This window comes from Geodermatophilus sp. SYSU D00814 (assembly GCF_054050055.1).
Window position 1 is genome coordinate 1 of record NZ_JBJGYP010000019.1, and the last position, 111,782, is coordinate 111,782.

General features: G+C 76.3%; 112 protein-coding genes, 2 pseudogenes and 2 riboswitches (1 of these 116 running past the window's edge). Of the genes and pseudogenes, 58 read left to right on the forward strand and 56 right to left on the reverse strand.

Annotated elements, in window-relative coordinates:
- Window positions 1–123: 123 nt before the first annotated feature.
- The 9 genes and pseudogenes from ACI780_RS15675 to ACI780_RS15715 form a co-directional block, all read left to right on the forward strand.
- Window positions 124–603: pseudogene (locus ACI780_RS15675) on the forward strand (DUF6328 family protein); the annotation flags it as partial.
- A gap of 34 nt (window positions 604–637) precedes the next feature.
- A complete protein-coding gene (locus ACI780_RS15680) occupies window positions 638–1,786 on the forward strand; it encodes a PfkB family carbohydrate kinase (protein ID WP_457004037.1) in 1,149 nt (382 codons plus the stop codon).
- A gap of 289 nt (window positions 1,787–2,075) precedes the next feature.
- The gene (locus tag ACI780_RS15685) at window positions 2,076–2,711 is read left to right on the forward strand and encodes a TetR/AcrR family transcriptional regulator (protein WP_457004039.1); all 636 of its coding nucleotides are present in this window, start codon (window positions 2,076–2,078) and stop codon (window positions 2,709–2,711) included.
- 54 nt (window positions 2,712–2,765) lie between these two features.
- Entirely contained in the window at window positions 2,766–3,191 is a 426-nt protein-coding gene (locus ACI780_RS15690; protein WP_089402731.1) for a hypothetical protein, read from the forward strand.
- A 46-nt stretch (window positions 3,192–3,237) separates the two neighbouring features.
- Window positions 3,238–3,423: a hypothetical protein gene (locus tag ACI780_RS15695; protein ID WP_456869959.1), complete on the forward strand. Its 186-nt coding sequence runs from the start codon at window positions 3,238–3,240 to the stop codon at window positions 3,421–3,423.
- A gap of 228 nt (window positions 3,424–3,651) precedes the next feature.
- On the forward strand, window positions 3,652–3,864 hold the full coding sequence (locus ACI780_RS15700) for a lipopolysaccharide assembly protein LapA domain-containing protein (RefSeq protein WP_457004042.1): 213 nt from the start codon (window positions 3,652–3,654) through the stop codon (window positions 3,862–3,864).
- A gap of 167 nt (window positions 3,865–4,031) precedes the next feature.
- Window positions 4,032–5,876, forward strand: a complete 1,845-nt coding sequence (locus tag ACI780_RS15705; RefSeq protein WP_457004044.1) for an acyl-CoA dehydrogenase — start codon at window positions 4,032–4,034, stop codon at window positions 5,874–5,876.
- Between the two features lie 161 nt (window positions 5,877–6,037).
- Window positions 6,038–6,289: a hypothetical protein gene (locus ACI780_RS15710; RefSeq protein ID WP_456869956.1), complete on the forward strand. Its 252-nt coding sequence runs from the start codon at window positions 6,038–6,040 to the stop codon at window positions 6,287–6,289.
- Window positions 6,289–6,480 carry a hypothetical protein gene (locus ACI780_RS15715; RefSeq protein WP_457004046.1) on the forward strand — a complete coding sequence of 64 codons (192 nt, stop codon included), beginning with the start codon at window positions 6,289–6,291 and terminating at the stop codon, window positions 6,478–6,480. The genes ACI780_RS15710 and ACI780_RS15715 overlap by 1 nt, the downstream gene beginning before the upstream one ends.
- On the opposite strand, the gene ACI780_RS15720 is transcribed toward ACI780_RS15715, so the two are convergent.
- The 4 genes from ACI780_RS15720 to ACI780_RS15735 are packed head-to-tail and all read right to left on the reverse strand — an operon-like array spanning window position 6,477 to window position 10,100.
- Window positions 6,477–7,082, reverse strand: coding sequence for a response regulator (locus tag ACI780_RS15720; RefSeq protein WP_457004048.1), 606 nt, complete (start codon window positions 7,080–7,082; stop codon window positions 6,477–6,479). The two genes, ACI780_RS15715 and ACI780_RS15720, sit on opposite strands and share 4 nt — an antisense overlap.
- Window positions 7,079–8,278, reverse strand: coding sequence for a sensor histidine kinase (locus ACI780_RS15725; RefSeq protein WP_457004049.1), 1,200 nt, complete (start codon window positions 8,276–8,278; stop codon window positions 7,079–7,081). Before ACI780_RS15725 ends, ACI780_RS15720 begins: the two co-directional genes overlap by 4 nt.
- Before the next feature lie 41 nt (window positions 8,279–8,319).
- On the reverse strand, window positions 8,320–9,126 hold the full coding sequence (locus ACI780_RS15730; protein ID WP_456869952.1) for an ABC transporter permease: 807 nt from the start codon (window positions 9,124–9,126) through the stop codon (window positions 8,320–8,322).
- Entirely contained in the window at window positions 9,123–10,100 is a 978-nt protein-coding gene (locus ACI780_RS15735; protein ID WP_457004052.1) for an ABC transporter ATP-binding protein, read from the reverse strand. Before ACI780_RS15735 ends, ACI780_RS15730 begins: the two co-directional genes overlap by 4 nt.
- A 189-nt stretch (window positions 10,101–10,289) precedes the next feature.
- Here ACI780_RS15735 and ACI780_RS15740 point away from each other — a divergent pair, with 189 nt between their 5' ends.
- Complete coding sequence (locus ACI780_RS15740; protein ID WP_456869950.1) at window positions 10,290–11,042, forward strand: 3-hydroxybutyrate dehydrogenase; 753 nt, start codon at window positions 10,290–10,292, stop codon at window positions 11,040–11,042.
- A gap of 21 nt (window positions 11,043–11,063) precedes the next feature.
- On the opposite strand, the gene ACI780_RS15745 is transcribed toward ACI780_RS15740, so the two are convergent.
- On the reverse strand, window positions 11,064–11,243 hold the full coding sequence (locus tag ACI780_RS15745) for a hypothetical protein (protein WP_456869949.1): 180 nt from the start codon (window positions 11,241–11,243) through the stop codon (window positions 11,064–11,066).
- A 95-nt stretch (window positions 11,244–11,338) separates the two neighbouring features.
- Here ACI780_RS15745 and ACI780_RS15750 point away from each other — a divergent pair, with 95 nt between their 5' ends.
- The 3 genes from ACI780_RS15750 (at window position 11,339) to ACI780_RS15760 (ending at window position 14,338) form a co-directional block, all read left to right on the forward strand.
- The gene (locus ACI780_RS15750; RefSeq protein WP_456869948.1) at window positions 11,339–12,217 is read left to right on the forward strand and encodes a 3-methyladenine DNA glycosylase; all 879 of its coding nucleotides are present in this window, start codon (window positions 11,339–11,341) and stop codon (window positions 12,215–12,217) included.
- 195 nt (window positions 12,218–12,412) lie between these two features.
- Window positions 12,413–13,237, forward strand: a complete 825-nt coding sequence (locus ACI780_RS15755) for a tyrosine-protein phosphatase (protein WP_457004055.1) — start codon at window positions 12,413–12,415, stop codon at window positions 13,235–13,237.
- A 396-nt stretch (window positions 13,238–13,633) separates the two neighbouring features.
- Window positions 13,634–14,338, forward strand: a complete 705-nt coding sequence (locus tag ACI780_RS15760; RefSeq protein WP_456869946.1) for an ANTAR domain-containing protein — start codon at window positions 13,634–13,636, stop codon at window positions 14,336–14,338.
- A gap of 651 nt (window positions 14,339–14,989) precedes the next feature.
- Here the strand turns inward: ACI780_RS15760 and ACI780_RS15765 are convergent.
- The 3 genes from ACI780_RS15765 to ACI780_RS15775 all read right to left on the reverse strand — a co-directional run bounded on the left by ACI780_RS15765 (window position 14,990) and on the right by ACI780_RS15775 (window position 18,055).
- Window positions 14,990–17,116, reverse strand: coding sequence for a diguanylate cyclase domain-containing protein (locus tag ACI780_RS15765; RefSeq protein WP_457004057.1), 2,127 nt, complete (start codon window positions 17,114–17,116; stop codon window positions 14,990–14,992).
- A gap of 181 nt (window positions 17,117–17,297) precedes the next feature.
- On the reverse strand, window positions 17,298–17,435 hold the full coding sequence (locus ACI780_RS15770) for a hypothetical protein (protein WP_456869944.1): 138 nt from the start codon (window positions 17,433–17,435) through the stop codon (window positions 17,298–17,300).
- An 89-nt stretch (window positions 17,436–17,524) separates the two neighbouring features.
- On the reverse strand, window positions 17,525–18,055 hold the full coding sequence (locus ACI780_RS15775; protein WP_457004059.1) for a DUF6194 family protein: 531 nt from the start codon (window positions 18,053–18,055) through the stop codon (window positions 17,525–17,527).
- Between the two features lie 63 nt (window positions 18,056–18,118).
- Between ACI780_RS15775 and ACI780_RS15780 the strand changes: the two genes are divergently transcribed.
- On the forward strand, window positions 18,119–18,826 hold the full coding sequence (locus ACI780_RS15780; protein WP_457004061.1) for a MerR family transcriptional regulator: 708 nt from the start codon (window positions 18,119–18,121) through the stop codon (window positions 18,824–18,826).
- 17 nt (window positions 18,827–18,843) lie between these two features.
- Here ACI780_RS15780 and ACI780_RS15785 read toward each other — a convergent pair whose 3' ends face one another.
- Window positions 18,844–20,553 carry a putative PEP-binding protein gene (locus ACI780_RS15785; protein WP_457004063.1) on the reverse strand — a complete coding sequence of 570 codons (1,710 nt, stop codon included), beginning with the start codon at window positions 20,551–20,553 and terminating at the stop codon, window positions 18,844–18,846.
- A 154-nt stretch (window positions 20,554–20,707) separates the two neighbouring features.
- Between ACI780_RS15785 and ACI780_RS15790 the strand changes: the two genes are divergently transcribed.
- The 4 genes from ACI780_RS15790 to ACI780_RS15805 are packed head-to-tail and all read left to right on the forward strand — an operon-like array spanning window position 20,708 to window position 24,930.
- On the forward strand, window positions 20,708–21,481 hold the full coding sequence (locus ACI780_RS15790; protein WP_457004065.1) for a DeoR/GlpR family DNA-binding transcription regulator: 774 nt from the start codon (window positions 20,708–20,710) through the stop codon (window positions 21,479–21,481).
- Complete coding sequence (locus ACI780_RS15795; RefSeq protein ID WP_457004067.1) at window positions 21,478–22,485, forward strand: 1-phosphofructokinase family hexose kinase; 1,008 nt, start codon at window positions 21,478–21,480, stop codon at window positions 22,483–22,485. The genes ACI780_RS15790 and ACI780_RS15795 overlap by 4 nt, the downstream gene beginning before the upstream one ends.
- An 18-nt stretch (window positions 22,486–22,503) precedes the next feature.
- A complete protein-coding gene (locus ACI780_RS15800) occupies window positions 22,504–24,615 on the forward strand; it encodes a PTS fructose transporter subunit IIABC (protein ID WP_456869938.1) in 2,112 nt (703 codons plus the stop codon).
- Between the two features lie 54 nt (window positions 24,616–24,669).
- On the forward strand, window positions 24,670–24,930 hold the full coding sequence (locus ACI780_RS15805) for an HPr family phosphocarrier protein (protein ID WP_089402746.1): 261 nt from the start codon (window positions 24,670–24,672) through the stop codon (window positions 24,928–24,930).
- 177 nt (window positions 24,931–25,107) lie between these two features.
- On the opposite strand, the gene ACI780_RS15810 is transcribed toward ACI780_RS15805, so the two are convergent.
- The 5 genes from ACI780_RS15810 to pdhA all read right to left on the reverse strand — a co-directional run bounded on the left by ACI780_RS15810 (window position 25,108) and on the right by pdhA (window position 30,582).
- Complete coding sequence (locus tag ACI780_RS15810; RefSeq protein ID WP_457004070.1) at window positions 25,108–25,566, reverse strand: SRPBCC family protein; 459 nt, start codon at window positions 25,564–25,566, stop codon at window positions 25,108–25,110.
- An 85-nt stretch (window positions 25,567–25,651) separates the two neighbouring features.
- On the reverse strand, window positions 25,652–26,815 hold the full coding sequence (locus ACI780_RS15815; RefSeq protein WP_456869936.1) for an AGE family epimerase/isomerase: 1,164 nt from the start codon (window positions 26,813–26,815) through the stop codon (window positions 25,652–25,654).
- Window positions 26,816–26,938: 123 nt separating this feature from the next.
- Window positions 26,939–28,462 (reverse strand): dihydrolipoamide acetyltransferase family protein, encoded by a 1,524-nt coding sequence (locus ACI780_RS15820; protein WP_456869935.1) that lies wholly within the window; start codon window positions 28,460–28,462, stop codon window positions 26,939–26,941.
- A gap of 3 nt (window positions 28,463–28,465) precedes the next feature.
- Window positions 28,466–29,443, reverse strand: coding sequence for an alpha-ketoacid dehydrogenase subunit beta (locus ACI780_RS15825; protein WP_456869934.1), 978 nt, complete (start codon window positions 29,441–29,443; stop codon window positions 28,466–28,468).
- Window positions 29,443–30,582, reverse strand: a complete 1,140-nt coding sequence (gene pdhA / locus ACI780_RS15830) for a pyruvate dehydrogenase (acetyl-transferring) E1 component subunit alpha (RefSeq protein ID WP_457004073.1) — start codon at window positions 30,580–30,582, stop codon at window positions 29,443–29,445. Before pdhA ends, ACI780_RS15825 begins: the two co-directional genes overlap by 1 nt.
- A 215-nt stretch (window positions 30,583–30,797) precedes the next feature.
- On the opposite strand from pdhA, the gene ACI780_RS15835 reads away from it, so the two are divergent.
- Window positions 30,798–31,295, forward strand: a complete 498-nt coding sequence (locus ACI780_RS15835) for an Lrp/AsnC family transcriptional regulator (RefSeq protein ID WP_456869932.1) — start codon at window positions 30,798–30,800, stop codon at window positions 31,293–31,295.
- A 9-nt stretch (window positions 31,296–31,304) separates the two neighbouring features.
- A complete protein-coding gene (locus ACI780_RS15840; RefSeq protein ID WP_457004075.1) occupies window positions 31,305–32,381 on the forward strand; it encodes a M42 family metallopeptidase in 1,077 nt (358 codons plus the stop codon).
- Here the strand turns inward: ACI780_RS15840 and ACI780_RS15845 are convergent.
- On the reverse strand, window positions 32,371–32,625 hold the full coding sequence (locus ACI780_RS15845) for a DUF3253 domain-containing protein (protein WP_457004077.1): 255 nt from the start codon (window positions 32,623–32,625) through the stop codon (window positions 32,371–32,373). The two genes, ACI780_RS15840 and ACI780_RS15845, sit on opposite strands and share 11 nt — an antisense overlap.
- A 53-nt stretch (window positions 32,626–32,678) precedes the next feature.
- Here ACI780_RS15845 and ACI780_RS15850 point away from each other — a divergent pair, with 53 nt between their 5' ends.
- The gene (locus tag ACI780_RS15850; protein WP_457004079.1) at window positions 32,679–33,197 is read left to right on the forward strand and encodes a hypothetical protein; all 519 of its coding nucleotides are present in this window, start codon (window positions 32,679–32,681) and stop codon (window positions 33,195–33,197) included.
- 28 nt (window positions 33,198–33,225) lie between these two features.
- On the opposite strand, the gene ACI780_RS15855 is transcribed toward ACI780_RS15850, so the two are convergent.
- The 3 genes from ACI780_RS15855 to ACI780_RS15865 form a co-directional block, all read right to left on the reverse strand.
- Window positions 33,226–34,557 (reverse strand): serine hydrolase domain-containing protein, encoded by a 1,332-nt coding sequence (locus tag ACI780_RS15855; protein ID WP_457004081.1) that lies wholly within the window; start codon window positions 34,555–34,557, stop codon window positions 33,226–33,228.
- A 15-nt stretch (window positions 34,558–34,572) separates the two neighbouring features.
- The gene (locus ACI780_RS15860) at window positions 34,573–34,890 is read right to left on the reverse strand and encodes a DUF3817 domain-containing protein (RefSeq protein ID WP_457004083.1); all 318 of its coding nucleotides are present in this window, start codon (window positions 34,888–34,890) and stop codon (window positions 34,573–34,575) included.
- 157 nt (window positions 34,891–35,047) lie between these two features.
- Window positions 35,048–36,172 (reverse strand): C40 family peptidase, encoded by a 1,125-nt coding sequence (locus ACI780_RS15865; protein WP_457004085.1) that lies wholly within the window; start codon window positions 36,170–36,172, stop codon window positions 35,048–35,050.
- A 7-nt stretch (window positions 36,173–36,179) separates the two neighbouring features.
- Window positions 36,180–36,316, reverse strand: a riboswitch (cyclic di-AMP (ydaO/yuaA leader).
- A gap of 191 nt (window positions 36,317–36,507) precedes the next feature.
- Here ACI780_RS15865 and ACI780_RS15870 point away from each other — a divergent pair.
- Both ACI780_RS15870 and ACI780_RS15875 read left to right on the forward strand, forming a co-directional pair.
- Window positions 36,508–36,729, forward strand: coding sequence for a hypothetical protein (locus tag ACI780_RS15870; RefSeq protein WP_456869925.1), 222 nt, complete (start codon window positions 36,508–36,510; stop codon window positions 36,727–36,729).
- A 104-nt stretch (window positions 36,730–36,833) separates the two neighbouring features.
- Window positions 36,834–37,607, forward strand: a pseudogene (locus tag ACI780_RS15875) (YhjD/YihY/BrkB family envelope integrity protein); the annotation flags it as partial.
- Window positions 37,608–37,630: 23 nt separating this feature from the next.
- Here the strand turns inward: ACI780_RS15875 and ACI780_RS15880 are convergent.
- From ACI780_RS15880 to ACI780_RS15900, 5 genes are all read right to left on the reverse strand, one after another.
- Entirely contained in the window at window positions 37,631–40,114 is a 2,484-nt protein-coding gene (locus ACI780_RS15880; RefSeq protein WP_456869924.1) for a transglycosylase domain-containing protein, read from the reverse strand.
- A 101-nt stretch (window positions 40,115–40,215) separates the two neighbouring features.
- The gene (locus tag ACI780_RS15885; protein WP_457004088.1) at window positions 40,216–42,273 is read right to left on the reverse strand and encodes a HelD family protein; all 2,058 of its coding nucleotides are present in this window, start codon (window positions 42,271–42,273) and stop codon (window positions 40,216–40,218) included.
- A gap of 79 nt (window positions 42,274–42,352) precedes the next feature.
- The gene (locus ACI780_RS15890) at window positions 42,353–43,033 is read right to left on the reverse strand and encodes an acVLRF1 family peptidyl-tRNA hydrolase (protein WP_457004091.1); all 681 of its coding nucleotides are present in this window, start codon (window positions 43,031–43,033) and stop codon (window positions 42,353–42,355) included.
- Window positions 43,034–43,037: 4 nt separating this feature from the next.
- Window positions 43,038–44,243 (reverse strand): MFS transporter, encoded by a 1,206-nt coding sequence (locus tag ACI780_RS15895; protein WP_457004093.1) that lies wholly within the window; start codon window positions 44,241–44,243, stop codon window positions 43,038–43,040.
- 206 nt (window positions 44,244–44,449) lie between these two features.
- The gene (locus ACI780_RS15900; protein ID WP_457004095.1) at window positions 44,450–46,264 is read right to left on the reverse strand and encodes a phosphoenolpyruvate carboxykinase (GTP); all 1,815 of its coding nucleotides are present in this window, start codon (window positions 46,262–46,264) and stop codon (window positions 44,450–44,452) included.
- Window positions 46,265–46,534: 270 nt separating this feature from the next.
- On the opposite strand from ACI780_RS15900, the gene ACI780_RS15905 reads away from it, so the two are divergent.
- A complete protein-coding gene (locus ACI780_RS15905) occupies window positions 46,535–46,939 on the forward strand; it encodes a hypothetical protein (protein WP_456869919.1) in 405 nt (134 codons plus the stop codon).
- Window positions 46,940–46,961: 22 nt separating this feature from the next.
- Here the strand turns inward: ACI780_RS15905 and ACI780_RS15910 are convergent, their stop codons facing one another.
- A complete protein-coding gene (locus tag ACI780_RS15910) occupies window positions 46,962–47,489 on the reverse strand; it encodes an SRPBCC domain-containing protein (protein ID WP_457004097.1) in 528 nt (175 codons plus the stop codon).
- On the reverse strand, window positions 47,486–47,827 hold the full coding sequence (locus ACI780_RS15915) for an ArsR/SmtB family transcription factor (RefSeq protein ID WP_457004100.1): 342 nt from the start codon (window positions 47,825–47,827) through the stop codon (window positions 47,486–47,488). The genes ACI780_RS15910 and ACI780_RS15915 overlap by 4 nt, the downstream gene beginning before the upstream one ends.
- 73 nt (window positions 47,828–47,900) lie before the next feature.
- On the opposite strand from ACI780_RS15915, the gene ACI780_RS15920 reads away from it, so the two are divergent.
- Entirely contained in the window at window positions 47,901–48,134 is a 234-nt protein-coding gene (locus tag ACI780_RS15920) for a hypothetical protein (RefSeq protein WP_456869916.1), read from the forward strand.
- 75 nt (window positions 48,135–48,209) lie between these two features.
- A complete protein-coding gene (locus tag ACI780_RS15925) occupies window positions 48,210–48,452 on the forward strand; it encodes an acyl carrier protein (RefSeq protein ID WP_089402767.1) in 243 nt (80 codons plus the stop codon).
- A gap of 55 nt (window positions 48,453–48,507) precedes the next feature.
- Here the strand turns inward: ACI780_RS15925 and ACI780_RS15930 are convergent, their stop codons facing one another.
- The 3 genes from ACI780_RS15930 to ACI780_RS15940 all read right to left on the reverse strand — a co-directional run bounded on the left by ACI780_RS15930 (window position 48,508) and on the right by ACI780_RS15940 (window position 50,756).
- On the reverse strand, window positions 48,508–49,200 hold the full coding sequence (locus ACI780_RS15930; RefSeq protein ID WP_457004103.1) for a DsbA family oxidoreductase: 693 nt from the start codon (window positions 49,198–49,200) through the stop codon (window positions 48,508–48,510).
- Between the two features lie 28 nt (window positions 49,201–49,228).
- Window positions 49,229–50,230, reverse strand: a complete 1,002-nt coding sequence (locus ACI780_RS15935) for a cation diffusion facilitator family transporter (protein WP_457004105.1) — start codon at window positions 50,228–50,230, stop codon at window positions 49,229–49,231.
- Window positions 50,231–50,378: 148 nt separating this feature from the next.
- Window positions 50,379–50,756, reverse strand: a complete 378-nt coding sequence (locus ACI780_RS15940) for an FKBP-type peptidyl-prolyl cis-trans isomerase (protein WP_457004106.1) — start codon at window positions 50,754–50,756, stop codon at window positions 50,379–50,381.
- A gap of 283 nt (window positions 50,757–51,039) precedes the next feature.
- Between ACI780_RS15940 and ACI780_RS15945 the strand changes: the two genes are divergently transcribed.
- Window positions 51,040–52,749, forward strand: a complete 1,710-nt coding sequence (locus ACI780_RS15945; protein WP_457004108.1) for a glycoside hydrolase family 13 protein — start codon at window positions 51,040–51,042, stop codon at window positions 52,747–52,749.
- Here the strand turns inward: ACI780_RS15945 and ACI780_RS15950 are convergent.
- Window positions 52,712–54,127 carry an MFS transporter gene (locus ACI780_RS15950; protein WP_457004110.1) on the reverse strand — a complete coding sequence of 472 codons (1,416 nt, stop codon included), beginning with the start codon at window positions 54,125–54,127 and terminating at the stop codon, window positions 52,712–52,714. The two genes, ACI780_RS15945 and ACI780_RS15950, sit on opposite strands and share 38 nt — an antisense overlap.
- A 127-nt stretch (window positions 54,128–54,254) precedes the next feature.
- Between ACI780_RS15950 and ACI780_RS15955 the strand changes: the two genes are divergently transcribed.
- Complete coding sequence (locus tag ACI780_RS15955; RefSeq protein WP_457004112.1) at window positions 54,255–55,496, forward strand: MFS transporter; 1,242 nt, start codon at window positions 54,255–54,257, stop codon at window positions 55,494–55,496.
- A 67-nt stretch (window positions 55,497–55,563) separates the two neighbouring features.
- Here ACI780_RS15955 and ACI780_RS15960 read toward each other — a convergent pair whose 3' ends face one another.
- On the reverse strand, window positions 55,564–56,037 hold the full coding sequence (locus ACI780_RS15960; RefSeq protein ID WP_457004114.1) for a hypothetical protein: 474 nt from the start codon (window positions 56,035–56,037) through the stop codon (window positions 55,564–55,566).
- Between the two features lie 190 nt (window positions 56,038–56,227).
- On the opposite strand from ACI780_RS15960, the gene ACI780_RS15965 reads away from it, so the two are divergent.
- From ACI780_RS15965 to ACI780_RS15975, 3 genes are read left to right on the forward strand one after another with little or no spacing between them, the layout of a single operon-like run.
- Complete coding sequence (locus ACI780_RS15965; RefSeq protein WP_457004116.1) at window positions 56,228–57,028, forward strand: DeoR/GlpR family DNA-binding transcription regulator; 801 nt, start codon at window positions 56,228–56,230, stop codon at window positions 57,026–57,028.
- Window positions 57,025–57,396, forward strand: coding sequence for a DUF4406 domain-containing protein (locus ACI780_RS15970; protein ID WP_457004118.1), 372 nt, complete (start codon window positions 57,025–57,027; stop codon window positions 57,394–57,396). Before ACI780_RS15965 ends, ACI780_RS15970 begins: the two co-directional genes overlap by 4 nt.
- The gene (locus ACI780_RS15975; protein ID WP_457004120.1) at window positions 57,393–58,055 is read left to right on the forward strand and encodes an NUDIX domain-containing protein; all 663 of its coding nucleotides are present in this window, start codon (window positions 57,393–57,395) and stop codon (window positions 58,053–58,055) included. The genes ACI780_RS15970 and ACI780_RS15975 overlap by 4 nt, the downstream gene beginning before the upstream one ends.
- Here the strand turns inward: ACI780_RS15975 and ACI780_RS15980 are convergent.
- Entirely contained in the window at window positions 58,052–60,109 is a 2,058-nt protein-coding gene (locus ACI780_RS15980; protein ID WP_457004122.1) for an acetoacetate--CoA ligase, read from the reverse strand. The genes ACI780_RS15975 and ACI780_RS15980 overlap by 4 nt on opposite strands.
- A 169-nt stretch (window positions 60,110–60,278) precedes the next feature.
- On the opposite strand from ACI780_RS15980, the gene ACI780_RS15985 reads away from it, so the two are divergent.
- The 8 genes from ACI780_RS15985 to ACI780_RS16020 all read left to right on the forward strand — a co-directional run bounded on the left by ACI780_RS15985 (window position 60,279) and on the right by ACI780_RS16020 (window position 67,483).
- Window positions 60,279–61,214 (forward strand): hypothetical protein, encoded by a 936-nt coding sequence (locus ACI780_RS15985; protein WP_457004124.1) that lies wholly within the window; start codon window positions 60,279–60,281, stop codon window positions 61,212–61,214.
- Window positions 61,215–61,308: 94 nt separating this feature from the next.
- Window positions 61,309–62,490, forward strand: a complete 1,182-nt coding sequence (locus tag ACI780_RS15990; protein WP_457004126.1) for a hypothetical protein — start codon at window positions 61,309–61,311, stop codon at window positions 62,488–62,490.
- A gap of 86 nt (window positions 62,491–62,576) precedes the next feature.
- Window positions 62,577–62,978, forward strand: a complete 402-nt coding sequence (locus ACI780_RS15995; RefSeq protein WP_456869902.1) for a DUF2237 family protein — start codon at window positions 62,577–62,579, stop codon at window positions 62,976–62,978.
- 55 nt (window positions 62,979–63,033) lie between these two features.
- Window positions 63,034–63,528, forward strand: coding sequence for a glutathione peroxidase (locus ACI780_RS16000; protein WP_457004129.1), 495 nt, complete (start codon window positions 63,034–63,036; stop codon window positions 63,526–63,528).
- A 156-nt stretch (window positions 63,529–63,684) separates the two neighbouring features.
- Window positions 63,685–64,401 carry a mycothiol-dependent nitroreductase Rv2466c family protein gene (locus tag ACI780_RS16005; protein WP_457004131.1) on the forward strand — a complete coding sequence of 239 codons (717 nt, stop codon included), beginning with the start codon at window positions 63,685–63,687 and terminating at the stop codon, window positions 64,399–64,401.
- Window positions 64,402–64,464: 63 nt separating this feature from the next.
- Window positions 64,465–65,544, forward strand: a complete 1,080-nt coding sequence (locus ACI780_RS16010) for a FecCD family ABC transporter permease (RefSeq protein WP_457004133.1) — start codon at window positions 64,465–64,467, stop codon at window positions 65,542–65,544.
- Window positions 65,541–66,650: a FecCD family ABC transporter permease gene (locus tag ACI780_RS16015; protein ID WP_457004135.1), complete on the forward strand. Its 1,110-nt coding sequence runs from the start codon at window positions 65,541–65,543 to the stop codon at window positions 66,648–66,650. Before ACI780_RS16010 ends, ACI780_RS16015 begins: the two co-directional genes overlap by 4 nt.
- Window positions 66,647–67,483 (forward strand): ABC transporter ATP-binding protein, encoded by an 837-nt coding sequence (locus ACI780_RS16020; RefSeq protein WP_457004137.1) that lies wholly within the window; start codon window positions 66,647–66,649, stop codon window positions 67,481–67,483. Before ACI780_RS16015 ends, ACI780_RS16020 begins: the two co-directional genes overlap by 4 nt.
- 120 nt (window positions 67,484–67,603) lie before the next feature.
- Here ACI780_RS16020 and ACI780_RS16025 read toward each other — a convergent pair whose 3' ends face one another.
- Window positions 67,604–68,536, reverse strand: coding sequence for a siderophore-interacting protein (locus tag ACI780_RS16025; protein WP_457004139.1), 933 nt, complete (start codon window positions 68,534–68,536; stop codon window positions 67,604–67,606).
- 108 nt (window positions 68,537–68,644) lie between these two features.
- On the opposite strand from ACI780_RS16025, the gene ACI780_RS16030 reads away from it, so the two are divergent.
- A complete protein-coding gene (locus ACI780_RS16030) occupies window positions 68,645–69,646 on the forward strand; it encodes an ABC transporter substrate-binding protein (protein ID WP_456869895.1) in 1,002 nt (333 codons plus the stop codon).
- On the opposite strand, the gene ACI780_RS16035 is transcribed toward ACI780_RS16030, so the two are convergent.
- A complete protein-coding gene (locus ACI780_RS16035; protein ID WP_457004141.1) occupies window positions 69,643–70,635 on the reverse strand; it encodes an EamA family transporter in 993 nt (330 codons plus the stop codon). The two genes, ACI780_RS16030 and ACI780_RS16035, sit on opposite strands and share 4 nt — an antisense overlap.
- 104 nt (window positions 70,636–70,739) lie before the next feature.
- Here ACI780_RS16035 and ACI780_RS16040 point away from each other — a divergent pair, with 104 nt between their 5' ends.
- The 8 genes from ACI780_RS16040 (at window position 70,740) to ACI780_RS16075 (ending at window position 78,171) form a co-directional block, all read left to right on the forward strand.
- Window positions 70,740–71,108 carry a hypothetical protein gene (locus ACI780_RS16040; protein ID WP_457004143.1) on the forward strand — a complete coding sequence of 123 codons (369 nt, stop codon included), beginning with the start codon at window positions 70,740–70,742 and terminating at the stop codon, window positions 71,106–71,108.
- 29 nt (window positions 71,109–71,137) lie between these two features.
- Window positions 71,138–71,932, forward strand: coding sequence for a thioesterase family protein (locus ACI780_RS16045; RefSeq protein WP_456869892.1), 795 nt, complete (start codon window positions 71,138–71,140; stop codon window positions 71,930–71,932).
- Between the two features lie 58 nt (window positions 71,933–71,990).
- Window positions 71,991–72,878 carry a mechanosensitive ion channel family protein gene (locus ACI780_RS16050; protein WP_456869891.1) on the forward strand — a complete coding sequence of 296 codons (888 nt, stop codon included), beginning with the start codon at window positions 71,991–71,993 and terminating at the stop codon, window positions 72,876–72,878.
- A complete protein-coding gene (locus tag ACI780_RS16055; RefSeq protein ID WP_457004146.1) occupies window positions 72,875–73,363 on the forward strand; it encodes a hypothetical protein in 489 nt (162 codons plus the stop codon). Before ACI780_RS16050 ends, ACI780_RS16055 begins: the two co-directional genes overlap by 4 nt.
- A gap of 41 nt (window positions 73,364–73,404) precedes the next feature.
- The gene (locus ACI780_RS16060) at window positions 73,405–74,451 is read left to right on the forward strand and encodes an NAD(P)H-dependent flavin oxidoreductase (protein ID WP_457004148.1); all 1,047 of its coding nucleotides are present in this window, start codon (window positions 73,405–73,407) and stop codon (window positions 74,449–74,451) included.
- 21 nt (window positions 74,452–74,472) lie between these two features.
- Window positions 74,473–74,590, forward strand: a riboswitch (SAM riboswitch).
- 42 nt (window positions 74,591–74,632) lie between these two features.
- Complete coding sequence (locus ACI780_RS16065) at window positions 74,633–75,925, forward strand: bifunctional o-acetylhomoserine/o-acetylserine sulfhydrylase (protein ID WP_456869888.1); 1,293 nt, start codon at window positions 74,633–74,635, stop codon at window positions 75,923–75,925.
- 1 nt (window position 75,926) lies between these two features.
- Window positions 75,927–77,009 (forward strand): homoserine O-acetyltransferase MetX, encoded by a 1,083-nt coding sequence (metX, locus tag ACI780_RS16070; RefSeq protein WP_457004150.1) that lies wholly within the window; start codon window positions 75,927–75,929, stop codon window positions 77,007–77,009.
- 103 nt (window positions 77,010–77,112) lie between these two features.
- Complete coding sequence (locus ACI780_RS16075) at window positions 77,113–78,171, forward strand: threonine aldolase family protein (RefSeq protein WP_457004152.1); 1,059 nt, start codon at window positions 77,113–77,115, stop codon at window positions 78,169–78,171.
- Window positions 78,172–78,260: 89 nt separating this feature from the next.
- Here the strand turns inward: ACI780_RS16075 and ACI780_RS16080 are convergent, their stop codons facing one another.
- Entirely contained in the window at window positions 78,261–78,839 is a 579-nt protein-coding gene (locus ACI780_RS16080) for a gamma carbonic anhydrase family protein (RefSeq protein ID WP_457004154.1), read from the reverse strand.
- Between the two features lie 63 nt (window positions 78,840–78,902).
- Between ACI780_RS16080 and ACI780_RS16085 the strand changes: the two genes are divergently transcribed.
- Entirely contained in the window at window positions 78,903–79,484 is a 582-nt protein-coding gene (locus ACI780_RS16085; RefSeq protein WP_457004156.1) for a YdeI/OmpD-associated family protein, read from the forward strand.
- 1 nt (window position 79,485) lies between these two features.
- Here ACI780_RS16085 and ACI780_RS16090 read toward each other — a convergent pair whose 3' ends face one another.
- The 5 genes from ACI780_RS16090 to ACI780_RS16110 form a co-directional block, all read right to left on the reverse strand.
- Entirely contained in the window at window positions 79,486–80,502 is a 1,017-nt protein-coding gene (locus ACI780_RS16090; RefSeq protein ID WP_457004158.1) for a C40 family peptidase, read from the reverse strand.
- A gap of 185 nt (window positions 80,503–80,687) precedes the next feature.
- Entirely contained in the window at window positions 80,688–81,161 is a 474-nt protein-coding gene (locus ACI780_RS16095; protein ID WP_457004160.1) for a hypothetical protein, read from the reverse strand.
- Between the two features lie 119 nt (window positions 81,162–81,280).
- Window positions 81,281–81,583: a hypothetical protein gene (locus ACI780_RS16100; RefSeq protein WP_456869881.1), complete on the reverse strand. Its 303-nt coding sequence runs from the start codon at window positions 81,581–81,583 to the stop codon at window positions 81,281–81,283.
- 151 nt (window positions 81,584–81,734) lie between these two features.
- The gene (gene npdG / locus ACI780_RS16105) at window positions 81,735–82,418 is read right to left on the reverse strand and encodes an NADPH-dependent F420 reductase (RefSeq protein ID WP_456869880.1); all 684 of its coding nucleotides are present in this window, start codon (window positions 82,416–82,418) and stop codon (window positions 81,735–81,737) included.
- Between the two features lie 76 nt (window positions 82,419–82,494).
- Window positions 82,495–83,541, reverse strand: coding sequence for an LLM class F420-dependent oxidoreductase (locus tag ACI780_RS16110; RefSeq protein WP_457004163.1), 1,047 nt, complete (start codon window positions 83,539–83,541; stop codon window positions 82,495–82,497).
- A gap of 234 nt (window positions 83,542–83,775) precedes the next feature.
- Between ACI780_RS16110 and ACI780_RS16115 the strand changes: the two genes are divergently transcribed.
- Window positions 83,776–85,083: an acyl-CoA dehydrogenase family protein gene (locus ACI780_RS16115; protein WP_457004165.1), complete on the forward strand. Its 1,308-nt coding sequence runs from the start codon at window positions 83,776–83,778 to the stop codon at window positions 85,081–85,083.
- Window positions 85,080–86,435, forward strand: coding sequence for a phosphotransferase family protein (locus ACI780_RS16120; RefSeq protein WP_457004167.1), 1,356 nt, complete (start codon window positions 85,080–85,082; stop codon window positions 86,433–86,435). Before ACI780_RS16115 ends, ACI780_RS16120 begins: the two co-directional genes overlap by 4 nt.
- Window positions 86,436–86,562: 127 nt before the next feature.
- Here ACI780_RS16120 and ACI780_RS16125 read toward each other — a convergent pair whose 3' ends face one another.
- Window positions 86,563–87,951, reverse strand: a complete 1,389-nt coding sequence (locus ACI780_RS16125; RefSeq protein WP_457004169.1) for a metallopeptidase TldD-related protein — start codon at window positions 87,949–87,951, stop codon at window positions 86,563–86,565.
- Window positions 87,948–89,459: a TldD/PmbA family protein gene (locus ACI780_RS16130; protein WP_457004171.1), complete on the reverse strand. Its 1,512-nt coding sequence runs from the start codon at window positions 89,457–89,459 to the stop codon at window positions 87,948–87,950. Before ACI780_RS16130 ends, ACI780_RS16125 begins: the two co-directional genes overlap by 4 nt.
- An 86-nt stretch (window positions 89,460–89,545) precedes the next feature.
- Between ACI780_RS16130 and ACI780_RS16135 the strand changes: the two genes are divergently transcribed.
- Complete coding sequence (locus tag ACI780_RS16135; RefSeq protein WP_457004173.1) at window positions 89,546–90,391, forward strand: MBL fold metallo-hydrolase; 846 nt, start codon at window positions 89,546–89,548, stop codon at window positions 90,389–90,391.
- On the opposite strand, the gene ACI780_RS16140 is transcribed toward ACI780_RS16135, so the two are convergent.
- The 4 genes from ACI780_RS16140 to ACI780_RS16155 all read right to left on the reverse strand — a co-directional run bounded on the left by ACI780_RS16140 (window position 90,392) and on the right by ACI780_RS16155 (window position 93,606).
- Complete coding sequence (locus tag ACI780_RS16140; protein ID WP_456869873.1) at window positions 90,392–90,871, reverse strand: SRPBCC family protein; 480 nt, start codon at window positions 90,869–90,871, stop codon at window positions 90,392–90,394.
- Window positions 90,868–91,221, reverse strand: a complete 354-nt coding sequence (locus ACI780_RS16145; RefSeq protein ID WP_456869872.1) for a metalloregulator ArsR/SmtB family transcription factor — start codon at window positions 91,219–91,221, stop codon at window positions 90,868–90,870. The genes ACI780_RS16140 and ACI780_RS16145 overlap by 4 nt, the downstream gene beginning before the upstream one ends.
- Before the next feature lie 62 nt (window positions 91,222–91,283).
- The gene (locus tag ACI780_RS16150; protein WP_457004176.1) at window positions 91,284–92,123 is read right to left on the reverse strand and encodes an endonuclease/exonuclease/phosphatase family protein; all 840 of its coding nucleotides are present in this window, start codon (window positions 92,121–92,123) and stop codon (window positions 91,284–91,286) included.
- Window positions 92,124–92,310: 187 nt separating this feature from the next.
- The gene (locus ACI780_RS16155) at window positions 92,311–93,606 is read right to left on the reverse strand and encodes an amidohydrolase family protein (protein WP_457004178.1); all 1,296 of its coding nucleotides are present in this window, start codon (window positions 93,604–93,606) and stop codon (window positions 92,311–92,313) included.
- Between the two features lie 82 nt (window positions 93,607–93,688).
- Here ACI780_RS16155 and ACI780_RS16160 point away from each other — a divergent pair, with 82 nt between their 5' ends.
- From ACI780_RS16160 to ACI780_RS16170, 3 genes are read left to right on the forward strand one after another with little or no spacing between them, the layout of a single operon-like run.
- Window positions 93,689–94,384, forward strand: coding sequence for a DedA family protein (locus ACI780_RS16160; RefSeq protein ID WP_456869869.1), 696 nt, complete (start codon window positions 93,689–93,691; stop codon window positions 94,382–94,384).
- Entirely contained in the window at window positions 94,381–95,037 is a 657-nt protein-coding gene (locus tag ACI780_RS16165) for an HAD family hydrolase (RefSeq protein WP_457004180.1), read from the forward strand. The genes ACI780_RS16160 and ACI780_RS16165 overlap by 4 nt, the downstream gene beginning before the upstream one ends.
- Window positions 95,034–95,666, forward strand: a complete 633-nt coding sequence (locus tag ACI780_RS16170) for an alpha/beta hydrolase family protein (protein ID WP_457004182.1) — start codon at window positions 95,034–95,036, stop codon at window positions 95,664–95,666. Before ACI780_RS16165 ends, ACI780_RS16170 begins: the two co-directional genes overlap by 4 nt.
- A gap of 110 nt (window positions 95,667–95,776) precedes the next feature.
- Here the strand turns inward: ACI780_RS16170 and ACI780_RS16175 are convergent, their stop codons facing one another.
- The 8 genes from ACI780_RS16175 to ACI780_RS16210 all read right to left on the reverse strand — a co-directional run bounded on the left by ACI780_RS16175 (window position 95,777) and on the right by ACI780_RS16210 (window position 105,671).
- Complete coding sequence (locus ACI780_RS16175; RefSeq protein ID WP_456869866.1) at window positions 95,777–96,856, reverse strand: SRPBCC family protein; 1,080 nt, start codon at window positions 96,854–96,856, stop codon at window positions 95,777–95,779.
- Between the two features lie 94 nt (window positions 96,857–96,950).
- Complete coding sequence (locus ACI780_RS16180) at window positions 96,951–97,808, reverse strand: FAD binding domain-containing protein (protein ID WP_457004184.1); 858 nt, start codon at window positions 97,806–97,808, stop codon at window positions 96,951–96,953.
- On the reverse strand, window positions 97,805–100,297 hold the full coding sequence (locus ACI780_RS16185) for a xanthine dehydrogenase family protein molybdopterin-binding subunit (RefSeq protein ID WP_456869864.1): 2,493 nt from the start codon (window positions 100,295–100,297) through the stop codon (window positions 97,805–97,807). Before ACI780_RS16185 ends, ACI780_RS16180 begins: the two co-directional genes overlap by 4 nt.
- Window positions 100,294–100,788 (reverse strand): (2Fe-2S)-binding protein, encoded by a 495-nt coding sequence (locus ACI780_RS16190; protein ID WP_457004186.1) that lies wholly within the window; start codon window positions 100,786–100,788, stop codon window positions 100,294–100,296. Before ACI780_RS16190 ends, ACI780_RS16185 begins: the two co-directional genes overlap by 4 nt.
- 221 nt (window positions 100,789–101,009) lie before the next feature.
- Window positions 101,010–102,197, reverse strand: a complete 1,188-nt coding sequence (locus tag ACI780_RS16195) for an MFS transporter (RefSeq protein ID WP_456869862.1) — start codon at window positions 102,195–102,197, stop codon at window positions 101,010–101,012.
- A gap of 112 nt (window positions 102,198–102,309) precedes the next feature.
- Complete coding sequence (locus ACI780_RS16200; RefSeq protein WP_457004189.1) at window positions 102,310–103,626, reverse strand: GAF domain-containing protein; 1,317 nt, start codon at window positions 103,624–103,626, stop codon at window positions 102,310–102,312.
- An 81-nt stretch (window positions 103,627–103,707) separates the two neighbouring features.
- Window positions 103,708–105,135 (reverse strand): mycofactocin biosynthesis glycosyltransferase MftF, encoded by a 1,428-nt coding sequence (gene mftF / locus ACI780_RS16205; RefSeq protein WP_457004191.1) that lies wholly within the window; start codon window positions 105,133–105,135, stop codon window positions 103,708–103,710.
- Window positions 105,132–105,671: a cysteine hydrolase family protein gene (locus ACI780_RS16210; RefSeq protein ID WP_457004193.1), complete on the reverse strand. Its 540-nt coding sequence runs from the start codon at window positions 105,669–105,671 to the stop codon at window positions 105,132–105,134. The genes mftF and ACI780_RS16210 overlap by 4 nt, the downstream gene beginning before the upstream one ends.
- A gap of 80 nt (window positions 105,672–105,751) precedes the next feature.
- On the opposite strand from ACI780_RS16210, the gene ACI780_RS16215 reads away from it, so the two are divergent.
- A complete protein-coding gene (locus tag ACI780_RS16215) occupies window positions 105,752–106,753 on the forward strand; it encodes an iron-siderophore ABC transporter substrate-binding protein (RefSeq protein ID WP_457004195.1) in 1,002 nt (333 codons plus the stop codon).
- Between the two features lie 350 nt (window positions 106,754–107,103).
- Here the strand turns inward: ACI780_RS16215 and ACI780_RS16220 are convergent, their stop codons facing one another.
- Entirely contained in the window at window positions 107,104–108,600 is a 1,497-nt protein-coding gene (locus ACI780_RS16220; protein WP_456869857.1) for a purine-cytosine permease family protein, read from the reverse strand.
- 115 nt (window positions 108,601–108,715) lie between these two features.
- Complete coding sequence (gene mftE / locus ACI780_RS16225) at window positions 108,716–109,405, reverse strand: mycofactocin biosynthesis peptidyl-dipeptidase MftE (protein WP_456869856.1); 690 nt, start codon at window positions 109,403–109,405, stop codon at window positions 108,716–108,718.
- Window positions 109,406–109,473: 68 nt separating this feature from the next.
- Here mftE and ACI780_RS16230 point away from each other — a divergent pair, with 68 nt between their 5' ends.
- Entirely contained in the window at window positions 109,474–109,962 is a 489-nt protein-coding gene (locus ACI780_RS16230; protein WP_456869855.1) for a pyridoxamine 5'-phosphate oxidase family protein, read from the forward strand.
- Window positions 109,963–110,005: 43 nt separating this feature from the next.
- On the opposite strand, the gene ACI780_RS16235 is transcribed toward ACI780_RS16230, so the two are convergent.
- Window positions 110,006–111,550, reverse strand: coding sequence for an MFS transporter (locus ACI780_RS16235; RefSeq protein ID WP_456869854.1), 1,545 nt, complete (start codon window positions 111,548–111,550; stop codon window positions 110,006–110,008).
- A gap of 75 nt (window positions 111,551–111,625) precedes the next feature.
- Between ACI780_RS16235 and ACI780_RS16240 the strand changes: the two genes are divergently transcribed.
- Window positions 111,626–111,782, forward strand: partial view of a TetR/AcrR family transcriptional regulator gene (locus ACI780_RS16240; RefSeq protein ID WP_457004198.1) — the 5' end (the start) only. The gene runs 443 nt beyond the window's last position; 157 of the gene's 600 nt are visible here — the first part of the coding sequence; its start codon is at window positions 111,626–111,628; the stop codon falls past the right edge of the window.

Below are 111,782 nucleotides of genomic sequence, written 5' to 3' on the forward strand. Positions count from 1 at the left end.
TAACGCGGAGGGAGCGCCGCCGCCGGCCCCCCCGCCCGCCCCCCCCCCCCGCCCCCCCCCCCCCCCCCCCCCCCCCCCCCCCCCCCCCCCCCCCCCCCCCAGGCCCGGGGCGAGACCGTCGACCAGCTGCTCGACCGCAACCTCGCGGAGCTGCTGCAGGAGCTCCGGGTGGCGATCACCGGGGTGCAGGTGCTGTTCGCGTTCCTGCTCGGCCTGGCCTTCACCCAGCGCTTCGCCGACCTCGACGACTTCGCGCGCACCGTCTACACCGTCACGCTGCTGGCCACCGCGCTGGCCACGGTGCTGCTCATCGCGCCGGTCTCCTTCCACCGGCTGGTGTTCCGGCGGCGGCTCAAGGCCGCCCTGATCGTGGTGGCCGACCGGATGCTGGTGGCCGGCCTGGCGCTGCTGGTGCTCGCGATCAGCAGCGGCGTGCTGCTCGTGCTCGACGTCGTCCTCGGGCGCGCGGCGGGCATCGTGGCCGGCGCCGGGGTGCTGCTGGTGGCGACGGTGACCTGGTACGCGCTGCCGGTGTGGGCCCGGCGCGCGTCCGCGGCCGGGCACCCCGACCCGCCGGAGCCGGACAGCGGTTCCGCAGGATGAGGGGCCCGCTGTCCCGCGTCCCCCGGGGGTCTCCGTGTCCGTCACCGTCGTCGGCAGCCTGAACGAGGACGTGGTGGTCGCCGTCGAGCGGCTGCCGGGCCGCGGCGAGACCGTCGTCGGCCGCGGCGCCGTCCTCGCCGCCGGCGGCAAGGGCGCCAACCAGGCCGCTGCCGCCGGCCGGCTGTCGGCCGCGGGGGTGACCATGGTCGGCCGCGTGGGCGACGACCCGGCCGGGGAGCGGCAGCTGGCCGCGCTCGCCGAGGCAGGGGTCGACACCGTGCTGGTGCGGCGCACCGCGGGCACCCCGACCGGCTCGGCGACGATCCCGGTGGAGGACGGCAGCGGGGAGAACCTCATCGTCGTGGTGCCGGGGGCCAACGCCGCGCTGACCCCGGCCGACGTCGACGTGCCCGCCGTGCGCGACGCCGCCGTCGTCCTGCTGCAGCTGGAGGTGCCGCTGGCCACGGTGCAGGCCGCCGCGGAGGCCGCGTCGGGGACGGTGGTGCTCACCCCCGCGCCGCCGGCGCCGCTGCCGCCCGCGCTGCTGCGGCGGGTGGCGGTGCTGATGCCCAACGAGCACGAGCTGGTGGCCCTCGCCGGCGCCCGCCCCGGTGTGCGCTCCCCCGCCGAGCTGGCCGGGCTGGCCCGCGCGCTCGGCGTGCCGGCGGTCGTCGTCACGCTCGGCGCGCGGGGGGCGCTGGTGGTGCCCGGCGACGGGCCGGTGGCCCTGCAGGCACCGCCCCCGGTCGAGGCCGTCGACACCACCGGCGCCGGCGACTGCTTCACCGGCGCGCTGGGCGCCGCCCTCGCCCGCGGTGCGGACCTGACCGCCGCGGTGCGCGAGGCGGTCGCGGCCGCGGCGCTGTCGACGACCGGGGCGGGCGCGCGCGGCGCGCTGCCCGACGCCGGCGCCGTCGGCGACCTGCTACCGCATCTGCCCGCGGCGGTTCCGGTCGGCCGGCCGGGTTCGACGCCGCCCCCGGCTGGGCAAGGCCCCGGTGACCCCGCCCCGAGACCCGAGGAGGACGCCGTGACCGAGCCCGAACGGCCGCCGCGCACGCCCGAGCGCGCGGAGGGCGACCCCGGCGACCAGCAGACCGACGACGGCCGCACGCCGCGCGCCGAGGACCCCGCGGAGGGCTCCGACGTCGGCGGCGAGGGCGCGGACACGCCCGGCTCCTGACCGCGTGACGGACCGGTCCGGGCCGTCCGCCGGGATCAGGTGACCTGATCGTCGGGCGTCCTCCCGCACGGTGGGACGTGGGGGAGGACGCCCTGCGGTGAGGGAGGAGCACGTCCGGGCCCGCCCCACCCCGCCGCTCGCGTGCCCGCGGGCGCCGTCACAGCGGTCCCACCGCCCACCGCCGTCCCGAACTGCGCGTTCGCCCCTCGGCACCCAGGAGCGAGCAGTCGTGCGGGAGATCCGGCGTGCCGCGAACTGATCCGTCACGGGAGACGGCAGCATCGCCGTCGTGACCGCCCCCGCTCTCTCCCTCGCCGACGCCGACGCCCCGGGCCCGGTCCGCCGCAGCCGCGCGGAGCGCGAGGCGATCGTCCTGGACACCGCGGAGCGGTTGTTCGCCACCCGCAGCTCCCGCAGCGTCGGCATGGACGAGCTGGTCCGCGAGACCGGCCTGGGCAAGATGACCGTCTACCGGCTGTTCCGGAGCAAGGACGAGCTGGTCGGCGCCTACCTGGCCCGCAAGGCGGCCACCGAGCTCGGCCAGATCGACGAGATCATCCGCCGCGAGCGCGACCCGCGCGCCGCGCTGCTCGCCGTCGTCGGGGCCGTCGAGGCCGAGGTCACCCGCGCCGGCTTCCGCGGCTGCCCGTTCACCAACGTCAGCAGCGAGTACGACGACCCGCAGCACCCCGCCCGCAGCGCCGCCGCCGACTACAAGTTCGAGCTGCACGCCCGGCTGGAGCGGCTGGCCGAGGCGGTCGCCCCCGGCACCGGCGAGGACCTCGCCGCGCAGGTGCACCTGATCATCGACGGCATGTACCTCTCCGGCGGCCTGCTCGGGCCCGACGGCCCGGCCGCGCACGGCCGCGACCTGGCCGAGCGGCTGGTCGACATCGCCGTCGCCCGGTCGGCGGCGGGTGCCTGAGGGCCGCTCCCCGCTCGCCGGGCGGCGCCGTCCGGCAGACCCCAGGATGAGCCGGTGAGCGCCGACCGCAGCCGCCCCGACCTGGACGACACGACCGTGGAGGGGCTGGGCAAGCTCTCCGAGGCCCTCGAGACCATCGAGCAGGCCCGCGGGCAGCTCTACGGCTTCCACCAGCACTCCGGCAAGGCCGACCTGCTGCTGCAGGACGCCGTCGAGCTGTTCCGGAAGGCGGGGCACACCGAGCTGGCCGACGACCTCGACCGCGACCTGGTCGGCCGCAACGTCATCGCCGACCGGTGGACCTTCCAGATCGTCGAGGACTACGACGCCACCTACTGGTCGGTGTTCCGCGCCTTCGACGAGCGGGCCCGCACCGAGCTGGCCGACGGCGACCGGCACGTCTACGAGGCCCGCATGAAGCAGCGTGAGCGGACCCAGGGCCACCCGGCGCACGAGGCCGGTCCCGCGCTGTCGGAGTGACCGCCTGCGGTCGCCGTCGGCTCGCGGCGGCCGCAGACTCGGACCGGTGAGCACGCGCGAGCAGAAGATGCCCGAGCCGGAGTCCCCGCGCTCGGTCGGCCCCCTCGGCAGCAGCACGTCCGGCGCGCCGGCCCCCGACTCCGACGGGCCCGAGGGCACCGGCCCGGCCGACGGCGCCGCCGGCCCGTCCTACCCGCCCGCGGAGACCGAGCCCGCCGCCCATCGCGACTGACCTGCGCCGGGCGGCGGTTTGAGCGCCCGTCGCAGCGGACAGACCCGGAGCGTGACCGCTCCCGGATCGCCTGCCGAGCCCCGGCCGTCCGCCCCGGGAACCGACCCGTTCGCCACCGGGACCTCCCCGTACGCGACGGGCGGCTCCCCGACGGCGCCGCCCGCCACCTCCGCCCCCGCCCCCGCACCCGCCCGGACGACGTCGCGCACCCGCTCGGCGGGTCGCACCGTGGGCAGGGGGCTGGCCCTGGCCCTGCTGATCGCCGTCACGGTGGTCCTCGTGCTGTTCATCGTGTTCAACGGCGAGACCGTGCCGATCAGCCTGGTCTTCACCGACGTGCGCGCCCCGCTGGTGGTGGCGCTGCTCATCGCCGCGGGGCTCGGCGCGTTGATCGGCCTGCTGGCCGCCACGGTCCTCGCCGCCCGCCGCCGCAACCGCTGACCCACGCCCGGCACCTCCGACGGCCCGGGACGCACCCGCAGCTGACCCCTGCGAGCGTGTCCCGGGCCGCGGCCTTGCTCCTGGTTACTCGCCGGTAATAACGTTGGTTACCGGCGAGTAGCCACTGCTCGCCGCCCACCGGCACGGAGCAACGGAGCCAGACCGCCATGAGCCACTACACCGCGAACCTGCGGGACCTCGAGTTCAACCTGTTCGAGTTCCTCGACACCAAGGACCGGTTCGGCACCGGCCCGTTCGAGCAGATGGACGCCGAGACCGCGCGCGGCGTGCTCGCCGAGATCCGCCGGCTGGCCGAGGGCCCGATCGCGGAGAGCTTCGCCGACGCCGACCGCAACCCGCCGGTGTTCGACCCCGCCACGCACTCGGTGACGCTGCCCGAGAGCTTCGTCCGGTCGGTGCGCGCCCTCGAGGACGGCGAGTGGTACCGCCTGGACCTGCCCGAGGAGCTCGGCGGCTTCGGCGCCCCGCACGCGCTGACGTGGGGCGCGTTCGAGATGGTGCTCGGCGCCAACCCCGCCGTCTTCGTGTACGGGGCGTGGGCGGCCTTCGCCGCCGTCCTGCACGAGCTGGGCAACGCCGACCAGAAGCGGCTCGCGGAGCTCATGATCGAGCACAGGTGGGGCGCCACCATGGTGCTCACCGAACCCGACGCCGGCTCCGACGTCGGCGCCGGCCGCACGCGGGCCGTGCAGCAGCCCGACGGCTCGTGGCACCTCACCGGCGTCAAGCGGTTCATCACCAGCGCCGAGCACGACCTCAGCGACAACATCGTCCACCTGGTGCTGGCCCGCCCCGAGGGCGCGGGGCCGGGCACCAAGGGGCTGTCGCTGTTCGTCGTCCCCAAGTTCCACGTCGACCTCGCCACCGGCGCCCTCGGCGAGCGCAACGGCGTGTACGTGACCAACGTCGAGAAGAAGATGGGCCTCAAGGTCTCCACGACCTGCGAGCTGACCTTCGGCGACGGGCCGGTGCCGGCGAGGGGCTGGCTGGTCGGCGACGTGCACGAGGGCATCGCCCAGATGTTCAAGGTCATCGAGCACGCCCGGATGTTCGTCGGCACCAAGGCGATCGCCACGCTGTCGGCCGGCTACCAGGTGGCCCTCGACTACGCCCGGAACCGCGTGCAGGGCGCCGACCTCACCGCGACGTCGAAGGACGCCCCGCGGGTGACCATCACCCACCACCCCGACGTGCGCCGCTCGCTCATGCGGCAGAAGGCCTACGCCGAGGGCATGCGGGCGCTCTACCTCTACACCGCCACCTTCCGCGACCGGGTCACCGAGGCCGAGGCCGCGGGCACCGCCGACCGCGAGGAGGCCCGGCTCGCCGCCCGCGTCAACGACCTGCTGCTGCCGGTGGTCAAGGGCTTCGGCTCCGAGCGCGCCACCGAGCTGCTGACCAGCGAGTCGCTGCAGTGCCTGGGCGGCTCGGGGTACCTGCAGGACTACCCGGTCGAGCAGTACATCCGCGACTCCAAGATCGACACCCTCTACGAGGGCACCACGGCGATCCAGGGGCAGGACTTCTTCTTCCGCAAGATCGTCAAGGACGGCGGGGTCGCGCTGACCTGGCTGGCCGGCCAGATCCAGGCCACGATCGACGCGGAGGCCGGCAACGGCCGGCTCAAGGAGGAGCGGGCGCACCTGGCCACCGCCCTCGGCGAGGTCCAGGCGATGCTCACGGCCATGTTCGCCCAGCTCAGCGGGGCCCAGGAGGACATGACCAGCCTCTACCGGGTCGGTCAGAACACCACCCGGCTGCTGCTCGCCGTCGGCGACCTGGTCACCGGCTGGCTGCTGGTCCGCCAGTCCGAGGTCGCGCTGGCCGCACTGGCCGGCGAGGTCGGCGAGAAGGACCGGCTCTTCTACGAGGGCAAACTCGCCGCCACCCGCTTCTTCGCCACCCAGGTGCTGCCGCGCCTGGCCGGTGAGCGGGCGATCGTCGAGGCCACCGACAACGCGCTGATGGAGGTCCCCGAGGCCGCCTTCTAAGGGCGTGCACTTCCGCGGATGTGCACGACCAGGTCCGGGCACTTCCGCGGAAGTGCCCGGTAGCGGCACCCCGTCGTCCCCAGGGCGGCGGGGTGCCGGCCGTTTCGGGCCGACGACGGCGGGCATGCCCGTCAGGACGGCATCGTCCGACCGGAGGCACCATGACCGACCCGCAGGGCAGTGACCGCATCCAGCAGGGCGTCCCGACCGCGTCGGGCACCGGCGACAACAGCAGCACGGGCACCGGCTTCGACGACGTCCCCCTCACCGCCGACGAGGCGATCGAGCGGGACGCGGCCTCCGGTGACGACCTGCCCGCCCGCGCCGACGGCGACGTCGCCCGCGCCCGCGGCGCCGGTGCGTCCGGCGAGGTCGCCGGGCCCACCCCCCGTTCCGGAGGAGGCACCGACTGATGAGCGAGCCCGACCGCAGCGGCTACGGCGAGTCCCCCGACACCGCCGACGGCCCGACCGAGGCGAACATGGTCGACGGCGTCCCCGGCCAGGACCGGTCCGACGGCGGCGAGCGCGACGTCACCCTCACCACCGACGAGGACGCCCAGCGCGACGACTCGGTGATCCGCGGCGGCAACCAGGCCGGCTAGATCCAGCCGTGGCGGCGGGCGACCTCCACGGCCGCGTGCCGGTTGGCCGCGCCGAGCTTGCCCGCCGCCGAGGACAGGTGGTTGCGCACCGTCCCCGGTGACAGGTGCGCCCGGGCGGCGATCTCCTCGACCGGCGCGCCGCCGGCGGCCAGCTCCAGGACGTCGGCCTCGCGGGGCGTGAGCGGGCTGTCGCCGGCGCTGATCGCCTCGGCGGCCAGCTCCGGGTCGACGTAGCGGCCGCCGCGGGCGACGGTCCGGACGACGTCGGTGAGCACCGGCGCGCTGACCGTCTTCGGCAGGAACCCGCGCACCCCCGCCGCGAGCGCGCGCTTGAGGTGCCCGGCGCGGCCGTGCCCGGTGACGATGACGACCGCGCAGCCGGGCACCAGCGACCCCAGCTGTGCGGCCACCGAGATGCCGTCGAGGTCGGGCATCTGCAGGTCCAGCACGGCGACGTCGGGGGTGTACCGCCGGGCCATCGCCAGCGCCTCGTCACCGGAGGCGGCCTGGGCGACCACCTCGAGGTCGTCCTCCAGCGCCAGCAGCGCGGCGAGCGCCGAGCGGATGAGGTTCTCGTCGTCGGCGAGCAGCACCCGGATCACACGCGCACCCCGACCGGGACGGTGGCGGTGAGCACGAACCGGTCACCGTCCCGGCCCGCGACCAGCCGGCCGCCGGTGGCCGCCAGCCGCTCGGCCAGGCCGGCCAGCCCGTTGCCCCCGCCGCCGCCCGTCGCGGTCACGCCGTCGTTGACCACCCGCAGCGCTGCGGCGCCGCCGTCGGTGGACAGCTCCACCGTGCACCGAGTCGCCCGGCTGTGCCGCAGCACGTTGGTCACCGCCTCCCGCACGACCCAGCCCAGCGCCGTCTGCACGGGGCCGGGCAGGGCCACCGCGTCGTCGTCCCCGGTCACCGTGACGTCCACCCCGGCCGCGCGCAGCACCGACCGGGCACCGGCCAGCTCGCCGGGCAGGTCACTGCCGCGGTACCCGCGGACGACGTCGCGCACCTCGCGCAGCGACTCCTCGGCGACCCGGCTGATGTCGGCCAGCTCCTCGGCCGCGCCGTCGCGTCCTCGGCGCACCAGCTCGGCGGCCAGCTGGCTCTTCACCGCGATCACCGAGAGGTTGCGGCCCATGACGTCGTGCAGGTCGCGGGCGAAGCGCAGCCGCTCCTCGGCGACGGCGAGCTGCGCCTGCACCGCGCGGCTGCGCTCCATCTCGACGACGACGTCGAGCACCCACACGGTCAGCCGGAAGGCGAGCGCGAGGCCACCCACGGCGGTGGCGAACAGCACGGCGAGCACCACCGCGGCGGGCCACACCTCACCGGCGAGCAGCGCCACCGCGCCCACCAGGAGGCCGACGCCGACGGAGGCGCGGACCAGCACCGGCGACGTCCAGACGGGGGAGCCCGCGGTGAGCAGCATCGCCGGCGGCAGCGCGACCAGCCACCGCGTACCCGGGTCGCTGCCCTCGGCGAGGGTGACCACCACCCCGGTGCCGGTGGTGAGGACGGCGGCGGCCAGCGCGGCGGCCAGCGGGCGGGCCGGCAGCGGGCCCCGGGTCGAGCGGGCGGCCAGCCCGGCACGCACCAGCACGACACCGGTGACGGCGACGGCGAGCGAGCCGGCCAGGTACAGCCGGGTGACCGGGGTGTCGCCGAGACCGGCCCCCGCCACGACGAGCAGTGCGAACAGCGGCGTCGTCGCCAGCCAGGTGTACAGCGACCAGCGCGTGTACAGGTCGAGGCGCTGGGGGTCGGAGCGGTCCCGCCACCAGCGCGCGACGGTCGGCACGGCGCCCATGCTGCCGTACCGGCCGCCGGGTCCCCCACCGCTCACCGGCGGGGTGCCCACCGGAAGACCCGCGGGGCGATCAGCGCGGCCAGGGCGGTCCAGCCGGCCAGCACGAGCAGCGGCTGCGGTGCGGCGGCCCAGGCGCCGGCCCAGTCGACCGTCCGGCCGTCCCAGGTCCGCCCGGCCAGGCCCAGGCGGGCCAGCTCGACGACGGGCTCGACCGGGGTCAGCCGGAGGACCTGGGCCACCTGCTCCGGGAAGGCCGACAGCGGCACGAGGACGCCCGAGGTGACCGACGCGAGGACCACCAGCGGCAGGGTCGTGATCTGCGCGCTCTCGGCGGTGCGGGTGAACGAGGTGCTGGCCGCGGCCAGCAGCGTCATCAGCGCCGCCCCGCCCAGGAGCGCCAGCAGCGGCAGGACGACGTCGGTCGGTGCGGCCCACTCGCCGATGACGGCGGTGCCGGCGAGCACCAGCGCCACCTGCACCAGCGTGACGAGCAGCGTCGGGGCGGCCGTGCCGAGCAGCACCTCGCCGGGGGTGAGCTCGCCGCTGCGCATCCGCTGCAGCACCAGCTCCTCACGGCGGGCGACGTAGGTGGTGACCAGGTTGTAGTAGGTGAGGAAGACCAGCGTCACGGCGACGGAGGTGACGGCGAGGCTGGGGCCCAGCGGGTCGTCCCCCCCGAGCCCGGCGGCCGGGACGACGGCGACGAGGAACAGGGGCAGCAGCACCGAGTTCACGACGGCGGTGCGGTTGCGCAGCAGCAGCCGGGTCTCGGCGGCGGCGAGCGCGCGGACCCGTCGCAGGCGCGACGGGGCGGGAGCCGGGGCGGTCAGGGCGGTCATCGGGGGTCCTCCGGGTCGGTGCCGTCGGCGACGGCGAGGAAGGCCTGCTCCAGGGACGCGGCGCGGGCCTGCAGCCCGCCCAGGACGAGGTCGTGGGCGTCGGCCCAGGCCAGCAGAGCGGCGAGCACCGGCTGCAGCGCCCGGGTGTGCAGCTCGACCCGCGGGACCGCGGAGACGACCCGCGCGCCGGGAACGACCGGCAGGGCGGGGGCGCCGGGCGGGAGGGTGAAGCGGACGGTCGCCGGCTGGGTGGCGGCGATCTCGGCCGCGGTGCCGGACAGCACGATCCGGCCGGCCCGCATCACCGCGATCCGGTCGGCGAGCTCCTCGGCCTCCTCGAGGTGGTGGGTGGTGAGCACCACCGCGGCGCCCTCGGCCACCCGCTGCCGGACCAGCGCCCACACGACGCGGCGGCTCTCGGGGTCCAGGCCGGTGGTGGGCTCGTCGAGGACGACGACCCGCGGGGAGCCCAGCAGCGCGAGGACGAGGTCGAGCCGGCGCCGCTCCCCGCCGGAGAGGCTGCGCACCCGCAGGTCGGCCCGGCCGGTCAGGTCCACCTGGGCGAGGGCCTCGTCGACCGGGCGGGGGGCGGTGAGGGTCGCCGCCCACAGCGCGACGGTCTCCCGCACGGTGAGGTCGGCGGGCAGGCCGCTGGACTGCAGCAGCACGCCCAGGTGCGGGCGGACGGCGGCGCGCTGGGAGACGGGGTCGGCGCCGAGCACGCGGACGGTGCCGCCGGACGCGGGCGCGAGGCCCTCGACCACCTCCAGCGCGGAGGTCTTGCCCGCGCCGTTGACGCCGAGCAGGGCGAACACCTCACCGGGACGGACCTCGAAGCTGATGCCGCGCACGGCCTTGACGTCGCCGTGGCGGCGGCGCAGGTCGGTGACCTCGACGACGGGTGCCGCGGCGCCGGCGGGGAGCGGGCCGGCGGGGAGCGGGCCGGCGGCGGGAGCCGGGCGGGTGAGCTGCACGGGGCCTCCTCCTCGTGCCCCGCCGGCCGCGGGTCGGCCGGTCCTCCGGGGCACGTCCCCACGCTCCCGCCGGACCGGGCCCGGGACGGGTGCCGTTCCTCACGACCTGGCGCGCCCCGTGCACGGGCCGGCCATGACGCGTGTCACGGGTGTCCCGTGCCGGCGCCGCGGGGCCGCTAGCGTCGCGGCATGAGCGCAGACGACCTCGCAGGACGGCGGGCGATGGTGACCGGCGGCGGCTCGGGCATCGGCCGGGCGGTCGCGGCGCGGCTGGCGCAGGCCGGCGCCGCCGTGGTCGTCGTCGACCGGGACGCCGCCGCCGCCGAGGAGGTGGCCGGCGCAGTGGGCGGCACCGCGGTCGCCGTCGACCTGTCCGACCTCGACGCCCTCGGCGGGCTGGACCTCGACGTCGACGTGCTGGTCAACAACGCCGGCTTCCAGCACGTGGCGCCCCTGCACGAGTTCCCGCCGGAGGTCTTCTCCACGATCCTGCGGCTGATGGTGGAGACGCCGTTCCGGCTGGTCCGCGCCGCGCTGCCGCACATGTACGGCCGCGGCTGGGGGCGGGTGGTCAACGTGAGCTCGGTGCACGGCCACATCGCCTCGCCGTACAAGTCCGCCTACGTCACGGCCAAGCACGCGCTGGAGGGGCTGTCGAAGGTGGTCGCGCTCGAGGGCGCGGCGCACGGCGTCACCTCCAACTGCGTGGCGCCGGCCTACGTGCGCACCCCGCTGGTCGAGGGGCAGATCGCCGACCAGGCCCGCACCCACGGCATCTCCGAGGACGAGGTGGTCGAGCAGGTCATGCTCGCGCCCGCGGCGATCCGGCGGCTGATCGAGCCGGCCGAGGTCGCCGACGCGGTGGCCTGGCTCTGCTCGCCGTCGGCGGCGTCGGTGACCGGCACGTCGCTGCGGATGGACGGCGGCTGGACCGCCCACTGACCTCCGGAGGGTGGCGGCCGGTCAGCCGACGCCCCCGGGCGGGATGATCGTGGTGTCGATGTCCTGGTGTCTCCCGCTGCGCCGGCAGATCTCGTGGTCGGGGCCGCGGAGCCGCTCGTCCTCGGGACGGCTCTGCACGCAGGCGTGGAACCCCAACCGGCACGACAGAGGCTTGCGGACGGTGCTCGCGTCGCCGGCCATGGCGATCGCCTCCTCGTCGGGGCACCCAGGGGTGGCACCTGCGGCCTGCCCGCGGGGAGCCCCGGACGCACGCCGGCGGCACCTACCCTGGTCCGGTGCCCGCCGTCGCCGTCGTGCTGTCCGCCGAGGAGTGGACGGCGCGGGCCGCCGCCCACGACGCGCGGGTGCAGCGGTGGACCGCGCCGCACCGGGAGCGCCGGCAGCGGGGCGAGAGCCACCCGGTGCTGGACTTCCTGTTCACCTACTACTCCGAGACACCGGGCCGGCTGCGCCGCTGGCACCCGGGGCCGGGGGTCGCGCTGGCGCCGTCACCCGAGGGGCCGGCACCGCACGCCGCGTGGCGGTCCTACGCGACCGCCGACGACGGCACGGTGGGACTCGACGTCGCCGGCTACGTCGCCGAGCGCGGGAGCACCGGGCGCTTCGTGCGCGACCTGCTGGCGGCCACCGCGTCGCGGCCGGCGCAGACCGGCTGCCTCGGCCTGCACGAGTGGGCGATGGTCTACCGCGCCGACGAGCGCCGGCACGCCGTGCCGCTGCGGCTGGGCCGGGCGGGCACCGACGCCGTCGTGGAGTCGCACCCGGTCCGCTGCAGCCACGTCGACGCCTACCGGTTCTTCACCCCGGACGCCGTCGGCCTGAACCGGCTGCGGCCGACGCGGGAGACACAGGTGGCGATGGAGCAGCCCGGCTGCCTGCACGCGACGATGGACCTCTACAAGTGGGCCTACAAGCTCTCCCCCGCCGTCCCCGGGGAGCTGGTGGCCGACTGCTTCGAGCTCGCCGTCGAGGTGCGCGAGCTGGACATGCGCGCCTCGCCCTACGACCTCGCCGACCGCGGGTACGCGCCGGTGCGGATCGAGACGCCGGAGGGCAAGGCGGAGTACGTGGCCGCGCAGCGGGAGTTCGCCCGCCGCGCCGCCCCGCTGCGGCAGCGGCTGGTCGACCTCTGCGACGCGCTGCTCACGTCCTAGCTCGTCCCCGGGCGTCCGGGCTCGACTCAGCGCGTCCTCCCGCACCTCACCGCGTCCTCCCTCACCGCAGCGCGTCCTCCCTCACCGCAGGCCGTGAGGGAGGACGCCCCGGGATCAGGTCACCTGATCGTGCACGGCCACCTGCGGCCACCTGCGCCGGCCGCACCGTCCGGGGCCGCGCCGTACGGTCGGAGGGTGACCGCACCGCACCCCGACCGCTGGCTCCGACTCGACGGGACGACGAACACGCGCGACCTCGGCGGCCTGCCCACCACCGACGGCGGCACCACCGCGTTCGGCCGGGTGCTGCGCAGCGACAACCTGCAGACCCTCAGCGACGACGACCTGCGCCGGTTGGCCGAGCTGCCGCTGCGCGACGTCATCGACCTGCGCACCACCGCTGAGGTGCTGCTGGAGGGCCGCGGTCCGCTGCGCGCGGTGGAGGGCGTCACCCACCGGCACCTGAGCCTGCTCCCGGAGAAGGGCCACCACACCGACGTCTTCGCCGTCGAGGAGGCCGACGTCCCCGACCTGCCCGCGGACTGGGCGGAGACCCTGCTGCCGCGCCAGACCACCGAGGCCGACGAGGTCGAGCCGCCGGCGGTGCGCTCCTACCTGGGCTACCTGCACCACCGGCCGGAGAACGTCCTCGCGGCGCTGCGGGTGATCGCCGGCGGGGAGGGCGCGGCGGTGGTGCACTGCGCCGCCGGCAAGGACCGCACCGGCGTGGTGGTGATGTTCGCGCTGGTCGCGGCGGGGGTGCCGCACGAGGAGATCGTCGCGGACTACGCGCTCACCGCCGACGTCATCGAGGCGCTGGTCGCCAAGCTGCGGACCTCGCCCACCTACGCCGAGGACATGACCAACCGCGACGTCGCCAGTCACACCCCGCGCGCGGCGACCATGCGGCGCCTGTTGGAGATCCTCGACGAGCGGCACGGCGGCCCGCTGGGCTGGCTCACCGAGCACGGCTTCGGCCCCGACGAGCAGGCCGCGCTGCGCCGCCGGCTGCGCGACTAGAGCCCGTCCCGCGGATCCCGCGAGAGAGGGCTTCGACAGGTGTCCCCGAGCGGCCCGCTGAGGAGCATCTCGGTACTCGGACGTTCCCGCGGGAACGTGACGCGCGCTCGCGTCCTCCACGACGTTCCCGCGGGAACGCCCAGGGGCGGTCACGTGCACCATGAGACAGCCTGGCGGTTCTGGTCGACGTGGCCTGCGTCGGTGTGCCTGGTGCCGGGTGGTCGGGGCTGCGCGCCGCCCCGTGGCCGGCGGGAGCTACGGCGTACTGGTCGGTCGGACCTCGCCGCCCGGACGGAAACCGGCGACGGACGGCATGAGGCAGGACCCGGTGGGGGTAGGGCTCCGGTCCCCGGGTCGTCCAGGCCGCGGGCCGCGGACGGTGCGGAGGAGCGGTGGATGTCCGAGATGTCGGACTTCAACGAGCGGCTGGCCGGTATCGCCCGTGAGCTGGTCAGGGAACCGGACATGCAGCACACGCTGCAGCGGGTGGTCGAGGCCGCCGCGCACAACCTCGACGGCGAGGTGTGGGCCAGCGTGTCGCTGGTGAAGCAGCGCCGCGAGGTGGAGACCCCGGCGGCCACCGACGACCGGGCCGGGCGGGCCGACCGGCTGCAGTACGAGCTCGAGCAAGGGCCGTGCCTGGACGCGATCTGGGAGCAGGAGACCTTCCAGATCGACGACATGACGACCGAGGAGCGCTATCCCCGCTGGACGCGGGCGGTCACCGAGGAGACCGGCATCCGCAGCAGCCTGTCGCTGCAGCTGTTCACCGACCAGGAGCAGGGCAGCCTCGGCGCGCTCAACCTCTACTCGCCGGAGCCGGCCGCCTTCGACGAGGAGACCCGCGGCGAGGGCTTGGCGTTCGCTGCGCAGGCCGCGGTCGCGCTGCGCAGCGCGCAGACCGAGGAGCACCTGCGCTCGGCGATGGCGACCCGCAACCTGATCGGGATGGCCCAGGGGATCTTGATGGAGCGGTTGAGGCTCACGCCGGACCAGGCGTTCGGCGTGCTCAGCCGGCTGTCGCAGGAGAGCAACACCAAGCTGCGGGAGGTGGCCCGGCGGCTGGTGGAGACCGGGGAGATCCCGGGTCGGCGGAGCTGAGGTCTGAGGCGACCCGGCGGCCACGGCTCTGGACCACCGGGTCTGGGCCGCCCGGCACCCCGGGATCCCGCGCGACCGTCCCGGTGGGCTACCCCCCAGCCCACCCGGACACCGCAGGTGGGGCAGCACGCGGGTGCCGAGCTGTTCGTGCCGCTGGGCAGTGCAGGGGCGGCGCAGGCGCGTCAGCGCGCGGCTCGTGTGCGACAGGCCGCGCGTCCGTCCGGCCCGCTGGTGCGCCTGCTCGGCCGCCAGGCAGGCGGCCCGCGGTCGGTGCCACGACGCGGCCGTCCGGGCCGCGAGGTCGTCGTCCACGTCCCCCCGTCCGCGACCGCGACCACTGGCAGCGACGACGGCCGCGCAGCGGGCTGTTCCAGTGGCGAGACCGTGGGCACGGGCATCGTCGGCGGCAGGCCGGCTCCGGCCCGCCGGCCGTGGCCGGTCTCCGGTGGGGTTCTCCGCACGGTGTCCTGGAGTTCGCGCAGCGGAGCCGGACTGGAGGTGCCCAGATCCCACAGGTTCGTTCAGCGTCTGAGCGAGGACGTTGTGCTCGGCGGCCGGCCACGCGGCGGCGCCGACCAGGTGATCGGCCAGTGCGGCGCGGGGCTGGTGTCCGCCCAGATCGGTGTAGCGCCACCAGAGGTCGGCTCCTCGCTACTCCGCCGCGCGGGGAGCGGGGGCCGCCGGTCGCTCGCGGTGCTTGTGCCGGTACATGGCGGCGTCGGCGTCGCGCAGCAGCCCCTCGGCGACCGCGGAGGGGTCCTCCGCGACGCCGGAGTGCACGGCCACCCCGGTGCTGGTGCCGACGTCGACCGGGGTGCCCTCGAGCCGGAACGGCTCGGCGAACGCCCCGGCCACCCGCGCGACCACCGCGTCGGCGGCACGGGCCCCCGACAGGCGCGGCACCAGGACGGCGAACTCGTCGCCGCTGAGCCGCCCGATGGTGTCCCCGGGCCGGACGGCGGCCCGCAGGCGCGCCGACACCTGCCGCAGCAGCTCGTCGCCGGCCGCGTGGCCCAGGGTGTCGTTGACCGCCTTGAACCGGTCGAGGTCGCAGAACAGGACGCCGACGTGCCCGGACGCCGGCGAGGCGGCCAGCGCGGCGACCAGCCGCTCGCGGAACAGCACCCGGTTGGGCAGGCCGGTGAGCGCGTCGTGGGTGGCCTGGTGGCGGACGGTCTCCAGCAGCCGCGCCTTCTGCAGCGCCGTCGACGCCTGGTCCCCGGCACCGCGCAGGCGGGTGAGCACGTCGGCGTCCAGGGCGCCGCTCACCTCCCAAGCGGTCCAGCTGGCGGTGACGACGCCGAGGAAGGTGCTGCCCGCCAGCAGCGGGACGGCGACGACGTCACTGAGGGTGAGCGCGGTGAGCAGCTCGCGCAGCGGGGCGCTGGCAGCGGCGGCGCTGACGACCTGCGGCGTGCGGTCGGTGAGCATGCCGAACAGCTCCGGCACGTCCTCGGCCCGCAGCGACGTGGCGCGCATGATCGCGTCCTGCTGCGGGGGCAGCCCCACCGTGGCGGCCGTGGCGAGCGTCCCGGCGGCGGGGTCCCACAGCATGACGGCGGCGTTGCTGCAGCCGACGACGCCGGGCAGCGCCCCGGCCACCACCTCGCAGATCCCCGTGGCGTCGGCGGCCTGCGCGAGGCCGTGGGCCAGGTCGAGCAGCGCACCGGCGCGGCGCGCCTCCGCCCGGCTGGCCTCCACCGCCATCACCAGGTCCAGCGCGGCCGCGGCGTGGCCGGCGTAGGCGGCCAGCATCGGGCGCTCGTCCCCGAGCCCGCCCTCGGCGGAGCGGCCGAGCGCGGCCAGCCGGCCGTGGGTGCGCCGCGCGGAGGCGACGTCGACCACGACCGAGCCGGGACCGAGGTCCTCCCCGGCCAGGAGCCGGGTGGCGAGCGCGGGGACGTCCGCGACGGGCAGGCCGGAGCTGTGCACCAGCGGCGGGCCGCCGAGGGGGGAGGAGACGGCGAGCAGGTAGGCGGGCGCGAGCACCGCGGCGGCGGCGCGCTCGACGATGCGCGGCAGGACGCTGTCGAGGTCCTCGCCGTCGACGAGGTCGGTCGCCGCGGACTGCAGCGCGCGGACCTGGCTGCGCAGGGCCACGAGCTCGGCGTCGGCCGCCACCTCGGTGCGGCGCCGCCACGGCAGGCGGGAGCGGCGGTCCCACGAGAGCCGGTACACGCAGGCGTCGGCGCCGGAGGACTCGCACTCGTCGTGGACCACCTGGGCCGGCGCCAGGCCGAAGACGGTGGGCACCATGCTGATCAGCCCGCGGGCGTAGTCGCAGTCCAGCCGCGAGTGCACGTAGCCCTCGTGCAGCCGGTACCGGATGGTCGCCGACGTCGCGTCGGAGTGCAGGACCTCCATCGTGGAGGTGGTGGAGAAGTTGGCGACCGCACGGGGCAGCCGGGCGTAGACCTGGCGGGGGGAGCCCATGGCGCGCACCAGCACGACCACGCTGGGGTTCATGCCGGTGCGCAGGGACTCCGCCCCCACGCGGAACATCGCGCCCGGGTCGCCGAGGACCTCGGTCGCGGCGGTGAACAGCCGGATGCGGGTGGCGTAGCTGGTCCAGGTGGCGGGCTCGGCGAGCTCCTCGGCCGTGAACGGCACGCCCGCCCGGCGCAGCACCTCCTGCACCGCGGCCTCGCCGGCGTGCTCGCGGACGAAGGCGAGCACCAGCCCGGTCGTCGCCCCCGAGGTCTCGTGGGCCTCGACCGGCGCGGCGTCGTCGTCCCCTGGCCGGCTGGGGGACGGGCCGCCCCGGCGTCCTGCAGTCACACGAGGGGGATCGGCACCGCCCGGCCCGGGGTTGAGCCGCCGACCCGAAGGGGGGAGGCGGCCCCGGACGGCGAACGGCCCCGGGCTGCGGAGCAGACCGGGGCCAGGTGACGCACTGGAACGGCCTCCCTGCAGGGGCCCGCCGCGAGCGTGCGAGCGGTGGGGGCAGGGAGGTCCTTGCTCAGAAGCCGCCGTTGTTGGCCATCGTCAGCAGCTCGTCGCGCATCGCGGGGCTGCTGGAGCGGGCGAGCGCGCGCTCGAGGGCACGCCGGGTGCGGGTGGCCTGCCGGCGCTTGCGCCAGGTGGTGGTGATCGTCATGTCCGTCTCCTCTTCGGTGCCGTCGCGGGGTGCACCAGTAGTAAAGCAGGCGCAGCGCTGATTGTTCCGTCGATCCGTAGGGAGCGTCATCACATTTCCGACGATCGTTCACCCGAGGGAGGGAGATGGGGTGGCTGGGGCCGCACCGCGAGGCGGCGCTCGCGCCGGGCGCGGGCGCGGGCGTGGGCCGCCCGCAGCAGGTCGGCGACCGCGCCCGCCGTCCGCGGTCCCGGGTCGACGACGGCGACCCAGCCGAGGTGCCCGTAGACCGGGTGGGCGAGGACGGTGTCGGGCACCGCGGGACCGGTGTCGTCCGGCGCCGGTTCCCCCGGCGCCCGTCCGGTCCACCGGGAGGAGTCGGCAGCGCTCGCCGCGATGTTGAGCCGGAACGCCCCGGGACGGTCCAGCCCCGCCGCCGGCTCACCGGGCAGGTCCTTGGTCACCACGGTGGCGAAGGGTTGCGTGCGGGGCAGGACCCCGTCGGGGGCGTAGTAGAAGAACAGGTCACCCCAGGCGGCCTCGGGGGAGCCGTCACCGGGACCGGGGCGCAGCGTCAGCACCCCGCCCAGCGACTCGACCAGGCCGACGACGTCGTCGATGCTCAGGCGTCCGGCGCTCACGGGTTCGAGCGTGACACTCAGGCCCCTGTGGAGGGTCCGGCGCGGACGACCAGGGAGGACGCGGTGCGGAGTCGCAACGGGGGCCTGCGCACGGTCGACGTCGCGCGGCAGGCCGGGTGCTCGGTGCAGCAGGTCCGCGACCTCGAGCGCGAGGGCGTCCTGCCCCCGGCGGCGCGGACCGCGGCGGGCCACCGCGTCCTCACCGCGACCCACGCGCAGGCGGCGCTCGCCTACCGGGCGTTCGCCGCGGCGGTCGGCCCCGCCGGGGCCGGCCGCATCGTGCGGACGGCGAACCGGGGGCCGCTCGGGGAGCTCCTCGCCCTCCTCGACGACGCCCACGCGCGGCTGCGCACCGAGCGCCGCGACCTGCGGCTGGCGCAGGAGGCGGCGCGGGCGATCGCCGCCGAGCCGATCGACGAGCCGCGCCCCGCGGACGCGATGGGCATCGGCGAGCTGGCCGACGCGCTCGGGGTGCGGGCCTCCACGCTGCGCCACTGGGACGCCGAGGGACTGGTGGTCCCCCGGCGTGTGCTGCCGGGCCGGGCGCGGACGTACGCACCCGGCGACGTCCGCGACGCCCGCCTCGTGCACCAGCTGCGCCGGGCCGGCCACGGGATCGGCGCGCTGCGCGAGCTGCTGCCCGCGCTGCGGCAGGCGACCCGCACCGAGGAGGCCGCGGCCGCGCTGGCCGCCCGCTCCCGGGACGTCGACCGCCGGTCGCGGGCGCTGCTCACCGGCACCGCCCGGCTGGAGGCCCTGCTGGAGCAGTAGCCCCCTGCGGGCGGGTCTCAGCCGCGGGTGAGCACCGCCCGCGCCGCCGCACGCGCGGCGCGCGGGTCGTCGGCGGCCAGCGCCGCCTCGCCGGCCTCCACGCAGGCGCCGGAGTCCACCCCGGCCAGCCGGGCCCCGACGCCGGCGACCGCCGGGGCCGCGCAGGACAGCGAGGTCACCCCCAGGCCGACGAGCACGCAGGCCAGCAGCGGGTCGGCGGCGGCCTCCCCGCAGACCCCGACCGGCTTGCCGGCCCGCCGGCCCGCCGCCGCGGTGGCGGCCACCAGCGCCAGCAGCGCCGGCTGCCACGGGTCGGTGAGGTCGGCCAGGTCGGCCGAGAGCCGGTCGGCGGCCAGCGCGTACTGCGACAGGTCGTTGGTGCCGATCGACAGGAAGTCGACGTGCCGGAGGAACCGGTCGGCCAGCAGCGCCACCGACGGCACCTCGACCATCACGCCGGGCACCAGCCCGCGTTCGCGCACCCGGCCGGCGAAGTCGGCGGCCTCGGCGACGGTGGCCACCATCGGCGCCATCACCCACGGCGCGGCGTCGGTGCGGCGGGCGGCCTCGGCGACGGCGTCGAGCTGGCGGTCGAGCAGCCCGGGGTCGCGGCGGGCCACCCGCAGGCCGCGCACGCCGAGCGCCGGGTTGGGCTCCTCCGGCGGCGTCGCGAACTCCAGCGGCTTGTCCGACCCGGCGTCGAGGGTCCGCAGCACGACCCGGCGGCCGGCCGCGGCCTCGAACACCTCCGCGTAGCCCCGCGCCTGCTCCTCGACGGTGGGCTCGGCGGCCCGGCCGAGGAAGGCCAGCTCGGTGCGGAACAGCCCGACCCCCTCGGCGTGGGCGGCCACGGCGGCGCGGGTGCCCGCGCCGTCCTGGACGTTGGCCAGCACCGGCACGGCCACGCCGTCGCGGGTCGCGGCCGGTCCGCGGTAGCCCGCCAGCGCCTCGGCCTGGCGCCGCGCCTCCGCGACCTGGGCGGCGGCTGCCTCCGGCTCCGGGTCGACGGTGACGGTGCCCTCCTCGGCGTCGAGCAGGACGGTCGCGCCCGCGGGGACGGCGTCGAGGCCCTCGACGGCGACGACGAGCGGCAGGTTCAGCTGCCGGGCGATGATCGCGGTGTGGCTGGTCGTGCCGCCCAGCCGGGTGGCCAGCCCGACGATGCGGGCGGGGTCGAGACCGGCGGTGTCGGCCGGCGCCAGGTCGTCGGCCAGCAGCACCGACGGCGTCTCCGGCGCGGGCACGCCCGGCTCCCCCTGGCCGGTGAGCTCGGCGACGACGCGGTCGCGGACGTCGCGGACGTCGGTGACGCGCTCGGCCATCACCCCGCCGAGCGCGGTGAAGACGTCGACGAACTGCTGGGCGGCCTGCACGACGGCGACCGCGGCCGGGGTGCCCGCGTCGATGCGCTGCTCGGCGGCGGAGAGCAGGCCGCGGTCGCGGGCGAGGCCCGCGGTGGCCGACAGGACCTCGGCGGTCATGCCGGTGGCCGCCGCGGCGCGCGTGGCCAGCCGGCCGGCCACGGCCTCGGCGGCCGCGGTGAAACGGGCGCGCTCCTCGGCCCGGGCGGTCTCCGGGAGCGTCTCGGCGGACTCGGCGTCGGGCAGCCGGACCGCGCCGGCCGGGCGCACCACCGGCCCGAGGACGACCCCCGGGACGACGGGCGTGCCGGTGAGCACGGGAGCGGCCGCGGACGTGCCGGGGGCGGGAGCAGCGGTGGTGGACATGCGGACCTCTCCGTCAGGGGGAACAGGGGGACGCCGTCGTCCGTCGGTGACCAGCCTCACGGATCGGTGTTGACTTGTCAATGAATCCCACGTAGAACAACACAGACACAAGTCGGTGCCCACATGATCGGGCAGCGCACCACGACCGAGCGAGGTGGGCGTGTACGCCGAGGAACGACAGCAGGCGATCGCCACGCTGGTCGTCGAGCAGGGCCGCATCGCGGTCACCGCCGTCGCCGACCACTTCGGCGTCACCACCGAGACCGTCCGCCGCGACCTCGCCGTCCTGGAGCGGGCCGGCGTGCTGCGCCGGGTGCACGGCGGCGCGGTGCCGGCCGCGGCGCTGAGCCTGGTGGAGACGGCGCTGGCCGAGCGCCACGGCACCCGTGCGGAGGCCAAGCGGAAGATCGCCGCGGCGGCGCTGGACCTGCTGCCCGGCCCGGGCGGCAGCGTCCTGCTCGACGGCGGCAGCTCCACCGCGGCGCTGGCCGAGGTGCTGCCGGTCGACCGCAACCTCTTCGTGGCCACCAACTCGGTGCCGATCGCCGCCCGGCTGGCCACCGTCGCCGGCCTCACGCTGCACGTGCTCGGCGGGCGGGTCCGCGGGCTCACCCAGTGCGCGGTCGGGGAGACGCCGGTGCGCGCCCTGGCCGACCTGCGCGCCGACGTCGCCTTCCTCGGCACCAACGGCATCGCCCCCGGCCACGGCCTGACCACCCCCGACGAGGCCGAGGCGTCGGTGAAGCGGGCGATGGTCCGGGCCGGCCAGCGGGTGGTCGTGCTCGCCGACAGCAGCAAGCTGGGACGCGAGCAGCTGGTGCGCTTCGCCGCGCTCGACGACGTCGACGTGGTGGTCACCGACGGCGAGGCCGACCCCGCCGTCGTCGGGCGCATCGAGGACGCCGGCGTCGAGGTCGTGGTCGCGTGAGCGGCGGCCGCGTCGTCACGCTGACGGCCAACCCCAGCCTCGACCGCACCCTCGCCCTGCCCGGCCCCCTGCTGCGCGGCGAGGTGGCCCGCCTCGGCGCCAGCTCCACCGAGCCCGGCGGCAAGGGCGTCAACGTCGCCCGCGCACTGGCCGCGGCCGGCGCCGAGGTCCTCGCGGTGGTGCCCGCCGACCCCACCGATCCGCTGGTCACCGCGCTGCACGCGCTGCGGCTGCCGCTGGTCACCGTCCCCACCGGCGCCCCGGTGCGCACCAACTACTCCCTGACCGAGCCCGACGGCACCACCACCAAGCTCAACGAGCCCGGCACCCCGCTCGACGCCGGCCTGCGCGCCGCGCTCGCCGCCGCCGTGGCCGCCGCCGCCGCGGGCGCCCGCTGGGTCGTGCTGTCCGGCTCGCTGCCGCCCGGCACGCCCGAGGACTGGTACGCCGAGCTGGTCCGCGCCGTCCGCGGCACCGGCGCACGGGTCGCCGTCGACACCTCCGAGGCGCCGCTGCGGGCACTGCTGGTCGCCGGCCCCGACGCCGCACCCGACCTGCTCAAGCCCAACGCCGAGGAGCTGGCCCAGGTGACCGGCACCACGGAGGCGGCGCTGCTGGCCGACCCCGCGGCGCTGTCGGCCGCGGTCGCGCGGCTGCACGACGGCGGCGTCGGCGAGGTGCTGCTCACCCTCGGCGGCGACGGCGCGGTGCTCTCCACCGCCGCGGGCGAGGTGTGGTCGGCGCGCCCCCCGCGGATCGCCGTCCGCAGCACCGTCGGCGCCGGCGACTCCAGCCTGGCCGGGCACCTACTGGCCGACCTGGCCGGCGCCCCCGCCGCCGAGCGGCTGCGCCGCGCCGTCGCCACCGGCTCGGCCGCCGCGGCGCTGCCCGGCTCCGCCGTCCCCACCCCCGACCTCGTCGACCCGGCCGCCGTCCCCGTCGTGCCGGGCCTGCCCGTCCCCTCCCCCGAACCCGTCCCGGCCGCCGGCCGGGACGTCCCCTGACGCCCCGGAAGGTCCGTCATGTCAGCACTGATCACCCCCGAGCTGGTCGTCCTCGACGCCGATCTCGGCTCCGACAAGGACGCCGTCGTGCGCCGGCTGGCCGGTCTCGTGGCCGACGCCGGCCGGGCCACCGGCGCCGAGGCGCTCGCCGGTGACGCCCTGGCCCGCGAGGCGCAGGCCGCCACCGGGCTGCCCGGCGGCATCGCGATCCCGCACTGCCGGTCGGCCGCGGTCACCCAGGCGTCGCTGGCGTTCGCGCGGCTGGCGCCCGGCGTCGACTTCGGTGCCGCCGACGGCCCGGCCGACCTGGTGTTCCTCATCGCCGCCCCCGCGGAGGGCGACGCCGACCACCTGACGCTGCTGTCGGCGCTGGCCCGGGCCCTGGTGCGGCCGGACTTCGTCGCCGCGCTGCGCGCCGCCGCCACGCCCGCCGACGTCGTCGCGCTGGTCGAGGAGGTCGTGTCCCCGACGCCGGCCACCGGCGCCACCGCGGCGACCAGCACCCCCGTGCCCGCCACCGCCCCGGCGCCGGAGTCCGCCCCGGCCCGCCGCCGGCTGGTCGCGGTCAGCGCCTGCCCCACCGGCATCGCGCACACCTACATGGCCGCCGACAAGCTCACCGCGGCCGCGCAGGCCGAGGGCGTCGACCTCGCCGTCGAGACGCAGGGCTCCTCGGGGTCCACCCCGCTGGACCCGGCGGTCATCCGCGACGCCGACGCGGTCATCTTCGCCGTCGACGTCGGCGTCCGGGACCGCGACCGGTTCGCCGGCAAGCCGGTCGTCCAGTCGGGCACCAAGCGGGCGATCAACGAGCCCGAGGTCATGATCCGCGAGGCGCTGGCCGCCGCCGACGACCCGAACGCCCGCCGGGTGCCCGGCGGCGGGGCTGCCGACGCCGCCGCGGCCGCCCCCGCGGGCCGGCCGAGCACCGCCACCGAGATCCGCCGCTGGCTGCTCACCGGCGTCAGCTACATGATCCCGTTCGTCGCGGCCGGCGGTCTGCTCATCGCGCTCGGCTTCCTCTTCGGCGGGTACCAGATCGTCAACCCGAACCCCGACGTCGAGGGCCAGAGCTTCGCGCTGAGCTGGGCGCTCAACAACTCCTTCCTCGACCTGCCCTCCGCGGCACCCCTCGAGGGCCTCAACGACGGGTTCTGGGGCTACCTCGGGGCGCTGTGCACCGTGCTCGGCCAGGCCGCGTTCGGGTTCCTGGTCCCGGCGCTCGCCGGCTACATCGCCTACGCGATCGCCGACCGCCCGGGCATCGCGCCGGGGTTCGTCGTCGGCGCCGTCTCGGTGACCATGAGCGCCGGCTTCCTGGGCGGCCTGGTCGGCGGCATCCTCGCCGGCCTGGTGGCGCGGTGGATCGCCTCGTGGAAGCTGCCCACCGGAGTCCGCGGGCTGCAGCCGGTGGTGATCATCCCGCTGCTGGCGACGCTGATCTCCAGCGGGCTCATGGTGGCGGTGCTCGGCCGCCCGCTGGCCGCTGCCGTCGAGGGCCTGGGCAACTGGCTCAACGGCCTGAGCGGCACCTCCGCGGTGCTGCTGGGGATCATCCTCGGCCTGATGATGTGCTTCGACCTCGGCGGCCCGGTGAACAAGGCGGCCTACCTGTTCGCCACCGCCGGCCTGGCCTCGCAGACCAGCGGCTCGCTGGTCATCATGGCCACGGTCATGGCCGCGGGCATGGTCCCGCCGCTGGCGATGGCGCTGTCCACCGCGATCCGGCCGAAGCTCTACACCCCGGCCGAGCGCGACAACGGCAAGGCCGCGTGGCTGCTCGGCGCCTCGTTCATCTCCGAGGGCGCGATCCCGTTCGCCGCGGCCGACCCGCTGCGGGTCATCCCGTCGATGATGCTCGGCGGTGCCACGACCGGCGCGATCGTCGCCGCCTCCGGGGTGGAGCTGCGCGCCCCGCACGGCGGGATCTTCGTGCTCTTCGCGATGAACGGGATCGGGATGTTCCTGCTGGCCCTCGTCGTCGGCACCGTGGTCGGCGCGCTGGCGGTCACCGTCGCCAAGAGCATCGGCCGCCGGAAGGCCGACGCCGTCCCCGAGGACGCCGTCGACCTCGCCCACGCCCACAACGCCGCCCCCGCCTCCACCGTCAGCGCGCCCGCTCGCGCCTGACAGGGCAGGCTCGACCCCGACACCCACCGATACCCCGAGAAGCGAGGACGTCGAATGCCCAGTCAGACCGTCACCGTCGGCTCCCGGGTCGGCCTGCACGCCCGCCCCGCCGCGCTCATCGCCGAGGCCGTGGGCAAGGCCGGCGTCCCGGTCACCCTGGCCACCCCCGGCGGCAACCCCGTCGACGCCGGCTCGCCGCTGATGATCATGACGCTGGGTGCCCAGAAGGGCGCCGAGGTCACCGTCACCAGCGACGACCAGGCCGTCGTCGAGCAGATCGCCGGCATGGTGGCCGCCGACCTCGACGCGGAGTAACCAGCACCGACGACGGCGCCCGCCCCCTCGCGCGGAGGGAGCGGGCGCCGTCGTCGTTTTCGTGCTGCGCGTGCGCCACGATCAGGGTCCCTGATCGTGGGGCATCCTCCCTCACGGTGGGACGTGCGGGAGGACGCCCCGGGATCAGGTCACCTGATCATCGCGCCGCCGCCGCGCTCAGCGCTGGTCGGGCCGCGGGACGTCGCCGCGCCAGGCGCCGGTCTCGCCGCCGCGGCTCTCGATGAACTCCTTGAACCGCTTGGCGTCGGCCTTGACCTGCCGGTCGTCGAAGCCGAGCGCGGCGCCGACCTTCTCGACGACGCCGGTCGGCTCCCAGTCGATCTGGATCATCACGCGGGTCTTGTCGTCGGCGAGGCGGTGGAAGGTGACCACCCCGGCGTGCTTGGCGTCACCGCCCGTGCTCGCCCACGCGACCCGCTCCTCGGGGTGCTGCTCGGTGATCTCCGCGTCGAACTCGCGCTTGACGCCGTCGATGTTGGTGATCCAGTGGGTGCGCGTGTCGTCGACCTGGGTGATGCGCTCGACGCCGCCCATGAACTGCGGGAACGACTCGAACTGCGTCCACTGGTCGTAGGCGACACGGATCGGGACGTCGACGTCGACGGATTCCTGCACGCTGGCCACGGGAACGCTCCTCGCTGCTCGGGATGTCGTTGCGGTGACCTCGCCCTACCCCTCCCCGCGGGGGCGGACACACCGGTCACCGCAGCGCGGCGGCCACGCTCCCCCGCACCGGCCGGCCGTCGAGCAGCAGCATCTGCGCCAGGTGGTAGGCGTCGGGCTGGCCGGTCCAGGTCCCCGTGGCCACCTCCCCCGACGGCGTCAGCTCGTGGTGCCAGCTGCCGGTGGCGGGGTCGGCGAACCGTTCCTCGCCGTGCGCCCGCCAGGTGGTGGCCAGCTCCCCGTACCGCGCCTCGCCGGTGATCGCGGCCAGCACGGTCGCCGCCGCGACCGCCTCGCACAGCACCCAGTGCATCCGCGCGGACACCACCGGGCGGTCGTCCCAGTCGAGCGTGTACGGGAAGCCCGGTGCGCCGTCGGCCGCCCAGCCCCGCCCGGCGGCGGCGCGAAACAGCGCGACGGCGTCGTCGAGCAGCCAGGCCGGCGGGTCGTCGAGGACCGCGCGGGCGTGCAGGGCCAGCCGCGCCCACTCGAACTGGTGGCCGACGGTGACGCCGTAGGGCCGGAACGGGTCGGCCGGGCGGTCGCGGTTGAAGCCGGGCAGCGGCGTCCAGTCGGCGGTGAAGTGCTCGGGCAGCCGCCAGTCCCGCTCCCGCGCCCACCCGTGCACCACCCGCTCGAGGCTGCGCAGCGCCCGCTGCCGCAGCCGGTCGGCGTCGGCCCCGCCGAGCGCGTCGGCCGCGGCGAGGGTGGCCTCGACGCCGTGCATGTTGGCGTTGGCGCCGCGGTAGTCCGACAGCCGGGACCAGTCCGCGGTCCACTCCTCGACGGCGAGGCCGGCGGCGTCGTCCCAGAACCGCCGGTCCCAGACCTCCAGCGCCTCCTCCAGCAGGGCGCGGCCGCCCTCGATCCCGGCGGTGGTGGCCGTCGCCCCGGCCAGGACGGCGAAGGCGTGCACGTAGGCCGCCTTCGTGTCGTCGTCCTCGGTGCTCCGCCAGCCGCCGTGCGCGCCGTCGTGCAGCGGCCCCTCGCGCAGCGCCGCCACCCCGGCGGCCGCCGGCTCCTCCGCGCCGGGCCGTCCCAGCAGGGCGGCCAGCCCGAAGACGTGCGTCATCCGGGCGACGATCCAGGTCTCCTGCGGCCGGCCGGACTCGACCGTGCCGTCGGAGCCGAGGTAGCCGAAGCCGCCGCCGGGCAGCCGCGAGCGCGCGGCGAAGGCCAGCAGCCGGTCCAGGTCGGTCACCCGGTCATCCTGGGCGCCCGGGGCGGACCGGGCCACCCCGTCGGCGGGGACCCCGCCGGGCCCGACCCCTCCGGGGACGACAGCGGGCCCTGCCGGGATCCGGCAGGGCCCGCTGTCGGGCGCTCAGTAGGCCAGCGCGGTCCGGGGGTCGGAGAGCAGGGCGCCCACGTCGGCGAGGAACCGGCTGCCGAGCTCGCCGTCGATGACCCGGTGGTCGAACGACAGCGCGAGCTGGGTCACCTGCCGCACCCGCACCTTCCCCTTGTGCACCCACGGCATCTCGCGGACGGCGCCGAAGGCGAGGATCGCCGACTCGCCGGGGTTGAGGATCGGCGTGCCGGTGTCGACGCCGAACACGCCGACGTTGGTGATCGTGATCGTGCCGCCGGTCATGTCGGCCGGCGCGGTCCGCCCGGCGCGGGCGGTCTCGGTCAGCTCGGTGAGCGCCCCGGCGAGCTCGGCCATCGACAGCCGGTCGGCGCCCTTGACGTTGGGCACGATCAGCCCGCGCGGGGTGGCCGCGGCGATGCCGAGGTTCACCTGCCCGTGGACGACGATCTCCTGCGCCTGCTCGTCCCAGGAGCTGTTGACCATCGGGTGCCGGCGCGCGGCCAGCAGCAGCGCCTTGGCGACGAACAGCAGCGGGCTGACCTTCACCCCGGCGAACTGCGGCCGGGCGGCGATCTCCGACCGCAGCCGCATCATCCGCGTGACGTCGACGGTGAGGAACTCGGTGACGTGCGGCGCGGTGAACGCGCTGGCCACCATCGCCGCCGCCGTCGCCTTGCGCACGCCCTTGACCGGCACCCGCTCGCCGGCGACCGGGGCGGCGGCCGGCGAGGGGACCGCCGCGAGGTCGGGGACCAGGTCGGCCGTCAGGTCGGTGCCCTGGTCGGGAGCCGGGGCCTGCGGCGCGGCGGCCGCGGCGGTGACGTCCTCGCGGGTGATGACCCCGCCGGCGCCGCTGCCGGTCAGCGCGGTCAGGTCGACGCCGAGGTCGCGGGCGAGCTTGCGCACCGGCGGCTTGGCCAGGGGGCGCACCCGCCCGTGGCCGGGCGAGACGGGACGGGAGGGGGCGGCCGCCTCGGCGCGGGCGTGCGCCTCGGCCTGCCGGCCCACCTCGAGCCCGCCGTGCCGCACCGGCTTGACGGTGGCGTCGGGTGCGGTGGCCAGCAGCGGCGGCCGGTCCTGACCGCCGGAGCCGTAGTCGGCGCCGACGGGGGCCGGGCCGGCGTGCACCGCACGGCGCGGCCGGCGGCGGGCCTCGGTGGTGCGCGGGCCGTAGCCCACGAGCACCGCCGTCCGCCCGCCCGGGGCCGCCCCGCCGATCAGCCCGGCGGCGGGCTCGGCGGACTCCGCGGCCGGCGCGGCACCGCCGGCCGCCGGCGCGGGCGCGGGGGCCTCCCCGCCGGTGTCGATCGTGATGATCGGCGTGCCGACGTCGACGGTCGTGCCCGGCTCGAACAGCAGCTCGGTCACCGTGCCGGCGTAGGGGGAGGGCAGCTCGACGGCGGCCTTGGCGGTCTCCACCTCGCACAGCGGCTGGTTGACCGTCACGGTGTCGCCGACCGAGACCAGCCACTGGAGGATCTCGCCGTCGGTCAGGCCCTCCCCGACGTCGGGCAGCTTGAACTGGCGCAGTGCCATCGGTCAGAACTCCATCGCGCGGTCGACGGCGTCGAGGACACGGTCGAGGTCGGGGAGGTACTCCTCCTCGAGCTTCGACGGCGGGTAGGGGGTGTCGTAGCCGCCCACCCGCAGCACCGGCGCCTCCAGGGAGTGGAAGCAGGTCTCGGTCACCCGGGCGGCGATCTCCGAGCCCAGGCCCAGGGTCACCGGCGCCTCGTGGACGACGACGCAGCGCCCGGTGCGCCGCACCGAGTCGAACACCGGGTCGAGGTCGAGCGGCGAGAGGGTGCGCAGGTCGACGACCTCCAGCGAGCGGCCCTCCTCGGCGGCGGCCTCGGCGGCCTGCAGCGCCGTCTTCACCATCGGGCCGTAGGCCAGCACCGTGACGTCGTCGCCGCCGCGGACCACCCGCGAGGCGAACAGCGGGCCGGGCGTGGCGTCGGTGTCGACCTCCGCCTTCTCCCAGTACCGGCGCTTGGGCTCCAGGAAGACGATCGGGTCGGGGTGGGCGATGGCCTGCTGGATGCCCCAGTAGGCGTCGGCGGGGTTGCTGACGGCGACCACCTTCAGGCCCGGGGTGTGCGCGAAGTACGCCTCCGGGCTCTCGCTGTGGTGCTCGACCGCGCCGATGCCGCCGCCGAAGGGGATCCGGATGACGATCGGCATGGGCAGCCGGCCGCGGGAGCGGGCGTGGATCTTGGCGACCTGCGTGACGATCTGGTTGTAGGCGGGGAAGACGAACCCGTCGAACTGGATCTCGCAGACCGGCCGGTAGCCGCGCATGGCCAGCCCGACGGCGGTGCCGAGGATGCCGGCCTCGGCCAGCGGGGTGTCGACGACGCGGTCCTCGCCGAAGTCCTTCTGCAGGCCGTCGGTGATCCGGAAGACCCCGCCCAGGCGGCCGATGTCCTCGCCCATGAGCAGGACCTTCGCGTCGTCCTCCATCGCCCGGCGCAGGCCGAGGTTGAGGGCCTTGCCGATGGTGAGCGTCTCGGCCATCAGTGCTCGCTCCCCTCGAAGGAGGCCTGGTAGGCCTCGAACTGCGCCTGCTGCGCGGCCACGAGCGGCGTCTGCTCGGCGTAGACCTGGTCGAACATCGCCGTCCCCGGGGGGTCGGTCATCTCGGTGGTGCCCGAGCGGATGCGCTGCGCCAGCTCGTCGGCCTCGGCCTCGACGGCGTCGAAGAACTCGGCGTCGGCGATGCCGGTGCGCGAGAGGTGGGCCTTCACCCGCGCGATCGGGTCGCGCAGCTTCCACTCCTCCAGCTCGCTGGCCAGCCGGTAGCGGGTGGGGTCGTCGGAGGTGGTGTGCGCGCCCATCCGGTAGGTGAAGGCCTCGATGAACGTGGGGCCCTGGCCCTCGCGGGCGGCGGTGAGCGCGGCCCGGGTGACGGCGAGGACGGCGAGGACGTCGTTGCCGTCGACGCGGACGCCGGGGAAGCCGAAGCCGGCCGCGCGCTGGTAGAGCGGCACCCGCGACTGCCGCTCCAGCGGCACGCTGATCGCGTACTGGTTGTTCTGGCAGAAGAAGACGACCGGCGCGGAGAAGCTCGCCGCCCAGATGAAGGACTCGTTCACCTCGCCCTGGCTGGTGGCGCCGTCGCCGAGGAAGGCCAGCGTCGCGGTCTCGGCGCCGTCGCGCTGCAGGCCCATGGCGTAGCCGGTGGCGTGCAGGCACTGCGCGCCGATGACGACGGTGTAGAGGTTGAAGCCGGTGGCGACCGGGTCCCACCCGCCGTTGTCCACGCCGCGGAACAGGCTGATGACGTGCAGCGGGTCGACCCCGCGGGTCCAGGCCACGCCGTGCTCGCGGTAGGTGGGGAAGGCCGTGTCGCCGTCGGCCATCGCCCGGCCGGCGCCGATCTGGGCGGCCTCCTGGCCCAGCAGCGAGGCCCAGATGCCCAGCTCGCCCTGGCGCTGCAGCGCGGTGGCCTCGACGTCCCACCGGCGGACCAGCACGAGGTCGCGGTAGAGCCCGCGCAGCTCCTCGGCGGAGACGTCGAGCGGGTAGTCGGGGTGCTCGACCCGCTCGCCCTCGGGGGTCAGCAACTGCACCAGGTCGGGCTGCTGCGGAAGGTGGGGCGCGGCCGCCCCGGGTACGGGGTCGACCATCTCGGTGGTCGCGCTCGACACGCTCACGCGCTGCTCCTCGCCGTCGTCCGCGCTGCCGGGGTCACCGGCCGGTCGCGGTGCTGGACGTCCTGTGGCGCCGGGGTTGTGGCTCCACTCACACATCGTGACACGTCCCCCGCCGGTAAGGAGCACACCACCCCCCGATCGGGATGCGCAAGGCCGCCACGGCGGACTGAGCAGGATGCGTTTCGGGAGCGGCCGGCACGTGCCAGACTGGCGCCGTGCCCGCCGGTCCCGAGCGCCTCGACGCCACCGACGCGCGGCTGGTGCAGGCGCTCGACGCCGACCCGAGGGCCACGGTGCTGGCGCTGTCCCAGCAGCTCGGGCTGGCCCGCAACACCGTCCAGGCGCGGCTGGCCCGGCTGGAGTCCGGCGGGCTGCTCGCCCCCTTCGCCTCGCGGGTGCGCCCGGAAGCGCTCGGCTACCGGCTCAGCGCCTACGTGACGGTGCAGGTCGTGCAGCGCGGCCTCGAGGAGGTCGCCGCCGCGCTGGCCGCGATGCCCGAGGTCCTGGAGGTGACCGCGCTGTCCGGCGCGGCGGACCTGCTGGTGCGGGTGGTCGCCGTCGACGCCGACGACCTGTGGCGGCTGACCGAGCAGGTGCTCGCCCTGCCCGGGGTGGAGCGCACCGACACCGCCCTGGCGCTGCGCCGCTACGTCGACCACCGGGTCGACCCGCTGCTGCGGCGCGCGGCGGGAGAGGAGCCGCCGTCCGGGTAGGGGTCCCCGGTGACCGCCGAGGCCCCGACCCCGCTGCCCGACCTGCTCGGCGAGCTGCTGCGCACCTACGGCCCCGGCGGGCAGGAGGAGGCGGTGCGCGACGTCGTCCGGCGCGAGCTCGAGCCGCTGGCCGACGAGACCACCGTCGACGCCGCCGGCAACCTGGTCGCGCTGCTGCACGGGACGGACCGGTCCGCCCCGGCGGTGCGGGTCACCGCGCACCTCGACGAGCTGTCGATGATGGTCAAGCGGGTCGAGCCCGACGGCACGCTGTGGGTGACCTCCCTGGGCGTCATGTACCCGGGCAACTTCGGCCTCGGCCCGGTCGCCGTCCTCGGCCGGCGGCAGACCCTCACCGGCGTCCTCACGCTCGGGTCGGAGCACACCACCGCCGAGAGCACGCGGATCTGGCAGACCAAGCCCGACCAGGGCGGACAGGCGATGGACTGGTCGCACGTGTACGTCTTCACCGGCTGCTCCGCCGAGGACCTCGCCGCCGCCGGGGTGCACCCGGGGACGCGGGTGTGCGTGCACGCCGACCGGCGCGGGCTGACCCGCCTCGGCGCCTACGTCGGCTCGTACTTCCTCGACGACCGGGCGGCGCTGACCGCGCTGGTGGGGACGGCGCGGCTGCTGCGCGGGCGCCCCCGCGGCGACGTGTACCTCGTGGCCAGCACCAGCGAGGAGATGGGCGGTGTCGGTGCCTCCTACGCCGCCCGCACGCTGCCCGGCGACCTCACCATCGCCCTCGACGTCGGCCCCGCGGAGGCGGAGTACCAGGTCACCGTCGACGGCGGGCCGGTGGTGGCCTACGCCGACGACGCCGTCGTCTACGACCGCGCGGTCGCCGACGCGCTGGTCGACGTCGGCACCGAGCTGGGGCTGCAGCCGCAGACGGCGGTGTGGCAGTCCTACGACTCCGACGCCTCCCAGGCCCAGGCGTCGGGGCAGTCGGCGCGGGCGGCGCTGCTGAGCCTGCCCACGCTGAGCACGCACGGCTACGAGGTGCTGCACTCCGGCACCGTCGACCGCACCGCCCGGCTGCTCGCGGCGTTCCTGGCCCGGCCGCTGCCGGTCAGCGGCTGACCCGCCGGATCCGGACCGGGCCGCGGGCGGTGGCGACGTCGACCACGGCACCACGCCGGGTCACCTCGACGGCGCCCGCGGCGGCCAGCCGGGCGGCCGCCGCCCGCGCCCCGGGCATGAGCTCCCGCCAGCCCTGCGGGTCGACGGCGCGGGCGGCCTCCGAGGGGCAGATCGTGGCGCCGGGCGCGCGGGCGTCGAGCAGCGCGCCGATCGCCCGCTCGAGGGCCGCGCCGACGTCGTCCACGTCCCCAGCATGCGCCGTTTGCGCTGGTGAGCGCGACGGGTAGGGCGCCGTCCATGGCGAAGCGCACCCCCGTGGGGACGTTCGGCAAGGGCAAGCGGGGCATCAGCACCCTCGGCTGGGCGCTGCGCGGCGCGGCGGCGGGGGCGGCGGGGTCGACCGCGCTCAACGCCGTCACCTACCTCGACATGACCGTCCGCGGCCGGGGCACCAGCTCCACGCCCGAGGAGACGGTGGAGCGGCTCGCCGAGAAGGCGCACGTGCCGATCCCGGGCGACGAGGAGCACCGGCAGAACCGGGTCCAGGGCCTCGGGCCGATCACCGGGCTGGTGGCCGGCGTCGGCGTGGGGGTCGGCGTCGGGCTGCTGCGGGCGTCGGGCTTCCGGTCGCAGCCGCTGGTGGGCACGCTGCTCACCACGCTCGCGGTGCTGGTGGCCGCCAACGGGCCGATGACGGTGCTGGGCGTCACCGACCCGCGCACGTGGTCGGCGGCCGACTGGGCCGCCGACGTGGTGCCGCACCTGGCCTACGGCGCCGTCGTCAAGACCACCATGGACGCCTTCGACCGCCCGTAGACGCGTGCGCTTCCGCGGAAGTGCACGGTCAGGGGGCGGTCCAGCCCCGGGGGTCGACGCCGCCGGGCACGGGGGCGGCGGGGTCGTAGGGCTCGCGGGTGAACACGAACGTGCCCAGGTCGAGGTGGTCGGGGGCGATCCGCAGCGTCTCACCGGCGTAGTAGCCGTCCAGCCCGAGCCACGTGCCGTCGTCGCAGCGGCGGAACCGGCTGGCCCGCCCGGCCCGCCCCGGCAGCGGCCCGAGGTGCAGCAGCCCGCCGGGCACCGCTCGCAGGGCCAGTGGCGCCGGCCCCCAGTACCAGACGCCGAGCTGCTCGAGCGGCACCGGCGAACCGGCCGGGCGCCACGGCTCGACCACCTGCGGCTCGGCGGCCCGCAGGTCGGCGAGCAGGCCCGGGACCAGCGCCGAGTCCAGCCCGCTGGTGGTGTTGGCGAGCGACACCCCGCCGGTGCCCTCCTCGCGGTCGACGAAGACCCCGGCGAGGAACCCCGGCATCGAGCCGCCGTGGCCGGTGAGCGTGCGGCCGTCGACCCGCAGCACCTGCAGCCCCAGCCCGTACGCCGACCAGGCCGGTGAGGAGGGGTCGACGCCGGCCGGCACCGCCATCTCCTCCAGCGTGGCCGGGGAGAGCACGTCGCCGGTGTCGCCGAGCAGGAAGGCGGCGAAGCGGGCGAGGTCGGCGAGGGACGCCCACAGCTGGCCGGCGGCGGCCATGACCCCGGCGTGGTGCTCGGGCTCGGGCAGGACGACGTCGGCCCACGGGTGCACGGCGTACCCCTGCGCGGCGCGGCCCGACGGGCGCGGCGTCGTCCGGGCCATGCCCAGCGGCGCGAGCACCTCGCCGGTGACGACGTCGTCCCACGGCCGGCCGCGCAGCCGCGCCACCAGCTCGCCGAGCAGGCCGAAGCCGAGGTTGGAGTAGTGGAAGCGCCGGGCCTCGCCCAGGACGACGTCGCCGCCGGTGAGCGCGAGGTCGGCCAGCGAGCCGCCGGGCACCCGCTCCCACCAGCCGCCGGGGCTCTCGGCGGACGCGCCGGCCAGGTGCGACAGCAGCTGCCCGATCGACCGGTCGCCCAGCGGCGTGCCGGGGACGTGCCGGTCCAGCGGGTCGTCCAGGCCCAGCCGGCCCTCGTCGCGCAGCCGCAGCACCGCGACCGCGGTGACCGTCTTGCTGATCGAGCCGAGCCGGTACTGGACGTCGGTGTGCGGCTCGGCGACGTCGCCGCGCCCGGCCGACCACGCCAGCCCGCCGTCGCGGACGACGCCGGCGACCAGGCTCGGCGCCCGGCCGTCGCGCTGGGCGCGGGCGGTGCGGGCCAGCAGGGTGCGGGCGGTGGCGGGCAGCACGGGCTCGGGCATGCCCGGAACGGTAGGTCAGGCCCGCGCGGGTGCCGCGAGCCTCCCGGTGCGGCCGGCCCAGCGCTCGAACACCACGGTGGCCAGCGGCGGGATCGAGGCGGCGAGCGCGAGCAGCGTCGTCCACGGCGACCAGCGCAGCACCCGGGACGCGACCAGCGCGACGGCGACGTAGGCGACGAACACCGCGCCGTGGACCGGGCCGAACACCTGCACGCCGACCTCGGAGGTCTCCGGCACGTACTTGACGTACATGCCGGCGAGCAGGCCCACCCAGGACAGCGCCTCGGCGACGGCGACGACGCGGAAGGCGGTGGCGACGGTGCGGGGGTTCATCGGTACGCGGTCCTCAGGCGTCGGCGGCAGCTCCGCAGGGACCAACGCGGCAGCCGGTCCCCCGGCTCCCCGTCCCGCTGTGACGCCGGTGACGTGCCGGAGCGGCCGCCCTCCAGGGTCCCGCGCCGAGCGTGCGAGGCGGGGGGAGGGTGGTCCTTCAGCCGATGCGGCGGGCTCCGGAGTAGCTGCCCATCGAGTCGATGCTGGCCACCTTGACGACGTCGCCGGAGGTCGGCGCGTGGACCATCTGGCCGTTGCCGATGTAGATGCCCACGTGGCTGACCGGGCTGTAGAAGAAGACCAGGTCACCGGGCTGCAGGTCGGCCTTCGACACCGCGGTGCCCATCTGCGACTGCATCTTGCTGGAGTGCGGGAGGCTGATCCCGGCGGCCTGGAAGGCGTACTGCGTCAGGCCGGAGCAGTCGAACGAGCCCGGCCCGGCGGCCGCCCACACGTAGGGCTTGCCGCGCTGGGCCATGGCGGTGGCGACGACGGTGCCGGCGACGCCGCTGGCCGGGGCCGGGGCCGCGGCCGGCGCGGAGGACGCGGTGGGGGCCTCCTCGGCGGCGGGCTCCTCGCGGTCCTCGTCGCGGCTGGCCCGCTGGTCCCCGGCGGCGTGCGCGGCGGCGGCGGCCTCGAGCGCGGCGCGCTGCTCCTCGGCGCTGAGCCGGGAGAAGTCGGCCTGGTAGGCGGCGATCTGGCCCTCGAGGTCGGCCTGCTGGGCGGCCACGGCGTCGTACTGGCGCTGGGCCTCGGCGGCGGCCTCGGCGGCCGCGGTCTGCGCGGCGGTGGCGGTCTCGGTGGCCGCGACGGCCTGGCCGAGCAGCTCGCCCTGGTAGCCGGCGACGCCCTGCAGGAGGCTGACGCGGTTGACGAACTCGTCGGCGTCCTCGCTGGTCATGAGCGCCTGGAACGAGCCCATGCCGTCGCCGGTGTAGGCCGACCGGGCGATCCCGACGACCTGCCGGCGGGCGGTGTCGACCTCGGCCTGCGCCTGGGCGAGGGACGCGGCGGCGGCCTCGGCCGCGGCCTGCTGGGCGGCCAGTGCCTCCCGGGCCTCGTTGAACTGCTCGGTGACGACCTCGAGGTCGTGCCCGCGGGCGGCCACCAGCTGCGCGGCCTCGGCCGCCGTGGTGGGCTCCTCGGCCAGGGCCGCGGACGGGACGACCCCCACGCCGACGCCGAGACCGAGGGCCCCGGCGAGGACGAGGGCGGCGCGGCGGCCGGGCCGGCGGTGCGGGCGGCCGGTCGCGCCGGGGACGGACGTGCGCAGGGACGCCACGCGGTGGTTCTCCTCTTCCCAGGCCGCCTACCGGGTTAGCTGACGGGTTCGGGCGTGGACTCGCCCGGCGCGTGCGGACACGCGCTGCACCCCAGGACTGCGATGGGTCCCCGGCCCGGCGCACCCGAGGGGCGCACCGGCTCGACGGCGTCCTCGGGGTGTCACCCAGGTCAGTGACGGAGCGCCCCGTTGGACACACACAGAGTAAGGGGCGTGACGGACCCGTGACAATCACCGCGGTGTAATCACATCGGTGACGTTCCGTGGTGGTGCGGCTACGGACACGCGGGACCCCGCCCGTTTGACCGGCCGCCGGGGCGTGTAGGAGTCAGGGCATGTCCTCCTCCACGCGGATGCGCCTGGCCCGGCCGCTCGTCGTGCTCGCGCTGCTCGGCTCCCTCACCGCCTGCGGCGACAACACCGACTTCTCCCGCGGGCCCACCAACTGCGACGCCAGCGGCGAGAACGCCAGCAACGAGAACGACGCCAGCTGCCAGGAGACCGGCCCGAATCCCGGCAACGACGCGCCGACCACCGACGACAGCTCCGAGGACTGAGCACCGCACCGGCGCCACTCCGACGGGCGCGCGCCCGCGGGGGCTGGTGCCATGAGCGGGTGACTCCGGAACGCAGGTGGACCGCGGCCCGCCTGCGCGCCGAGGTGCACACCCTGCTGCGCGGGGCCCAGCGGCTGCTGCGCGGCCGCGACCTCGCCCTCATCTCCGCCGGCCTGACCTTCTACGCGGGCATCGCGGTGGTGCCGCTGCTGCTGGTCGCCGTACGGCTGACCGCTCTGGTGACCTCGGCGGAGGAGGTGCGGGCGCTCACCGCGCGGCTGACCGAGCTGCTGCCCACGCCGCTGGGCGCCCCGGAGGCGGTCGAGCGGCTGGTCGAGGCCGGCACCCACCTCGACCTGCTGGGCTTCGTCCTGGCGCTGGTCCCGCTGACCTTCTACGGCGAGGGGCTGCGCCGCGCGCTGCTGCGCTTCAGCCAGCGCCGGGAGAACCTGACCGGCTGGCGCGGCCGGCTGCTCACCCTGCCGCTGGTCGTCGCCACGCCGCTGCTGCTCTACCCGCTGCTGCTGGCCGCCCGGGTGATGGCCGACCTGGCCCGCGAGGACGGCGTCGGGGCGGCACTGGGCCGCTTCGCCGTCGGCTACTACACCGTGCTGTTCGTCCTGACCGTGCCGGTGCTGTGGGGGTTCGGCGTCGTCTCGGGCGGCCAGCTGCGCTGGGGTGCGCTGACCAGCGGGGCGCTGTTCACCGCGGCCTGCCTGTCGGGCTTCCTGCAGGGCTTCGTGGTGTTCCTGTCCCTGCCGCTGGACCTGGGTGCCCCCTTCGGCGGCCTGGTCGTCGTCGGGGCGGTGGTCGCCGTCGGCCTGTGGCTGTTCCTGCTGCACCTGGTGCTGCTGGCCGGGTGGCTGCTCACCCAGTCACTCGACGAGCGGCTCGGCCGCCGTCACGCGGCCGGCGCCCCGCCCCACTCCGGGGGGACCTGGGGCGGGGCGGGTGGAGGCGGCGCCGCGGGCGCGGGCTCCGCGGGCGCCGTGGGGGGCACCTCCGGCTCGGGTCCCGGCTCGGGGACGGGCACCGTCGGCACCTCGGGCTCCGGTGCGGGCGCCTCCGGCACCGGGGCCGGCTCGGGCGCCGGCGCCTCGGGGGCCGGTTCGGGCTCGGGCGCCGGGAGGGGTGCGGGGTCGGGCTCCGGCTCGACGTAGTCGCTGCCGTTGCTCACCAGGATCGACACGACCTGGCCGGGCACCGCACGGGCACCGCGCGGCGGGCTGGTGCCGAGGAAGGTGCCGGCCGCCTCGTCGCTGTCGACCCGCAGCGTCTGCGGGGTGAACCCGGCCTCGCGCAGCGCCCGCTCGCAGGCGCGCACGCCGCCGCAGCCGGGCACCGGGCGGGTGTTGCCGTTCTGCACCGTCTCGTCGGCCGGCGGGAACTCCCCGCTCCCCCGGGCGGTGAGGACCGGCTCCATCGCGTCGTGCCAGATCGTGGCGCCCTTGCCGCCGCCGAACCCGCCGACGTCCTCGTTCTGCTTGGGGTTGAGCACCATGACGCTCGCGGTGATCTCGGGCGTGTAGCCGACGAAGGCCACCGAGTAGTTGTCCTGCGACGTGCCGGTCTTGCCGGCGATCTGGTGCCCGCGGACGTAGGCGCGCGACCCGGTCTGCCCCGGGTTCCCGGGCTCGACGTCCTTGCGCAGCATCTGGTTCATCGTCGTGGCCACGCCCGGCGGGATGGCCTCGGGCGTGCACCGGTCCCCCACCGGCAGCGGCTCGCCGTCGGCACCGACGGCCGGCTGTCCGGTGGCGTCGAGGACGGCGGTCACCGGGACGACGTCGCACTGGGTGCCGTTCGCGGCGAACGTGGAGTACGCGCTGGCCAGCGCCAGCGGGCTGGTGGCCTCGGCGCCGAAGGTGAACGAGCCGCGGTTCTCGTCGATGATCTGCTGCGGCAGCTCCGGCGGGCTGAACTGGAACAGGCCCGCCGCCTCGGCCATCCGCACCGGCTCCTCGACGCTGCCGAGGGCGTCCTCGAGCGCGAGGAAGTAGGTGTTGGAGGACTGGTAGAGCGCCGTCTCCAGGTCCAGCGTCGAGCGGTACCGGCCGGCGTTGCGCACGCAGTACCGGCCGTCGGTGTCACGGCCCTGGCAGGGGCCGCTGTAGACCCGGGAGACGTAGGGGTCGGGGGCGTTGAGCGTGTAGTAGGACGAGTAGCCGCGGGCCAGGGCGGCGGCGGCCACGAAGACCTTGTACGTCGAGCCCGAGCCCTGGCTGGCCGCCACGTTGAGGTTGAAGGACTCCTGCGTCGGGTCGGTCCGGTCGTAGCCGAAGGTCCGGTTGACGCTCATCGCCAGCAGGTGGCCGGTGCCCGGCTCGACGGCGGTGAACATGCCGGCCAGCGAGTCCTCCCGCGGCAGGGTGCGCAGCACCGCGGCGTCGCCGGCGCGCTGCAGCTCGACGTCGAGCGTCGTCTGGACGACGTAGCCGCCGCCGTCGAGCTGCTCCTGGGTCATCCCCAGCTCCTGGATCAGGTACCGCTGCACGAAGTCGCAGACGAACGGCCCGACGCTGGCCTCGACGCAGCCCCGCGGCGGAGCCGGCCCCGGCGCCAGCCCCAGCGGCTCGGCCTGCGCGGCGGCGGCCTCCTCGGGGGTGATCCGCCCCTGCTCGGCCATCCGCGACAGGACCTCGTCGCGGCGGGCGGTGGCGGCCTCGGGGTCGGTGAACGGGTCGTCCTCGGTGGGGCTCTGCACCAGGCCCGCCAGCAGCGCGGCCTGCGGAAGGGTGAGCGCGGCGGCGTCGACGCCGAAGAACGCGCGCGCGGCGGGCTGCACGCCGTAGGCGTTGGAGCCGAAGTAGACGGTGTTGAGGTAGCGGGTGAGGATCTCGTCCTTGGTCTGCTCGTCCTCGATCGCCAGGGCCAGGCGGGCCTCGCGCAGCTTGCGGCCCACCGTCTGCTCGGTGGCCGCCGCCCGCTCCTCCGGGGTGTCGGCGGCCTGCAGCAGCGTCTGCTTGACCAGCTGCTGGGTGATCGTGGAGCCGCCCTCGGCCACCCCGCCGGCGGCGATGTTGGTGGCCAGCGCGCGCAGCGTCCCCTGCACGTCGAGCCCGTTGTGCTCGTAGAAGCGGGCGTCCTCGATGGCCACCATCGCCTGCTTCATGACCTCGGCGATCTGCTCGGGCGCGACCGGCTGGCGGTTCTCCCGGTAGAAGTACGTGATCGGCTCGCCGTTGGCGGCCAGCAGCACGGTGTTGCCCGGCGGCGTCTCGGCGGTGAACTCGGTGGGCAGGTCCCCGAGCAGGCCGGTGGACCGCTGCGCGGCCACCGTCGGACCGCCGACCCACGGGATGAGGAGACCCGCCACCAGCGCCCCGGCGACCACCACGGTGGCCGCCAGACGCAGCAGCGTCCCCACCGGACTGAGCCGGTCCATGAGCTCCCTCCTCGGCCGCTCACTGCAACAGAGATGTGCGCCGGCCACAACCACCCGCGCCGGACGCGGATCCCGCCCGGGGGCGGGCGGGACGCGTGGTGCTAGCCGGTCAGCGGCACGGGCAGGTCGTCGCGGTGCAGGACGACGAGGGTGCTCACCGCGCGGGTGAGCACCACGTAGAGCCGGTTGAGCCCGCGCGGCTCGGCCGCCACGATCGCGGCCGGGTCGGTGACGACGACGGCGTCGAACTCCAGGCCCTTGGCCAGCGACGCCGGGACGACGGCGACGCGGTCGGCCGCCGCGCCGTCGTCGGAGAGCACCGCGGCGGGCAGCCCGGCGTCGGCCAGCAGCCGGGCCACCTCGGGCACCGCGGCGTCGGCGCAGACCACACCCACCGACCCCGGTGCCGCGGCCAGCCCGCCCACCACCTCGGCCAGCGGACCGGCGAGGTCGGCGACCGGCCGGACCTCCAGCGCGCCGGGGTCGCGGCGCACCGCGGTGGCCGGGCGCAGGCCCGGGGCGATGGCCGGCAGCAGCCGGTTGGCGTAGTCGAGCACCTCCCCCGGCACCCGGTAGCCGCGGGTCAGCGGCCGGACGGCGGTCTGCGGGCGGCCGAGGTCCGCGAGCGTCGGCGCCCACTCGGCCGGTGACCAGGGGCTGGTGGCCTGCGCGAGGTCGCCGAGCACGGTGAGCGACCCGGCGGCCAGCCGGCGGGCGATCGCCCGGCACTGCATCGGCGAGAGGTCCTGCGCCTCGTCGACGACGACGTGCCCGTAGCCGGCGGTGCGCTCGACGAGCCCGGCGGCCTCGTCGACGAGGACGGCGTCGGCGGCGGTCCAGGCGGTGGCGCGGACCGAGCGGGCCGGCGGGCGCAGCAGCAGCGCCTGCTCGCCGTCGTCGAGGACGCCGCGGGCGGCCCGGGCGAGGACGGCGGGGTCGGAGAGCAGCGCGGCGACCAGCGCGGCGGGGTCGCGGGCCGGCCAGACGGCGTCGCAGAAGGCGCGGACCTCGGCGCTGCGGGCGGCGCGGCGGGTCTCGGCGTCGGTCGGGCTGCCGCCGGACTCCTCCTTCTGCCGGCGGGCGTCCTCGGCCAGCAGCAGCGCCAGCCGCTCGCGCCCGGCGGCGTGGTGCAACCGCTGCTGGTCGTCGGCGACGCGGCCGCGGCGGCGCAGGTCGTCGACGTGGCGCTTGAGCCGCTCGACCGGCACCCGGTACCGGCGGCCGGCCAGCGGGACCAGGACGTCGTCGGCGGGCTTGGCGATCGCGCCCCACAGCGCCCGCTCGAGCACCTGCGCCATGCGGGCGTCACCCTTGAGGACGGCGACGCCGGGGGCGTCCAGCGCGCGGACGGGCACGTGCGCGGTGAGCTCGGCGACCGTCGTCTGGTCGACGTCGACCTCGCCGAGGGTGGGCAGCACCTGCTCGATGTAGCGCAGGAACGCCCGGTTCGGGCCGACGACGAGGACGCCGGTGCGGGCCAGCTGACCGCCGTGCGTGTACAGCAGGTAGGCCGCGCGGTGCAGGCCGACGGCGGTCTTGCCGGTGCCGGGCGCCCCCTGCACGCACACCGACTCGGCCAGCGGGGCGCGCACGATCTCGTCCTGCTCGGGCTGGATGGTGGCCACGATGTCGCGCATGGGACCGCTGCGCGGGCGCTCGATCTCGGCCCGCAGCAGCGCGCCGTCGCCCTCCCGGCCGGCCGCGAGCAGCTCGTCCTCGTAACTGGTCAGCTCGCCGCCGGAGAACCCGAACCGGCGGCGGCGCACCAGGCCCTGCGGATCGGCGGCGGTGGCGCGGTAGAACGGCCGGCTCATCGGCGCGCGCCAGTCGATGACCACCGGCCGGCCGGCGGCGTCGCGGACGTGCCGGCGGCCGATGTGGAACGTCTCGCCGGCGCCGTCGGGTGCGCCGGTGTCGGTGCGGCCGAAGAACGCCGGCACGCCCGGGTCGGCGGCCAGGGCGCGCAGCCGCTCGGCGCGGGCGGCGCCGAGACGCTCGGAGGCCCAGGCGTCGACCCCGGCGTCGACGACGGCGCTCGCGGCGGCGCGCATCCCGGTCAGGCAGTCGGCGGCGAGGACCAGGTGGGCGCGCTCGGCGGCGAGGACGGGGTCGGAAGCGGGGTGCGCGGGAGGGCTCGTGTCGGTCGGTGGGGCGGACACGGTCGTTGGACGTTACGCCGGTCCGTGCGCCACGTCACGCCCCCTCCCCGTCCGTGCACGTCCGCGGAAGTGCCCGGGTCTACGAGCGCTGGTGGCTCCTGTCGCCGGGCTCGACGAGGTGGACCCGCACCGCCCGGAACTGCGCCGGGGTGGCCAGCAGGACCTCCTTCGTCGGCTCCCCGACCTCCAGTGCCGGCTCGCGGCGCAGCGCCGCCGGCCCGGCCAGCCGGGGGTCGGCGAGCACGGCGTCGACCATGGCCCGGTCGCCGCCGGTGAACAGCGCCTCGACGCCGGCGGCGTGCGGCAGCACCACCCGGACGGCGGTCTCGACGGCGGCCGCCACGACCGCGTCGGCCTGGTTCGCCCGCCGGCGGGCGAAGCGCTGCTGGCTCCAGCCGCCGGCCGCGCTGCGCCCCTGCACCAGCCGCGTGTCGACCTTGGAGACGACGAGGTCGGCGCCGTCGAAGACGCCGGTCGCCCAGCGGCCGCGGCGCACGAGCAGGACGGCGGCGCGCCGGGGCTGCCGGGCCGCGGCGGTGAGCGAGGTCAGCAGCGCCGGCCCGGGCGTCCACGCGAACGGCGGGCGCAGGGTCAGCGTCGTGCCGTCGTCGCAGGTCACGGCCACGGCGCCGTCGTCGGTGCGGGTCACGTCGGCGAAGGCCCCGTGCCGGGCGGCGACGCCGTCCAGCCAGCGGCCGAGCCGCTCCGGGGCGACGCCGAGGACGCGGCCGCCGCCGGCCGCCGGCCGGGGGCGGGTCACCGGCTCAGCCGGTCACCTCACCGGCGAGGACCGGCTCGGCGATGTTCTCGGCGGGGACGTGCAGCAGCCGCTGGGCCGCGGCGACCACCAGCGCGGCCAGGCCGGCCGACACGGTCGCGACGAGGAACGCGGCGTTGGCGCCGACGGTGTCGACGATCTTCCCGGCGATCGACGTGCCGACGGCGACCCCCAGCCCCAGCGCGGTGCCGATCCATGTGAAGGCCTCGGTGACGGCGGTCCGCGGCACGATGATCTCGGCGAGGGTGAACGAGCTGATCAGCGACGGCGACACCGCCACCCCGGCGACCACGACGAACGGGATCATCACCCAGATGTCGTCGACGAGGGTCAGCGGCACCGTGAGCGCGGCGAGCACCGCGAGGACGACCAGCAGCCGGTGCCGCAGCGGGTGGTGCCAGTGCACCGCCCCCCAGCCGATCCCGCTGATCATCGAGCCGACCGCGAGGCCGGCGATGAGCACCCCGGACAGGCCCATGGCGTCGACCTCGTCGGCGAAGGCGACCAGCGCGATCTCCAGCGTGCCGAGCACCGAGCCGACGGCGGCGCCGACGACGAACAGCACCCGCAGGCCCGGCGTGCGGATGGCCGAGGGCCCGCGGCGCGCCTCGTGGCCGTGCGGCGGCGGCTCGGTGCGGCCCTGCGCGGCGAACAGCAGCGCCCCGACGACGGCCAGCGTGAAGGCGGTGACCACGCCGGAGGTCGCGTGCCCGGTGGTGGACAGGAAGGTGACCAGCACCGGCCCGACGATGAACACCAGCTCGTCGACCACCGACTCCATGGCCAGGGCCGCCGGCAGCCGCTTCGTCCCCCGCAGCAGGTGCGTCCAGCGCACGCGGATCATCGAGGCGACCGGCGGGATGCACGCGCCGGCGACGCCCGCGGTGACGAACAGCGTCCAGCGCGGCCAGTCGTCCTTGACCGCGGCCAGGAACGCCGCGCCCGCGGCGGTGAAGACCGCGGTCACCGGGAGGAGCACGCGGCGCTGCCCGAAGGTGTCGGCCAGCCGCCCGAGCACCGGGCCGACGAGCGCGGTGGTGATCGCGCCGGCGGCCGCCACCGTGCCGCCGAGCCCGTAGGAGCCGGTCTCCGAGGCCACCAGCAGCACGCACCCCAGGCCCACCATCGACAGCGGGAGCCGCCCGACGAAGGCGGCGAGCACCATGGGCAGTGCGTGCGGCGTGCGCAGCACGTGAAGGTAGGGAGTGAGCAAGTGAGGGGGACCTGTCGTCAGGGGGACGCGGGTTCACCCCACGCTAACCGACGTCGGCACGGCGGGCAGGCGGTGGCTTGCGTTCCGTGTCCGGACGAACACGGGCTCCGCCCCGGACGACGCTGTCCGGTGCGGAGCCCGTGTGTGCACCCTCCCGGCCCGGGGACGGGGAGGGAGTCCTCGGACTAGGCGAGGCGGCTCTCGAGGATGGCGAGCTCGTCCCACATCGTGCTGGGCAGCTTGTCGCCGAACTTCTCGAACCACTCGGTGATCTGCGGGATCTCCGCGCGCCACTCGTCGCGGTCGACGGCGAGCGCCTTGCGCACCTGGTCACCGGTCAGCGCCAGGCCGGAGACGTCGAGCGAGTCCGGGGTCGGGACGTGCCCCACCGGCGTCTCCTCGGCGGCCGCGGTGCCCTCGATGCGCTCGACGACCCACTTGAGCACCCGGCTGTTCTCGCCGAAGCCCGGCCACAGGAAGCCGCCGTCCTCGTCGCGGCGGAACCAGTTCACGTAGAAGATCCTCGGCAGCTTGATCGCGTCGTGCGCCTTGCCGGTCTCGACCCAGTGCCGGAAGTAGTCGCCGGCGTTGTAGCCGATGAACGGCAGCATGGCGAAGGGGTCGCGGCGCACGACGCCGACGGCGCCGGTGGCCGCGGCCGTCGTCTCCGAGGACAGCGTGGCGCCCATGAAGACGCCGTGGTTCCAGTCCCGGGCCTCGGTGACCAGCGGGATGGTGGTCTTGCGGCGGCCGCCGAAGAGGATCGCCGAGATCGGCACGCCCCGAGGGTCGTCGTACTCGGGCGCGAGGATGGGGCACTGGGTGATCGGGGTGCAGAACCGCGAGTTGGGGTGCGACGAGGGCTCGTCGGACTCCGGAGTCCAGTCCTGCTTCTTCCAGCTGGTCAGGTGGGCCGGGGGCTCGTCGGTCATGCCCTCCCACCAGACGTCGCCGTCGTCGGTGAGCGCGACGTTGGTGAACACCGAGTTGCCCTTGTCGATGGTGCGCATCGCGTTGGGGTTGGTGTCCCAGCCGGTGCCGGGCGCGACGCCGAACAGGCCGTACTCGGGGTTGAGCGCGTAGAGCCGGCCGTCCTCGCCGAAGCGCATCCAGGCGATGTCGTCGCCGAGGGTCTCGACCCGCCAGCCGGGGATGGTCGGCTCGAGCATCGCCAGGTTGGTCTTGCCGCAGGCGCTGGGGAAGGCGGCGGCGATGTAGTACGTCTTCTGCTGCGGGCTGGTCAGCTTGAGGATCAGCATGTGCTCGGCGAGCCAGCCCTCGTCGCGGGCCATGACCGAGGCGATCCGCAGGGAGTAGCACTTCTTGCCCAGCAGGGCGTTGCCGCCGTAGCCCGAGCCGTAGGACCAGATGGCCCGCTCCTCGGGGAAGTGCACGATGTACTTCGTCTGGCTGCAGGGCCAGGGCACGTCCTCCTGGCCCGGCTCCAGCGGCGCGCCGAGGGAGTGCATGGCCGGCACGAACGGCCGGTCGGTGCCCATCGCCTCGAGGATCCGGCTGCCGATGCGGGCCATGACCCGCATGGAGACGACGACGTACTCCGAGTCGGTGAGCTCGACGCCGAACATCGGGTTCTCGGCCTCGACCGGGCCCATGCAGAACGGGATGACGTACATCGTCCGGCCGCGCATCGAGCCGCGGTACAGCTCGGTCATCACCGACTTCATCTCGTCGGGGGCCATCCAGTTGTTGGTGGGCCCCGCGTCGGCCTCGTCGACCGAGCAGATGAAGGTGCGGTCCTCGACGCGGGCGACGTCGCTGGGGTCGGAGGCGCACCAGAACGAGTTGGGCTTCTTCTCCAGCCGGGTGAACGTGCCGGCGTCGACCAGCCGCTGGGTCAGCCGCTCCCACTCCTCGTCACTGCCGTCGACCCACACGACCCGGTCCGGGGTGGTCAGCTCCGCCATCTCCTGCACCCAGGCGAGCAGCCGGGCGTGCGTGGTGGGGGCGTTCTCGAGACCGGGGGTGGCCACGGAAGTCACGGCGTCTCCATCCTGTGCGGCGCACGCCGGGTGGGAGGACACCGGCGCCGGTGTGCTGCGTCCCGGGCCGGCGGAACGGGTCCGGCCGTCCGGGTCGCGTCAGCGTACAAGCGGGGACACCTGTCTGTAACCGTGAGAGATGTTACGTCTAGGACGTCTAGGTGACGGGCACCCCGCGACCCGGGACCGTGCAGGTCAGTGCGGCGTTGACGGCTCGACGTGACGAGCCTCACTCCCGGGACGACGGCGCCCGCGTACCGTCCGCGGGCCATGACCTCCCGTCCCGCCCTCCTCGCCGTCTCGGGGCTGCAGCTGGCCGCCGGGCTCGCCGGACAGGTCCTCGCGCTGCGCCGGCGGCACGCCTTCGAGATCCCGTTCGCCGCCGGGGACCCGGCCGCCGTGGGCCGGGAGTCGCTGTGGGCCGGCACCGCCCTCAGCGCGCCGGTGTGGATGCTCGGCCTGCAGGGCTGGGCCGTCGTCCGGCTGGCCGCGGGGGACGAGCGGGCCGCGCCGGTGCTGCGGCTGCTCGGGGCCGGCCTGGTGCCCGGCTACCTGCTGGAGCGGCTGGTGCGGCAGCGGCTGACCCCCGGCGGATCGCAGCCGCTGGAGACGGCGGTCGTCGCCGGCGGCCTGGGCCTGGCCGCCGCGATGGTCGCGCTCGCCCGGCGCCGCTGAGGATCGGCCCTGCGGGACGGGGTCAGCCCTCCGGGGCGCGCCCGTAGTCCGGCCCGGTCGCGGCGAGGAAGGCGTCCCAGCCCCCGGGCGCGGGGCGCCCGCCGGCCTCGGCGTCGAGCTTGTCGAGGTACCAGTGCCAGCCCAGGGCGAAGTCGACGACGTCGGTGCCGGCGGCGAAGACCTGCACGAAGTGCAGGGTGGTGCGGCCGCTCTCCACGGCGAGGGCGAGCTCGACCCGCCAGTCGGCCTGGTCGACCCACTCGACCACCAGCCGGCGCGGCGGGTCGCACTCGACGACGGTCACCGGCTCGCCGACCGGCCCGGCCTCGTGCGTCATCGTCAGCGTCCCGCGGCCGCCGGGTGCGCGCTCGCCGTCGTAGCGACCGAACCAGCGGGCCAGCCGGTCGGGCTCGGTGAGCGCCGCCCAGACGTCGTCGGGCCCCTCGGGCCAGGAGCGGCGGAACTCCAGCCGCAGGCGGCCGTCGGGGAGCTCGGTGACCACGCCGCTCCGGCCGGTCGGGGGGTCGGCGGGTGTCTCGGGCTGGGTCACGGCGGGTCTCCGTCCGTCGGGAGGTGGGCCCGGGCCCGGCGGCCGCGGGCGATCTCGGTGTCGAGGGCGTCGAGCCGCTGCGCCCAGAGGTCGCGGTAGGGGTTCAGCCAGTCGTCGAGCTCCCGCAGCGGGCGCGGGTCCAGCGCGTAGAGCCGCCGGCGCCCCTCGACCCGGCTGCGGACCAGGCCGGCCTCGCGCAGCACGCGCAGGTGCCGGCTGATCGCCGGGCGGCTGACCGCGAACCGGCCGGCCAGCTCTCCGGCGGGCAGTTCGCCGTTCCGCAGCAGCGCGAGGAGCCGCCGCCGGGTGGGGTCGGCGAGTGCCGCGAGCGCCTCCACTCAGGATGTGTAACACAGGTGTTACGGGTTCGGCCAGCGGTTGCCGCCGGGGCACGGCGGGCAGGGACGGCGCATGACCGTCACCGACCCCGACGTCCCGGACCCGCTGAACGACCCCCGGACGACGCAGGCCGATCCCGGCACCGTCGGCCAGGGGGCCGACCTCGCCTCCGCCGGCGACGATCCCGTGTCGGCCGGGCAGGACGAGCTCGGCGCCGACGACCCGGAGACGACGGCCGGGCGGACCGCGGCCGACGACGCCGGCGGCGGGGACGTCACCGGAGGGGCGTTCTCGAACGCGCCGTGACGGACCGGCTCGTTTCACGCCGGAGGAGCGGGGAACCCGTCCGGACGTCCAGCCCCCGACGACGAGGAGGACCCGATGGCCACCGGTGAGACCGGCTTCGAGGACGTCACCTTCGACCTCATCTCCGTGCAGTACCACTCGCTCAAGGCCGGGCACGACTACGGCCAGTACGTCCGGGACGCCGAGAACGCCGGCCTGGACGACGTCGCCGCCTTCTTCCGCGAGGTCATGGAGCAGGACTCCGCGCGGGCGCGGCGCTGCCATGAGCTGCTCCGGAACATCTCCGGCACCGACCAGGGCGGCCCGGCGACGAAGTGAGACGGCGGAGGCCCCCCACCCGCGCGGGGGGGGGGCCTCCGTCGTGTCCGGCACCTCAGACGGCGCAGCTGTCGCCCTCGCAGCCCTCGGCGGCGGGGACGGTGGCCAGCGGGTGGGCGTCGGCCCAGGCCCGCTCGAGCAGCTGCAGCAGCAGGTCGGCCGGCTGCGCGCCGGCGGCGCCGTAGCGGCGGTCGACGACGAAGAACGGGACCCCGGTGGCGCCCAGGGCCTGCGCGGTGCGGGCGTCCTCGAGCACGGCGGGCCGGTACCGGTGGTCGGCCAGCGCGGCGCGGACCTCCGCCTCGTCCAGCCCCGTCTCGACGGCCAGCGCGGCCAGCGAGTCGACGTCGAAGACCGGGCGCGACTCCTCGAAGTAGGCGTGCAGCAGCCGCTCCTTGACCTCGCCCTGCAGCCCGCGCTCGGCGGCCAGGTGCAGCAGCTCGTGGGCGAGCAGCGTGTTGCCGCTGACGCCGTCGGCCAGGTGGTACTCCAGGCCCTCGCCGGCGGCGGTCTCCTCGACGTGCCGCATCATCGCCCGCATGTCCGCCACCGGGCGGCCGTACTTGGCGGCCAGCGCGGGCAGCGTCGGGTGGGTCTCGCCCTCGGGCACCGACGGGTCGAGCTGGAAGGACCGCCACACGACCTCGACGGAGTCGCGGTGCGGGAACCGCTCGAGCGCGGACTCCAGCCGGCGCTTGCCGATGTAGCACCACGGACAGACGACGTCGGACCAGACCTCGATGCGCACGGCCCGGTCAACCGCCCGCCCGCGGCCGTCATTCCGGGCGGTGGACCTCCGCCCGCGCGCGGCCGTCGCCCGGGGTCGGGTCGAGGAAGACGAACCGGACGCCCTCGTGCCGGGCCACCAGCCGGCGCTCGGCCTCGTCGGAGGCGCGCTCGATGTCGGCGACGGTCGCGGTGTCGGCGAAGTCGACCTTGGCCATGACGGCCAGCTGCCCGGGACCGATGACCGTAGTGAGCAGCACCGGGACGCCGTCGACCTGCGGCAGCCCGGCGATCTCCTGCCGCAGCTGGTCCTGCAGCGCGGCCGGGATCGACTGGCCGATGAGCAGGGAGACGTTGGCCCGGGCCAGTGCGCCGGCCACCACCAGCAGCAGCACGCCGATGAGCAGGGCGGCGATCCCGTCCCACACCGGGTCGCCGGTGACCTGCTCGAGGAACAGCCCCAGCGCGGCCAGCACCAGCCCGACGAGGGCGGCGCTGTCCTCGAAGGTGACGGCCTTGACGGTGGTGTCGGTGGTCTCGGCGAGGTAGCGCCGGGGCGTGGTCCCCCACCGGCCGGCGGCGCCGCGGACCTGCCGGACGGCCTTGAGCCAGGAGGCGCCCTCGAGGACGAAGGAGGCGGCGAGGACGACGTAGGCCACCGTGGGGGAGCCCTGCTCCTCGCCCTCGAGGATGGTCTCGACGCCCTGGTAGAAGGAGAACCCGGCGCCGAGGGTGAACGTCGCCAGGCAGGCCAGCAGCGCCCAGAAGTAGGTCTCCCGGCCGTAGCCGATGGGGTGGCGGGCGTCGGGCGCCTTCTCGCCACGCTTGAGCGCGACGAACAGCAGCACCTCGGTGATGGTGTCGGCGAGGGAGTGCGCGGCCTCGGACAGCATCGCCGAGGAGTGGCTGATCAGCCCGCCGACGAGCTTGGCGATCGCGATGCCGAGGTTGGCCAGCCCGGCGACGACGACGGTGCCGGTGGACTCGCCGCCGGCCTGCTCGGTGCCCGCCTGGGCCAGGGCGTGGTCGCGGGTGGGGACCGGCTCGCTCACGGTGCCTCCGGTGCCCCGCCGTTGCCTGGCACAACCACCGGGTGGGCGACGATCAGGTGACCTGATCCCCGGGCGTCCTCCCGCACGTCCCACGGTGAGGGAGGACGCCGCACGATCAGGTCACCTGATCATCGACGCCGCCCGCGGGTCAGCGGACGCCGACGAGGTCGACCACGAACACGAGGGTCGCGCCCGGCCGGATCACGCCCCCGGCACCGCGGTCGCCGTAGGCCTTGTGCGCGGGGATGGTCAGCCGCCGCCGGCCGCCGACCCGCATCCCCTGGATGCCCTCGTCCCAGCCCTGGATGACCATGCCGACGCCCAGGCGGAACTCCAGCGGGTCGCCGCGGTCCCAGGACGCGTCGAACTGCTCGCCGCCGTCGTGGGTGACCCCGACGTAGTGCGCGCTGACCAGGTCGCCGGCCTTCGCCTCGGGACCGTCGCCGACGGTGATGTCCTCGATCGCCAGGTCGTCGGGCGCCGGGCCGGTCGGCGGCTCGACCTCGGGGCGGGTGGGCTGGGACATCGGTGCTCCTCGGGTCGGCGCCGGGCGGTCCCGCCCATCCAAACAGCGGCCCGGCCGGGACGCTCAGCGGCCCCGCGGCCGCGACGTCGGCCACCACGGCGGCGGCCGCGGCCCCGTCGTCGCGGTAGGTCGGGGCGACCGACCAGCCGGCGGCCGCGGCGGCACGGGCGGTCGCCGCCCCGATCCCCCGGCTGCCACCGGTCACGAGCAGCACACCAGCGGGCACGGTCGGGGACCGTGGCGCGCGGGTGCGCGGCGCCGGTGGCCGTGCTGGGGTGGTCAGGTGACCCCCGAGCAGGCGCCGTGGTGGACCCGCGCCGTCGTCTACCAGGTCTACCCGCGTTCCTTCCAGGACTCCGACGGCGACGGCGTCGGCGACCTCGGCGGGATCCTGCAGCGCATCGACCACCTCGCCGACCTCGGCGTCGACGTCGTCTGGCTCTCGCCGGTCTACCGGTCACCGCAGGCCGACAACGGCTACGACATCAGCGACTACCAGGACGTCGACCCGGCGTTCGGCACGCTGGCCCAGCTCGACGAGCTGATCGCGGCGCTGCACGCCCGCGGCATCCGGCTGGTGATGGACCTGGTGGTCAACCACACCAGCGACGAGCACCCCTGGTTCGCCGAGAGCCGGTCGTCGACGGACTCCCCCAAGCGCGACTGGTACTGGTGGCGGCCGCCGCGGGAGGGGATGACGGCGGGGCAGCCCGGCGCCGAGCCGACCAACTGGCACTCGCACTTCTCCGGCTCGGCCTGGCAGTACGACGAGGCCAGCGGCGAGTACTACCTGCACCTGTTCGACCGCAAGCAGCCCGACCTCAACTGGGAGAACCCCGAGGTCCGGCAGGCGGTCTACGCGATGATGCGCTGGTGGCTCGACCGCGGGGTCGACGGCTTCCGCATGGACGTCATCAACATGATCAGCAAGGCGGTCGAGCCGGACGGGTCGCTGCCCGACGGGCCGCCGCTGCCCGGCCTGCCCTACGGCGACGGGACGCCGCACTTCTCCAACGGCCCGCGGATCCACGAGTACCTGCAGGAGATGCACCGCGAGGTCTTCGACGGCCGCCGGGAGTCGCTGCTGCTGGTCGGGGAGATGCCCGGCGTCACGCCGGAGCAGGCGCGGCTCTACACCGACCCCGCGCGGGCCGAGGTGGACATGGTCTTCCAGTTCGAGCACGTGCAGCTCGACCTCGACGGCGACAAGTGGCACCCGCGGCCGCTGCAGATGCGCGACCTCAAGGCCTCCCTCGGCCGCTGGCAGGCGGGGCTGGCCGACGTCGGCTGGAACTCCCTCTACTGGGACAACCACGACCAGCCGCGGGCGGTGTCCCGCTTCGGCGACGACTCGCCGCGGTTCCGTCGCGACTCGGCCACGTGCCTGGCCACGCTGCTGCACCTGCACCGCGGGACGCCCTACGTCTACCAGGGCGAGGAGATCGGGATGGCGAACTTCCCGTTCACCGACCTGGCGCAGTTCCGCGACGTCGAGTCGCTCAACCACCACGCGCAGGCCGTCGCGCACGGCGTCGACCCCGCTGAGGTGCTCGCCGCGATGCGCCGGATGAGCCGCGACAACGCGCGCACGCCGGTGCAGTGGGACGGCTCGCCGGACGCCGGGTTCACCACCGGCACGCCGTGGATCGCGGTCAACCCCGACCACGGCGAGTGGAACGTGGCGGCCCAGCGCGAGGACCCGGCGTCGGTGCTCGCCCACCACCGGCGCCTGATCGCCCTGCGGCACGAGGACCCGGTGGTGGCGCTCGGGGACTTCACGATGCTGCTGCCCGACCACGACCAGGTGTACGCGTTCACCCGCTGCCTCGAGGGGGACACCCTGCTCGTCGTCTGCAACCTCGGCGGCACCGCGCAGCCGCTGGCCGACCTGCTGCCCGAAGCGGTCGCCGCCGGGGTCGTCCTCGGGAACCTGCCCGAGGACGACCCCGCGGTGCTCAGGCCCTGGGAGGCCCGAGTCCTGCGCCTGCCGTAGGCAGTCCGTCTCGCTCCTCGGCCCCGTCCAGGGGCCCGCCCCGAGCCTGCGAGGGGTGGGGAGGACGGGGTCCTTCGTCTGCGCCTGCCGGCTCGCTGAGCGCCTCGTCCGGCCCGGGCTCCACCGGCTCGTCGGCGGGCACGTCGAGCGGGTGGGCCAGCTCGTCGACGTGCAGCCGCCAGGCCAGCACGGCGACGACGGCGAGCACCGGCGGCACCAGCCCGGCGAGCAGGAAGGTGCCGGTGAGCCCGACCAGGCCGCTGACCGGGCCGGCCAGCGCCATCGACAGCGGCATGAACGCCAGCGAGACGAAGAAGTCGAGGCTGGACACCCGGCCGAGCAGCGCGGGCGGGACCCGCCGCTGCAGCAGCGTGCCCCAGATGACCGTCGAGGCCTCGAACGCCGCCCCCAGCACCGCGGCCGCCGCGATCATCACCGCCAGCGACGACGTCCAGCCGAACACGACCAGCGGCACGCAGCCGACGCCCCAGAGCAGGTTCATCACCGTCAGGTAGCGCCGCGGCAGCCGGAACGAGGCGACGACGGCCGACCCGACCGCGCCGCCGATGCCGAACGCGGCCAGCACCCAGGCGTGCTCCGACGGCCCGCCTCCGGCCTGGTCGCGGACCGCGAAGGGCACCAGCACCTCGAAGGGGCCGATGAACACCAGCACCATCAGGGAGGCGAACAGCAGGGTGGCCAGCAGCCACGGCGTGCGGACCATGTAGGCCACGCCCTCCCGGACGTCGGCGAGCAGGCCCGCGCCGAGCTCCTCGCGGCGCACCGGCAGCGTGGGCAGCGCCGCCACGCACAGCGCCGCCGCGGCCGAGGTCAGCGAGGTCGCGAGCAGGGCGGCCCCGGGGGAGAACGCGCCGACCAGCAGGCCCCCGGCCGCGGGCCCGGCCGCCATCGCCAGCGCCGGGCGCACCACGCCCTCGAGGCCGTTGGCCGCGAGCAGGTCCCCCGGCGGCACCACACCGGGGACGAGCGCGGAGTAGGCCGGGTAGTACAGCCCCGTGGCCACGCCGCCGGCCAGCGAGGCGGCGGCCAGCGGCCCGAGCGCGAGCGTGCCGGTGAGCGAGAGGACGGCGACCAGTCCGGCCGCCGCCGTCTGCAGCAGCGCGACGCCGAGCAGGATGCGCCGCTGCGGCACCCGGTCGGCCAGCGCGCCGCCGAGCAGGGTGCTGGCCAGCATGCCGCCGGCCGACAGCGCGGTGGCCAGCGACAGCGCCCTCGGACCGCCGCCGAGGTCGACGACCTGCCACACCAGCGCCACGGTCCACAGCCCCTGGGCGAGCAGCGACAACGCCATCGAGGCGGCCAGCAGGCGGTAGGAGCGGTGCCGCAGGGGCGCGAGCGCGCGCGGCAGGCCGGCCATCTCGGTTCCTCCTCGGGGGGTGGCGCCGTCGGCGCCGTCGGGCCCCCATGCTCGCCGACGGGGCCGACAGGAGCAGCCGGTTATCGCCGAGAGCGCAGGAACGGTCGGCGGCTACAGTCCCGGCCCCGTGGGGGGACTGGTCGAGGCGGTGCTCCCGGCCCGCATGGGCACGCCGTTCCGCTGGCTGGTCGCCTCCTCGTGGGTGAGCAACCTCGGCGACGGGATCGCGCTGGCCGCCGGGCCGCTGCTGGTGGCCGGCCTCACCCAGGACCCGCTCCTGGTCGCGCTGGGCGCCCTGCTGCAGCAGCTGCCGTGGCTGCTGTTCGGCCTGCACGCCGGCGTCCTGGCCGACCGGGTCGACCGGCGCCGCCTGCTCGTCGGCGTCGACCTGGCCCGCGCCGGGGTGCTCGCCGTCCTCACCGTCGCGCTGGCCACCGGCGACGTCGGCCTGCCCGTCGTCCTGGGCACGCTGTTCGTGCTGGGCACCGCGGAGGTCTTCGCCGACACCACCGGCGGCACGCTGCTGCCGATGGTGGTGCCGCGGGCCGACCTCGGCACCGGCAACGCCCGGCTGGTGGCCGGGACGCTGACGATGGACCAGTTCGCCGGCCCGGCCCTCGGCGGTCTGCTGTTCGCCGCCGGCACGGCCTGGCCGTTCCTGACCCAGGCGGTGTGCGTCGGGCTGGGCGCGGTGCTGGTCTCGCGGATGCGGCTGCCCGCGCGCCCGCCGGTGACGCGGCACCCGCCGGTGCGCCGGTCGATCGCCGAGGGGCTGCGCTGGACGCGGCACGACCCCGCCGTCCGCACGCTGACCCTCACGATCGTGCTGTTCAACGTCACGTGGGGTGCGGCCTGGTCGGTCCTCGTGCTCTACGCCGACCGGCGGCTCGGGCTCGGGGCGGCCGGCTACGGCCTGCTCACCACGGTCGGCGCGCTCGGCGGCATGGTGGGGACGGCGTCCTACCGCTGGCTGGAGCGGCACGTGCGGCTGGCCACGCTCATGCGGGTCGGGCTGACGCTGGAGACGCTGACCCACCTCGCGCTCGCCCTCACCACCACGGTCTGGGTGGCGCTGGTCGTGCTGTTCGTCTTCGGCGTGCACGCCTTCGTCTGGGGCACGACCTCGCGCACGGTCCGCATGCGGGCGGTGCCGATGGAGCTGCAGGGCCGGGTGGGCAGCCTCTACGCGATGGGCGTGTTCGGCGGCATCGTCGTCGGCCAGGCCGTCGGCGGGGTCGTGGCCCGCGTCTGGGGCGTGACCGGGCCGTTCTGGTTCGCCTTCGCCGGGTCGGCGGTGCTGCTGGCGGCGGTGTGGCGCGAGCTCGGGCACGTCGCGCACGCCGACGAGGTCGCCCTCGCCGCCGGCTGAGATCCTCCGCCGCTCGTGCTCTGCACACACCTGTGTGCAGAGCACGAGCGAGCGCGGGACAGGGCGGTCACACGGTCGAGAAGACGATGCGGAACCCGCCGTCGACCGGCTCGACCTGCCAGAAGGTGTCCCCGGTGGCGCCGCCGACCGCCGGCGCGCCGAGGCCGGTCTCGGTGCGCCCGGCGCCGAACACCGACTCGTAGTGCGCCAGCACCTCCTCGCTGCCGAGGTCGGTGGCGTAGTTGGCGTACTCCTGCCCGCCGCCGGCCGTGCCGCCGGTCTCGCAGAGGGTCGACCCGTCCGGCGGCTCGGGGAAGTCGTCGGGCACGGACTCGACGTCGGCGATGTCGGCGCCGGCGACGGTCAGCGGGAAGGCCGCGGTGCACTCCTCGGGGACGTCGGCACCGAGCGCGGCGGCGCCGTCCCCGGCCGCGGCGGCCGGCTCGTCGGTGTCGTCACCGCCGCAGGCGGACAGCAGCACGGCGGCGCCGAGCAGGGCCCCGGTCAGGGCGCGGCGGGCGGTCGGGCGGGTGGCGGGCACGGTTCTCCTCGGGCGTGGTCGGCCCCGTGCGGCTGCCCGGAGCCGGCCCACCGCGCCGCCGTGCAGGCGGTCCGGCGGCGGGCCGGGCGGGAAGGTAGCCGAGCGTCGCCGTGCCGTCACCGGATCCGCGCGCGGCTCCCATTTCACAGGCACTTCACACATCTCACACGGACCTGGTAGGAATGTCGCCGTGGCCGTCCCCGACCGACTCGACGTGACGCTGCGGCTGGTCCGCAACGCCGGCCGGGTGCCGCTCGCCGACCTCGCCGCGCGGCTGGGCGTCTCGGAGATGACCGTGCGCCGCGACCTCGACGCCCTGCAGGCCCGTGGGCTGGTCGAGCGGGTGCGCGGCGGGGCGGTCGCCGTCGCCGAGCCGGAGAGCGCGGCGGGCTTCACCGCCCGGGCCGGCTGGCAGGCCGGGCTCAAGGAGCGCATCGGCCGGGCTGCGGCCGCGCGGGTCGCGCCGGGCTCCACCGTGCTGCTCGACGCCGGGACGACGACGGTGCACGTGGCCCGCGCGCTGGCCGACCGTGCCGCCGCGGGCGAGGGCCCGTTCACCGCCGCCGTCGTGAGCCTGCCGGTGGCCGACGCGCTGGCCGACCGGCCCGGCGTCCGGCTGCTGGTGGTCGGCGGCGAGTCGCGCCCGGGCGAGCGCAGCCTGGCCGGCCCGCTGACCGCCGCGGTGCTGCGGCAGCTGACCGTCGACCTGTTCGTCATGTCGATCGGGGCGGTGAGCGCGCAGGCCGGCTGGTCGGAGTTCACCCTCGAGGACGCCGCCGTCAAGCAGCTGGGCCTGCAGCAGTCGCGCGCGGCCCTCGTCGTCGCCGACGCCTCCAAGCTCGGCGTGCGCGCGTTCGCCTCGGTCGCGCCGCTGGACGCCGTCGGCCGGCTGGTCACCGACGCCAGCGCCCGCGACCCGCAGCTCAGCCCCGCGGCGCAGGAGACCCTCGCCGCGCTCGACGACGCCGGCGTGGAGGTCGACTTCTCGTGACGCAGCCGCTGATGATCCTGGTCGCCGGCCCCTACCGCGGGGGCACCGGCGACGACCCGGAGAAGATCGCGGCCAACCACCGCGCCATCCAGCAGGCCTGCCTCGAGCTGTTCCGCGCCGGCCACCTCGCCGTCAACGGGGAGGACCTCGCGCTGCCGCTGGCCGAGCTGGCCGGCTCGACGCAGGTGGGCGACGCCGCCTTCGACGAGGTGTTCCACCCGATGGGCCGGCGGCTGGTGGCCCGGGTCGACGCGGTGCTGCGGCTGCCCGGCGCCTCGGCCGGGTCCGACGAGATGGTCGCGCTGGCCCGCGCCCGTGGTGCCGCGGTGTACCGCAGCCTCGACGAGGTGCCGGCGGTGACGCGGTGACCGGCGTCCTCGGGGTGGACCTGCCCGACGCGCGGGGGCGGACCGGCCTGGACCGCGCCGGCCGCGACCTCACCGGCAACCCCGACGTCGTCGTCCGCGACGTCGAGGTGCTCTCCAGCTCCTGGTACGTCAACCGGCGGACGACGTTCGACCGGCGCGGCCGCGACGGCGTGTGGCACACCGAGCGGCGCGAGACGCACGACCGCGGCAACGGCGCCACCGTGCTGCTCCACGACACCGCCCGCCGCACCGTGCTGCTCACCCGCCAGTTCCGGTTCCCGGCCTACGTCAACGGCTCCCCCGACGGGATGCTCGTCGAGACCGCCGCCGGGCTGCTCGACGAGCAGGACGCCGAGGCCGCGGTCCGCCGGGAGGCCGCCGAGGAGCTCGGCGTCGCCGTCGGGCCGCTGACCCGGCTGCCCGACGTGTGGATGAGCCCGGGGTCGGTGACCGAGCGGCTGGCCTTCTTCGCCGGCTCGTACACCCCCGCCGACCGGGTGTCGGCCGGGGGCGGGCTCGCCGAGGAGGGCGAGGACATCGAGGTGCTCGAGCTGCCGTTCGACGAGGCCCTGGCCATGGCCGGCGACGGCCGGATCGCCGACGCCAAGACCGTCCTGCTGCTGCAGTGGGCGGCGCTGCGGGGGCCGTTCTCGGGCTAGCGGGCCCCGCGCTCGCGGGCCAGGGCGACGTAGTGCTCGACCAGCGACGCGTCGTCGACGGCCCCGGGGTTGACCGCCTTCTCCGGCGCCACGCCCTGGAACAGCCGCTTGAGCGGCACCTCCAGCCGCTTGCCGGTGCGGGTGTGCGGGACGCCGGGCGCCACCAGGATCTCGTCGGGCACGTGCCGCGGGCTGGCCGAGGTGCGGATGGCGGCGCGGATGCGGTCGGCGAGGTCGTCGGTGAGCTCCGCGCCGGGGGCCAGCTGCACGAACAGCGGCATCCAGTAGCCGCCGTCGCGCTGCTCGACGCCGAGGACGACGCAGTCGGCGATCTCCGGGAAGGCCTCGACGGCGGCGTAGATGTCGGCGGTGCCCATGCGCACGCCGCCGCGGTTGAGCGTGGAGTCCGAGCGGCCGGTGATCAGGCAGGTGCCGCGCTCGGTGACCTCCATCCAGTCGCCGTGCCGCCACACGCCCGGCCACGGCTCGAAGTAGGCCTCGCGGTAGCGGCTGCCGGCCGGGCCCGGAGGGGTGTCGTTCCAGAAGTACAGCGGCATCGACGGCATCGGCTCGGTGACCACCAGCTCGCCGAGCTCGCCGACGACCGGCCGGCCGTCCTCGTCCCACGCCGCCGCGGCGACGCCGAGCATCGGCCGCTGCAGCTCCCCGGCGGTCACCGGCAGCAGCAGGGTGCTGCCGATGAACCCGGTGGCGACGTCGGTGCCGCCCGACACCGAGCCGAGGAAGACGTGACCGCCCACCGCGTCGTAGACCCAGTGGAACGCCGACTCGGGCAGGGGTGAGCCGGTGGACCCGATCGTGCGCAGCGCCGACAGGTCGTGGTCCTCCCCCGGGCGGATGCCGGCCTTCTCGCAGGCGACCAGGTAGCCGGCGCTGGTGCCCAGGTAGGTCAGGCCGGTGCGGGCGGCGAGGGCGAACTGCGCGTCGACCGCCGGGTACGCGGGGGCGCCGTCGTGGACGACCACGGTGGCGCCGCGCAGCAGCGCCGAGGTGGCGATGTTCCACATGATCCAGGCCGTGGAGGCGTACCAGTAGAAGCGGTCGCCGGGGCCGACGTCGCCGTGCAGGCCCAGCTGCTTGTGCTGCTCGAGGACGACACCGCCGTGCCCGTGCACGATCCCCTTGGGCAGCCCGGTGGTGCCCGAGGAGTAGACGATCCACAGCGGGGCGTCGAACGGCAGCGCCTCGAACTCGGGCTCCTGCGCGTCGGCGACGGCGTCGGCCCAGGCCAGCGCGCCGTCGGGCAGCTCGTCGGGGAACAGCCGGGGGACGGCGACCGTCGTCGTCACCGTGGGCAGCGCGGCCCGGAGCTCGGCGACGACGTCGCGCCGGTCGTGGGCCCGGCCGTTGAAGCGGTACCCGTCGACGGCGACCAGCACGGTGGGCTCGATCTGGGCGAACCGGTCGAGGACGGCGCGGGTGCCGAAGTCCGGCGCGCAGGAGGACCACACGGCGCCGATCGACGCCGCGCCCAGGAACGCGACGACCGCCTCGGGGACGTTGGGCAGGTACCCCGCGACGCGGTCGCCGCGCCGCACGCCCAGTCGGCGCAGCGTGGCGGCGAACGCGCCGACCTGCCCGCGCAGGTCGGCCCAGGAGACCTCCACCGGGTCGGCGTCCTCGGCCACCGCGATGAGCGCGGGGTGCTCGTCCGTGGCGTGGCGCAGGGCCTGCTCCGCGTAGTTGACGGTGGCGTCGGGGAACCAGACGGCGCCGGGCATCCGCCGGTCGGTCAGCACCCGGTCGTCGGGGACGCCGGGCAGCACGCCCGACCAGGCGGCGACGTCGGCCCAGAACTGGTCGAGGTGCTCCACCGACCAGCGCCAGATCGAGTCGTAGTCGGTCGGGTCGAGGTCGAGCCCGCGCCGGGCGGCCGCGTCGCGGGCGAACCCGGCCAGCCGGGTCGCGTCGCGGGACTCCCGCGTCGGCTGCCAGAGGACGGCCGGGCCGGTCGGGCCGGTCGAGGGGCCGGTCGAGGGGCCGGTCGAGGGGCCGGTCGAGGGGCCGGTCGCGCCGGGAGTGTCGACGGTCACGCCCGGACTCTGCCACCGGGGACCGCCCATCGGGCGACCGGGGCGGGCAGCGGTCGACCCGGCGGTCACGGTCGGTCAGGACGGCTCCGCCCATCGGGTGACTGCCGTTTCGCGGTGACCGTCCGTTCCAATCTGGATGCCGAGAGTCACCGTGTCGGAAGGGGGTGCGATGGCCGGGGGAACGACGGGCCGTCGCGCCCGCCTGCGCCGGTGGAGCGGCCGCGCCCTGCTGCTGGCCGGCCTCGGGGCCGGGGCGTGGCTGGGCGGTCAGGTCCCCGCCTCGGCCGACGAGGCGCCGCCCGTTCCCGTGCTCGCTCCGGCCGGTGACCTGGTGGGGCCCGTCGCCGCACCCGTCGGCGAGGCGCTGAGCCCGGTCCTCGAGCCGGTGCTGCCACCGCTGACCGAGGCGGTCTCCCGGGCCGCGACGCCGGTGGTGGCGCCGCTGACGGACGCCGTCGCGCCGGTCACCGCCGCACTCGAGCCGGTGCTGGCCCCCGCGGCGCAGACCCTGGCCCCGGTCACCGACGCGCTGACCCCCGTCACCGACGCGCTGGCCCCGGTGACCGACGTGCTCCTGCCCGTCACCGACGTGCTCGCCCCGGTGGACGACGTCGTCGAGCCGGTGACCGGTGTGCTGCCGCCCGTCCCGGGCCCGGCCGCCGGCCCCGCGGTGGCCGACCCCGTGGTGGCCGACCCCGTGGTGGCCGACCCCGTGTCGCTGCAGGCGCCCGCCGTCGTCCCGCCGTCCGCCGCCGGTGCGGTGGACGCCCCCGTTCCGGCGGCCCCGGGTGCCGTGACCCCGGACCCGGGGTCGCCGGACGCCACGGCGACGGCCGGCCCGGTCGCCGCGCCGTCCGCTCCCGCCGTCGTCCCCGCGCCGCCGCTGCCGGTCGCGCCGGTCGCCCCGCTGCCGCCGGCCGTGCCGGTCGGGCCGGCGCCGGCGGGCACGGCGGCGTCCGGCGCCGGTGCCGACCGCGACCAGCCCGCCGCCGACCTGGCGGCGACCGCTCCCGCCGCGCTGCTCGCGGCGGCCGGCGCGGTGTCCGCCGGTGCCCGCGACGCCGCGGCCGCCGACCCGGTCGACCCCGACACCTCCCCCGACTGAGTGCTGCGCCGCCGGCCCGCGGGCCGGCCGAGCGCACGACCCCCGCCGTCCCGTCCGGGACCGGGGTCCCAGCACCCAGTCGAGGAGACCTCCCGTGAACACCTCCAGGACCACGTGGGCCACCCGTGCCCTGCGCGTGGCGCTGCTGACCGGCGGCCTGCTGGCCGTCGGCACCGGCGTCGCCGCCGCGTCCGACGACCTGACCGACGATCTCGACGTCACCGTGCCGGTCACCGTCACCGACAACTCCCTCGGCGTCCTCACCGACGCCCCCGCCGACGCCGGGCTCGAGCTGCCCGCCGTCACCGCCGACCTCACCGTCGACCTCGGCCCCGCCGCCGTCTCGGTGCCCGTGACGACCGGCGGCAACGACGTCGCGGTCGCCGACGGTGGGGTCCACCAGGAACCGGCCGCTCCGGCGCCCGCTCCCACCCCGGCTCCCCCGCAGGCCGACGTCGCCGTCCCGGTCACCGTGTCGGGCAACGCCGTCGGCGTGCTCGGCGACGCGGAGGCCTCCGGCACCACCCCGGCGGCGCCGGCCGGTGCGGTCACCGTGCCGGTGACCGTGTGCGGGGTCGGCGCCGGCGTGCTCGGCGACGCCTCGGCGGAGTGCACCCCGTCCGCGAGCGGTGCGGACGGCGGGGACGACGCCCTCGTCGACGTGCCCGTCACCGTCTGCGGCGTGGGCGTGGGCGTGCTCGGCGACGCCGCCGGGGACTGCCCCCCGCCCGCCGGCGCCCCCGGCAGCGGGGACGGCGCCCTCGTCGACGTGCCCGTGACCGTCTGCGGTGTGGGCGTGGGCGTGCTGGGCGACGCGTCGGCCGACTGCGCGCCGTCGAGCGGAACGACTCCCCCGGCCGGCCCGACTCCCCCGGCCGGTCCGCAGGAGCCGGCGCACCCGGCCGGCCCGCAGCACCCGGGGACCCAGCCCGGCAGCCGGCCGGGCGACGGGACCGCCGACGGCCCGGGATCCGTCCGGCCGGCCGCCTGGGACGGTGCGTCCACCGGCCCGTGGACGCGCCCGTGGTCCGGGTCCTGGACCGGCCCGTGGTTGGGGTCCTGGACCGGCTCCGCGGCCACCTCGGGGTCCGCCGGCGCGTGGGCCGGCCCCGCGGCCGGTCCGGGGACCGCGACGGCCGGCGGGCACGGTTCCTCCGGTGGGCAGCTGGCCTCCACCGGCGCGGACGTGCGCCGCGCCCTGGGAGCAGGACTGCTGGTCCTGCTGCTGGGTGAGGTCCTGCTGCTGGCGGCACGCCGCCGGGACGGCACCGCCTGAGCCCGGTGCGGGCCCGGCCGGCACCACCGGCCGGGCCCGCGCACGCGGCGCGGGGCGCGGCGCCGCCGCTCTGCCACGATCCGGGCATGACCGAGCCGGAGACCGAGCGCAACGTGCTGGGCGGCGCGCTGGAGCCCTGCGGCACCGAGCCGCTGACCGGCTTCTTCCGCGACGGCGCCTGCCGCACCGGGCCGGAGGACGTCGGCAGCCACACCGTCTGCGCCGTGGTGTCCCAGGAGTTCCTCACGATGCAGCGCGAGCTCGGCAACGACCTCACCACGCCGCGGCCGGAGTACGGCTTCCCCGGACTGCGCCCGGGCGACCGCTGGTGCGTCGTCGCCGTGCGGTGGCTGCAGGCCTACCGCGCCGGGGCGGCGGCCGGCGTCGTGCTCGCGGCCACCAACGAGCGGGCGCTGGAGGTGGTCCCGCTGACGGCGCTGCGCCAGCACGCCGTCGACGTCCCCGACGACATCAGCGACCTGGAATGAGCCCGGCCTCCCGCGCGCTGGTGCCGGTGACCGTCCCCGCCCGCGAGGAGTGCCCGTGACCGACCTGCTCGACCTGCCCGTCGCCACCCTGCGGGGCGAGGACACCACCCTCGGCGAGCTCACCGGCCGTCGTCCGGCGCTGCTGGTCAACGTGGCCAGCCGGTGCGGGCTGACCCCGCAGTACACCCGGCTCGAGGAGCTGCAGCGCGAGTACGGCCCGCGCGGGTTCACCGTCGTCGGGGTGCCCTGCAACCAGTTCGCCGGGCAGGAGCCGGGCACCGCCGAGGAGATCGCCGGGTTCTGCTCGGCCACCTACGGCGTCACCTTCCCGATGACCGAGAAGGTCGAGGTCAACGGCGAGGGCGCGCACCCGGTGTACCAGCGGCTGACGACGGCGCCCGACGCCGGTGGCGAGGCCGGCCCGGTGCAGTGGAACTTCGAGAAGTTCCTGGTCGACGGCGACGGCGCGGTCGTGGCGCGGTTCCGCCCCCAGACCGACCCGGGCTCGCCCGAGGTCCGCACCGCCATCGAGGCCCTCCTGCCCGCCTGACGGAGTTCCTCCACCGCGCTCCCGGCACGCCGTTGCCCGTTTTCCTCGTGCTCTGCCCGCGCTGCAGGACCGGCACGGCGCGAGGAACGCCGGCAGTGCGGGCCCCGGCGCCGCTCTCGGTGGGCTGAGGCCCGGCGGCGGGGGCAGCATGGAGCCGTGGCCGACCTGCACTTCTACTTCGACCCCGTCTGCCCGTTCGCCTGGCTGACCAGCAGGTGGGTCCGCCTGGTCGCCGCGCAGCGCGACTACGACGTCGACTGGCGGCTGATCTCGCTGCGGCTGCTCAACGCGCACGTCGACTACGACTCGCACTTCCCGCCCGAGTACGAGGCGGGCCACACCGCGGGGCTGCGGCTGCTGCGGGTGTGCGCGCAGACGCGCGAGCAGCACGGGCGCGCGGCGGTCGGCGTCCTCTACGAGCACCTCGGGCAGCGGGTGTTCGAGACCGAGCCCGACCGTCCCGGCACCGCGGCCGAGCGTGGCACGGCGGCCTACCTCGAGCCGGTGCTGGAGCGGGCCGGCCTGCCGCGCGAGCTGACGGCGGCGCTCGACGACGACCGCTGGGACGGCGTGCTGCAGGCCGAGACCGACGAGGCGCTGTCGCTGACCGGCCGCGACGTCGGCACGCCGATCCTGCACTTCGAGCCACCGGCCGGCGTCGCGTTCTTCGGCCCCGTGATCAGCCGGGTGCCCGCCGAGGACCGCGCCGCGGAGCTGTGGGACCACGTGGTGGGCCTGGCCCGCTTCCCCGGCTTCGCTGAGCTCAAGCGCAGCCTGCGGGAGCGGCCGCAGCTGCCCGCGGCGGGCGTCGCGCCCGGCCAGGTCGGGGTGGAGGAGGAGTGGCGTGCCGGCAGCCGCCGGCTGGACGGGTGAGCACACCACCCGGCCGCGGACTAAGGTGAGCCTCACCTAGCCCCTGTCGTCCGGAGTTCGCCGGTGCCCGTCCTCAGTCCCACCCGCCCGTCCCCGGCGACCCCGGGGACCGCGGGGACCTCCGGGCGGACGGCCCGCGCGGCGCGGACCCGGCGCCGCGTGCTGGGCGCCGTGCTCCTGCTGGTGCTGGTCGTCGCGGCGTGCGCGGCGAGCATCGCCGTCGGCACCCGCCCCCTGGGCCTGGGCACCGTGTGGACCGCGCTCACCGACCGGTCGCTGCGCACCGAGGAGGCGGTGATCGTCTGGGACCTGCGGGTCCCGCGGACGGTGCTGGGCCTCCTCGTCGGTGCCGCGCTCGGCGTCTCCGGCGCGCTGATGCAGGGCCACACCCGCAACCCGCTGGGCGACCCGGGCCTGCTCGGCGTCACGGCGGGGGCGTCGTTCGCCGTCGTCCTGGCGATCACGCTGCTCGGCGTCGGCACGCCGTCGGGCTACGTCTGGTTCGCCTTCGCCGGGGCCCTGGCCGGCACCGTCGCCGTCTTCGTGCTCGGCTCGGCCGGGCGCGGTGGCGCCACCCCGGTCACCCTCGCGCTGGCCGGCGCGGCGCTGTCGGCGCTGCTGTTCGCGCTGGTCCGGGCGCTTCTGGTCAGCGACTCGGACTCCCTCGACGCGTTCCGCTTCTGGGTGGTGGGGGCGCTGGCCGGCCGCGGCGCCGACGTCGCCTGGCAGGTGGCGCCGTTCATCGCCGCCGGCCTGGTGATCGCGCTGCTCAACGCCCCCGCCCTCGACCTGCTCGGCATGGGCGAGGACGTCGCCCGGGGCCTGGGCCAGCGGGTGTGGCTCGCCCGCGCGCTCGGGCTGGCCGCGGTCACGCTGCTGGCCGGGGCCGCCACCGCCGCCTGCGGGCCGATCGCCTTCGTCGGGCTGGTCGTGCCGCACGCCGTGCGGGGGTTCACCGGGCCGGCGCACCGCTGGCTGGTGCCCTGCTCCGGCCTGCTCGGGGCGGTGCTGCTGCTCTCGGCCGACGTCCTGGGCCGGGTCGTGGCTCGCCCGGGCGAGCTGCAGGTGGGCATCGTGCTCGCGCTGGTCGGCAGCCCGTTCTTCGTGGCGCTGGTCCGCCGCCGGCGGGTGGCGACGCTGTGACCGCCACCGCCGACACCCTCCGCGAGACGACGCCGCCCGAGCCCGGCGGGCGCCCGCGCGGCCGCGCGGTCACCGTCCGGGTCGGGAGGATCTCGGCGCGGTTCCGCTGGCGCTCGGTCGTCGTCCCGGCAGTCGCGCTCGCCGTCGTGGTGCTGCTGGCGGCGGCCGGCCTCGGCCGCGGCGACTACCCCATCGGCACCGTCGACGTGCTGCGCACGCTGGTCGGCGCGGGCACCGACGCCCACCGCTTCGTCGTCCTGGAGCTGCGCGCCCCGCGGACGCTGGTCGGGGTGCTGGTCGGCCTCGCGCTGGGGATCGCCGGGGCGCTGTTCCAGACCTTCGCCCGCAACCCGCTGGCCTCCCCCGACGTCCTCGGCATCACCCAGGGCGCCTCGGTCGGCGCGGTGGCCGCCATCGTGCTGGGCGGTGGGGGCTCGGCCGGCGCGCTGCTCGGCGGCCTCGGCGTGCCGCTGGCCGCGCTGCTCGGCGCGCTGGTCTGGGGTGCGCTGCTGTTCGTCCTCGCCTGGCGGGCCGGGCTCGACGGCTTCCGCCTGGTGCTGGTCGGCATCGCGCTGTGGACCACCGGCACGGCGCTCACCGACTGGCTGCTCACCCGCGCGGAGATCTACGACGCCGCGGCCGCCTACGTGTGGATCACCGGATCGCTCAACGCCCGCACCTGGGACCACGCGACCCAGCTGGCGGTCGCGCTGGCCGTGCTGGTGCCGCTCGCGCTGGCCGCCGGTCGGGTGCTGGGTGTCCTGCAGTTCGGCGACGACACCGCCCGCGGCCTCGGCGTCCGGCTGGCCCGCGCCCAGGCGGCGGTGGTCGTCGTCGCGGTCCTGCTCGTGGCCGCCGCGGTGGCCGCCGCCGGGCCGATCGCGTTCGTGGCGCTCGTGGTGCCGCAGATCGCCGTCCGGCTGACCGGGGGCTCACGGCCGCCGCTGCTGGCGTCGGGCCTGCTCGGGGCCGCGCTGGTCACCGGGGCCGACCTGCTCACCCGCACCGTCCTGCCCGAGGCGCTCCCCGTCGGCATCCTCACCGCCGCCGTCGGCGCGCCCTACCTGCTCTGGCTGCTCGTCCGCGGGAGGCGGACCCCCGCATGACCACCTCCACCTCCGAGGCGCCCGTGCACGAGCCTCCGCCCGCCCCCGCCGTCCGTCTGGCCGCCGAGGACCTGCGCCTGGCCTACGACGACCGGGTCGTCGTCGACGGCCTGGACCTCGCGCTCACCGACGGCTCGTTCACCGCGATCGTCGGCCCCAACGGCTGCGGCAAGTCCACGCTGCTGCGGGCGCTGGGCCGGCTGCTGCGCCCGGCGGCGGGCCGGGTGCTGCTCGACGGGCGCTCGATCGCGCGGACGCCGACCCGCGAGGTGGCCCGCGTCCTCGGCCTGCTGCCGCAGACCCCGGTGGCCCCGGCCGGGCTGACCGTGGCCGACCTGGTCGCCCGCGGCCGGCACCCGCACCAGAGCTGGCTGCGGCAGTGGTCGCGCGAGGACGAGGCCGTCGTCGCCGAGGCGCTGGCCTGGACCGACATGGCCGACCTCGCCGACCGCCCGGTCGACGAGCTCTCCGGCGGGCAGCGGCAGCGGGCCTGGATCTCCATGGCGCTGGCGCAGGAGACCGACCTGCTCCTGCTCGACGAGCCGACGACCTACCTGGACCTGTCGCACCAGATCGACGTCCTGGAGATGGTGGCCCGGCTGCACGCCGAGCGCGGCCGCACCGTCGTCGTCGTGCTGCACGACCTCAACCTCGCCGCCCGCTACGCGCAGCGGCTGGTGGCCATGCGCGACGGCGTCCTGGTGGCCTCGGGGACGCCGCACGAGGTGCTCACCGAGCGGCTGCTGGCCGACGTCTTCGACCTCGAGGCCCGCGTGGTGCCCGACCCGGTGGCCGGGACGCCGCTGGTGGTCCCCGTCCGCCGCCTGCGCTGACGGGAACGCCGGTGCGGGTGGTGGGCGATGATCAGGTGACCTGATCCCCGGGCGTCCTCCCGCACGTCCCACCGTGAGGGAGGACGCCGCACGATCAGGTCACCTGATCCCCGCGGGGCCTCACGACTCGGAGCGGCCCTCGCGCCAGTAGCCCATGAAGGCCACCGAGCGCCGGTCGACGCCGAGGTCGGCGACCAGGTGCCGCCGCAGCCGCTTGACCACCCCCGCCTCACCGGCGAGCCAGGCGTAGCAGCCCGCGCCCGCACCGGGGTCCTCGGGGACCTCCCACAGCGGCCCGCTGTCGAGGTCGACGTCCTCCGGGTCGGGAGCCGGTGCCGCGGCGATCCCGAGGTCGACCAGCGCGGCGTGCACGGCGGGGACGAGCAGCTCCCCGCGCCGGCGGTCGCCGCGCGCCAGCCAGCGGACCTCCACGCCCACGGGCAGCCGCAGGTCCTGCACGTCGCGCCCCCCGGGCACCTCGAGGACGGCGACGGCGCGCCGGCCCGGCGGCAGGGACTCGAGGATCGCGCCGACGGCGGGGACAGCGGTCTCGTCGCCGGCCAGCAGCAGGCAGCGGGCGGTCTGCGGCGGCGCCCACTCCACGCCCCAGGCGCGGCCGCGGCCGGGCCGGTCGGGGCCCATGAGCACCACCGGGTCGCCGGGCGCGGCCTGCGCGGCCCAGGTCGCCGCCGGGCCCGCGGACCCGTCGTCGACGCCGTGCAGGACGACGTCGAGGTCGACCTCGGCCGCCTCCGGCCGCGCCGCGCGCACGGTGTAGGTGCGCAGCACCGGCCGCCGCTCCTCGGGCAGCGCGCACCAGGCGGGGTACCACTCGGCGCCGGCGGCGTGCAGCTCGGCCAGCGCGGTGGGATCGGGGACGAGGACGAGCTTGACCCGCTGGTCGTCACCGGCGACGCCGAACTCCCCCAGCCGCGGGCCGGTGAGGGTGATCCGCACGATCGACGGGCCCAGCAGGCGCACCCGCGCGACGACGGTGTCGAAGAACAGCCACTGCGGCAGCGCCGCAGTCACGGCCTCGGTCGTCGTCGCCACCGGTGTCTCCTCCGCTCGGGGCCGGCCCGTGCGGACCGCTGGTAAGGCAAGGCTAACCTGCCCTCGCTCGCAGGGGGAACCCCCTGCCCCGACCCGCGAGGAGACCCCGTGTCCCGACCCCCGCGCCTGCTCGGCGCCTCCCTGGCGCTCGCGACGCTGCTCGCCGCGAGCGCCTGCTCGACCTCCGAGGACACGCAGGCGGCCGCCTCGTCCGGGCAGGGCTGGTCGTTCACCGACGACGTCGGCACCACCGTCGAGCTCGACGCGCGGCCCCAGCGGGTCGCCGGCCTCAACGACGTCGTCTCCTCGCTGTGGAACCTCGGCATCGAGCCGGTGGCCACCTTCGGGCAGACCTCGGCCGCCGACGACGTCCAGTTCGAGGGGCGCGACCTGTCCGGTGTGGAGGTCGTCGGCGAGAGCTACGGCGCGATCGACCTCGAGGCGCTGGCCGCGGCCGATCCCGACGTCGTCGTCACCAGCGTCTACCCGGTCGACTCCGAGGGGACGCTGGACGCCACCCAGCCGCTGTACGGGTTCGAGTCCCTCGAGCAGCAGGAGCAGGTGGCGCGGATCGCGCCCATCGTCGCGATCGCCTGGCGCGGGTCGGCCGCCGACGTCGTCGAGCGCACCGCCGAGCTGGCCGCGGCCCTCGGCGCCGACACCGACGGCGGGGAGGCCCGCGCGGCCCGGCAGGCCTACGACGACGCCGCGGCCGCGCTCACCGAGGCCGCCTCCTCCGGCGTCACCGTGCTGCCGGTGGCGGCCTACCCCGACGAGGGCTTCTACATGGCCAAGGCCGCCGACGACCCGTCACTGCGCCTCTACCGCGACCTCGGCGTGCAGTTCGTCGACCCCGGCGGCGAGGGGTACTTCTGGGAGACGGCGAGCTGGGAGGTCGTGCCGCAGTACCGCAGCGACGTCCTGCTGTACTCGCTGCGCGGTGCGATGACGCCGGAGCAGATGGCCGGTCAGCCCACCTACGGGCTGCTGCCCGCCGCGCAGGCCGGCCAGGTGCACCCGTGGGAGTACGTCGGCATGGACCACGCCGCCCAGGCCCGATACATGGAGCGGCTGGCCGGCTGGCTGCGCGACGCGCAGAAGGTCACCTAGGCGGGCGAGCGGCCCGGCGCGAGCGGCGCGGGCGCCTCCGGGAGGGGCGCCGGCGCCGGCCGCACCGGGGCCGTCCGCGCGGTCTGGGCCAGCGCGATGCCGCCCAGGACGACGAGCCCGCCGACGACCTGCCAGCCGCTGAGCACCTGCTCGACCCACAGCCAGGCCACCACCGAGGCGAGCACCGGCTCGACGGTGGCCACCAGGCCGGCGGTGGTGGGCGGCAGGTGCCGCAGCGCGGCGATCGACAGCCAGAACGGCACGATCGCCCCGAGGACGACGATCGACAGCACCAGCACCCACAGCGGCAGCGCCACCGCGCCGAGCGAGACCGGCACCCGCTCGCCGAGCACCCCGGCGTCGAAGGGGGCGGTGAACGGCGCGACGACGGCCCAGAACAGGGCCGCGGCCACGAACGTCCAGGTGGTCAGCGCGACCGGGTCGCGGGTGGCTGCCCCGCGCTCGCCCATCAGGTAGTAGGTGGCCAGGCACACCGCCGCGGCCAGGGCGGCGCCGACGCCGAGCAGGTCCAGCGACCCGCCGCCCCGCCACACCTGGGCGACCAGGACCAGTCCCGACAGCGACAGGCTCAGGGCCACCCAGATGCGGGGCCGCACCGGCTCCCGGCGCACCAGCCGGACCCACAGCGCGATCCCGACCGGCGCGGTCATCTCGAAGACCAGGGCGATGCCGACCGGCAGCCGGCCGATGGCCACGAAGTAGAGGAACTGGGTCAGTGCGACGCCCACCACGCCGAAGGCGGCGAGGAAGGGCACCTCCCGCCAGGACAGCCGCAGCCGGTGCGGCGAGACCAGCGCCAGCGCGGCCAGCAGGCCCACCGCCGCCCCGCCGCAGCGCATCGCGGTCAGCCAGGTCGGCGGGACGCCGGCCTGCAGCGCGAGCGTGGAGACGGTGCCGTTGACGGCGAACAGGCCGGCCGCGGCGACGGTCGTGGCATAGCCGACGGCGGGACGACGGGTGTGCGGCACCCGTCCGACTGTAGCGGGCGTAGTGACAGACGCCACCTACCGGTGTGTCGGGCGCGACGCCCGCCCGCGCGTGGCTCCCAGGGACGCGGGGCACCCTCGACGTCGTGACCGAGACCCGCCCGCCGTGGTCGCGCCGGCGCCGTCGGCTGCTGGTCGGCCTCGCCCTCGGCGGCATGGCCGGCGGTCTCGGCGCGGTCGTGCTGCCGGCCGAGGTCGGGGTGACCGCGGGCTTCCTCGGCGCCCTGTGCGGGTTCCTGCTGGTCGCCGCCGCGGTGCTGTTCGTGGCCATCCCGGGGCCGGACACCCTCGGCACCCTGGTGCGCACCACGCCCCTGGCCGGCGCGGTGTGCGTCGTCGCCGTCCTGCTGGCGCTGTCCACGGAGGGGCAGCCGCTGCGCTGGGTGTGGTGGACGGCGGCCGCCGCGGGCGCGCTCTGGGTGGGCGCGGCGGTGTGGCTGGCCCGCCGCGGGTGACCGGGAGGACCGGCGCGAGACTGCGGGGCGTGCAGCTGCCCTCCGCCTACTACCTGCCCGACGGTCCCGGCGCCTTCGTCGCCACCGCGCTCACCATCGGGCCGTGGGACCCCGGCCTGCAGCACGCCGGCCCGCCCGCCGCGCTGCTGGCCCGGGAGGCCGAGCGCGCCGGCGGGATCGAGGACGGGCAGCCGGTGCGGCTGGCCTTCGACGTCCTCGGGCCGGTGCCGGTGGGGCCGGTGCGGGTGGCCGCGCGGGTGCTGCGCCCGGGCCGCCGGATCGAACTGGTCGAGGCGACGCTGGAGGCCGGCGGGCGCCCGGTGGTGCGGCTGACCGCCTGGCGGATGCGGGTCCGCGACTCGGCCGCCGCCGCGCACCCGCCCCAGCGGTTCCCGGTCGGGCCGGAGGACGGCCGCCCGGCGCAGTTCGACGTCTTCCGCGAGGAGGTCGCCTACCACCGGTCGCTGGAGTGGCGGGAGGCCGGCGGCTCGATCACCGCGACCGGCCCGGCCGCCGTGTGGACCCGCCCGCTGTGCGGCCTGGTCGAGGGCGAGCCGATCACGCCGCTGGAGCACCTGCTGGTGATGACCGACGCGGCCAGCGGCGTCTCCGCGGCGCTGGACTGGTCGCAGGCGACGTTCGCCAACGTCGACCTCGTCGTCGCGCTGTTCCGCCGGCCGGAGGGGCGGTGGCTGGCGATGGACGCCGTCACCACGCTGGGGCCCGCCGGGGTCGGGCAGTGCGCCGCCGACCTCTACGACACCGGCGGGCGGATCGGCCGCTCGGTCGCGTCGCTGTTCGTCGAGCCGCGCCGAGCGTGCTGACGGGGCGGCCCGGTTGGATGGGGGCACGACGCGACACGGACGGAGGACCTGACCTGCCATGGGCCCGCTGACCGACCTGCTCGACTGGCTCGCCGGCCGCGGCCTGGAGATCGTGCTGATCATCCTGGGCTCGGTGCTGGTCGCCCGCTTCACCACCTGGGTGGGCACCCGGATCACCGACCGCATCGACGCGCGCGCCACCGGCGGCGACGTGCTGGTGCGCTCGGAGGCCGCCAAGCACCGGCACTCGCTCACCCAGGTGATCACGTGGGCGCTGATCGTGCTGGTCTACACCGTGGCGGCGTTCTACGTGCTCGACCGCCTCGGCGTCCCGATCACCGGGCTGGTCGCGCCGGCCACCGTGCTCGGCGTCGGGCTGGGCTTCGGCGCGCAGCGCATCGTCGGCGACGTCCTCGCCGGGTTCTTCCTCATCACCGAGCGGCAGTACGGCTTCGGCGACGTCGTCTCCATCGCCGTCACCGGCGGGGGCGACCCGGCCGCGGGCACCGTCGAGGACGTCACGCTGCGGGTGACCCGGCTGCGCTCGGCCGACGGCGAGGTGGTGACCGTGCCCAACGGGCAGATCGTCAAGGTCACCAACCTCTCCCGCGACTGGGCGCGGGCGGTGGTCGACGTCCCGGTGCCCACCAGCGCCGACGTCACCCGGGTCAACGAGATCCTCCACGACGTCGGCCGGGACGCGTTCGCCGACGCCGAGCTGCGCCGGCTGCTCCTCGACGAGCCCAGCGTCATGGGCGTGGAGAGCATCGACCTCGACCAGGTCAACGTGCGGGTGGTGGCCCGGACGCTGCCCGGGCGGCAGTTCGAGGTGGGCCGCGACCTGCGCGAGCGGATCGTGCTGGCCTTCGCCGCGGCGGGGCTCACCCTCGCCCCGAGTCCCGAGCCGGCCGTCGCGACCCGACCCGCGCCGGCGGCCAAGCCGTGACCGTCCCCGGCGCCCCGCGCTCCCCCGGTCCGGAGCCCGCCGCCGAGCCCCACCCCGGCGGCGACCCGGCCGGCCGCGGCCGCTTCGGCCTGTCCGCGCTGCGCCGCACGCCCGGACACATCGGGCGGGCCCGCACCTCCACGGTGGTCCTGGTCGTGCTGTTCCTCGGCCTGGGGCTGCTCTACCTCTACGTGCGCCCGGACCCGGCCGGCACCGCGCCGGCCGGCACCACGACCGTGACCACGCCGCCCCCCGCACCGCCGGCCACCACCGCCCCGCCGGCTCCGGAGGCCCCCGCGACGACCGACGTCCCGACGACGCCGCCGACCGAGCCGCCGACGACCGGGCCGACCACGGCCCCGTCGCCGACCACGCCGCCGGCCACCACCCCCGGGGAGACGCCGTCGGAGCCGCCGGTCCCGACCACCACGCGGGCCCCGACGGCCCCCGCCACCGAGCCGACGACCGTCTCCCCGCCGGGCTGACCCGCGCCCGGCCGGCCCTGCCGGGGCGGAGGATGGCCGGCATGGTCCTGGAGCTGCGCCGCCCGATCGTGCAGGCCCCGATGGCCGGCGGGCCGTCGACCCCGGCCCTGGCCGCGGCCGTGTCCGAGGCGGGCGGGCTGGGCTGCCTGGCCGCCGGCTACCGCACGCCGGCGGCGGTGCGCGAGGAGATCCACGCCGTCCGCGCGATGACCCAGCAGCGGTTCGCCGTCAACGTGTTCGTGCCCGGCCCGCCCGGTGACGCCGGCGCCGTGGGCCGCTACGCCCGCGAGCTCGACGCCGAGGCCCGCCGCTGGGGCGTCGGGCTGGGCGAGCCCCGAGCCGACGACGACGCCTGGGAGGACAAGGTCGCCCTGCTCGCCGAGGAGCGGGTGCCGGTGGTCTCCTCCACCTTCGGCCTGCCCCCCGCCGACGCGGTCGCCGCGCTGCACGACGCCGGGGCCACCGTGCTCGTGACCGTCACCACCCCGGAGGAGGCGGTCGCCGCCCGCGACGTCGGCGCCGACGCGCTGGTCGTGCAGGGCGTCGAGGCCGGCGGGCACCGCGGGAGCTTCGCCGACCGCGACGGCGAGGGCGAGTACGGGCTGCTGCCGCTGCTGCGGCTGGTCGCCCGGGCCGTGGACCTGCCGCTGGTCGCCGCCGGCGGCATCCCCGACGGCGCCGCCGTCGCCGCGGTGCTCGTCGCCGGCGCCGAGGCCGCGCAGCTGGGGACCGCGTTCCTCTGCTGCCCCGAGGCGGGGACCACCCCGGAGCACCGCGCGGCGCTGACCACGCACGGGCGGACGGCGCTCACCCGGGCCTTCAGCGGCCGGCGCGCCCGCGGGCTGGTCAACCGGTTCCTCACCGAGCACTCCGCCGCCGCGCCGGCGGCCTACCCCGAGGTGCACCACCTGACCGCGCCGCTGCGCGCCGCCGCCCGGCGGGCCGGCGACGACGGCGGCTACAACCTGTGGGCCGGGCAGGCCCACCCCCTCGTCGAGGCCGTCCCCGCCGCCGAGCTGGTGCGCCGCCTCGACGAGGACGCCCGCGCGGCCCTGGCCCGCCCGTACCCCGGGACCGGGAGTCGCTGACCTCGGCTATCGTCGGACCAGGCTCACGAGAGGCAGCGCGAAGCACCTGGCTGGCTGCCCGGCAACCTCTTCCTCCGTCTGAGGTGCTCCCAGGGGAAGAGCCGGCCGTGCGGCGCCCGCCGCCCGGCAAGGACGGAGCACCTGTGCGCCGCAGGTCCTCCGGGACGAGAGGAGACGGCGCGTGACCGACCCGAAGAGCTGGAGCTTCGAGACCCGGCAGATCCACGCCGGGACCAGCCCCGACCCCACCACCGGGGCCCGGGCGCTGCCCATCTACGCCACCACCAGCTACCAGTTCCGCGACACCCAGCACGCCGCGGACCTGTTCGCGCTGGCGGAGCTGGGCAACATCTACACGCGGATCATGAACCCCACGCAGGACGCGCTCGAGCAGCGCGTCGCCTCCCTCGAGGGCGGGGTCGCGGCGCTCGCGGTGGCCAGCGGCCAGGCCGCGGAGACCCTCGCGCTGCTCAACGTCGCCGAGGCCGGCAGCCACGTCGTCGCCTCCGCCTCGCTCTACGGCGGCACGTACAACCTGCTGCACCACTCGCTGCCCAAGCTCGGCGTCGAGGTGTCCTTCGTCGAGGAGCCCGACGACCCGCAGAACTGGCAGGCGCTGGTCCGCGAGAACACCAAGGCGTTCTACGGCGAGTCCATCGGCAACCCGAAGGGCGACGTCCTGGACATCGCCGCCGTGGCCGAGGTGGCGCACCGCAACGGCGTGCCGCTGATCGTCGACAACACCATCGCCACGCCGTACCTGGTGCGCCCGCTCGAGCACGGTGCCGACGTCGTCGTGCACTCGGCCACCAAGTACCTCGGCGGGCACGGCACCGCGATCGCCGGCGTCATCGTCGACGGCGGCGGGTTCGACTGGACGTCCGGGAAGTTCCCCGGGTTCACCACGCCGGACCCCACCTACCACGGCGTCGTCTACGCCGACCTCGGCGCGCCGGCCTACGCGCTCAAGGCGCGGGTGCAACTGCTGCGCGACCTCGGACCGGCGATCAGCCCGTTCAACGCCTGGCTGGTGGTGCAGGGCATCGAGACGCTGTCGCTGCGCATGGAGCGGCACGTGGCCAACGCCCAACGGGTGGCCGAGTTCCTCGAGGCGCACGACGAGGTGGAGGCGGTGCACTACGCCGGCCTGCCGTCCTCGCCGTGGCACGCCGCCCAGCAGCGCTACGCCCCCAAGGGCGCCGGCGCGGTGCTGGCCTTCGAGATCCGCGGCGGCATCGAGGCCGGGAAGCGGTTCGTCGAGGGGCTGGAGCTGCACAGCCACGTGGCCAACATCGGCGACGTGCGCAGCCTGGTCATCCACCCGGCGTCCACGACCCACTCGCAGCTGACCGCCGACGAGCAGCTGACCGCCGGCGTCACCCCGGGCCTGGTGCGGCTGGCCGCCGGCCTGGAGGGGATCGAGGACGTCCTGGCCGACCTCGAGGCCGGGTTCCGCGCCGCCAAGGGAGCCTGACGTGACGGGGGTGCGGGACCTCCCCGGGTCCCGCACCCCGCCGCGCACCGGCGGGTGGCGCGACGGCGACCCCGCCGGGGACCGGCTGTTCCTCGACCTGGACGGACCGGTCCGCCTCGAGCGCGGTGGGGTGCTGCCCGGCGTCCGGGTCGCCTACGAGACGTGGGGGACGCTCGCCCCCGACGGCGGCAACGCGGTGCTGGTCGAGCACGCGCTCACCGGCGACAGCCACGTCACCGGCCCCGCCGGGCCCGGCCACCCGACACCCGGCTGGTGGGCGTCGCTGGTCGGGCCGGGCGCGCCGCTGGACACCGACCGGCTCTTCGTCGTCTGCGCCAACGTGCTCGGCGGGTGCCAGGGGACCACCGGACCGTCGTCGACGGCGCCCGACGGCTCCCCGTGGGGGTCGCGGTTCCCCGAGGTGACGGTCGGCGACCAGGTCCTGGTCGAGGCGGCGCTGGCCGACGCGCTGGGGGTGCGCCGGTGGGCGGCCGTCGTCGGCGGGTCGATGGGCGGCATGCGGGCGCTGGAGTGGGCGGTGGCACTGCCCGACCGGGTGGCCGGGCTGTTCTTCCTCGCCTCGGGCGCCGCGGTCACCGCCGACCAGCTCGGCACGCAGACCACCCAGCAGGCCGCCATCCGCGCCGACCCGTCCGCCGGGCTCGGCGTCGCCCGGCGGATCGCGCACCTGACCTACCGCAGCGCGCTGGAGCTCGAGGAGCGCTTCGGCGCGACCGTGCAGGACGACGGCCGGTTCGCCGTCGCCTCCTACCTGGAGCACCACGCCGACAAGCTCACCCGCCGCTTCGACGCCGGCAGCTACCTGGTGCTCACCGAGGCGATGAACACCTGGGACGTCGGCCGCGGCCGGGGCGGGGTGGAGGCGGCGCTGGCCCGGGTGACCGCGCGCGCCGTCGTCGCCGGGGTGGACAGCGACCGGCTCTACCCGCTGGACCTGCAGCAGCGGGTGGCCGACGGGCTGGGGGTGCCGCTGCGGGTGATCTCCTCGCCGTACGGGCACGACGGGTTCCTCATCGAGGCCGACGCCGTCGGCGCGCTGGTGCGCGAGCTGCTGGGCGGCTGAGGCCCTCCCCTCCTCGGCGAGATCGGCGGTCTCGTGGTCATCAGCGGCCGATCGCCACGAGACCGCCGATCTCGCGCAGAGCTGGCCGGGCAGACTGGCGCGGGTGAGCGACCTCGAGGCCCTCCGCCCGTCCTGCGACCGCGCCCTGTCCGGGCACGGGCCGGTGCGCGCCGGCGCGCTGCTGGCGACGATCCCGGCCGACACCGCGGTGGACCGCTACGGCGCCGGCGGCGTCGTCGCGGAGCTGGAGGCCGAGGTGGCCGGCCTGCTGGGCAAGCCCGCGGCGGTGTACCTGCCCAGCGGCACGATGGCCCAGCAGGCCGTGCTGCGGGTGCACGCCGGGCGCACGCTGCGGCGCACCGTCGTCGCCCACCCCCACTGCCACCTGTTCCAGCACGAGGGCGGCGCACTCGAGCGGCTGCACGGGCTGGTGCCGCGCCCGGTCGGCGACCGGCACCGGCTGCTGCTGCGCGCCGACCTCGACGCCGTCGCCGAGTCGCCGGCCGCGCTGGTGGTGGAGCTGCCCCAGCGCGACCTCGGCGGGCAGCTGCCGCCGTGGGACGACGTCGTCGAGCAGACGGCGTGGGCGCACGACGTGCACTCCGTGGCCCACCTCGACGGCGCCCGGCTGTGGGAGGCCACGGCCGGCTACGACCTGCCGCCGGCCGACGTCGCCGCCCCCTTCGACACCGTCTACGTCAGCTTCTACAAGGGCCTCGGCGCGCTCGCCGGGTGCTGCCTGGCGGGGCCGGCCGACGTCGTCGCCGAGGTGCAAGAGTGGCGGCACCGCATGGGCGGGACGCTGTTCGGGCTGTGGCCGGGCGCGGCGTCGGCGCTGACGTGCCTGCGGCAGCGGCTGCCGCTGATGCCGCGCTACCTGGAGCGGGCGCGCGAGGTGGCCGCCTGCGTGCGCGACCTGCCCGGCGTGCGCGTCGTCCCCGACCCGCCGCAGACGCCGATGCTGCACCTGCTGCTGGAGACCACGCCGGAGGCGTTCGGCGCCGCCGCGCGGGAGCTCGCCGAGGGCGGGCTGTGGACCTGGCCCTCGGCGGCGTCCACCGGCGACCCGGGCGTGCTGCGCGTCGAGCTGGGCGCCGGTGACGCGACGCTGGCGCTGTCCCTCGACGAGATCCGCGCCGCCGTCGTCCGCCTGGTGACGTGAGGGAACGGCCCCTCGCGAGCGGATGGAACGGCCCCCTCGCAGGGTCCCGCCGCGAGCCTGCGAGCGGTGGGGCGCGAGGGGGTCCTTCCTCAGTCGGCGGCGTCGCCCGGGATGTGGCCGGCCGGGGGCAGCGGGCGGCGCACCACCGGGCGCACCCTGCGCGCCGCGGGCAGCCGCTCGGTGTAGCTCTGCGCGTTGAGCCGGATGTGGGTCAGGTCGTCGTCGGTGACCTGCCGGCGCACCGTCGCCGGGACACCGGCCACCAGGGAGCCGGCGGGCACCTCGGTGCCCTGGGTGACGACGGCGCCGGCGGCCACGATCGAGCCCGCGCCGACGTGCGCACCGTTCATGACGACGCTGCCCATGCCGATCAGGACGTCGTCGTCGATGCGCGCGCCGTGCAGCACCACCCGGTGGCCCACGGTCACGCCGCGGCCGATGACCAGCGGGAAACCGGGGTCGGAGTGCAGCGTGCTGCCGTCCTGGACGTTGGAGCCCTCGCCGATCTCGATCACCTCGTGGTCGGCGCGCGCGACCGCGCCGTACCAGATGCTCGAGTGCGGTCCCATCGTGACCGCGCCGACCACCACCGCCGTCGGCGCGACGAACGCCTCGTCGTCGATGGCCGGCGCCCCGAACCCCAGTTCTGCGATGTAGTTGTCCGCCACGGCCCCACCCCAGCACAACCGGCCCCTGGACGGCACCCGGGACGGCGGCCAGGATCGGCGGCCGTGACCGTGCCGACCGACCTGCCGGTGCTCGCCTTCCCCGACCAGGCCGCCTTCGAGGCGTGGCTGGAGGCCGAGCACGCCTCCGCGCCCGGCCTGTACGTCAAGCTGGCCAAGAAGGGCGCCGGGGTGCCGTCGCTGACCTACGCCGAGCTGGTCGAGTCCGTGCTGTGCTTCGGCTGGATCGACGGCCGCTCCAACCGCTTCGACGAGCAGTGGTACCTCATCCGCGTCACCCCGCGCCGGCCGCGCAGCGTGTGGTCACAGAAGAACGTGGCCGCCGTCGTCGAGCTCACCGCGGCCGGGCGGATGCGCCCGGCGGGCCTGGCGCAGGTGGCGGCGGCGCAGGCCGACGGCCGCTGGGACCGCGCCTACGCCGGCCCGGCCACCGCCACCGTGCCCGACGACCTCACCGCCGCGCTGGACGCCTCGCCCGCCGCGCGCGCGGCCTTCGACGCGCTCGACCGGCAGAACCGCTACGCCGTCCTGTACCGGGTGCAGACCGCCGCGACCCCGGCCACCCGGGCGAAGCGGATCGCCGCGCTGGTGCAGGTGCTCGCCGAGGGCCGCCGGCCCCACGCGTGACTCAGGCGACGCGGACGGCGCCGCGGTACCCGGCCTGGTCGACGCTGGTCACCGCGACGGGCTGCCCGAACGTGCGGGCGTGCACCATGCGGCCGTCGCCGATGTAGATGCCGACGTGGCTGACCGGCGAGTAGAAGTACACGATGTCGCCGGGCAGCAGCTCGGCGCGCGAGACCGGCGTGCCCATCGTCGACTGCGCCTTGCTCGAGTGCGGCAGCGAGATCCCGGCGGCGGCGTAGGCGTACTGGGTCAGCCCCGAGCAGTCGAACCCGTCGGGACCGGAGGAGCCCCACACGTAGGGGTCGCCGAGCTGGGCCAGGGCGGTCTCGACGGCGGTGGCGGCGGCGGGGCCGGGGGCGCCGGCCGCGGCGACGGCGGCCGGCGGTGCGGCGAGGACCGGGCCGGCCAGCGCCGTGGTGACCCGCGCCTGCTCGGCAGCCGTCAGCCGCTCGAAGTCGGCCTCGTAGCGGTCGACCTCCGCCTGCACCTGCGCCTGCTGCTCCTCCAGCGTCCGCAGCGCCGTGGTGGCCTCGGCGGCGGCCGCGTCGGCCGTGGCACGGGTCTCGGCGGCACGGGCCTGCGCGGCGGCGACCTCGGTGAGGACGCCGTCGGTGTGGTCGGCGATGAGGTCGATCATGGTCATCTGCGCGATGAGGTCGTCGGCGGAGTCGCTGCCGAGGAACGCGGCCACGCGGGACCGGGTGGTGCCGGTGTAGCCGCTCTGGGCGATGGCGCGGATTGCCGGCTCGTAGGTCGCCAGGGTGGCCTCGGCGTCGTCGGCGGTGCGGTCGGCGTCGGTGGCGGCCTGCTGCTGGGCCGCGACGGCCAGCTCGGCCTGGTGCACCTGCTCGTCGAGCGCGGTGAGCCGCCGGCCGGCCTCCTCGACCAGCTGCGCGGCCTCCTCGGCGGTCGAGGGCGCGGCCGCGGCCGACCCGGGGACCAGCACGAGGGCCACCAGGCCGGTGGCGGCGAGGACCGCGCCCGTCCAGCGGCGTCCCGTCGTCCGGTTGCGCTGCACGATCGGCCTCCCCCTGCCGCCGTCCCGGGCGGCCCGCTGTGGTCGACACGGACCGTAGGGAGGTCATCAGCGGAGCGTGTGCAGGGCGCGCGGTGATCGGGACGGGCGGGACCTCACCGGCCCCGTTCGTCCCACCCACCCCAGGGGCCGCGGCGGGCGACCGGTCCTGTCAGGGGGCGGTGCTGTCAGGAGGCGGTGCTGCGCCGCCGGTCGGGCGCCATCGGCACGAGCGCGTCGGAGACGGCTCCGGTGACGAAGGAGTAGATGGCCTTGCCGGCGACGTCGACGACCCGGTCGCGGCGGTCCCACGTCCACGGCGGGTCACCGACGCCGGTGGCGTTCTCCAGGGTCTGGTCGGTGGCCAGCCGGACGGAGGTGTGCCAGGCCGAGGCGCGCCAGCCGCGCAGCCCGCTGGCCGACCAGATGCCGCGCAGCGCGCCGACGGCGGCGCCGGTCCCCCAGTGCATGAGGTGGTTGCGGACGAACGGGCGCTCCGAGCCGGGCGGGCGGCGCCGGGTGGCCAGCGCGGTGAGCGTGCGCCCGGGCACGTAGGAGTCCGGCCGCCCGGTCACCTGCTGCTCGGCCTTCGTGGCCAGGGTCATCGCCGCGGTGCCGGCCAGACCGGCCAGGGCACCGCACGCCGCCGCTCGTCCCAGCACGGTCGTCCCCTACCCGCGGGTTGGGGCTCCCCGAACCTGGCGTGGTGACGTGCTGGAACGGCCCCTCCGCAGGGTCCCGCCGCGAGCGTGCGAGCGGTGGGGCGCAGAGGGGTCCGTCCTCAGCCGGCCAGGGGCTCCTGGGCGTCCAGACCGGCCACGCGCTGCAGGTCGCGCAGGACGGCCGACAGCTCGTCGGCGGTCCACGGCTCGCAGCAGTCGCAGCCGTCCTCGCGGAAGCAGCGCAGGCCCAGCGTCCCGCCGGCCTGGTCCTCGTCGATCGACAGGTGCCCGCCCGACGGTGAGCGGTGGCAGGCGCACCCGGACGCGCACAGGCCGATGCCCCACCCGGAGACGACGACCGTCCGGCCGTCGTCCCAGATCTGGCCCACCTGGAAGACGGAGGGCTTCTGCGTGCGGGTCATGGAGTGCTCCCCTCGACGCCCCCACGTCCGGAGGCTGCTGCGGTTGCGCGGAAAAGTAATCCGCGAACCGGGTTTGAGGGCATCACCCCTGCGGTATGACACGGCGTTTCGACGCCTTGCGTCACAGCTGCCCCACGCGTGGGGCAGCGCCTCACACGTCGGTGACCCGCAGCCCCGCGTGCGCCTTGTACCGCCGGTTGACGCTGATCAGGTTGGCGGTCAACGCCTCCACCTGGCGCGCGTTGCGCAGCCGGCCGGCGTAGACCCCGCGCATGCCCGGCACCAGTCCGGCCAGCGCCTGCACCAGGTCGGTGGCCTCGCGGTCGTCGCCGAGCACCAGGACGTCGGTGCCGACGTCGGTCACCTCCGGGTCCTCCAGCAGGACGGCGCTCACGTGGTGGAAGGCGGCGACGACGCGGCTGTCGGGCAGCAGCGCCGCGGCCTGCTGGGCGGCCGAGCCCTCCTCGACCGGGAGGGCGAAGCAGCCCTGCTTGTCGAAGCCGAGCGGATTGACGCAGTCGACCACGACCTTGCCCGCGAGCTCCTCGCGCAGGCCGGCCAGCAGGTGGCCGTGCCCCTCCCAGGGCACCGCCACGACGACGACGTCGCCGGCCCGGGCCGCACCGTGGTTGTCCGCGCCCACGACGTCGCCCCCCGTGGCCCCGGCGAGGTCGGCGGCGGTGGCGGAGGCGCGCCCGGCGTCCCGGCTCCCCAGCACCACCCGCACGCCGGCGGCGGCGAACCGCCGGGCCAGGCCGCGCCCCTGCGGGCCGGTGCCGCCCAGCACCGCCACGGTCAGGCCCTCGGGCACGCCGGCCCCGTTCGCCTCGGTCACAGGACGCCTCCTCGCCGTGCTCCCCGGCGGAGCACCCGGGCCGGACGCTAGCCGACGGCCCGGCGGCGGCCGCCGGTCACAGGTCCTGCGCCAGCTCCCGCAGCTGCTCGACCGTGCGCAGCCGGCCGGCCCGCTCGGGCTGCACCAGGGAGGCCACCAGCGTGGTGACGCCGGCGTCGCGGAGCGCGGCCAGCCGCTCGGCCACCCAGCTCCTCGGGCCGACCAGCGACGTCGCCTCCACCAGCTCGGCCGGGACCGCCGCGGCGGCCTCCTCCCGGCGGCCGGCGAGGTAGAGGTCCTGCACGGTGGCGGCGGCCTCGGCGTGCCCGTAGCGGACGGCGAGCTCGTTGTAGAAGTTGCGGCCGCGGGCGCCCATGCCGCCGATGTAGAGCGCGAGGTCGGCCCGGGACCGCTCGCGCAGCTCGCCGAGGTCCTCCCCGATGGCGCACGGGACGCCGACGCGCACGTCGAGCGGGCCCAGCGCCGGGTCCCGCCGGGCCGCGCCGGCGGCGAGCGCGTCGCCCCAGGTCTCGGCGGCCCGCTCGGGGACGAAGAAGATCGGCTCCCAGCCCTCGGCGATCTCGGCGGTCAGCTCCACGTTCCTCGGCCCGATCGCGGCGATGGTGACCGGGATGCGCTCGCGGACCGGGGTGGAGATCAGCTTGAGCGGCTTGCCCAGGCCGGTGCCCTGGTCCGGCGGCAGTGGGAGCGTGTAGTGCTGCCCGTCGTAGACGACCCGCTCGCGCCGCCACACCATCCGGCAGATCTCCACGATCTCCCGCTGGCGGGCCAGCGGCGCGTCGTAGCGGACGCCGTGGAAGCCCTCCACCACCTGCGGGCCGCTGGCGCCCAGCCCCAGGGTGAACCGGCCGCCGGAGACCATGTCGAGGCCGGCGGCGGTCATCGCCGTCAGCGTCGGGGTCCGGGTGAAGGCCTGCAGGATGCCGCTGGTCAGCTCCATCCGCTCGGTGACCGCGGCGAGGTACCCGAGCTGGCTGACCGCGTCGAAGCTGTAGGCCTCGGCGACCGAGACCAGCTGCAGCCCGGCGCGCTCGAGCTCGCCGATCTCCTCGGCGACCTGCCGGAAGCCGCCGTCGTACCGGATCCGCATGCCGACGCGCACGGCCCACCGCCTCCTCGACCGGAACCGGCGTCACCCTACGGGCGGGCGCCGTCCGGGCACCGTGGACTGCCGGGGTTCCTCGCGCAGTGACGGCGCTGCAGCACCGGCAACGCACGAGGAACACCGGCACGCCGCGCTCCCTGGTACCGCGGGCCGCCGGCGGGCGACGTTGACCCCGGGTAGTGCCGCTGCCAGGGTCGGGGCCACCGGCACCGCCGCCGGACAGGAGGTCGCATGGCCCCGCACGACCGGCCTGCCGCGCCGTCCGCGTCCCGCGGCGAGGTCGCCGGATCCGCGCTGCCCGCCCGGCTGACCGCCCTGCTCGCCGACCTCGACGCCTTCGTCGCGGCGGAGGTCGACCCGCTCGAGGAGCAGGACGACAACGTCCGCTTCTTCGACCACCGCCGCGAGTTCGCCCGCACCGACGTCGAGGCCGGCGGGGTGCCGCGGGCGGATTGGGAGGAGCTGCTGGCCGAGGTGCGCCGCCGCGCCGACGCCGCCGGGTGGCTGCGGTACTCGCTGCCCGCCGAGCTGGGCGGGCGGGACGGCAGCAACGTGGACATGGCCGTGGTCCGCGAGCACCTCGCCCACCGCGGATTGGGCCTGCACAACGACCTGCAGAACGAGCACAGCGTCGTCGGCAACCTCGTGGTGCCGCACCTGGTGCACCTGTTCGGCACCGCCGAGCAGCGCGAGGAGCTCGTCGAGGCGCTGGTCACCGGCGAGCGCCGGATGCCCTTCGCGCTCACCGAGCCCGACCACGGCAGCGACGCCACGTGGATGGAGACCCGCGCGGAGCGCGCCGGCGGCGACTGGGTGATCACGGGCCGCAAGCGCTGGATCACCGGTGTGCACACCGGCACCGACCTGCTGGTCTTCGCCCGCACCTCGGGCCGCCCGGGCGAGGCCCGCGGGATCAGCGCCCTGCTGGTGCCCGCCGACGCCCCGGGCCTGTCCGTCCCGCAGTTCTGGTGGACGCTCAACATGCCCACCGACCACGGCGAGGTGGTGCTCGACGGCGTCCGGGTACCCGGGTCCGCGGTGCTCGGCGCCGAGGGTGAGGGGCTCGCGGTCGCGCAGACCTTCGTGCACGAGAACCGCATCCGCCAGGCCGCGTCCGGCGTGGGCGCCGCGCAGTTCTGCATCGACCGCTCGGTCGCCCACGCCCGTCAGCGGCACACCTTCGGCAGGCCGCTGGCCGAGCGGCAGGCGATCCAGTGGCCGCTGGTCGAGCTGCACACCGAGGCCGAGCTGGTCCGCACGCTCATCCGCGCCACCGCCGCCGACCTCGACGAGCTGACCGCCCGCGGCGAGCCGGCGGTGACCATCGGCCACCGCGTGTCGATGTGCAACTACCGCGGCAACCGGCTGGTCTGCGACGCCGCCGACCGCGCGATGCAGGTGCACGGCGGCATGGGCTACTCCCGCCACCTGCCCTTCGAGCACATCTACCGCCACCACCGCCGCTACCGGATCACCGAGGGCAGCGAGGAGATCCAGATGCGGCGGGTGGCCGGGCAGCTGTTCGGCTTCCTGCGGTGACCGGGGTGCCGGCGAGCGCGCTCGCCCGGCGGCTGACCCGGCTCACCGGCCGGCCGGTGACCGTCGAGGACCTGACCCGGCTCACCGGCGGGGCCAACCGCGAGACGTGGGCGCTCACCGCGGTGGACTCCACAGGGCGCCGGGGCCTGGTGCTGCGCGGCGGCGTCGGCACCGGCGGCGCCCCGCTGGCGGTGGAGGCCGAGGCGATCGCCGCGGCCGCCCGGGCGGGGGTGCCGGTGCCCGAGCTGGTCGACGTCGGCGGCGGGGAGGAGGGCCTGCCGGCGGAGTACCTGCTGATGGGCCGCGTGGACGGCGAGACGATCCCGCGCCGCCTGCTGCGCGACGAGACCTACGCGACGGCGCGGGCGGGGCTGGCCCGCGAGCTCGGCGCCGTCCTCGCCCGGCTGCACGCCGCCTCGCTCGACGGGCTGACCGCGGTCCCGGCGGTCGGCGACCCGCTGGAGCGGCTGACGGCGGCCTACCTCACCGGCGGGCCGCCCCCGCCCGGGCTGGCCCTGGGCCTGCGGTGGCTGCGCGAGCACCGCCCGCCGGCGCACGGGCCGGTGCTCGTGCACGGCGACTTCCGGCTGGGCAACCTCGTGGTGGGTCCCGACGGGCTGCGCGCCGTCCTGGACTGGGAGCTGGTGCACCGCGGCGACCCGCTGGAGGACCTCGGCTGGTGCTGCGCGAAGGTCTGGCGCTTCGGGTCCCGGCTGCCCGCCGCCGGGGTCGGCACCCGCGGGGAGCTGCTCGACGGCTACGCCGCGGTCGCCGGGTGGCGGCCGACGGCGGCGGAGCTGCACTGGTGGGAGCTCCACGGCACCGTCCAGTGGGGCCTGATGACCCGGGCGATGACCGAACGCCACCTGTCGGGCGCCGAGCCGTCGGTGGAGCTGGCCGCGATCGGTCGGCGCGCCGCCGAGCAGGAGTTCGACGTCCTGCTCGCCCTCGGCCTCGACACCCCGGACGCGACCGCGCCCGAGGACCCGGCGGGCGACGACGAGCTGCTCTTCGGCCGGCCCACCGCGGCCGAGCTCGCCGCCGCCGTCGGGGACTTCCTGGCCGGCGAGGTGCGGGCGGCCACCGGCGGGCGGACGTCCTTCCACGCGCAGGTGGCGGCCAACGTCGTCGCCACCGTGCGCCGCGAGCTGCTGCTCGGCGACGGCGCCCGGGCGCGCCGGCGGGCCCGGCTGGCGGGCCTGGGCCTGACCGACGACGCCGGGCTGTCGGAGGCGGTCGCCGACGGCACGCTCGACGACCGCTGGGACGCGGTGGTCGACGCCGTCCGCGAGGGGGTCCGGGACCGGCTGCGGGTGGCCGCCCCCCGCCACCTCGCCGTCCCCGACGCCTGACCGCCGGGCCCCTTCCTGAGCGCGTTGCCGGGGTTCCTCGCGCAGTGCGGGCGCTGCAGCACCGGCAACGCACGAGGAACGCCGGCAAGCCGCGCCCGTGGGCGGCCCCGGCCCGGCGAAGCAGCGCTCAGCTGGCGGGCGACACCGAGCTCATGTTGAAGTCCGGCACCCGCACCGGCGGCATCGCGGCGCGGGTGAACCAGTCGTTCCACTCGCGCGGCAGGGTCCGCTCGGTGCGGCCGACCTCGGTGATCCGCGCCAGCAGGTCCACCGGGGACTCGTTCCACCGGAAGTTGTTCACCGCGCCGGTCACCTCGCCGCCCTCGACGAGGAAGACGCCGTCGCGGGTGAGACCGGTCAGCAGCAGCGTCTGCGGGTCGACCTCGCGGATGTACCAGAGGGTGGTCAGCAGCAGCCCGCGGTCGGTGGCGGCCACCATCCCGTCCTGCGTGGCGGTCGCGCCGGCGTCCTCGAGGACCAGGTTGTCGACGGCGGCCACGGCCGGTGCGGTGGTCTTCAGCGCCCACGCCCGCGGCCGCACCAGGTTGGTGAGCACGCCGTCCCGGATCCAGTCGACCGCCGGCGTCGCCATGCCGTTGTCGAACACGCTGGCCGACCCCGACGAGGTGCTCACCACCTGGAACGGCGCGGCCTCCAGGCCCGGTGCGGCGGGGTCGCTGCGCAGGGTCAGCGGCAGCGCGGCGAGCCGGTCGCCGATGCGGTTGCCGCCGCCGGCGCGGGCGAACACGTTGCGCCCCTCGTCGGCGTCGCGGGCCTCCATCGTCCAGTAGGCGTAGAGCATCAGGTCGCTCACCGCCGACGGCGGCAGCAGCGTCTCGTAGCGCCCGGCGGGCAGGTCGACACGCCGCTGCGCCCAGCCGAGCCTGCGCTCGACGTCGGCGGCGAGGTCGGCCACCGAGACGTCGCGGAAGTCGCGGGTGCCCACGCCGGCCCACACCGAGCGGGAGTAGTCGGTGCTCTTGCCGTTGAGCTCGACGCGGCCGGTGGGCTGGTCGTGGCGCAGCCGCAGCCCGGTCGAGGTGCCGAGGTAGGTCGTGGTCATGGCGTGCTCCGCGTAGCCGAACAGCAGCTCGCCGCGGCCGCGGGCGGCGCCGAACGCCTCGCCCAGCGCCGGCGCGAACTCGGCGAACACCTCGATCGAGGTCTCGGCGGGGTCGGCGTCCCAGTCCCCGCCGCCCGGCGGCGCCTGGTCGACCAGCGGCACGGCGTCCTCGGCGGGCCCGGCGTCCCGGGCGGCCTGCTCGCTGGCGGCCACCAGCTCGGCGACGTCGGGCGTGCCGGTGCGCGCCACGGTGCCGGCGGCCGTTCCGGACCCGCCGTCGACGAACGAGACGACGACGACCTGGCGCGAGCGCATCGCCCCGTTCGTCGTCAGGCTGTTCGACGCCCACCGCAGGTTGGCCTCGGTGCTCTCGACGACGTGGACGACGCAGCCGTCGGCGGTCGAGGCGGCCAGCGCCTTCTCGACCAGCTGCTGCGCGGTCAGCTGGCTCATCGCCCGCCCTCCTGGACCGTGTTGAGGATCGTGACGCCCTCGAAGAGCGCCGCCGGGCAGCCGTGGCTCACCGGCGCGACCTGCCCGGGCTGGGCCTTGCCGCAGTTGAACGCCCCGCCGAGGCGGTAGGTGTCGGGCCCGCCGACGGCGCGCATCGAGCCCCAGAAGTCCGTCGTGGTGGCCTGGTAGGCGACGTCGCGCAGCTGCCCGGCCAGCCGCCCGCCCTCGATGCGGTAGAAGCGCTGGCCGGTGAACTGGAAGTTGTAGCGCTGCATGTCGATCGACCAGCTCTTGTCGCCGACGACGTAGATGCCGCGCTCGACGCCGCCGACGAGCCCGTCGAGGTCGGGGCCGCCGGCCACCGGCTGCAGCGAGACGTTGGCCATCCGCTGCACCGGCACGTGGTGCGGCGAGTCGGCGAACGCGCAGCCGTTGGAGCGCGCCATGCCGCCCAGGCGCGCGGTGTTGCGGTCGACCTGGTAGCCGACCAGCACGCCGTCGCGGACGATGTCCCACCGCTGGGCCTCGACGCCCTCGTCGTCCCAGCCGACGGTCGACAGGCCGTGCTCGACGGTGCGGTCGCCGGTGACCTGCATGAGCTCCGAGCCGTAGCGCAGGCTGCCCAGCCCGTCGACGGTGGCGAACGACGTCCCGGCGTAGGCCGCCTCGTAGCCCAGCGCCCGGTCGAGCTCGGTGGCGTGCCCGACCGACTCGTGGATGGTCAGCCACAGGTTGGACGGGTCGACGACGAGGTCGTAGCGGCCCGGCTCGACCGACGGCGCCTTGGTCTTCTCGCGCAGCAGCTCGGGGAGCTGCGCGAGCTCGCCGTCCCAGTCCCAGTGCCCGCCGGTGAGGTACTCCCAGCCGCGGCCCACCGGCGGCGCGAGGGTGCGCATGCTCTCGAAGGCGCCCGTCGTCCGGTCGACGGTGAGCGCGGTGAACTCCGGGGAGATGCGCACCCGCTGCTGGCGGGTGCGGGTGCCGGAGGTGTCGGCGTAGTACTTCTGCTCCTTGACGTGCATGCACCGCGACTGCACGTGCTCGACGCCGTCGGCGGCCAGCAGCCGCTCCGACCACTCGGTGAGCAGCGCCGTCTTCTCCGCGTCGGGGACGTCGAAGGGGTCGACGTCGTAGGCCGACACCCACGCGCCCTGGTGCACCGGCTCGGGGGCGAGCTCCACCCGGTCGGTGGCCAGCGCCGCGGACACCCTCGCGACGGCGACCGCCTGCTCGGCCAGCCGCACCGCCTCGGCCGCGGTGAGCACCACGCCGGCGGCGAAGCCCCAGGTGCCCTCGTGGACCACGCGGACGGCCAGGCCGAGGTCCTCACCGGTGGCCAGCGCCTCGAGGCGGGCGTCGCGCAGGGTGATCGCCTGCGTGCGGATCCGCTCGACCCGCAGGTCGGCGTGCTCGCAGCCGAGGTCGACCGCGCGGGTCAGCGCGGCCTCCGTCAGTGCGGACAGGGGCAGGGCGAGGAACGACTCGTCGACGTCGCGGGGCTGCACCACCGCCCCTGTCTACCAGCCGCCCCCCCTCCCCCTCCGTGCACTTCCGCGGACGTGCACGCACCCGCGCCCGGGGGTAGCACCGCCGCATGACGGCCGACCCGGGCAGCGCCGACCGCAGCGCCGACCTCACCGACGAGCGCACCTCCGACGTCACGTTGACCTTCGGCGGCAACGCGACGACGCTGCTGCGGCTGGGCGGGTTCACCCTGCTCACCGACCCGAACTTCATCCGGCGGGGGCAGCGGGTGTACCTCGGCAAGGGCCTGTTCGCCAAGCGGCTGACCGACCCCGCGATCCTGCCCGAGGACCTGCCCGACCTCGACGCCGTCCTGCTCTCCCACCTGCACGGCGACCACTGGGACCGGATCGCCTACGCCACCGTCGACCGGGCCACGCCGATCGTCACCACGCCGGCCGCGGCCCGCACGCTGTCCTCCCGCGGCTTCTCGGCGACCGCGGACCTGCGGCCCTGGCAGGTGCACGAGGTCGGCCGCGGCGAGGAGACGCTGCGGATCACCTCGGTGCCGGGCGTGCACGGCCCGGGCCCGCTGGCGCGGGTGCTCCCGCCGGTCATGGGCAGCGTGCTGGAGCTGCTGCGCGACGGCGAGGTGACCTGGCGCGGCTACATCACCGGGGACACGCTGTTCCGGCCCTGGCTGGGCGAGGTGCTGCAGCGCTGCGGCCCGCTCGACGTCGTCATCCCGCACCTGGGTGGCACGAAGGCGCTCGGCGTCACGGTGACCATGGACGGCCGGCAGGGCGCCGACCTGGTGGAGCTGCTGCGGCCGCCGGTGACCGTGCCGGTGCACTACGACGACTACGACCGGTTCGCCTCGCCGCTGGGCGACTTCGTGCGGGAGGTCGCCCAGCGGCGGGCGCCGGGGGAGCTGCGGACCGTCCTGCGCGGGGAGACGATCTCGCTGCGCGCCTGATCAGCGACCCAGCACCTCGTCGAGTCGCTCGTAGCCCTGCACGACGCCGACCTCCATGCCGCTGGCGAGCATCGCGTCGCGGTCGGCGAAGGAGTCGCACAGCGAGGTGGACGTGAGGCGGGTGCGGCCGTCGCCGAGGTCGGTGAGCACGAGCTTCTCCAGCGCGACACCGTCGGGCGCGCCCTCGAAGGTGAACGTCTGCACGATGAGCTCGTCGGGGCGCACCTCGTGGAAGCAGCCGCGGAAGGCGTACTCGCCGTTCCCGTCGCTGTGCACGTAGCGGTAGGAGCCGCCGGTGCGGCAGTCGTAGTGGTCGATCCGCATCTCCAGCCCGCGCGGCCCCAGCCACTGCACGACCAGGTCCGGGTCGGTGTGCGCCCGGAACACCCGGTCCGGCGGGGCGTCGAACTCGCGGGTGATGCGGATGAGCGGGACGTCGGGGTCGGCGGCGATCTGCGTCTCGCGGGTGCTGGTGGTCACGACGGGTTCCTCTCCTGGGGTGGGTCGCCCTCCGGCATGGACCGCAGGACGTCGTCGAGGCGGCGGTAGCGCTCCTCGGCCTGCCGGCGGTAGCGCTCGATCCACTTCGTCATCAGGTCGAACACCTCCGCCTCGAGGTGCACCGGGCGGCGCTGGGCCTCCCGGGTCCGGCTGACCAGGCCGGCGTCCTCCAGCACCCGCAGGTGCTTGGAGACCGCCTGCACGGTCACGTCGTAGGGGGCCGCCAGCTCGCCGACCGTCGCGTCACCGACCGCGAGCCGGGCGACGATGTCGCGCCGGGTCGGGTCGGCCAGCGCCGCGAACACCCGGGACAGCGCGTCTGCCGCCACCGCCGACCTCCTCGTTCAACCTCTCGGTTGACGACGACGCTAGCGCCGTCGCGCCCCCTTTGTCAACCGATCGGTTGAGGAGCCCACGAGCCGGGCGGGTGGCCGGGGAGCGCGAGGTCGGCGACGACGCCGAAGTGGTCGCTGGCCCACACCCCGCCGACCGGCTCGTCGAGCACCCGGGCGCAGGACACCACCTGCAGCGTCGGGCCGTGCACGCCGGCGCGGACGAGGACGTGGTCGATGCGGCGGCTGACGGCGGTGGCCACCTCGCCGGCCCGCACCAGCGGGTTGCGCGCGTCGAAGGTCCAGCCGGGATCGGTCGGGTGCAGGGTCTCCCAGGCGTCCTGGTAGCAGACGCTGGTGCCGTCGAGCGACCGCCGGCCGCGCCAGAACTGCAGGCTCGCGGCGTCGGGGGTCGCGTCGAGGTCGCCCAGGACGACGGCGTGGTCGGCGCCGTCCGCCAGGAGCTCGAGCACCCGGGCGGCGGCGAGCGCCTGCTGCTCGCGCTCGTGCTCGTAGCCGAACTGCCAGCTCGGCTTGTGGTGGGCGACGAGCGTGCGCCCGACCGGGGTGTCGGCCTCGACGACGAGCGTGGCGCACCACGGGAAGTCGGCCGTGCGGGGCGTGCAGTGCCCGTCGACCTCCTCGACCACGCGGTGCGGCGCCCGGGTGGCCAGCGCGCCGCCCACGCCGTCGTCGGCGGTGCGGGAGAACGGGGTCACGCAGTACCCGGGACCGAGCAGCTCCTCGACGGCGCCGTCGGCGACGGGCACCTCCTGCAGCGCGACGACGTCGGCGTCGGTGCGGCGCAGCGTCGCGGCGATCAGCTCCCGCCGGCGGGCCCAGTCCGGGTTGGCCGGGCCGAGCACGTTGAGGGTCAGGACCCGCAGGGACGCCGTCATGCGTCGCAGTCAACCGCGGTCGCGGCGGGGCGTCCTGGCGTGCGGCGGGGCGTCCTGGCGTGCGGCCGGCGCGTCCTCCGGTGCGGCCGGCGCGTCCTCCCCCACCGCAGTGCGTCCTCCCCCACGTCCCACCGTGCGGGAGGACGTCCCACGATCAGGTCACCTGATCCCGGCGTGCCCCTCGCGCTCAGCCGGCCAGTCGGGCGGCGCGCTCCGCCACCTCGGCCCGCAGCGCACCGGCGTCGACGGTGGTGACCTCACCACGCGCGACCACCTGGCGGCCGCCGACCCACACGTCGCGCACCAGCCGGGAGACGCCGGACCAGACCAGGTGGGTGAGCAGGTCGGCGGCGTCGCCCACCGGCTCGAAGCCGAGGTCGCGGGTGTCGAGGTGCACCAGGTCGGCCCGCCGCCCGGCCTCCACCTGGCCGAGGTCGGGCCGGTCGATCGCGTCGGCGGCGCCGCCAGTGGCCAGCCAGAACGCCTCCGCGGCGGTCAGCGCGGTCGCCGACGTCTCGCGCAGCCGCGCGAGCCCGGCGGCCAGCCGGACGTCGGCCAGCAGGTCCAGCCCGTCGTTGGACGCCGGCCCGTCGGTGCCCAGCCCCACCCGGATGCCGCGGTCGAGCATCGCCCGCACCGGCGCGATGCCGCTGGCGAGCTTGGCGTTGCTGGCCGGGCAGTGCGCGACGGCGACGTCGTACTCCCGCCACAGCTCGAGGTCGCCGTCGTCGACGTGCACGCTGTGCGCGGCGAGCACCCGCCCGCCGAGGACGTCGTGCGCGGCCAGCAGCGCCGGCACCGACAGCCCGTGCCGGGCCAGCAGGTCGGCACCCTCGCCGGCGGTCTCGGCCACGTGCAGGTGCAGCAGCATCCCGTGCTCGCGGCACAGCTCCGCGGCCCGCCGCAGCAGCGGCAGCGGCACCGTGTAGGCGGCGTGCGGGCCCAGGCCGTACTCGACGGTGCCGTCACCGGGTGCCTCGCGCGCGAGGTCGACGGCGGCGGCCATCTGCTCCTCCAGCGGCGGCATCCCCGGCAGCGGCACCATCGGCGCCGGGATGACCGCCCGCGCGCCGGTGACACCGACCGCGGCGGCGATCCGCTCGGGTGAGAAGTACATCTCCACGCTGGTGGTCACCCCGCCGCGCAGCATCTCCGCCGACGCGGCGGTCATCGCGACCTCGACGTCGTCGGGCGTGAGCCGCGCCTCCCGGGGCCACATCACCTCGCGCAGCCAGCGGTCCAGCGGCAGGCCCTCACCCTGCCCGCGGAACAGCACCATCGGCGCGTGCGAGTGGGTGTTGACCAGCCCCGGCAGCAGCAGGCCGGGCAGGGTCACCACTTCGGCGTCCCCGGCCGGCGGGGCGTCGGCGGCCGGGCCGGTCCACGCGATCCGCCCGTCCTCGACGTCGACGACGGCGTCCGGGACGACGGTGCCGGGCCGGTCCCCCACGACGACGGCCCGGGCGGCGAGTCGCTGGCGCATGGTCGGCACGCTAGCCCCACCGGCCCCGTCCGCCCGGCCGACGTGCAGGCAGCGCCCCGGAGCCGCCCGTACCGTGGGAGCCATGTCCTTCCTGGCCGCCGCGGCCTCCTCCGACCAGGGCGGGCTCACCGCGTGGCTGCTCTCCCTCGTGGACTCCCTCGGCCCGATCGGCGTGGGCTTCAGCATCCTGCTGGAGACGGTGATCCCCCCGATCCCCAGCGAGGCGGTCCTCGGCGCGGCCGGCGTGCTCATCGACAGCCCGTGGGCGTTCGTGGCCGTCGTCGGCTGCGCGACCATCGGCTCGATCCTCGGGGCGATCTTCTTCTACTACGTGGGCCGCGCGCTGGGCCCGCGCCGCTCGCACGCCTTCCTCGACCGGCTGCCGCTGGTGGAGACCGCCGACGTCGACAAGACCTTCGCCTGGTTCGAGCGGCACGGGCGCTCGGCGGTCTTCTTCGGCCGCATGGTGCCGATCGTGCGCAGCTTCATCTCGGTGCCCGCCGGCGTCGTGCGGATGCCCTTCGCGCAGTTCCTCCTCTACTCCGCGGCCGGCAGCCTCATCTGGAACGCCGTGCTGGTCACCCTCGGCTGGCTGGCCCGCGACTTCATCGAGGCGAACCTGCACTACCTCGACTACGCCGTCGTCGCGGTCTTCGTCCTCGCGGTGGGCTACCTGGTCTACAAGCGGGTCCGGGACATCCGCCACCACCGCCGCCGGCAGACCGCCGCGGACCGCTCCGGGGAGGTCCGCGGGACCGGCGACCGCCCCGCCGCGTGAGCCGCCCCGAGGTCGTCGCGTTCGACGTCAACGAGACGCTGCTCGACCTCTCCCCCGTCGCCGCGGCACTGGTCGAGCTCGGCCGCCCGGCGCACCTGCTGCCCACCGTCTTCGGCCGCACCCTGCACACCGGCGCGGCGGCGACCGTGGCCGGCGTCCGGCTGACCTTCCGCGCCGCCTTCGAGTCGGCGCTGGCGCAGCTCACCGACCTCTCCGCCGGCGAGCGCGCCCGGGTGGCCGACACCTTCCTCGAGCTCGTCCCGCACCCCGACGTCGAGCCCGCACTGCGCCGGCTGGCCGCCGCGGGGGTGCGGGTGGTGACGCTGTCGCACGGCTCGCCCGGCGTCGCCGAGGCCGGCCTCGAGCGGGGCGGCATCGCGCCGCTGGTCGAGCGGACCCTCTCCAGCGAGACGGTGCACGCGTGGAAGCCCTCGCGGGAGGCCTACCTGTGGGCGGCCGGCGTGTGCGACGTGCCGCCCGGGCGGATGGCGCTGGTGGCCGCGCACGGGTGGGACGTCCTCGGGGCCGAGCGCGCGGGGCTCACCGGCGCCTGGTTCCCGCGCGGAGAGCGCGTGTACCCGCCGGCGTTCCCCGTCCCGACCGTCGTCGCGGGGGACCTGGCCGGGGCGGTCGACGCGCTGCTGGCGCTGTGAGCTCCCCCGCGCTGGTCGACACCCCGCTCGGACCGGCCGCGGTGCACGCCGACGGCCCGGTCGCGGCCGCCCGCGGGACGCTGGTGCTCGGCCACGGCGCCGGCGGCGGGGTGGGGTCGCCCGACCTGGTCGCCGTCGGCGGCTCCGCCGTCGCGGCCGGGTGGCGGGTGCTGCTGGTGGAGCAGCCGTGGCGGGTGGCCGGCGGCCGGATCGCCCCCGCGCCGCCGCGCCTGGACCTCGCCTGGACCGCCGTCCTGGACGCGCTGCGCACGGGCGGCGCGCTGGCCGGGCCGCTGGTGCTCGGTGGCCGCAGCGCCGGCGCGCGGGTGGCCTGCCGGACCGCCGTCGGCGCCGGTGCCGACGGCGTGCTGTGCCTGGCGTTCCCGCTGCACCCGCCCGGCCGGCCCGAGCGCAGCCGCGCCGGCGAGCTGACCGGCGCCGGCGTGCCGGTGGGCGTGGTGCAGGGCGGGACCGACGCCTTCGGCCGCCCGGAGGAGGTCGCCGCGGTGCTCACCGGCGTGCCGACGGCGTCGGTCTACGCGGTGCCGGGCGACCACTCGCTGCGTCGGGCCCCCGACGTGGTGGCCGCGGCGGCGACGTCCTGGCTGGAGGACCTGCTCAGCGGTTGATCATCGACTTGTTGCCGCGGACACGCCGGCGGGAACGGCAACGACCCGATGATCGACTCCGTGGCGGCCGGCGATGACCTCCACGCCCTGGAACAGTCGAAACGCCTCCCTCAGCGGCGGCGGCGCCGGACGGCGAACAGCACGAGCAGCAGCACCGCCAGCACGCCCGCCGCGGGGCCGGCGTAGCGGGCCATCGCCGCACCGCCGGCGACCTCGAGCAGGTCGATCGGCTCTGGCTCGGCGACGGGCTGCGAGCGGACGGTGGCCGCCGCGGGGGTGCTGCGCGCCGGCGCGCCGGTGGCCGGGCGGCTCGGCGGGGCGGTGTTGCCCGACGGCGGCGTGCTGGGCACCCCGCCGACGGCGGCCACGGGCGCGGTGTCGGAGGCCGACGGCGCGGTGTCCGCGGCGGCGGGAGCGGCGTCGCTGGCCGCCGGGGCGTCGGCGTCGACCGCCGCGATGGAGACCGTGTCCGTCGCCCCGACCGGCGTGATCGGCGCGGTGTCGGTGGGCGGCGGGGCGGCGTCGGTCGTCCCGCTGGACGTCACCTTGTCGGTGGCCGCGGCCGCCGCCGTGCGGGCCTTGGTGCCGGCCTTGCGGACCGTCTCGGCGGCGGCGTTGTCCCCCGGCACCTGCTCGACCGACTGCGCGACCTCCTCGGCCGCCCCGGTCGCGGTGGCGGCGACCGTCGTGGCCACGGTCGGCTCCTGCTGCTGCGCCGCCGCCTGGCGGTCGACGGTGACGTCGTCGCCGCTGGCGAGCTGGGCGGCGAGCTTGTCGGCGAACTGGCCGAGCAGCTTGTTGCCGACGTCGGTCATGACGCCGCGGCCGAACTGCGCCGGGCGACCGGTGATGTTGAGGTCGGTGAGGACGTCGACGCGGGTGGTGTTCCCCTCGCCCTTGAGCTGGGCGGTGATGAGGGCGGCCGCGGTGCCGTTGCCGCGCTGGTCCTTGCCGCGGCCGTCGATGACCGCCTTGTGCGCCGCCTCGTCCTTCTCCACGAAGGACGCCTTGCCCTGGTAGGTCAGGTTGATCGGGCCGAGCTTGACCTTGACCCGGCCGGTGAACGAGTCACCCTCGACCGAGTCCAGCGCGGCGCCGGGCATGCAGGGGGCGATGCGCTCGATGTCGAGCAGCACCCGCCAGGCCTCGTCGACGGGGACGGGGACGGTGAAGGAGTTCTCCAGCTGCACGGTGCGACCTCCGGGGTGGGAGAGGACCTCGGCCGGTCCGCCCGGGGAGGGCGGGCCGGCCGAGGGCAGGCGGGTGCCGGGGTTGTGTCGGAAACTACAGCCCGGCGGCGGTCGCGACCGCCCGGCGGGTCAGCACCTGGGCCAGGTGCCGGCGGTAGTCGGCCTGGGCGTTGAGGTCGCTGCTCGGGCTGGTGCCCTCGGCCGCCGAGCGGGCCGCCGAGGCGACCGCGTCCGGTGAGGCCGACGCGCCGGCCAGGGCCGCCTCGGTGGCCGACGCGCGCAGCGGGACCGGGCCCATGTTGGTCAGCCCGATGCGCGCCTCGGCGATGTGCCCGTTCTCCCGCCGCACCGCCGCGGCGACCGCGACGATCGACCAGGCCTGCGCCACGCGGTTGAACTTCTCGTAGCGCACCCCCCAGTCGCCGGCGAGCTTGGGCACCCGGATCTCCACGAGCACCTCACCCTCGTCGAGGGCGGTGGTGAGGTAGTCGACGAAGAACTCGCGGGCCGGCACGGTGCGTCGTCCGCCGGGCCCGGCGACCACCATCTCGGCGTCGAGCGCCAGCGCCACCGACGGCAGGTCCCCGGCCGGGTCGGCGTGGGCCAGCGCCCCGCCGAAGGTGCCCCGCCGGCGGGTCTGCCGGTCGGCGACCGTCTCGGTCGCCTCGGCGATGAGCCGCGCGTGCTGGGCGATCAGCGGGTCGGCGATGACCTCCGCGTGGGTGGTCATCGCGCCGATCACCAGCGCGTCGCCGTCCTCGCGGACGCCGCGCATCTCGGCGACCCGGCCGAGGTCGACGATCGTCTCGGGTGCGGCCAGCCGCAGCCGCATGACCGGGATGAGCGACTGCCCACCGGCCATGATCTTGACGTCGTCACCGCCCTCGGCGACCGCCTGCACGGCCTCCTCGACGGTGGTCGGCCGGACGTACTCGAACGGGGCGGGGATCACAGGGCACCTCCGGTGGACGACGTGCCGGTGGACGGCGCCTCGGCCGACTCGGCACCCTGCGCGTTGGTCTTCGCGGTGGCCCGGTCGCCGCCGTCGCCGCCCTGGTGGACGGCCCGCCAGACGCGTTCCGGCGTCAGCGGCATGCGGATGTCCTGCACCCCCAGGTGACGGACGGCGTCCAGCGCGGCGTTGACCACCGCGGGCGTGCTCGCGATGGTGCCGGCCTCGCCGACCCCCTTCGCGCCGATCGGGTTGCCCGGCGCCACGTGCACGGTGTTGTCCGTGTCGAAGTGCGGCAGGTCGGCGGCCGAGGGGACCAGGTAGTCGACGAAGGTGCCGGTGGTGAGGTTGCCGTCGGCGTCGTACACGGCCTCCTCGTACAGCGCCTGCGCGATGCCCTGGGCGAGGCCGCCGTGGATCTGCCCCTCGACGATCAGCGGGTTGACGATCGTGCCGACGTCGTCGACGCAGGCGTACTTGCGGATCTTCACCATCCCGGTGTCGGTGTCGACCTCCAGGGCGCAGATGTGCGTGCCGTGGGGGAAGGAGAAGTTGACCGGGTCGAAGGTCGCGTCCGCGTCGATCGACGGCTCGATGTCCTCCGGGTAGTTGTGCGCCGCGAAGACGGCCAGCGCGATCTCCTGGATCGACAGGCCGGCGCCCGGGGTGCCGCGGACGGTGAACTTCCCGCCGGAGAAGTCCAGGTCGTCCTCGTTGGCCTCGAGCAGGTGGGCGGCGACCCGGCGGGCCTTGGCGATCACCTTGTCGGCGGCCTTGACGACGGCGGTGCCGCCGACGACCAGCGACCGCGAGCCGTAGGTGTCCATGCCCTTGTGCGCGACGGCGGTGTCGCCGTGCAGGACCTCGACGTCCTCGAACGGCACGCCGAGCTGGTCGGCGACCAGCTGGCTCCACGCCGTCTCGTGGCCCTGGCCGTGCGGGGTGGAGCCGGTGACCACCTCGACCTTGCCGGTGGGCAGCATCCGGATCGACGCCGACTCCCAGCCACCCGCGCCGTAGGACAGCGAGCCGAGCACCCGGGAGGGGGCCAGGCCGCACATCTCGGTGAAGGTGGAGAAGCCGATGCCCAGCTGCACCGGGTCACCGGACTCCCGGCGGCGGCGCTGCTCCTCGCGCAGCTCGTCGTAGCCGATGAGCTCCAGGGCCCGCTGGGTGGCGCCCTCGTAGTCGCCGCTGTCGTACTCCAGGCCCGCCACGGTGGTGAACGGGAACTCCTCGGCGCGGATCCAGTTCCGGCGGCGCAGCTCCAGCGGGTCCATGCCGAGCTCGGTGGCGAGCTCGTCCATGATCCGCTCGACGGCGAAGGTGGCCTCGGGGCGGCCGGCGCCGCGGTAGGCGTCGGTGGGCACCTTGTTGGTGAAGATGCCGTCGCACTCGAAGCGGTAGGCCGGGAACTTGTAGATGCCGGGGAACATGAACGCGCCCAGGGCCGGGACGCCGGGGGTGATCAGCCGCAGGTAGGAGCCCATGTCGGCGAGGATCCGCACCTTCAGGCCCTTGACGTGGCCCTCCCGGTCGGCGGCGATGTCGACGTACTGGATCTGGTCACGCCCGTGGTGGGCGGTCATCAGCGACTCGCTGCGGGTCTCGGTCCACTTGACCGGCTTGCCGAGCCGCCGCGCGATGAGCAGCGCGAGGATCTCCTCGGGGTTGACCTGCAGCTTGCCGCCGAAGCCGCCGCCGACGTCGGGGGCGACCACGCGCAGCTTGTGCTCCGGGATGCCGGTGACCATCGCCAGCATCACCCGCAGCACGTGCGGGATCTGGGTCGCCGACCACATCGTGAAGTTGTCGCCCTGCGGCTGGACGACGACCGACCGCGGCTCCATGAACGCCGGGATCAGCCGCTGGTTGACGAACCGCCGGCTGACGACGACGTCGGCGTCGGCGAACGCCTGCTCGGTGTCGGCGCCCGTGCCGATCTCGCCGGCGTCGAAGACGAAGTGGTAGCTGGTGTTGGTGTCGAGGTGGTCGTGGCAGAGCTCGGCCTCCTGCGCGACGGCCTGCTCCATGTCGAGCACCGGCGGCAGCAGGTCGTAGTCGACGTCGACCAGTTCAATGGCGTCGGTGGCCGCGGCCCGCGAGCGCGCGACGATCACCGCGACGGCCTCGCCGACGTGGTTGACCTCCTCGACGGCGATCGAGGGGTGCCCGGGGTTGAGCATCTCCGGGGTGACCGGCCAGGCGCACGGGATGGAGCCCTGCTCCTCGGCGAGGTCGCGGCCGGTGTAGACGGCGACGACGCCCGGCGCCTCGAGCGCGGCGCTGACGTCGACGTTGGTGATCTTCCCGTGGGCCACGGGGCTGCGGACCACGGCCATGTGCAGCATCCCGGGCAGGACCATGTTGTCGGTCCAGGTGGTCCGCCCGGTGATCAGGCGGGCGTCCTCCTTGCGGCGGCGGGCCTTCCCGACCTCCTTCTCCGGTCCGGGGGTCTGGGTGGTGGCCGCGTCCTCGGTGACCGTCACGACTGCGCTCCCAGGGTCTCGGAGGTGCCCGACATCTCGCCGGCGGCCTGCTGCACGGCGCGGACGATGTTCTGATAGCCGGTACAGCGACAGAGGTTGCCCTCGATGCCCTCGCGGACCTCGTCCTCGCTGGGGGCCGGGTTCTCCTCGAGCAGGTCGATCGAGGCCATGATCATGCCGGGCGTGCAGAATCCGCACTGCAGGCCGTGCATCTCGTGGAAGGCCTTCTGCACCGGGTGCAGCGTGCCGTTGCTGCCGATGCCCTCGATGGTGGTGACCTCGGCGCCGTCGGCCTGCACGGCCAGGACGGTGCAGGACTTCACGGCCTGTCCGTCGAGGTGGACGGTGCACGCGCCGCAGTTGCTGGTGTCGCAGCCCACGACGGTGCCCACCTTGCCGAGCGCCTCGCGCAGGTGGTGCACCAGCAGGGTCCGGGGTTCGACCTCGTCGGTGTAGGTCACTCCGTCGACCCGCATGCTCACCCGTGTCATGGATCCTCCGCTTGGTTGCAGGGGGCGAGTGCGCCCGGTGGCCGGGCGCTCCACGGCGGAGTCAACCAACGGGAGCGTGACTTAGGCCACGCTTACCTGCCATGCGGGGACCACCGATTCCGCGGATGCGGAGCCGTCACGCTGCAGGGTCCGCGGTCGCGGCCGACCGGGCCCGGGGCGGCGCCGCAGCGGAGAGGTTGCAATCCCGTTGCAGCGGGCGCTCAGCCCGCCGGGACGGCGCGCAGCTCCCGGCGGCGCAGCAGCGCGCTGGCGCCCAGCGCGACGAGGCCGAGCCCGGCCAGCCCGGCGCCGACCAGGCTCGGGGCGGTGTAGCCGTACCCGGCGGCGATGACCACGCCGCCGAGCCAGGCGCCGAGGGCGTTGGCGGCGTTGAGCGCGGAGTGGTTGAGGGCGGCGCCGAGCATCTGCGCCTCCCCGGCGACCTCCATGAGCCGCAGCTGCAGGCAGACGACGAGCGTCGAGGCGCTCACCGCCACGAGGAAGATCCCGGTCAGCAGGGTCGGCGCGCTCCCCGCGGCAGGGGCCAGGAGGGTCAGCAGCACGGCGAGGGCGACCAGGGTGCCGACCAGCGAGCGGAACAGCGCCACGTCGGCCAGCCGCCCGCCGAGCGCGGTGCCGAGCACCCCGCCGACGCCGAAGGCGAACAGCACCCACGGGACGGTGCCCCGGGACAGGCCGGTGACCTCGGTGGCCAGCGGCGCGACGTAGCTGTAGACGGCGAACATGCCGCCGAACCCGACGGTGCCGACCGCGAGGGTGAGCAGCACCTGCGGCCGGCGCAGCGCGCCGAGCTCGGTGCGGACGGTGGCGTCCCGGTCGCCGGGCGTGGAGGGGACGACGGCGAGCACGGCCGCCACGGTGAGCGCGGCGAGGACGACGACGGCCCAGTACGCCGCGCGCCAGCCCAGCGTCTGTCCCAGCCAGGTGGCGGCCGGGACGCCGGCGACGGTGGCCACCGCGAGGCCGAGCATCACCGTGCTCACCGCCCGGCCGCGCAGCGTCGGCGGCACGAGGGAGGCGGCGACCAGCGAGGCCACGCCGAGGTAGGCGCCGTGCGGCAGCCCGCTGACGAAGCGCGCGAGCAGCAGCGCCGTCGGGCCCGACGCCACCGCGCTGAGCGCGCTGCCGCCGAGGAGGACGGCCGCCAGCCCGACCAGCACGCCGCGCCGCGGCAGCCGTGCCCCCAGCGCGGCGAGGACGGGGGCGCCGACGACGACGCCCAGCGCGTAGGAGGAGATCACGTGTCCCGCGGTCGGGATGTCCACGCCGATGCCGGTGGCGATGTCGGGGAGCAGGCCCATCGTGACGAACTCGGTGGTCCCGATCGCGAACCCGCCCAGTGCGAGGGCCAGCAGCGCGGCGGCGACCCGCGGGGTGGTGAGGGACACGGCGGGAGGCGCAGCGGAGGGCACGGCGTCGGGCGGGGCGGCGGCGCGGGCGGTCACGTGACCGTGCCAAGGGGACGGAGCCGGACCGTATTCCCGCGCCGGGCGGGTCGGCTCAGCCGCGGGAGGACCGCCGCAGCGCCAGCAGGTGCGCCGCGACTGGGCCGCGGCGGGGTGAGCCGGCCGGCAGCGCCTCGAGACAGGCCTGCCACGCGACGGCGTCCTCGCGCGCCTCGGGCAGCGCCGTCCAGCGCAGCAGCAGCTCCGGCCGGCGGCTGCGCAGCACGGCCGCGCGCAGCGCCGCGGCGGTGCGGCGGCGGGCGGCGACGACGCCCGGCGCGGCCGAGCGCGGCAGCACCGGGCCGGGGTAGCGGTCCAGCGCCGCGCCGACGGTGCCGCGGTCGAGCAGCACCCGGACCCGGTCGAGGTCGGTCTCCAGCGGGGCGAGCAGCCGGTAGGGCCGCGAGCCGACGAGGTCGGCGCCCACCAGCCGGCGCAGCCGCGACAGCTCCGCGCGGACGGTGACCGCGGCGCTGCCGGCCGGGTGGCACTCGGCGGCCAGCCGCTCGGCGCTGCGGCCCTCCTCCCCCGCCGCGGCGGCCTCGGCGAGCAGCAGGAGCAGCTCGGAGTGCCGCAGGGACAGCTCCTGGCGTCCCGACTGCAGGGTCAGGCGGGCGCGGTCGCGGCCGAGCACCTCCAGCAGCGGCGCGGGCGGCCGGGCCGGCGCGGGGCGCACCGGCCCGCGGGACTGCTCCTCGCGGTGCAGCCAGCGCAGCTCGGACTCGACGGCGGCCACGGTGGCGCGCACCAGGGTGAGCACGTGCGGGGTGGCCACGTGGTCGCCGCCGGTGACGTCGATGGCGCCGAGCAGCACGCCGGTGACCGGGTGGTGCACCGGCGCGGCCGAGCAGCTCCACGGCTGCACCGGCCGGCGGTAGTGCTCGCTGCCGTAGATCTGCACCGGGTGGTCGAGGGCCAGCGCGGTTCCGGGGGCGTTGGTGCCGGCGACCTCCTCCGACCACCGGGCGCCGGCGACGAAGTTCATCGTCTCGGCCAGGGAGCGCAGCCGGCGGTCGCCCTCCACCCACAGCATCCGGCCGTCGGCGTCGGTGACGCCCACGATCATCCGGTCGGCCTCGGCGTCCTCGACCAGCAGCCGCCGGATGACCGGCAGCACCGGGGCGAGCGGGTGGGCGGCGCGGTAGGCGGCCAGGTCGTCGTCGAGCAGGTCGACCGGCGGCCCCTGGCCGTCGGGGTCGACGCCGCTGCCGAGGCTGCGCCGCCAGGAGTCCCAGACGACCGACCGCACACCGGGGCGGGGCGGCGGCGCGCCGCGGGTCACCAGCGTCTCGTGCGCGGCACGCAGCTGCCGGGTCAGCCCGGGGGGCGGCCGGCCGGCGGGCAGTGCGAGCCACGGGCTGACGCCGGTCACGGCGCGCTCCCCGACGTGTGGCTCATGGTCCGCCCATGGTGACCCCTGTCACCGGTCCGCGCCAGGTCCCCCCGCCGCAGGTCAGCCGCCGGGTGGACGCGCCGGCAGCAGCGCCCGGGCGCTCCGGGCCCGCAGCGCGCCGGCCCACAGCCCGGCGCCGTAGGCGAGGTCCTCCAGCCGGCGGGCGGCCGCGAAGCGCGGCAGGCCGACCTCGGCCCGGTGCGGCCACCACGCCAGGACGGCGTCGGCGGCGGCGACGGCGCCCGCGGCGCGCCGGGCCCGCGGGGAGACGGCGGCGGCCGCGACGGTCAGCGGCCAGTGGTGGCGGGTGGCGGCGCGGGCGAGCGTGCGCCCGCCCGCGGCGGTGCCGCGCAGCACCAGGGCGGCGGCCAGCCGGTACGGCGGTGCCCCGCCGGGAGGCGCGAGCCGCCGGGCCAGGCCGGCCGTGGCGACGGCGAGGACCCCGCCCGCGGCGACCCGGCCCGCCCGCCCGCCGGCGAGGGCGAGCGCCACGGGCACCGCCGACCAGGGGCTGACGACGACCGGGGCGACGAGGCCGCCGTGCCGGGCGGCCAGCGGTGCGGCGCCGGTGCCGTAGACGGCGCGGCGGCGCAGCCACGCCGCGGTCGTGGCCGGGTGCTCGTGCGCCACCCGCGCGGCCGGGTCGTAGCGCACCCGCCAGCCGGCCGCGGTGAGCCGCCAGACCAGGTCGACGTCCTCGGCCACCGGCATCGCGGCGTCGAAGCCCTCCCCGAGCGCCGTCCGGCGGGCCAGCAGGGCGGCGCTGGGGAGGTAGGACAGCGCGCTCAGCGGGGCCACCCGCGCGGGTGCGGGTCCCATGTCCAGCGCGCTGACCGCCGTCTCGTAGGGCGTGGTCCAGCCCGGCCGCGCGGGCGGCAGCGCGACGACCCGCGGCGCGACGAGCGCCAGCCGCGGGTCGGCCAGGTGCGGCAGCAGCACGTCGAGCCAGCCGGGCAGCGGCACGCAGTCGGAGTCGAGGAAGGCCACTGCCCGGGTGGTGGCGGCGCGCAGGCCGGTGTTGCGGGCCGCGGCCGGGCCGAGCGGACGCTGGTGCCGCAGCACCTCCGCCGTCCCCGCCGCGGCGGCCAGGGCGCCCGGGTCGACCGAGCCGTCGTCGACGACCAGCACCCGCGCGGCCGCGGTGGCGGGGTCGGCCCGCAGCGCGGCCAGCAGCCGGGCGATCCCCTCGGGGCGGTCGCGCACGGGGACGACGACGGTGACGTCGTCGGGGCCGGGTGCGGGACCGGCGGGCTCGGGGACGGCGGCGCCGGCGTCGAGCAGCCGGGCGGCCAGGGCCGCCGTCGCCGTGGACGAGACCACCAGCCGGTCGCCGTCGAGCAGGTCCCGGGCGGCCGCAGACAGCCGCAGCAGCCGCAGCGGCGAGCCGCCCAGCAGCGCCGCGCCGCCCTCCACCCGGCGGGTGCCCCCGGCGAGCCGGACCGCGTAGCCGTCGGGCAGGCGGGCGTGCGGTGGCGGCGGGACGCTCACCCGCCCAGGACGTCGTCGGTGGTGGTGACCTCGACCAGCGGGGCGTAGAGGCCCATGAGGCCCAGCGCCTTGCGGTGGTCGTCGTCGCTGCTGCCGGCGCAGGCGTCGCCGACCACGCGCACCGGCACGCCGGCGTCGGCGGCGGGCAGCACGGTGGAGACGACGCAGCAGTCGGTGGCCACGCCGGCCACCGTCATCGGGCCGTCACCGACCAGCGCGGCGAGCTCGGGGCCCCACTTGCCGAAGGTGGTCGCGGTGACCACGGCGGCCGCCCCGGGGTCCTCGACGAGGTCGTAGAGCGGGGCGTCGGGCGGCTGCAGGGCGAAGGGGAACACCTCGTAGTAGCCGACCCAGGCACCGGCCGGCTGCGCCGGGGCGACGAAGCGGGTGTACACGACCCGGTCGCCGAAGGCCTCCACCAGCCGCCGGATGCGCGGGTGGGCCTCGGCGAACCGGGGCGCCGCCCACGGGGAGTCCGGATCGGCGAACACCCGCTGCGCGTCGACGACGACCAGCCGGCCGGAGGGCTCTGTCACGCCCGGACCCTAGCCGGGCGGCCAGGGCCACACGCGACTTTGGTTAGGCTGCCCTCAGTAGCCGTACCGGAGGAGTCCCGATGTCCCACCCCCTGCCCCGCCGCGCCGTCCTGCTGGCGGCCGCCCTGACCACCGCCGCGTCGCTGACCGCGTGCGGCTCCGCCGACGGCGGCGGCGAGGCGGGGTCGGCGACCTCCTCCGGCGGGAGCGGGGACTTCCCGGTCACCGTGAGCACCGCGTTCGGCGACACCGAGATCGAGGAGGAGCCGCAGCGCGTCGTCGCCCTGGGCTGGTCCGACGCGGAGACGGCGCTGGCGCTCGGCGTGCAGCCGATCGGGGCCAGCGACTGGCTCGGCTTCGGCGGCGAGGGCGTCGGCCCGTGGGCCGAGGGTCGCTACGACGAGGCACCGGAGATCATGGAGACGCTCGAGCCCAGCCTCGAGGCGATAGCGGCGCTGGAACCCGACCTCATCCTGGACACCCGCTCCGACGGGACGCAGGAGCGCTACGACTCCCTCAGCGAGATCGCCCCGGTGGTCGGCGCGCCCGAGGGCGTGGGTGCCTACCAGACCACCTGGCAGCAGCAGCTGGACCTGGTCGGGCAGGCGCTGGGCCGCACGGAGGAGGCCGGGCAGCTGCGCGGCGACCTCGAGCAGGCCTTCGCCGACGCCGCAGCCGCGCACCCGGAGTTCGACGGCACCGAGGTCGCCGTCGGCGCGTACACCTCCGAGGGCTTCGGCGCCTACGTCCGCGGCGACACCCGCGTCGACTTCATGGAGGCGCTCGGCTTCGTGAACGACCCGGGGATCCAGGACCTGGCGACCGAGAGCTTCTTCGTGCCGGTGTCGGAGGAGCAGGTCTCGCTGCTCGACGCGCGGCTGACCGTCGTCTTCCCGATCTTCGTCGACCCCGCGCAGATCACCTCGAACCCGCTGTGGCAGACGCTGGGCTCGGTGCAGCAGGGCAACGCCGTCGTCCTGGAGGACCCGACGCTGGTGAACGCCTTCTCCAGCGGCTCGGTGCTCGGGACGGGGTACGCGCTCGAGCAGGCCGTCCCGCTGTTCGCCGAGACGCTGCGCTGAGGTCCTGAGGGCCGGCCTGGGGACCACGGGAGCGGCGGCCCGCTGATCCTGGGGCGCACCAGCGGCCGGACACGGTGCGCTCAGGGCGGATCCGGGAGCCGTGACGTGCCCGTGTCTGCACCGCCGGCCGGCACCTCGTGGGGAACCGTGGCCGGCTGCCCCGACCGGCCCGCTCAGCGGCTCCTCGGTGTGCGGGGCGTTCCCTCGGGGACGTGGTGCGCGCTCACGTCCTCCCGGGACCTGTCAGCGGCCGGACAGTGTGCGCTGGGGGGGCAGCTGTAGGGCTGGATCTGCACGCATCTGCACGTCGTTCGTCGGCGGCAGTGCCCCCCTGAGGCCGGAGCAGATCCTCAGGACGGCGCCCCTGGCCGGACCCCGGCGGCCTCCTGCGCCCGGACCGCTCCGCGGCGCAGCGCCAGGGTGCCCAGCAGCCCGACGAGGAAGGCGGCCAGCACGCCGAGGTTGGCGAAGGCCCAGTCGCCCTCCCGGCCGCCCAGCCCCAGCGGCCCGAGCAGGTAGCCCTGCCAGTCCAACCAGCCGGCGTAGGTGTTGGTGACCAGCCCCCAGCCGAGCAGGGTGCCGATCGCCAGCAGCACCAGCGGCACCGCGGGGGCGGCGCCGTAGCGGCCGCGCGGGTCGTAGAGGTCGGCCTCGGCGTAGGGCCGGCGGCGCAGCGCGAGGTCGCCGAGGAAGACGCCGCACCAGGCGGCGATCGGGACGCCCAGGGTGATGAGGAACCCCTGGAACTGGAAGAAGAAGCCGCCGGTGGCGACGAAGACCACCCAGATCGCGCCCAGCACCATCAGCGCACCGTCGATCGACGCGGCCACCGGCCGGGGCACCCGCACCCCGGCGGCCAGCAGCGACAGCCCCGAGGAGTAGATGTCCAGCAGCGCGCCGCCGACCAGGCCGAGCACCGCCACGACGACGAACGGCACGAGGAACCAGGTCGGCAGGATCGACCCGAGCGCCCCGATCGGGTCCGCGCCGATCGCCGCCGACAGCTCCGGGTCCGAGGCCGCCAGCAGCAGCCCGGTGCCGAGCAGCACGACCGGGGCCAGCGCGCCGCCGAACGTCGTCCAGCCCACGACGCCACCGGTCGACGCCGTGCGCGGCAGGTAGCGGGAGTAGTCGGCGGCCGCGTTGACCCAGCCGAAGCCGTACCCGGTCATGGCCAGGACCAGCGCGCCGACGACGGCCGCCGTCGAGCCGCCCGGGATGCCGGTGACCGCCGACCAGTCGACGGAGTCGGCCACCAGGACCAGGTAGACGACGGTCAGCACGCCGCTGACCACGGTGATGACCGTCTGCATCCGGATGATCGCGTCGAAGCCGAGGACGCCGCCGGCCACGACCAGCGCGGCGACGACGAGCAGCGCGACGACCTGCGTCGCCGTCCCGCCGCTCCAGCCGAGCTGGTCGAAGACGGTGGCGGTGGCCAGCGTCGCCAGGCTGACCAGCACCGTCTCCCAGCCGACGGTGAGGACCCACGACAGCGCCGCGGGGACCCGGTTGCCGTGCACCCCGAACGCGGCCCGGCTGAGCACCAGCGTGGGAGCCGAGCCGCGCTTGCCGGCGATCGCGACCAGCCCGCACAGCAGGAAGGACACGACGATGCCGACGACGCCGGCCACCAGCGCCTGCGTCGCGGAGATGCCGAAGCCGAGCAGGAACGAGCCGTAGGCCAGGCCCAGCACGCTGACGTTGGCGCCGAACCACGGCCAGAACAGCTGCCGCGGGCGGCCGCGGCGCTCCTCCTCGGCGATGACGTTGATGCCGTTGGTCTCGACGGCGACGCGCGTCCCGGGCGCGCCGGTCCCGTCGTCCAGGGCCTGCCGCTGCGCCATCCCGACCTCCTCGCTCGGCGGGCCCGCCGTCCCCGGCCCCGTCCCGCCATGATCGTGCCGTGGGCGCCCGGCGCCCGCGACGGGTTCCCGGACGGCGCTGCCCGCACCGGTCGGGTCAGCCGCGCAGCCGCCCGTCGTCGCCGACGTCCCAGCCGGCCACCGCCGCCGTCAGCCGGGCGGCGAGGTCGCCGAGCAGCCGCGCGCCCTCCGCCGCCGTGGCGCCGGCCGGGTCGCCCAGCACGCCGGTGGGGCTGACGCCGCGCACGCCCTCGGCCCGCAGCCGGGGCAGCAGCGCGCCGACCGGCGTCGTCACGCCCGCGACGGCGCGGTCGGTGCGGACCGCGTCCGGTTCCACGTGCAACAGCAGCGCGGTCTCGGTGCGGCCGGCGTGCGCGTCCCCGCCCGGCACGGCGCAGGGGAACCAGGCGGCGTCGCGGCCCTCGGCGCGCAGCAGCGGCACCGCCCGGCGGAGGGCGTCGAGGTTGCCGCCGTGGCCGTTGACGACCAGCAGCCGCCCGGCCCAGCGGCACGCCGAGCGGCCGTACTCGACCAGCAGCGCGCTCAGCGCCTCGGTGCCGATCGACACGGTGCCGGGGAAGCCCTCGTGCTCGCCGCTGGCGCCGTACGGGAGGGCCGGTGCCACCAGCGCCGCGCCGAGGTCGGCGGCGGCGACCACCGCGGTGGCGACGGCGGTGTCGGTGGCCAGCGGCAGGTGGGAGCCGTGCTGCTCGACCGAGCCCAGCGCCACCACCAGCAGCGGCCGCTCGGGGAGCTCCGGCCAGACGGCGCCGGCCAGGTCGGGCACCACCCGAGCCTACGGAGCGCCCGGCCCACCGGCGGTGTCAGGCGGCCGATCCGGGGAACGGCAGGGACATGAGCGAGAACACGACGGACCCCACCCGCAAGGTCGCCGAGCTGCTGAGGGGGCAGAAGTTCGGCTTCCTCACCACCACGACGCCGGAGGGCAAGCTCACCAGCCGCCCGATGTCGCTGCAGGAGGTCGAGTTCGACGGCGACCTGTGGTTCTTCGCCGAGGCGCACGCGCCCTGGCTCGGCCACGTCGCGGTCTCCCCGCAGGTCAACGTCGGGGTCGGCTCGGGTGGCAGCTGGGTGTCGCTGACCGGGCACGCGCTCGTCGTCGACGACGTCGCGAAGAAGCGGGAGCTGTGGAACAGCGGCGTCGAGGCGTGGCTGCCGCAGGGACCCGACGACCCCACGGTGGTGCTGGTGAAGGTCGACGCCGACTCCGCCGAGTACTGGGACAGCCCGGGCAACCGGCTGGCCACCGCGTTCAGCTTCGTCAAGGCCAAGGCCACCGGGTCGCAGCCCGACACCGGCGAGCACGAGAAGGTCGACCTCTAGGACGCACGGGGTGCGGCGGCCGGGCGGCCGCCGCACCCCGCCCTCACGCCGCCGGGACCGGCTCGGGCACCGGCACGGCCGCCGGGCGCCGGGCCGGCAGCCACACCGCCGCCACCAGCGCCCCGGCCGCGCAGGCCGCGGCGCACACCCAGGACCCGGCCGACAGCCCGTCGACGAAGGACCGGCGGACGACGTCGGCGGCGGTGAGCCCGTCGGGCAGCCGTGAGGCGGCGGCGAGGCCGGCCACCACCGAGTCGGTGGCCGCGTCGCGCACCGCGGCCGGCAGCCCCGCCAGCCCGTCGCGCACCGCCGGTGCGTAGACGGTGCTCATCACCGACCCCACGACGGCGACGCCGAGGGTGCCGCCCACCTCGCGGACGGTGTCGTTGACCGCCGAGCCGGCGCCGGCCTGGCCGGTCCGCAGGGCGCCCATGACCGTCTCGGTGGCCGGGCTGGTGACCAGGCCGAGCCCGGCGGCCATGAGCACCATGGAGACGACGATCCGGCCCCAGTACTGCGAGTCCACCGCGGCGCCCGCGGCGACGGCGAAGCCCGCCGCCATGACCAGCAGCCCCGCGGTGACGACGACCGCCGTGCCCACGCGCCGCACCAGGAGCACCGCGACCGGGCTGGTCACGGCGATGACCGTGGCGAACGGCAGCGTCGCCAGGCCGGCGGCGAGCGTGCCGTAGCCGAGCACCGCCTGCAGGTACTGGGTGATCAGGAAGATGAACCCGAAGAGTGCGAAGAACGCCAGCGCGATCGCCACGCTCGCCGCCGACACCCGGCGGTCGGTGAAGAGCCGGACGTCGAGCAGCGGGTCGGGTCGGCGCAGCTCCCACCGGACGAACCCGGCCAGCAGCGCGGCCGCGGCGGCGTAGCCGGCGAGGGTGAGCGGCGAGGTCCAGCCGTGGCCGGGCGCCTCGATCGTGGTCCACACCAGCAGGCCGACGCCGGCGACCGAGCCGACCACCCCGCCGACGTCGAAGCGGCCGTGCTCGGCGGAGCGGGACTCGCGCAGCAGCACGCGCCCGGCCACCAGGGCCACCGCGACGAGCGGCAGGTTGACGAGGAACACCGAGCCCCACGCGAAGTGCTCGAGCAGCAGCCCGCCGGTGACCGGTCCGATCGCGACCGACAGCCCGGTGACCGCCGACCACACGCCGATCGCCGTCGCGCGCTCGCGCCGGTCGGGGAAGGCGACGACGAGCAGCGCCAGGGTGGCCGGGAAGACGAGGGCGGCCGCGGCGCCCATGGCCGCGCGGGCGGCGACGAGCTGCCCGGTGGTCCCGGCCAGCGCTGCGAGCAGGGAGGTCAGCCCGAACAGCACCAGGCCCACCTGCAGGACGCGCAGCCGGCCGAACCGGTCACCGAGGTGCCCGCCCAGGAGCAGCAGGGCGGCGAACACCAGCGTGTAGCCGTCCACGACCCACTGCAGGCCGCTGGTGTCGGCCGACAGCTCCGCCGCGAGCGTCGGCAGGGCCACGTTGACGATCGTGTTGTCGACGCTGACCAGGAGCACCGACAGGCACAGCACGGCCAGCACCCACCACCGGCGGGTGGGCTGGGCCGGGGATCGGACCTCCACGGGGCCCTCCTCTCGTAGAACGACGTTCCAGAACGGTAGAACGGCGTTCTACAAGGCGCAAGGGAGGATGACGGCATGACCGAGACGGGGCAGCGGACGCCGAGCCGCGACGTGCAGGGCGCGCTGGTCGACGCGGCCGAGCGGGTGCTGGTGCGCGACGGGACCGCGGGGCTGACCGTCCGGGCCGTCGCCACCGAGGCCGGCGTGGCCCCGATGGGCGTCTACAACCGCT

What these genes read in the sequence shown, in the direction of transcription:
- ACI780_RS15745 (WP_456869949.1), bottom strand. Translation starts at nt 11,243, where the DNA reads ATGGCCGGCGACGCGAGCACCGTCCGCAAGCCTCTGTCGTGCCGGTTG.
- ACI780_RS16190 (WP_457004186.1), bottom strand. Translation starts at nt 100,788, where the DNA reads ATGACACGGGTGAGCATGCGGGTCGACGGAGTGACCTACACCGACGAG.
- ACI780_RS15940 (WP_457004106.1), bottom strand. Translation starts at nt 50,756, where the DNA reads ATGTCCCAGCCCACCCGCCCCGAGGTCGAGCCGCCGACCGGCCCGGCG.
- ACI780_RS16215 (WP_457004195.1), top strand. Translation starts at nt 105,752, where the DNA reads ATGTCCCACCCCCTGCCCCGCCGCGCCGTCCTGCTGGCGGCCGCCCTG.
- ACI780_RS15740 (WP_456869950.1), top strand. Translation starts at nt 10,290, where the DNA reads ATGAGCGCAGACGACCTCGCAGGACGGCGGGCGATGGTGACCGGCGGC.
- ACI780_RS15760 (WP_456869946.1), top strand. Translation starts at nt 13,634, where the DNA reads ATGTCCGAGATGTCGGACTTCAACGAGCGGCTGGCCGGTATCGCCCGT.
- ACI780_RS15950 (WP_457004110.1), bottom strand. Translation starts at nt 54,127, where the DNA reads ATGGCCGGCCTGCCGCGCGCGCTCGCGCCCCTGCGGCACCGCTCCTAC.
- ACI780_RS16100 (WP_456869881.1), bottom strand. Translation starts at nt 81,583, where the DNA reads ATGACCCGCACGCAGAAGCCCTCCGTCTTCCAGGTGGGCCAGATCTGG.
- ACI780_RS15920 (WP_456869916.1), top strand. Translation starts at nt 47,901, where the DNA reads ATGACCGTCACCGACCCCGACGTCCCGGACCCGCTGAACGACCCCCGG.
- ACI780_RS15715 (WP_457004046.1), top strand. Translation starts at nt 6,289, where the DNA reads ATGAGCGAGCCCGACCGCAGCGGCTACGGCGAGTCCCCCGACACCGCC.
- ACI780_RS15820 (WP_456869935.1), bottom strand. Translation starts at nt 28,462, where the DNA reads ATGGCACTGCGCCAGTTCAAGCTGCCCGACGTCGGGGAGGGCCTGACC.
- ACI780_RS16135 (WP_457004173.1), top strand. Translation starts at nt 89,546, where the DNA reads ATGACGGCCGACCCGGGCAGCGCCGACCGCAGCGCCGACCTCACCGAC.
- ACI780_RS16115 (WP_457004165.1), top strand. Translation starts at nt 83,776, where the DNA reads ATGGCCCCGCACGACCGGCCTGCCGCGCCGTCCGCGTCCCGCGGCGAG.
- ACI780_RS16220 (WP_456869857.1), bottom strand. Translation starts at nt 108,600, where the DNA reads ATGGCGCAGCGGCAGGCCCTGGACGACGGGACCGGCGCGCCCGGGACG.
- ACI780_RS16230 (WP_456869855.1), top strand. Translation starts at nt 109,474, where the DNA reads ATGAGCGAGAACACGACGGACCCCACCCGCAAGGTCGCCGAGCTGCTG.
- ACI780_RS16160 (WP_456869869.1), top strand. Translation starts at nt 93,689, where the DNA reads ATGTCCTTCCTGGCCGCCGCGGCCTCCTCCGACCAGGGCGGGCTCACC.
- ACI780_RS15705 (WP_457004044.1), top strand. Translation starts at nt 4,032, where the DNA reads ATGAGCCACTACACCGCGAACCTGCGGGACCTCGAGTTCAACCTGTTC.
- ACI780_RS16050 (WP_456869891.1), top strand. Translation starts at nt 71,991, where the DNA reads ATGGGCCCGCTGACCGACCTGCTCGACTGGCTCGCCGGCCGCGGCCTG.
- ACI780_RS15770 (WP_456869944.1), bottom strand. Translation starts at nt 17,435, where the DNA reads ATGACGATCACCACCACCTGGCGCAAGCGCCGGCAGGCCACCCGCACC.
- ACI780_RS15880 (WP_456869924.1), bottom strand. Translation starts at nt 40,114, where the DNA reads ATGGACCGGCTCAGTCCGGTGGGGACGCTGCTGCGTCTGGCGGCCACC.
- ACI780_RS16020 (WP_457004137.1), top strand. Translation starts at nt 66,647, where the DNA reads ATGACCACCTCCACCTCCGAGGCGCCCGTGCACGAGCCTCCGCCCGCC.
- ACI780_RS15710 (WP_456869956.1), top strand. Translation starts at nt 6,038, where the DNA reads ATGACCGACCCGCAGGGCAGTGACCGCATCCAGCAGGGCGTCCCGACC.
- ACI780_RS15785 (WP_457004063.1), bottom strand. Translation starts at nt 20,553, where the DNA reads ATGTCCACCACCGCTGCTCCCGCCCCCGGCACGTCCGCGGCCGCTCCC.
- ACI780_RS15850 (WP_457004079.1), top strand. Translation starts at nt 32,679, where the DNA reads ATGGCGAAGCGCACCCCCGTGGGGACGTTCGGCAAGGGCAAGCGGGGC.
- ACI780_RS15870 (WP_456869925.1), top strand. Translation starts at nt 36,508, where the DNA reads ATGTCCTCCTCCACGCGGATGCGCCTGGCCCGGCCGCTCGTCGTGCTC.
- ACI780_RS15800 (WP_456869938.1), top strand. Translation starts at nt 22,504, where the DNA reads ATGTCAGCACTGATCACCCCCGAGCTGGTCGTCCTCGACGCCGATCTC.
- ACI780_RS15825 (WP_456869934.1), bottom strand. Translation starts at nt 29,443, where the DNA reads ATGGCCGAGACGCTCACCATCGGCAAGGCCCTCAACCTCGGCCTGCGC.
- ACI780_RS15730 (WP_456869952.1), bottom strand. Translation starts at nt 9,126, where the DNA reads ATGACCGCCCTGACCGCCCCGGCTCCCGCCCCGTCGCGCCTGCGACGG.
- ACI780_RS16155 (WP_457004178.1), bottom strand. Translation starts at nt 93,606, where the DNA reads ATGCGCCAGCGACTCGCCGCCCGGGCCGTCGTCGTGGGGGACCGGCCC.
- ACI780_RS15905 (WP_456869919.1), top strand. Translation starts at nt 46,535, where the DNA reads ATGACCTCCCGTCCCGCCCTCCTCGCCGTCTCGGGGCTGCAGCTGGCC.
- ACI780_RS15805 (WP_089402746.1), top strand. Translation starts at nt 24,670, where the DNA reads ATGCCCAGTCAGACCGTCACCGTCGGCTCCCGGGTCGGCCTGCACGCC.
- ACI780_RS15925 (WP_089402767.1), top strand. Translation starts at nt 48,210, where the DNA reads ATGGCCACCGGTGAGACCGGCTTCGAGGACGTCACCTTCGACCTCATC.
- ACI780_RS15995 (WP_456869902.1), top strand. Translation starts at nt 62,577, where the DNA reads ATGACCGAGCCGGAGACCGAGCGCAACGTGCTGGGCGGCGCGCTGGAG.
- ACI780_RS16125 (WP_457004169.1), bottom strand. Translation starts at nt 87,951, where the DNA reads ATGAGCCAGCTGACCGCGCAGCAGCTGGTCGAGAAGGCGCTGGCCGCC.
- ACI780_RS15855 (WP_457004081.1), bottom strand. Translation starts at nt 34,557, where the DNA reads ATGCCCGAGCCCGTGCTGCCCGCCACCGCCCGCACCCTGCTGGCCCGC.
- ACI780_RS16060 (WP_457004148.1), top strand. Translation starts at nt 73,405, where the DNA reads ATGGTCCTGGAGCTGCGCCGCCCGATCGTGCAGGCCCCGATGGCCGGC.
- ACI780_RS15985 (WP_457004124.1), top strand. Translation starts at nt 60,279, where the DNA reads ATGGCCGGGGGAACGACGGGCCGTCGCGCCCGCCTGCGCCGGTGGAGC.
- ACI780_RS16150 (WP_457004176.1), bottom strand. Translation starts at nt 92,123, where the DNA reads ATGACGGCGTCCCTGCGGGTCCTGACCCTCAACGTGCTCGGCCCGGCC.
- ACI780_RS15860 (WP_457004083.1), bottom strand. Translation starts at nt 34,890, where the DNA reads ATGAACCCCCGCACCGTCGCCACCGCCTTCCGCGTCGTCGCCGTCGCC.